121 protein-coding genes and 1 pseudogene (2 of these 122 cut by a window edge) are annotated in these 115,343 nt (G+C 30.3%); 38 read left to right on the top strand and 84 right to left on the bottom strand.

Going from position 1 to position 115,343, the window contains the following annotated elements:
- Positions 1-205 carry the 3' portion of a Ppx/GppA phosphatase family protein gene (locus tag Q0J35_RS00950; protein ID WP_297192159.1) on the top strand. 1,271 nt of this gene lie to the left of the window's left edge, so 205 of the gene's 1,476 nt are visible here — the last part of the coding sequence; its start codon lies off the left edge, out of view; it ends in the stop codon at positions 203-205.
- Here Q0J35_RS00950 and Q0J35_RS00945 read toward each other — a convergent pair.
- The 27 genes from Q0J35_RS00945 to Q0J35_RS00815 form a co-directional block, all read right to left on the bottom strand.
- Positions 195-980, bottom strand: coding sequence for a hypothetical protein (locus Q0J35_RS00945; RefSeq protein WP_297192157.1), 786 nt, complete (start codon positions 978-980; stop codon positions 195-197). The genes Q0J35_RS00950 and Q0J35_RS00945 overlap by 11 nt on opposite strands.
- Complete coding sequence (fliN, locus tag Q0J35_RS00940; protein WP_297192155.1) at positions 977-1,291, bottom strand: flagellar motor switch protein FliN; 315 nt, start codon at positions 1,289-1,291, stop codon at positions 977-979. The genes Q0J35_RS00945 and fliN overlap by 4 nt, the downstream gene beginning before the upstream one ends.
- Positions 1,288-1,707 (bottom strand): hypothetical protein, encoded by a 420-nt coding sequence (locus Q0J35_RS00935; RefSeq protein WP_297192152.1) that lies wholly within the window; start codon positions 1,705-1,707, stop codon positions 1,288-1,290. Before Q0J35_RS00935 ends, fliN begins: the two co-directional genes overlap by 4 nt.
- 53 nt (positions 1,708-1,760) lie before the next feature.
- Positions 1,761-2,507 (bottom strand): tryptophan synthase subunit alpha, encoded by a 747-nt coding sequence (gene trpA / locus Q0J35_RS00930; RefSeq protein ID WP_297192150.1) that lies wholly within the window; start codon positions 2,505-2,507, stop codon positions 1,761-1,763.
- Positions 2,500-3,675, bottom strand: a complete 1,176-nt coding sequence (gene trpB / locus Q0J35_RS00925) for a tryptophan synthase subunit beta (protein WP_297192148.1) — start codon at positions 3,673-3,675, stop codon at positions 2,500-2,502. Before trpB ends, trpA begins: the two co-directional genes overlap by 8 nt.
- Positions 3,672-4,262 carry a phosphoribosylanthranilate isomerase gene (locus tag Q0J35_RS00920; RefSeq protein WP_297192146.1) on the bottom strand — a complete coding sequence of 197 codons (591 nt, stop codon included), beginning with the start codon at positions 4,260-4,262 and terminating at the stop codon, positions 3,672-3,674. The genes trpB and Q0J35_RS00920 overlap by 4 nt, the downstream gene beginning before the upstream one ends.
- Entirely contained in the window at positions 4,252-5,865 is a 1,614-nt protein-coding gene (gene trpD, locus Q0J35_RS00915) for an anthranilate phosphoribosyltransferase (protein ID WP_297192144.1), read from the bottom strand. Before trpD ends, Q0J35_RS00920 begins: the two co-directional genes overlap by 11 nt.
- The gene (locus tag Q0J35_RS00910) at positions 5,862-7,109 is read right to left on the bottom strand and encodes an anthranilate synthase component I family protein (RefSeq protein WP_297192142.1); all 1,248 of its coding nucleotides are present in this window, start codon (positions 7,107-7,109) and stop codon (positions 5,862-5,864) included. The genes trpD and Q0J35_RS00910 overlap by 4 nt, the downstream gene beginning before the upstream one ends.
- A gap of 188 nt (positions 7,110-7,297) precedes the next feature.
- Positions 7,298-8,065, bottom strand: coding sequence for an oxidoreductase (locus tag Q0J35_RS00905; protein WP_297192140.1), 768 nt, complete (start codon positions 8,063-8,065; stop codon positions 7,298-7,300).
- Positions 8,065-8,775 carry an acylneuraminate cytidylyltransferase family protein gene (locus Q0J35_RS00900; RefSeq protein WP_297192138.1) on the bottom strand — a complete coding sequence of 237 codons (711 nt, stop codon included), beginning with the start codon at positions 8,773-8,775 and terminating at the stop codon, positions 8,065-8,067. Before Q0J35_RS00900 ends, Q0J35_RS00905 begins: the two co-directional genes overlap by 1 nt.
- A complete protein-coding gene (locus Q0J35_RS00895) occupies positions 8,768-9,685 on the bottom strand; it encodes a Gfo/Idh/MocA family oxidoreductase (protein ID WP_297192136.1) in 918 nt (305 codons plus the stop codon). The genes Q0J35_RS00900 and Q0J35_RS00895 overlap by 8 nt, the downstream gene beginning before the upstream one ends.
- Complete coding sequence (locus tag Q0J35_RS00890) at positions 9,682-10,719, bottom strand: nucleotidyltransferase family protein (RefSeq protein WP_297192134.1); 1,038 nt, start codon at positions 10,717-10,719, stop codon at positions 9,682-9,684. Before Q0J35_RS00890 ends, Q0J35_RS00895 begins: the two co-directional genes overlap by 4 nt.
- Complete coding sequence (gene neuC / locus Q0J35_RS00885; RefSeq protein ID WP_297192132.1) at positions 10,716-11,861, bottom strand: UDP-N-acetylglucosamine 2-epimerase; 1,146 nt, start codon at positions 11,859-11,861, stop codon at positions 10,716-10,718. The genes Q0J35_RS00890 and neuC overlap by 4 nt, the downstream gene beginning before the upstream one ends.
- Positions 11,858-12,853 carry an N-acetylneuraminate synthase gene (gene neuB / locus Q0J35_RS00880; protein WP_297192130.1) on the bottom strand — a complete coding sequence of 332 codons (996 nt, stop codon included), beginning with the start codon at positions 12,851-12,853 and terminating at the stop codon, positions 11,858-11,860. Before neuB ends, neuC begins: the two co-directional genes overlap by 4 nt.
- A 100-nt stretch (positions 12,854-12,953) precedes the next feature.
- Entirely contained in the window at positions 12,954-13,346 is a 393-nt protein-coding gene (locus Q0J35_RS00875; protein WP_297192127.1) for a hypothetical protein, read from the bottom strand.
- A gap of 143 nt (positions 13,347-13,489) precedes the next feature.
- Positions 13,490-13,825, bottom strand: coding sequence for a nucleoid-structuring protein H-NS (locus Q0J35_RS00870; RefSeq protein ID WP_297192125.1), 336 nt, complete (start codon positions 13,823-13,825; stop codon positions 13,490-13,492).
- Positions 13,826-14,917 (bottom strand): hypothetical protein, encoded by a 1,092-nt coding sequence (locus tag Q0J35_RS00865; protein WP_297192124.1) that lies wholly within the window; start codon positions 14,915-14,917, stop codon positions 13,826-13,828.
- Positions 14,918-14,929: 12 nt separating this feature from the next.
- Entirely contained in the window at positions 14,930-15,424 is a 495-nt protein-coding gene (locus Q0J35_RS00860) for a hypothetical protein (RefSeq protein ID WP_297192123.1), read from the bottom strand.
- Between the two features lie 108 nt (positions 15,425-15,532).
- Positions 15,533-16,561 carry a hypothetical protein gene (locus tag Q0J35_RS00855; protein WP_297192120.1) on the bottom strand — a complete coding sequence of 343 codons (1,029 nt, stop codon included), beginning with the start codon at positions 16,559-16,561 and terminating at the stop codon, positions 15,533-15,535.
- Between the two features lie 13 nt (positions 16,562-16,574).
- Positions 16,575-17,141, bottom strand: coding sequence for a hypothetical protein (locus tag Q0J35_RS00850; RefSeq protein WP_297192118.1), 567 nt, complete (start codon positions 17,139-17,141; stop codon positions 16,575-16,577).
- Between the two features lie 108 nt (positions 17,142-17,249).
- Positions 17,250-18,152 (bottom strand): hypothetical protein, encoded by a 903-nt coding sequence (locus Q0J35_RS00845; protein ID WP_297192116.1) that lies wholly within the window; start codon positions 18,150-18,152, stop codon positions 17,250-17,252.
- A gap of 16 nt (positions 18,153-18,168) precedes the next feature.
- Positions 18,169-18,369 carry a hypothetical protein gene (locus Q0J35_RS00840; protein ID WP_297192113.1) on the bottom strand — a complete coding sequence of 67 codons (201 nt, stop codon included), beginning with the start codon at positions 18,367-18,369 and terminating at the stop codon, positions 18,169-18,171.
- A gap of 118 nt (positions 18,370-18,487) precedes the next feature.
- Positions 18,488-18,682 (bottom strand): hypothetical protein, encoded by a 195-nt coding sequence (locus Q0J35_RS00835; RefSeq protein ID WP_297192111.1) that lies wholly within the window; start codon positions 18,680-18,682, stop codon positions 18,488-18,490.
- Between the two features lie 209 nt (positions 18,683-18,891).
- Positions 18,892-19,764 carry a hypothetical protein gene (locus Q0J35_RS00830; protein WP_297192109.1) on the bottom strand — a complete coding sequence of 291 codons (873 nt, stop codon included), beginning with the start codon at positions 19,762-19,764 and terminating at the stop codon, positions 18,892-18,894.
- Positions 19,761-20,303, bottom strand: coding sequence for a hypothetical protein (locus tag Q0J35_RS00825; protein WP_297192107.1), 543 nt, complete (start codon positions 20,301-20,303; stop codon positions 19,761-19,763). Before Q0J35_RS00825 ends, Q0J35_RS00830 begins: the two co-directional genes overlap by 4 nt.
- Before the next feature lie 76 nt (positions 20,304-20,379).
- Entirely contained in the window at positions 20,380-20,952 is a 573-nt protein-coding gene (locus Q0J35_RS00820) for a cysteine peptidase family C39 domain-containing protein (protein WP_297192105.1), read from the bottom strand.
- 15 nt (positions 20,953-20,967) lie between these two features.
- The gene (locus Q0J35_RS00815; RefSeq protein ID WP_297192103.1) at positions 20,968-21,762 is read right to left on the bottom strand and encodes a hypothetical protein; all 795 of its coding nucleotides are present in this window, start codon (positions 21,760-21,762) and stop codon (positions 20,968-20,970) included.
- Positions 21,763-22,080: 318 nt separating this feature from the next.
- Here Q0J35_RS00815 and Q0J35_RS00810 point away from each other — a divergent pair, with 318 nt between their 5' ends.
- The 14 genes from Q0J35_RS00810 to Q0J35_RS00745 all read left to right on the top strand — a co-directional run bounded on the left by Q0J35_RS00810 (position 22,081) and on the right by Q0J35_RS00745 (position 40,102).
- Complete coding sequence (locus Q0J35_RS00810) at positions 22,081-22,560, top strand: GNAT family N-acetyltransferase (RefSeq protein ID WP_297192101.1); 480 nt, start codon at positions 22,081-22,083, stop codon at positions 22,558-22,560.
- A 16-nt stretch (positions 22,561-22,576) separates the two neighbouring features.
- The gene (gene pseI / locus Q0J35_RS00805) at positions 22,577-23,605 is read left to right on the top strand and encodes a pseudaminic acid synthase (protein ID WP_297192100.1); all 1,029 of its coding nucleotides are present in this window, start codon (positions 22,577-22,579) and stop codon (positions 23,603-23,605) included.
- The gene (locus tag Q0J35_RS00800) at positions 23,602-25,500 is read left to right on the top strand and encodes a 6-hydroxymethylpterin diphosphokinase MptE-like protein (protein WP_297192098.1); all 1,899 of its coding nucleotides are present in this window, start codon (positions 23,602-23,604) and stop codon (positions 25,498-25,500) included. Before pseI ends, Q0J35_RS00800 begins: the two co-directional genes overlap by 4 nt.
- Positions 25,497-26,468, top strand: a complete 972-nt coding sequence (locus Q0J35_RS00795; protein WP_297192814.1) for a GDP-mannose 4,6-dehydratase — start codon at positions 25,497-25,499, stop codon at positions 26,466-26,468. The genes Q0J35_RS00800 and Q0J35_RS00795 overlap by 4 nt, the downstream gene beginning before the upstream one ends.
- A 105-nt stretch (positions 26,469-26,573) precedes the next feature.
- Positions 26,574-28,001, top strand: a complete 1,428-nt coding sequence (locus Q0J35_RS00790) for a sodium-dependent transporter (RefSeq protein WP_297192096.1) — start codon at positions 26,574-26,576, stop codon at positions 27,999-28,001.
- A gap of 8 nt (positions 28,002-28,009) precedes the next feature.
- Positions 28,010-29,347, top strand: a complete 1,338-nt coding sequence (locus Q0J35_RS00785; RefSeq protein ID WP_297192094.1) for a sodium-dependent transporter — start codon at positions 28,010-28,012, stop codon at positions 29,345-29,347.
- A gap of 57 nt (positions 29,348-29,404) precedes the next feature.
- Complete coding sequence (locus Q0J35_RS00780) at positions 29,405-31,189, top strand: biotin/lipoyl-containing protein (RefSeq protein ID WP_297192092.1); 1,785 nt, start codon at positions 29,405-29,407, stop codon at positions 31,187-31,189.
- Positions 31,186-32,760 carry a phosphoenolpyruvate carboxykinase (ATP) gene (gene pckA / locus Q0J35_RS00775; protein ID WP_297192090.1) on the top strand — a complete coding sequence of 525 codons (1,575 nt, stop codon included), beginning with the start codon at positions 31,186-31,188 and terminating at the stop codon, positions 32,758-32,760. The genes Q0J35_RS00780 and pckA overlap by 4 nt, the downstream gene beginning before the upstream one ends.
- On the top strand, positions 32,757-34,145 hold the full coding sequence (argH, locus tag Q0J35_RS00770) for an argininosuccinate lyase (protein ID WP_297192088.1): 1,389 nt from the start codon (positions 32,757-32,759) through the stop codon (positions 34,143-34,145). The genes pckA and argH overlap by 4 nt, the downstream gene beginning before the upstream one ends.
- A gap of 8 nt (positions 34,146-34,153) precedes the next feature.
- Positions 34,154-35,341, top strand: coding sequence for a M48 family metallopeptidase (locus Q0J35_RS00765; RefSeq protein WP_297192086.1), 1,188 nt, complete (start codon positions 34,154-34,156; stop codon positions 35,339-35,341).
- A complete protein-coding gene (locus Q0J35_RS00760) occupies positions 35,338-36,117 on the top strand; it encodes a HemK/PrmC family methyltransferase (RefSeq protein ID WP_297192083.1) in 780 nt (259 codons plus the stop codon). The genes Q0J35_RS00765 and Q0J35_RS00760 overlap by 4 nt, the downstream gene beginning before the upstream one ends.
- A 51-nt stretch (positions 36,118-36,168) precedes the next feature.
- Positions 36,169-37,695 (top strand): hypothetical protein, encoded by a 1,527-nt coding sequence (locus Q0J35_RS00755; protein ID WP_297192081.1) that lies wholly within the window; start codon positions 36,169-36,171, stop codon positions 37,693-37,695.
- Positions 37,676-39,865 (top strand): carbamoyltransferase HypF, encoded by a 2,190-nt coding sequence (gene hypF, locus Q0J35_RS00750; RefSeq protein ID WP_297192079.1) that lies wholly within the window; start codon positions 37,676-37,678, stop codon positions 39,863-39,865. Before Q0J35_RS00755 ends, hypF begins: the two co-directional genes overlap by 20 nt.
- A 57-nt stretch (positions 39,866-39,922) precedes the next feature.
- Positions 39,923-40,102: a molybdenum cofactor biosynthesis protein gene (locus Q0J35_RS00745; protein WP_297192077.1), complete on the top strand. Its 180-nt coding sequence runs from the start codon at positions 39,923-39,925 to the stop codon at positions 40,100-40,102.
- Between the two features lie 17 nt (positions 40,103-40,119).
- Here Q0J35_RS00745 and abc-f read toward each other — a convergent pair whose 3' ends face one another.
- The 10 genes from abc-f to pheS form a co-directional block, all read right to left on the bottom strand.
- Positions 40,120-42,042: a ribosomal protection-like ABC-F family protein gene (gene abc-f, locus Q0J35_RS00740; RefSeq protein ID WP_297192075.1), complete on the bottom strand. Its 1,923-nt coding sequence runs from the start codon at positions 42,040-42,042 to the stop codon at positions 40,120-40,122.
- A 2-nt stretch (positions 42,043-42,044) separates the two neighbouring features.
- Positions 42,045-43,325, bottom strand: a complete 1,281-nt coding sequence (locus tag Q0J35_RS00735) for a HAMP domain-containing sensor histidine kinase (RefSeq protein ID WP_297192073.1) — start codon at positions 43,323-43,325, stop codon at positions 42,045-42,047.
- Positions 43,319-43,972, bottom strand: coding sequence for a response regulator transcription factor (locus Q0J35_RS00730; RefSeq protein ID WP_297192071.1), 654 nt, complete (start codon positions 43,970-43,972; stop codon positions 43,319-43,321). The genes Q0J35_RS00735 and Q0J35_RS00730 overlap by 7 nt, the downstream gene beginning before the upstream one ends.
- Positions 43,969-45,555 (bottom strand): phosphoglycerate dehydrogenase, encoded by a 1,587-nt coding sequence (gene serA / locus Q0J35_RS00725; RefSeq protein WP_297192068.1) that lies wholly within the window; start codon positions 45,553-45,555, stop codon positions 43,969-43,971. The genes Q0J35_RS00730 and serA overlap by 4 nt, the downstream gene beginning before the upstream one ends.
- On the bottom strand, positions 45,552-46,043 hold the full coding sequence (locus tag Q0J35_RS00720; protein WP_297192067.1) for a hypothetical protein: 492 nt from the start codon (positions 46,041-46,043) through the stop codon (positions 45,552-45,554). Before Q0J35_RS00720 ends, serA begins: the two co-directional genes overlap by 4 nt.
- 8 nt (positions 46,044-46,051) lie before the next feature.
- Positions 46,052-47,728 (bottom strand): 30S ribosomal protein S1, encoded by a 1,677-nt coding sequence (locus Q0J35_RS00715; RefSeq protein WP_297192065.1) that lies wholly within the window; start codon positions 47,726-47,728, stop codon positions 46,052-46,054.
- Positions 47,729-47,795: 67 nt separating this feature from the next.
- A complete protein-coding gene (locus Q0J35_RS00710) occupies positions 47,796-48,629 on the bottom strand; it encodes a 4-hydroxy-3-methylbut-2-enyl diphosphate reductase (protein WP_297192063.1) in 834 nt (277 codons plus the stop codon).
- On the bottom strand, positions 48,619-49,902 hold the full coding sequence (gene aroA, locus Q0J35_RS00705) for a 3-phosphoshikimate 1-carboxyvinyltransferase (protein ID WP_297192061.1): 1,284 nt from the start codon (positions 49,900-49,902) through the stop codon (positions 48,619-48,621). Before aroA ends, Q0J35_RS00710 begins: the two co-directional genes overlap by 11 nt.
- Entirely contained in the window at positions 49,899-52,229 is a 2,331-nt protein-coding gene (gene pheT, locus Q0J35_RS00700; RefSeq protein WP_297192059.1) for a phenylalanine--tRNA ligase subunit beta, read from the bottom strand. The genes aroA and pheT overlap by 4 nt, the downstream gene beginning before the upstream one ends.
- Entirely contained in the window at positions 52,226-53,218 is a 993-nt protein-coding gene (gene pheS, locus Q0J35_RS00695; RefSeq protein ID WP_297192057.1) for a phenylalanine--tRNA ligase subunit alpha, read from the bottom strand. The genes pheT and pheS overlap by 4 nt, the downstream gene beginning before the upstream one ends.
- A 307-nt stretch (positions 53,219-53,525) precedes the next feature.
- Here pheS and tcuA point away from each other — a divergent pair, with 307 nt between their 5' ends.
- Positions 53,526-54,926, top strand: a complete 1,401-nt coding sequence (gene tcuA / locus Q0J35_RS00690; protein ID WP_297192055.1) for an FAD-dependent tricarballylate dehydrogenase TcuA — start codon at positions 53,526-53,528, stop codon at positions 54,924-54,926.
- A gap of 3 nt (positions 54,927-54,929) precedes the next feature.
- Entirely contained in the window at positions 54,930-55,994 is a 1,065-nt protein-coding gene (gene tcuB, locus Q0J35_RS00685) for a tricarballylate utilization 4Fe-4S protein TcuB (protein WP_297192053.1), read from the top strand.
- Between the two features lie 49 nt (positions 55,995-56,043).
- Here tcuB and Q0J35_RS00680 read toward each other — a convergent pair whose 3' ends face one another.
- The 16 genes from Q0J35_RS00680 to Q0J35_RS00605 form a co-directional block, all read right to left on the bottom strand.
- Entirely contained in the window at positions 56,044-56,700 is a 657-nt protein-coding gene (locus Q0J35_RS00680; protein WP_297192051.1) for an amino acid ABC transporter permease, read from the bottom strand.
- A 5-nt stretch (positions 56,701-56,705) separates the two neighbouring features.
- Entirely contained in the window at positions 56,706-57,401 is a 696-nt protein-coding gene (locus tag Q0J35_RS00675) for an amino acid ABC transporter permease (RefSeq protein WP_363315688.1), read from the bottom strand.
- A 39-nt stretch (positions 57,402-57,440) separates the two neighbouring features.
- Positions 57,441-58,220, bottom strand: a complete 780-nt coding sequence (locus Q0J35_RS00670) for a transporter substrate-binding domain-containing protein (protein ID WP_297192049.1) — start codon at positions 58,218-58,220, stop codon at positions 57,441-57,443.
- A 9-nt stretch (positions 58,221-58,229) separates the two neighbouring features.
- Positions 58,230-58,958, bottom strand: a complete 729-nt coding sequence (locus Q0J35_RS00665) for an amino acid ABC transporter ATP-binding protein (protein ID WP_297192047.1) — start codon at positions 58,956-58,958, stop codon at positions 58,230-58,232.
- A gap of 62 nt (positions 58,959-59,020) precedes the next feature.
- Positions 59,021-59,368: a competence protein TfoX gene (locus Q0J35_RS00660; protein WP_297192045.1), complete on the bottom strand. Its 348-nt coding sequence runs from the start codon at positions 59,366-59,368 to the stop codon at positions 59,021-59,023.
- A gap of 3 nt (positions 59,369-59,371) precedes the next feature.
- Entirely contained in the window at positions 59,372-59,875 is a 504-nt protein-coding gene (locus Q0J35_RS00655; protein ID WP_297192043.1) for a YqhA family protein, read from the bottom strand.
- Entirely contained in the window at positions 59,872-60,900 is a 1,029-nt protein-coding gene (locus Q0J35_RS00650) for an aspartate-semialdehyde dehydrogenase (protein WP_297192041.1), read from the bottom strand. The genes Q0J35_RS00655 and Q0J35_RS00650 overlap by 4 nt, the downstream gene beginning before the upstream one ends.
- An 11-nt stretch (positions 60,901-60,911) precedes the next feature.
- A complete protein-coding gene (locus Q0J35_RS00645) occupies positions 60,912-62,189 on the bottom strand; it encodes a sigma-54 dependent transcriptional regulator (RefSeq protein ID WP_297192039.1) in 1,278 nt (425 codons plus the stop codon).
- A 4-nt stretch (positions 62,190-62,193) separates the two neighbouring features.
- The gene (locus Q0J35_RS00640) at positions 62,194-62,637 is read right to left on the bottom strand and encodes a hypothetical protein (protein ID WP_297192037.1); all 444 of its coding nucleotides are present in this window, start codon (positions 62,635-62,637) and stop codon (positions 62,194-62,196) included.
- Between the two features lie 10 nt (positions 62,638-62,647).
- Positions 62,648-65,881 (bottom strand): cytochrome c biogenesis protein CcsA, encoded by a 3,234-nt coding sequence (gene ccsA / locus Q0J35_RS00635; protein WP_297192035.1) that lies wholly within the window; start codon positions 65,879-65,881, stop codon positions 62,648-62,650.
- Between the two features lie 62 nt (positions 65,882-65,943).
- Positions 65,944-66,639 carry an ABC transporter ATP-binding protein gene (locus Q0J35_RS00630; RefSeq protein WP_297192033.1) on the bottom strand — a complete coding sequence of 232 codons (696 nt, stop codon included), beginning with the start codon at positions 66,637-66,639 and terminating at the stop codon, positions 65,944-65,946.
- A complete protein-coding gene (locus tag Q0J35_RS00625; RefSeq protein ID WP_297192031.1) occupies positions 66,626-67,411 on the bottom strand; it encodes an ABC transporter ATP-binding protein in 786 nt (261 codons plus the stop codon). Before Q0J35_RS00625 ends, Q0J35_RS00630 begins: the two co-directional genes overlap by 14 nt.
- Positions 67,408-68,427, bottom strand: coding sequence for a branched-chain amino acid ABC transporter permease (locus Q0J35_RS00620; protein WP_297192029.1), 1,020 nt, complete (start codon positions 68,425-68,427; stop codon positions 67,408-67,410). Before Q0J35_RS00620 ends, Q0J35_RS00625 begins: the two co-directional genes overlap by 4 nt.
- Positions 68,428-69,312, bottom strand: coding sequence for a branched-chain amino acid ABC transporter permease (locus Q0J35_RS00615; protein WP_297192027.1), 885 nt, complete (start codon positions 69,310-69,312; stop codon positions 68,428-68,430).
- Positions 69,313-69,324: 12 nt separating this feature from the next.
- Positions 69,325-70,434, bottom strand: coding sequence for an ABC transporter substrate-binding protein (locus Q0J35_RS00610; protein ID WP_297192025.1), 1,110 nt, complete (start codon positions 70,432-70,434; stop codon positions 69,325-69,327).
- 13 nt (positions 70,435-70,447) lie between these two features.
- Positions 70,448-70,645 (bottom strand): major outer membrane protein, encoded by a 198-nt coding sequence (locus Q0J35_RS00605; protein WP_297192023.1) that lies wholly within the window; start codon positions 70,643-70,645, stop codon positions 70,448-70,450.
- A 186-nt stretch (positions 70,646-70,831) separates the two neighbouring features.
- On the opposite strand from Q0J35_RS00605, the gene Q0J35_RS00600 reads away from it, so the two are divergent.
- The 3 genes from Q0J35_RS00600 to Q0J35_RS00590 are packed head-to-tail and all read left to right on the top strand — an operon-like array spanning position 70,832 to position 72,394.
- On the top strand, positions 70,832-71,473 hold the full coding sequence (locus tag Q0J35_RS00600; RefSeq protein WP_297192021.1) for an HAD family hydrolase: 642 nt from the start codon (positions 70,832-70,834) through the stop codon (positions 71,471-71,473).
- The gene (locus Q0J35_RS00595) at positions 71,470-71,781 is read left to right on the top strand and encodes a thiamine-binding protein (protein ID WP_297192018.1); all 312 of its coding nucleotides are present in this window, start codon (positions 71,470-71,472) and stop codon (positions 71,779-71,781) included. Before Q0J35_RS00600 ends, Q0J35_RS00595 begins: the two co-directional genes overlap by 4 nt.
- Positions 71,750-72,394 carry a uroporphyrinogen-III synthase gene (locus Q0J35_RS00590; protein ID WP_297192017.1) on the top strand — a complete coding sequence of 215 codons (645 nt, stop codon included), beginning with the start codon at positions 71,750-71,752 and terminating at the stop codon, positions 72,392-72,394. The genes Q0J35_RS00595 and Q0J35_RS00590 overlap by 32 nt, the downstream gene beginning before the upstream one ends.
- Here the strand turns inward: Q0J35_RS00590 and Q0J35_RS00585 are convergent.
- From Q0J35_RS00585 to Q0J35_RS00535, 11 genes and pseudogenes are all read right to left on the bottom strand, one after another.
- Positions 72,384-73,139 (bottom strand): glycosyltransferase family 25 protein, encoded by a 756-nt coding sequence (locus Q0J35_RS00585; protein WP_297192015.1) that lies wholly within the window; start codon positions 73,137-73,139, stop codon positions 72,384-72,386. The two genes, Q0J35_RS00590 and Q0J35_RS00585, sit on opposite strands and share 11 nt — an antisense overlap.
- Positions 73,140-73,144: 5 nt before the next feature.
- Positions 73,145-73,882 carry an amino acid ABC transporter ATP-binding protein gene (locus Q0J35_RS00580; protein WP_297192012.1) on the bottom strand — a complete coding sequence of 246 codons (738 nt, stop codon included), beginning with the start codon at positions 73,880-73,882 and terminating at the stop codon, positions 73,145-73,147.
- 1 nt (position 73,883) lies between these two features.
- Positions 73,884-74,540, bottom strand: coding sequence for an amino acid ABC transporter permease (locus Q0J35_RS00575; RefSeq protein ID WP_094324908.1), 657 nt, complete (start codon positions 74,538-74,540; stop codon positions 73,884-73,886).
- Positions 74,533-75,180, bottom strand: coding sequence for an amino acid ABC transporter permease (locus tag Q0J35_RS00570; RefSeq protein WP_094324907.1), 648 nt, complete (start codon positions 75,178-75,180; stop codon positions 74,533-74,535). The genes Q0J35_RS00575 and Q0J35_RS00570 overlap by 8 nt, the downstream gene beginning before the upstream one ends.
- Positions 75,181-75,235: 55 nt before the next feature.
- Positions 75,236-77,755, bottom strand: coding sequence for a CDP-glycerol glycerophosphotransferase family protein (locus Q0J35_RS00565; protein WP_297192006.1), 2,520 nt, complete (start codon positions 77,753-77,755; stop codon positions 75,236-75,238).
- Positions 77,755-78,813 carry a galactosyltransferase-related protein gene (locus tag Q0J35_RS00560; protein WP_297192004.1) on the bottom strand — a complete coding sequence of 353 codons (1,059 nt, stop codon included), beginning with the start codon at positions 78,811-78,813 and terminating at the stop codon, positions 77,755-77,757. The genes Q0J35_RS00565 and Q0J35_RS00560 overlap by 1 nt, the downstream gene beginning before the upstream one ends.
- Before the next feature lie 13 nt (positions 78,814-78,826).
- Positions 78,827-79,423, bottom strand: a complete 597-nt coding sequence (locus tag Q0J35_RS00555; protein ID WP_297192002.1) for an NUDIX domain-containing protein — start codon at positions 79,421-79,423, stop codon at positions 78,827-78,829.
- A 128-nt stretch (positions 79,424-79,551) separates the two neighbouring features.
- Positions 79,552-80,631 (bottom strand): annotated as a pseudogene (locus Q0J35_RS00550) (methyl-accepting chemotaxis protein); the annotation flags it as partial.
- A gap of 10 nt (positions 80,632-80,641) precedes the next feature.
- Positions 80,642-80,869 carry a YdcH family protein gene (locus Q0J35_RS00545; RefSeq protein ID WP_297192000.1) on the bottom strand — a complete coding sequence of 76 codons (228 nt, stop codon included), beginning with the start codon at positions 80,867-80,869 and terminating at the stop codon, positions 80,642-80,644.
- 118 nt (positions 80,870-80,987) lie between these two features.
- Positions 80,988-81,182, bottom strand: coding sequence for a 50S ribosomal protein L28 (gene rpmB / locus Q0J35_RS00540; RefSeq protein ID WP_297191998.1), 195 nt, complete (start codon positions 81,180-81,182; stop codon positions 80,988-80,990).
- Between the two features lie 70 nt (positions 81,183-81,252).
- Positions 81,253-82,617, bottom strand: a complete 1,365-nt coding sequence (locus Q0J35_RS00535; RefSeq protein WP_297191996.1) for a phosphomannomutase/phosphoglucomutase — start codon at positions 82,615-82,617, stop codon at positions 81,253-81,255.
- A gap of 80 nt (positions 82,618-82,697) precedes the next feature.
- Here Q0J35_RS00535 and fliL point away from each other — a divergent pair, with 80 nt between their 5' ends.
- The 7 genes from fliL to Q0J35_RS00500 all read left to right on the top strand — a co-directional run bounded on the left by fliL (position 82,698) and on the right by Q0J35_RS00500 (position 86,934).
- Positions 82,698-83,237, top strand: coding sequence for a flagellar basal body-associated protein FliL (gene fliL, locus Q0J35_RS00530; protein ID WP_297191993.1), 540 nt, complete (start codon positions 82,698-82,700; stop codon positions 83,235-83,237).
- The gene (gene acpS, locus Q0J35_RS00525; RefSeq protein ID WP_297192813.1) at positions 83,231-83,611 is read left to right on the top strand and encodes a holo-ACP synthase; all 381 of its coding nucleotides are present in this window, start codon (positions 83,231-83,233) and stop codon (positions 83,609-83,611) included. The genes fliL and acpS overlap by 7 nt, the downstream gene beginning before the upstream one ends.
- 131 nt (positions 83,612-83,742) lie before the next feature.
- Positions 83,743-84,450 carry a YebC/PmpR family DNA-binding transcriptional regulator gene (locus tag Q0J35_RS00520; RefSeq protein WP_297191991.1) on the top strand — a complete coding sequence of 236 codons (708 nt, stop codon included), beginning with the start codon at positions 83,743-83,745 and terminating at the stop codon, positions 84,448-84,450.
- Between the two features lie 20 nt (positions 84,451-84,470).
- Positions 84,471-84,962: a peptidylprolyl isomerase gene (locus Q0J35_RS00515; RefSeq protein WP_297191989.1), complete on the top strand. Its 492-nt coding sequence runs from the start codon at positions 84,471-84,473 to the stop codon at positions 84,960-84,962.
- A gap of 6 nt (positions 84,963-84,968) precedes the next feature.
- Complete coding sequence (locus tag Q0J35_RS00510) at positions 84,969-85,574, top strand: DedA family protein (RefSeq protein ID WP_297191987.1); 606 nt, start codon at positions 84,969-84,971, stop codon at positions 85,572-85,574.
- Between the two features lie 59 nt (positions 85,575-85,633).
- Positions 85,634-86,410, top strand: coding sequence for a threonine/serine exporter family protein (locus tag Q0J35_RS00505; RefSeq protein WP_297191984.1), 777 nt, complete (start codon positions 85,634-85,636; stop codon positions 86,408-86,410).
- On the top strand, positions 86,407-86,934 hold the full coding sequence (locus tag Q0J35_RS00500) for a threonine/serine exporter family protein (protein ID WP_297191982.1): 528 nt from the start codon (positions 86,407-86,409) through the stop codon (positions 86,932-86,934). The genes Q0J35_RS00505 and Q0J35_RS00500 overlap by 4 nt, the downstream gene beginning before the upstream one ends.
- Here the strand turns inward: Q0J35_RS00500 and Q0J35_RS00495 are convergent.
- The 4 genes from Q0J35_RS00495 to Q0J35_RS00480 form a co-directional block, all read right to left on the bottom strand.
- Positions 86,931-89,054 (bottom strand): cation-translocating P-type ATPase, encoded by a 2,124-nt coding sequence (locus Q0J35_RS00495; RefSeq protein ID WP_297191980.1) that lies wholly within the window; start codon positions 89,052-89,054, stop codon positions 86,931-86,933. The two genes, Q0J35_RS00500 and Q0J35_RS00495, sit on opposite strands and share 4 nt — an antisense overlap.
- A 3-nt stretch (positions 89,055-89,057) precedes the next feature.
- On the bottom strand, positions 89,058-89,261 hold the full coding sequence (locus Q0J35_RS00490) for a heavy-metal-associated domain-containing protein (RefSeq protein ID WP_297191978.1): 204 nt from the start codon (positions 89,259-89,261) through the stop codon (positions 89,058-89,060).
- Between the two features lie 68 nt (positions 89,262-89,329).
- Positions 89,330-89,638 carry a multidrug efflux SMR transporter gene (locus Q0J35_RS00485; RefSeq protein WP_297191976.1) on the bottom strand — a complete coding sequence of 103 codons (309 nt, stop codon included), beginning with the start codon at positions 89,636-89,638 and terminating at the stop codon, positions 89,330-89,332.
- Positions 89,638-89,979: an SMR family transporter gene (locus Q0J35_RS00480; protein WP_297191974.1), complete on the bottom strand. Its 342-nt coding sequence runs from the start codon at positions 89,977-89,979 to the stop codon at positions 89,638-89,640. Before Q0J35_RS00480 ends, Q0J35_RS00485 begins: the two co-directional genes overlap by 1 nt.
- A 114-nt stretch (positions 89,980-90,093) precedes the next feature.
- Here Q0J35_RS00480 and mnmG point away from each other — a divergent pair, with 114 nt between their 5' ends.
- The 9 genes from mnmG to fliR all read left to right on the top strand — a co-directional run bounded on the left by mnmG (position 90,094) and on the right by fliR (position 99,724).
- Positions 90,094-91,962, top strand: a complete 1,869-nt coding sequence (gene mnmG, locus Q0J35_RS00475) for a tRNA uridine-5-carboxymethylaminomethyl(34) synthesis enzyme MnmG (RefSeq protein ID WP_297191972.1) — start codon at positions 90,094-90,096, stop codon at positions 91,960-91,962.
- A complete protein-coding gene (locus tag Q0J35_RS00470) occupies positions 91,949-93,208 on the top strand; it encodes a DUF2920 family protein (RefSeq protein WP_297191970.1) in 1,260 nt (419 codons plus the stop codon). Before mnmG ends, Q0J35_RS00470 begins: the two co-directional genes overlap by 14 nt.
- A 122-nt stretch (positions 93,209-93,330) precedes the next feature.
- On the top strand, positions 93,331-93,834 hold the full coding sequence (gene petA, locus Q0J35_RS00465; protein WP_297191968.1) for a ubiquinol-cytochrome c reductase iron-sulfur subunit: 504 nt from the start codon (positions 93,331-93,333) through the stop codon (positions 93,832-93,834).
- A 1-nt stretch (position 93,835) separates the two neighbouring features.
- Positions 93,836-95,092, top strand: coding sequence for a cytochrome bc complex cytochrome b subunit (locus tag Q0J35_RS00460; protein ID WP_297191966.1), 1,257 nt, complete (start codon positions 93,836-93,838; stop codon positions 95,090-95,092).
- 2 nt (positions 95,093-95,094) lie between these two features.
- The gene (locus tag Q0J35_RS00455) at positions 95,095-96,270 is read left to right on the top strand and encodes a c-type cytochrome (protein ID WP_297191963.1); all 1,176 of its coding nucleotides are present in this window, start codon (positions 95,095-95,097) and stop codon (positions 96,268-96,270) included.
- Between the two features lie 189 nt (positions 96,271-96,459).
- Positions 96,460-97,269, top strand: coding sequence for a 30S ribosomal protein S2 (gene rpsB, locus Q0J35_RS00450; protein WP_297191962.1), 810 nt, complete (start codon positions 96,460-96,462; stop codon positions 97,267-97,269).
- Positions 97,269-98,336, top strand: coding sequence for a translation elongation factor Ts (gene tsf, locus Q0J35_RS00445; protein ID WP_297191960.1), 1,068 nt, complete (start codon positions 97,269-97,271; stop codon positions 98,334-98,336). Before rpsB ends, tsf begins: the two co-directional genes overlap by 1 nt.
- 1 nt (position 98,337) lies before the next feature.
- Positions 98,338-98,973, top strand: a complete 636-nt coding sequence (locus tag Q0J35_RS00440) for an ABC transporter ATP-binding protein (protein WP_297191958.1) — start codon at positions 98,338-98,340, stop codon at positions 98,971-98,973.
- Complete coding sequence (gene fliR / locus Q0J35_RS00435) at positions 98,960-99,724, top strand: flagellar biosynthetic protein FliR (RefSeq protein ID WP_297192812.1); 765 nt, start codon at positions 98,960-98,962, stop codon at positions 99,722-99,724. The genes Q0J35_RS00440 and fliR overlap by 14 nt, the downstream gene beginning before the upstream one ends.
- 48 nt (positions 99,725-99,772) lie before the next feature.
- Here the strand turns inward: fliR and Q0J35_RS00430 are convergent, their stop codons facing one another.
- From Q0J35_RS00430 to moaC, 3 genes are read right to left on the bottom strand one after another with little or no spacing between them, the layout of a single operon-like run.
- On the bottom strand, positions 99,773-100,891 hold the full coding sequence (locus tag Q0J35_RS00430) for a hypothetical protein (protein WP_297191956.1): 1,119 nt from the start codon (positions 100,889-100,891) through the stop codon (positions 99,773-99,775).
- Positions 100,892-100,900: 9 nt separating this feature from the next.
- Positions 100,901-101,164 carry a DUF493 domain-containing protein gene (locus Q0J35_RS00425; protein WP_297191954.1) on the bottom strand — a complete coding sequence of 88 codons (264 nt, stop codon included), beginning with the start codon at positions 101,162-101,164 and terminating at the stop codon, positions 100,901-100,903.
- Positions 101,142-101,615: a cyclic pyranopterin monophosphate synthase MoaC gene (gene moaC / locus Q0J35_RS00420; protein ID WP_297191953.1), complete on the bottom strand. Its 474-nt coding sequence runs from the start codon at positions 101,613-101,615 to the stop codon at positions 101,142-101,144. Before moaC ends, Q0J35_RS00425 begins: the two co-directional genes overlap by 23 nt.
- Positions 101,616-101,704: 89 nt before the next feature.
- On the opposite strand from moaC, the gene Q0J35_RS00415 reads away from it, so the two are divergent.
- On the top strand, positions 101,705-101,860 hold the full coding sequence (locus Q0J35_RS00415; protein ID WP_297191951.1) for a highly acidic protein: 156 nt from the start codon (positions 101,705-101,707) through the stop codon (positions 101,858-101,860).
- A gap of 5 nt (positions 101,861-101,865) precedes the next feature.
- Entirely contained in the window at positions 101,866-103,191 is a 1,326-nt protein-coding gene (locus Q0J35_RS00410; protein WP_297191949.1) for an MFS transporter, read from the top strand.
- Here the strand turns inward: Q0J35_RS00410 and Q0J35_RS00405 are convergent.
- From Q0J35_RS00405 to pyrH, 13 genes are all read right to left on the bottom strand, one after another.
- Positions 103,129-103,941: a metal ABC transporter permease gene (locus tag Q0J35_RS00405; protein WP_297191947.1), complete on the bottom strand. Its 813-nt coding sequence runs from the start codon at positions 103,939-103,941 to the stop codon at positions 103,129-103,131. The genes Q0J35_RS00410 and Q0J35_RS00405 overlap by 63 nt on opposite strands.
- Positions 103,942-104,682, bottom strand: coding sequence for an ATP-binding cassette domain-containing protein (locus tag Q0J35_RS00400; RefSeq protein WP_297191944.1), 741 nt, complete (start codon positions 104,680-104,682; stop codon positions 103,942-103,944).
- A 3-nt stretch (positions 104,683-104,685) separates the two neighbouring features.
- Positions 104,686-105,519: a zinc ABC transporter substrate-binding protein gene (locus Q0J35_RS00395; protein WP_297191942.1), complete on the bottom strand. Its 834-nt coding sequence runs from the start codon at positions 105,517-105,519 to the stop codon at positions 104,686-104,688.
- 3 nt (positions 105,520-105,522) lie between these two features.
- Positions 105,523-105,786 carry a ribbon-helix-helix protein, CopG family gene (locus Q0J35_RS00390; protein WP_297191940.1) on the bottom strand — a complete coding sequence of 88 codons (264 nt, stop codon included), beginning with the start codon at positions 105,784-105,786 and terminating at the stop codon, positions 105,523-105,525.
- Between the two features lie 11 nt (positions 105,787-105,797).
- Positions 105,798-106,397, bottom strand: a complete 600-nt coding sequence (locus tag Q0J35_RS00385) for a bacteriohemerythrin (protein WP_297191938.1) — start codon at positions 106,395-106,397, stop codon at positions 105,798-105,800.
- Positions 106,398-106,495: 98 nt separating this feature from the next.
- Complete coding sequence (locus tag Q0J35_RS00380) at positions 106,496-107,308, bottom strand: DUF455 family protein (protein WP_297191936.1); 813 nt, start codon at positions 107,306-107,308, stop codon at positions 106,496-106,498.
- On the bottom strand, positions 107,305-109,134 hold the full coding sequence (gene mnmC, locus Q0J35_RS00375) for a bifunctional tRNA (5-methylaminomethyl-2-thiouridine)(34)-methyltransferase MnmD/FAD-dependent 5-carboxymethylaminomethyl-2-thiouridine(34) oxidoreductase MnmC (protein WP_297191934.1): 1,830 nt from the start codon (positions 109,132-109,134) through the stop codon (positions 107,305-107,307). Before mnmC ends, Q0J35_RS00380 begins: the two co-directional genes overlap by 4 nt.
- Positions 109,131-110,579: an N-acetylmuramoyl-L-alanine amidase gene (locus tag Q0J35_RS00370; RefSeq protein ID WP_297191931.1), complete on the bottom strand. Its 1,449-nt coding sequence runs from the start codon at positions 110,577-110,579 to the stop codon at positions 109,131-109,133. Before Q0J35_RS00370 ends, mnmC begins: the two co-directional genes overlap by 4 nt.
- On the bottom strand, positions 110,563-111,660 hold the full coding sequence (locus Q0J35_RS00365) for a nitronate monooxygenase family protein (protein ID WP_297191929.1): 1,098 nt from the start codon (positions 111,658-111,660) through the stop codon (positions 110,563-110,565). Before Q0J35_RS00365 ends, Q0J35_RS00370 begins: the two co-directional genes overlap by 17 nt.
- Before the next feature lies 1 nt (position 111,661).
- Entirely contained in the window at positions 111,662-112,864 is a 1,203-nt protein-coding gene (tyrS, locus tag Q0J35_RS00360) for a tyrosine--tRNA ligase (protein ID WP_297191927.1), read from the bottom strand.
- Between the two features lie 12 nt (positions 112,865-112,876).
- Positions 112,877-115,069, bottom strand: coding sequence for a RelA/SpoT family protein (locus Q0J35_RS00355; RefSeq protein WP_297191926.1), 2,193 nt, complete (start codon positions 115,067-115,069; stop codon positions 112,877-112,879).
- Complete coding sequence (locus Q0J35_RS00350; RefSeq protein ID WP_297191924.1) at positions 115,053-115,280, bottom strand: DNA-directed RNA polymerase subunit omega; 228 nt, start codon at positions 115,278-115,280, stop codon at positions 115,053-115,055. The genes Q0J35_RS00355 and Q0J35_RS00350 overlap by 17 nt, the downstream gene beginning before the upstream one ends.
- Before the next feature lie 10 nt (positions 115,281-115,290).
- On the bottom strand, positions 115,291-115,343 hold the end of the coding sequence (pyrH, locus tag Q0J35_RS00345) for a UMP kinase (protein WP_297191922.1). Its footprint extends 661 nt past the window's final position; only the last 53 of its 714 coding nucleotides appear in the window; the start codon falls outside the window, past its right edge; the stop codon is at positions 115,291-115,293.

Raw genomic sequence — 115,343 nt, 5'->3', positions numbered from 1 at the left:
AACTTGGCTAAATTTTATGTTAGCTGTGGCTAGACTGCTTTCACAACATTATTCTAACAAACAAAGACTTGATTTTGAATACAAAAATAATACACTTTACATATATTCAAAAGCAAATATAGATGTAGCAAAAGACGAATTTAGAAAACTAGCTCTACCAAACACAAATATAGTTTTAGCATTAAATCAAAAACCTAATTATTAGTCCTTTTGCTAAGTAGGTTTTGAATTTTTCTTTTATTTTCCTCAAAAAAGCTGTCAAAATTTCTATCTTTTTTGTTTAAACTTGTATCTAAATCTTTTTCATCTATGTCTTGTTTTTCTAAAACTAAATTTGAGTTGCCTATTATCATTGTATATCTTTTTTTTTCATATTCTAATATTATGAATTGGTTACTTCTATCAATCGGTCTTTGAAAAACAATGCGAAAATTTTTTGTATTTATGTTATTTTTTAACAAAAACGATCTTTTTAGCCACCAAAGTGCAAATAAAATTCCAAGCAAAATAGTAAGAACTAAAGCATAATTTGCCAAATCAAATCCTTCCAAACTAGAAGCTTTAGTCTGTATGCTTGAATTTGTTTCCATAAGACTAAGAGGGGTTGTATTAGCAAGAGTAACTCCCTTTGGCAAAACTCTTACTCTAAGCCCAAATTTATCATTTACGCTTGATAAATCAATATCTACATCATCTTTTGTTTCTAGCATAATAGCTGTTTTTGTGTTTTGAGGGCTTATTAGGACCTTTTTGACAAGTTTTGAATTTAACTCTTTGGCTTCTTCTTTCTTGCTTTTAAGAGAATCAAAGCTTAATAATATAAATCCTTTCTTTATGTCTTTCTTAACAGATGCCTCATAGGCACTGTCAAAAGAAAGCATTATATCTACCCTATCTTCTCTATCATATATGTTATAGCTTACTAAATTAGCAGAAAATAAGGGCAAAGATAAAAAAAGAAGCGATAAAAAATACTTCATTGTATTTCTTTTTTAAAGTATTGAAGAACTGTTTTGGAGTCTAAAATTTCATTTATACGAATGGCTAAATTTCTTTCATAAACCATAACTTCGCCTTTGCCGAAGATTCTTTTGTTTATATAAAGCTCAACGCTTTCTCCGGCTGGTTTTTCAAGGTCTATAACAGAGCCAACATCGAGTTTTAAAAGATCACTCACGCTCATACTCGTCATACCAAGTTCGCTAACAAAATCAACAGTTATATCTAAAATATCTTCATAGGACTCCAAGAGTCCCATATGATCGCCGTATTCGTTGAGCTGCTCACTCATGATTTTTTATAACCAATCCTAAAATTAAAATTATCTATACTATAGGTTAATTCTTTATCTAGTTCGAAATTAGCAAAATCAACTCTTCCTAGATACTCAGGAACTCCGAGTTTAAACTCATCTTTGTTATCATTTAATTTAACTTTTGCATAGCCTATTATTTCATTGGCACATTCTTTTGATAAATCGCACAAATCATCTTCTTTTAATACCATATTTTTTAAAAATACCTGTCTAAATTTATCAAGAACTTCTTTTGGAAAAAATAGATAAAATACAAAATCTCCTTGAATTTTACTATTAAGAACTATAGAAGAACCATAAAGCTCACCGCCTATATCATTTGCCTTTTTTAGGTTTTGTTTTAAAATTTCCTCAAAAAAATGTTTTATGGAAAAATCCACTATTTCAAGCATTTTTTATCTCCTGTTATTTATATTTTTGTAATTATAACAAAATAAAAACAATTCTAAGAAAAAAGCTCCTTGCTTTTTGTTAAAATTTCATCTATATTGCCATTTTCAAAACTTTTCACTATCTGTGTGCCTACAATAGCACCGTCACAAATTTTTTTCACATCTTTCACGTCTTTAGCGTTTTTTATACCAAAACCGACAAAAACGGGCAAGTCGCTTATTTCCTTAATATTTTCTACTAAAGTTTTAAGAGACTGTAATTCAGCCTTTTTTCCACCTGTTATACCAATGCTAGCTATTGCATAAACAAAACCACTTGCTCTTGATATTATTTTCTTTATTCTTGCTTTTGGAGTGGTTAAACTTACTAAGGCTATTAATGCTATACCCTCTTTTTTGCACTCCTTAAAAAGAATTTCATTTTCCTCATAAATCAACTCTGGCACTATAAGTCCTTTTATGCCCACCTCTTTTGCTCTACTTACAAATTTTTTTATACCATAGGAAAAAATTAAATTGTAATAAACTAAAAAGGTTAGAGTTTTTTTGGTTTTAACTCGTGTTAAACTTTCAAAAACCTTTTCTATATCAGCACCGTTTTGCAAAGCTTTAAGAGCTGCCTCACTTATAATTTTACCGTCTGATATAGGGTCTGAATATGGTATGCCAATCTCGACTATATCTATATCGCTTTCATCAAGTCTGTTTAAAAATTCCTCGCAAAGTTCTAAATTTGGATAACCCATAACTATATAAGCTACATTAGCTTTATCTTTATAAAGATTTTTAAAACTAACCATAAATTTCTCCTTTTTTATAAGATAAAACAGAATGCATATCTTTATCGCCTCTGCCAGAAAGATTTACGACTATTACGGATTTTTCTTTTAATGTAGGGCAAAGTTTTTCAAGATATGCAAGAGCGTGAGAGCTTTCTATGGCTGGTATTATGCCTTCTAATTTGCAAAGAAGTTTTAAAGCATTAATACACTCATCATCATTTATAGCATAATACTTTACCCTTTTTACCTTATGTAAATAAGCGTGAATTGGACCAACTCCTGGATAATCAAGTCCAGCAGAAATGCTATGCACAGGCAAAATATTTCCATAATCATCTTGTAAGACTATAGTCTTCATACCGTGTATAATACCTACCCTACCCTTAGTCAAAGTAGCTGCGTGATAAGGAGTATCTATACCTAATCCAGCCGCTTCTACTCCTATTAAACCAACAGTTTTATCATTTAAAAATTCATAAAACATACCTATTGCGTTACTTCCTCCACCAACACAAGCTATTATATAATCAGCTTTTTTCCCAATTTTCTTTAACTGTTTTTTAGTTTCTTTGCCTATTATGCTTTGAAAATGAGTAACTATCTGTGGATATGGGTATGGTCCTACTGCAGAACCTATAACATAAAAACAAGTTTCTATCTCATTTATCCAGCTCTGAATAGCTGCTGTAGTAGCTTCTTTAAGTGTTTTTAAGCCCGTATTTATTAAATTTACCTTAGCACCCAATAATCTTATCTTTTGCACATTAAGCTCTTGCCTTTTTACATCAGTTTCACCCATAAAAATTTCACACTCAAGTCCTAAAAGTGCGGCAGCTGTAGCTGTAGCCAAACCGTGCTGTCCTGCCCCTGTTTCAGCTATTATCTTTTTTTTACCCATTTTTTTAGCAAGTAAAGCTTGGGCTATGGCATTATTTATTTTATGAGCTCCGGTATGGTTTAAATCCTCTCTTTTTAAATAAATATCATGCCCGTAATGTTTGCTTAAATTTTTAGCATAATAAAGAGGTGTTTTCCTACCTACATAGTCTTTTAAAAGAGATTTTAACTCGGATTTAAAATCCTTTTGAAAAGCTATTTTTAAAAAAGCTTTTTCAAGTTCCTTTAAAGCACTTATACCTGTTTCTGGGACAAACTGCCCACCGAATTCTGCGTAGTATCTATTCATTGTTTTACCTTTTTAAGTATCTTTTTTACAAGCTCTACATCTTTTAAAAATTGTTCATTTTCAACTTTTGAATTTATATCCAAAACAAAAGCACCTGTTTTTATAGCATCATTTATATTATCAAGCCCTATGCCTCCAGCCAAAATAAAATCTTTATCATAATATTTTAAAAGATTCCAATCAAATTTAAAGCCATTTCCTCCTTTATTTTTTCCTCCTGTATCAAAAAGAACGTAATCACAGTAAATTTTATGTGGCAAAATAAGCTCATCTTTTACACTAATAACCTGCCAAATTTCTTTGTTAAGGGCTTTTAGTTTATTAAAAAAAGCTTCACTAATCATCTTGTAACTTTGTATCACATCTAAAAATTTACAAACTTCTAAGATCAAACTATCCTCCTCATCTACAAAAACCCCAACCACTTTTTTGGCATTAGACCTTGCTATTTTACTTAACTTTTCAGCATTTTTAAAACTTACTTTTCTTTTACTCTCTGCAAAAATCAAACCTATATAATCAATATCAAGCTTACACAAATCTTTTAAATTTTCCTCATCTTTTATGCCGCAAACTTTAATCTTCATTTAAAAGTCTCGTTTTTTCTCTATAATTTTCAAAAAATTCTAAAACTCTACCACTATAAATAGCTTCTAAAATCATATCTTTGGCTTTTAAAGGATTATCTACTATTTTTGCTGTGTAAAGAGCAAACATTGCATTTAAAACTACTATATCAAGCTTTGCACCCTGAATTTTACCACTTATAGTATCTAACAAAATTTTAGCATTTTCTTTGGCATTAGAGCCGATTATCTCGTGATACATAGCTCGTTTAAACCCAAACTGCTCAGGACTTATGCTATAAGAAAAAAATTTTCCATCGTCTAGTTCGTAAATTTTACTGTCATCACAAATGCTAAGCTCGTCCATACCATCATTGCCACGCACAAGCAAGGCTTTTTTTCTACCTAATTTTTTTAAAACTTTTATTAAAAGTTTATGCACAGGGGCGTGATAATTCCCCATCATCTGATATTTTAATTTTAAATTTGGATTTAACAAAGGTCCTAAAACATTAAACACAGTTTTTACTCCAAGCCTAGTTCTCACATCTTTTATCTCGCCGACTAAAGAATGAAAATAAGGAGCGTGAAAAAAGGATAAACCATTTTCATCTAAAAGTTTTTTATGCTTGCTTATGCTATTAAAACTACAAATTCCAAGCTCATCTAAAACATCAGAACTCCCGCTTGAGCTTGATATAGCTTTGTTGCCGTGCTTTGCGACCTTTAATCCAAGACTTGCAAGTATAAAAGCAACTGTTGTTGAAACATTTATACTTTTAAAACCATCTCCTCCAGTGCCTACTATATCTATCATATCGCTTTCATCACTAAAAGTTTGCGAATATTTAAGCACAGACTTTACAAGGGAGCTTAAAGAATTTTCATCTAAAGATTTTTCAGTAATCAAAACAAGCAAAGCACCAAGTTGTATAGGTTCATACTCCTTTGATATTATTAATTTGCAAATATCTGCAAAATCAGCTTCGCTTAATTTATGACTATCTTGAATTTTATTTAGATAAAAGGCTAAATTCTTTGCTTCTTCTTTCTTTTGCTGTTTTTTCAGGCTTAAAAAATTTTCAAAAATTTTAAGTCCATATTCACTAAAAAAACTTTCAGGGTGAAACTGAACTCCAAAATAAGGCAAATTTTTATGTTTTATAGCCATTACTATATCATCGCTAGTTTTTGCTAAAAGCTCAAAATCATCGCTTAAATTCTCTATGCATAAAGAATGATACCTCATCACTTCAAAACTTTTTGGCATATCTTTAAATAAAAGCCCTTCGTTTTGTATGTAAATTTTAGAACTTATGCCGTGTGCTACTTCTTTAAGTCTTGCAATTTTGCATTTAAAACACAGTCCCAAAGCTTGATGTCCAAGACAAATGCCAAGTATTGGGATTTCTAATCTTGATTCAAAAATATCCAAACACACTCCACTATCTTTTGGGTGTTTTGGTCCCGGGCTTAATACTATAAATTCGGGCTTTAGCTTTTTGATTTCATCAACAGTTACACAGTCGTTTCTTAATAATCTAACTTCACCATCATAAAGACTTTCAAGCATAGTTTTGACATTAAAAACAAAAGAATCGTAGTTGTCTATAAGCAAAATCATATCTTAGCTCCCAAACATTCAAAAGCATAAAGCAAACTCTGTCTTTTGCTCTTTATCTCCTCGTATTCTTTTTCATTATCGCTTTTTATGACAATACCTGCACCACTTGCGATAAATGCTTTATCTTTTATAAATATAGCACTTCTTATGAGTATGGCTAAAAGTATATCTTCATTAAATCTTAAAAAACCTATGCCACCACCATAAACACCTCTGTTTAAATTTTCAAGCTCAGAAATTATTTCTAAAGCTCTTATTTTTGGTGCTCCACTTAAGGTTCCTGCTGGAAAAGTAGCACAAATAGCATCAAAAATACTTGCGTCTTTCTTTAAATTCGCATAAACAGAGCTTACTAAGTGCATTACAAATTGATATGTAACTATATCAAACACCTTTTCAACCCTAGTTTTTTCAGCAAATTTAGATATATCATTTCTTGCTAAATCAACAAGCATTCTATGTTCGCAAAGCTCTTTTTCATCGCTTAAAAGATCCCTTTTTAGAGCTTCTTTGTCGCTATTTTCATCTATTTTTCTAGTTCCTGCTATTGGTGCTAAAAAAAGCTCTTTATTTTTAATGCTTAATATAAGCTCTGGCGAAGAGCCTAAAACTGTGCCGTATTTTGTAGGAAAATAAAACATATATGGACTTTTATTTTTCTTGCTAAGCACTTGATAAAAGTCAAAACTATCTATATTATGTCTTATGCAAAGCTGTTTGCTTAATACTACTTGAAATATATCTCCACTCAAAAGATAGCTTTTTGCCTTATCAAGCATATCAAAAAAGCTTTTTTTCTCTTCATCAAGGTCATTTTCAATCTCAAAAAAAAAGTCTTTATCTTCTTTTTCTTCTATAAAATCATCACTTAAAAAAGAAAAATATTTATCAGCACCAAATTTAAAATACATCTTTGAGTGCTTTTCATAAAGTAAATAAGCTCTAGCGTTTGCGAATAAAAATAAAGGAAAATCATAACTTTTTTTCTCGCAAATTTTTATATCCTCTATCAAGGATATAAAATCGAAAGAAAACACACCAAAAAAACCAGCCAAATCAAAGCTGTGTTTTTTTGCACTTGCCTCATAAAAGACTCTTTTAAATTCACTAAAATCCATATTATTAGAATCTAAATACTCTACATCAATACCTATTATAACTTTAGTATCATCTTCTGCTAGATATGAATTTTCATATCTTTTTAAAATTTGTTTGTAGTAAAAATTTGCTTCTTTGCTTAACATAAAAAATCCTTAGTAAAAAATAACATTAATTTAGGAAAATTTAGCTACGCCAAAGATACAAGGAGTTAAAAAAAGAGGAAAGAATAAAGAAAGACGAAAGCACAATAAATGAGTTATATTCTATTTTCAACACATCTCAATCCTTCTTTGAATTTTCTAAGTTTAGTCTAAACTTTATAAAATAAAGCTTAAAGAGACCAACCATCATCTACTATTAAATTTTGACCCGTAATGTTTTTGCTAAGATCACTAAGTAAAAATAAAATAGCACCGCAAAGATCACTAGTATCAAGCATACCCTTTGAAGCACAAGATTTGTTGTAGGCTTTTAAAAAAGTTTCACTTTGACAATCTTTTATACCGCCACTTGAAACTGTATTTACTCTTATATTTTGTTTAAAACACTCTTTAGCTAACCAAACTCCAAGGTGATTTATGCCTGCTTTTATTACGCTGTATTCCAAAGGACTCTGCATAGAAGTGCCTTCGTAATTTTCAAATTTTGGTGCTTTAAAGCCCATTATAGAACTTAAATTTATCAAATTTCCAAAGCCTTGTTTTTTAAAAAATTTTATAAATTCCTGTGCTGCTAATATATAAGCTGCTAAGTGCATATTTAAACTTTCGCAAATTTGTTCAAAACTAGCTTCATAATAAGGAATTTTTCCCCAATGTTTTGGGTATGGGTAAGTGGTATTTACAAAAGAATCTATCTTTGAAAAATGTTTTAATGAAGCATTTATAGCCTTATTTAAACTCTCTTTTGAACTTATGTCAGTTTCTAAAGCAAGAATTTGCTCTGAATTTTTTCCTAAGTCTTTTTCTAATAATTTTAAATTTTCCTCATTCATATCAGATATAATTATACAAGCTTTATTTTCAAGGCACTGCTTACTTAGTTCTTTTCCTATACGCCCACAAGCTCCAGCTATAAAAACAACTTTATTATCCAGCACTAAAGATCCTTTATTTTTAAGTTTTTTTCTTTGATTAAAAATTCAACTATCTTAAAATCAAGCTCATTATCTATATCAAATGCGGTATCATCATTCATAACAAACAAAGCCGTTTTCTTGCCAAATAAAATATCGCTCTTAAGCAATCTATTTCTTTTAAAAATGTAAATACTTGCATTCATATCATATACTTTTGGACCATCTTGCCGCCTTTTCACAAGGCTTTTTTTGCAAAGTCTAACTTCTCCACTTTCTTTTAACTCTACTTGGTTAAAATACGGGCTTTTTCTAGCCTTAGTAACGCTTATTAAATTTTCTTTTCCACTTTTTACAAAAAGATTAAAGGCATCTTTTATATCTTTGCTAGAACGAAGCGGTGCAGTAGCATCAAGGTCTATCGCGTAATCAAAAGTTGTGTTAAAGTATTTTTCACTTCTTAAAAAACAGTCCCTTATAACAGGTAGTTTTGCTGCACTATCTAAAGCAAGCTCTTTATCTCTTTTAAAAAAGACACAAGCACCGTGTTTTTTAGCTACAGACATAATTTCATCGCTATCAGTGCTTACTACTATATGTTTAAAAAGTTTTGAATTTTTAGCTTGGTAAATACTGTAAGCTATCAATTCTAAGTCATTTATCTTTTTTATGTTCTTGTTTTTAAGACCTTTGCTACCGCCTCTTGCACAAATTGAGCATAAAATTTCAGCCATTTCTCATCTTTACCTTATCAGTTAGCTTTAAAAGCTCTAAGCCTTGTTCGAGGGTGCATAAATTCTCATCATTTTTCATAACAGCCTTATGCAAAGCTTGTAAATTTTTTATAGTGCTATTTTTAAAATTTATCTTTTTAACCTTACCATTTTTTTTGTAAATTTTAATGTAACTTTTTATCAAATCAGCCTTAAAACTTCTTTTTAAAGTGCAAATATTTATAGTTCTAGAAAGCTTTTTTGAAAAATAATCAAGATTAATAAATACTTTTTCATCATTTTTGCCCTTAAGTGCCAAAAAAGCAAAATCATCACTGCTTATATCCAGCTCTGAAATTTTCTCATTTTGAGAATATAAAAGCTCTAAATCCTTAAAAAGATAAGAAGCCAAATCTATCTCGTGAGATAAATCAAGCAAAACACCTCCTCCAAGCTCTTCTTTGGCACTATAATTATTTTTGTAATCATCATTTCGGTAATTTGGAAGATAAGAATTGCAAACAAAATTTGCAAAATAAGGTTTTTCATAGCTTAAAAGCTTTTTTAAAGCTTTAATCACAGGGTGAAATCTCAAAAGATATGCCACAAAAATTTTATTATTAGAGCTTTGTTTATAATCCTTATAGCTTTCAAATAAAGGTTTTTCAACTAAAATTATTTTATCTTGCAAATTTGTATCTAAAAACTGCAATGTAGAAAAATGAGAAACAGTGATATTTGAAATGATAAACATATCAAATTTATCAAGCTTTTTTATATCCTCTAAATTTTCATAAACTGTTAATTTGTGGTTTTTAAATTTATCCTTCTTAAAGCTTTTAGAACAAATGCTTACATCAAAACCTTTTCTTTTCAAAGCTATAAAATGCTTCTTGCCTATACTTCCAAAACCTATAATCAAAATTTTCATAGCACAAACTCCTCATTTGCTTTTTTATACTCACTAAGCCTTCCTATATCTATCCAATAATCGCTTATAATATAAGAAAAAACATTTCTTTCATTTAATTTTACAAGTTTTTCTATGAGATTTGGCATATCTAGGTATTCGTTTTTGTTTAAAAAGGATAAAACTTCATTTTCAATAACATAAATACCAGCTGAAATCAAAAATTTTTGTTCAGGCTTTTCTTTTATATCCTTTACAAAACCTTTTTTTGTTTCTATAACACCATAAGGAATTTGTTGAGAAAATTCTCTAAGGCAAACAGTCATTAAAGCTCCTGATTTCTTATGTGCCTTTAAAAGCTCTGTAAAATCAAGGTCTGTTAATATATCAGCATTCATTACTATAAAGCTTTCTTTAAAATCTTGATCAAGCAAAGACAAAGCTCCGGCTGTGCCTAATTTTTTCTTCTCTCTTACATAAGATATATTAACATTAAATTTTGTTCCGTCCTTAAAATAATCCTCTATTATCTTTCTTTTGTAATTTACGCACAAGATAAAATCCTCAAAACCTTGATTTGAAAATCTATTTATAATGGTTTCGAGTATGGGTTTTTTTCCTACTTTAAGCATAGGTTTTGGAGTATAGTTTGTAAGCGGAGCTAGTCTAGTGCCAAGTCCGCCAGCCATTAAGATGATTTTGTTTTTATGCTTTTCATTCAAAACAGAAGCGATAGATTTTATAGCCAACAACCTACCATTATCATCTAATACAGGAAAATCATAAATATCCGTTTTTGAACTAAGTTCTAAAAGCTTTTTTCTGCTTGTTTTTGGACTTATTGTTATAGGATTTTTAGTGTAAATTTCTTTTATGCTATCATTTATGCTAAAGCCGCTTACTAAAGCTTTTCTTATGTTCGAATCGCTTATTATGCCCAAAAATTTATCATCGCTAGATACCACTATCCCAAGTCTAACTCTCTCAAATCCTATGACTTCTAAAGCCTCTTTTATGCTTGAGCTTTCTTTTAACTTAAGTTTTTTTATATTCATTGTTTTATATCCATAAATTCCTTATTTAAAATTGTAGCTAAATTTACAGTTTTTAAAACATTTTTTATCATTTTACTTGCCATTTTGTTTTCAAAAGGATTTTTAAAATTCTTTAAATTTTCTTTAAAATCGCTTGAATCTAATCTCTTAAGTGCTTCATTTAAATTCTTAATATCGCAGTCTATTATATTGCTTGCTCTAATCCTGCCCCTTTGCCTATCGCCTATATTTATACAAGGTGTTTTAAAAAATGGACTTTCACAAATTCCACTAGAACTATTCCCGAGCACAGCCTTTGAAATTTTCATTAAACTTAGATACTTCAAAGCTCCTAAACTGTCAAAAAGCTTGGCATTTGCATTGTTTTTACAGAATTTTTCTATGCTCTCGTTTATAAATTTACCATTTTCATCGGCATTTGCCTTTGTAAAAATAAGGCTTGAGTCTCTAAGCTTTGAAAGCTCATTTAAAAAAATACCAAATTCTTCTTTATCTTTTGAATTTATAGTTTGAGGATGATATGTTATCAAAAAAATATCTCTTTTAAAGCTAATGCCAAGCTCTTTTTCAAGCTCATCTTTGCTTAAAAACTTCATCTTAGCTATGTTTTCGCCGGCTAAACTGCCAACAAAAAACACCCTTTTTTCCTCTTCTCCTAGCTGCAAAACCCTTTTTTTATATTCATTAGCTGCTACGAAATGCAAGCTTGACATTTTAGTTATACTATGTCTTATGCTATCGTCAATAGCACCAAGGCTTAATTCTCCGCCGTATATATGTGCTATAGGTATTTGCAGTATCAGACAAACAGTAGCAAGAGCTAACATCTCATATCTATCCCCTAATATCACGACTATATCTGGTTTTAATTCATTTAAAACCTGACTAAATTTAGCAATAGCCACACTTATATTTTTACAAATTCCTAAAGAATCATTATTTTTACTTAAAATATGCACCTTTTTATCTATGTGAAATTCTTTTTGCACATCTTTATATGTGCTTCCATACTCTTTGCTTAGATGTGTTCCGCTTATTATAAGCTGGAGTGTCAAGTCTTTATCAGCCTTTATTTCCTTGCAAATGTTTTTTAAAAGATACCATTCAGCCCTAGTTGCACTAAGAACGCAAATTTTTCTCATATTAACTCATCTTTTTTGTAGTTTTTAAGAGCCATTTTACCCAAGTATTCATCATATTTACAAGCAGAAATTCCATTACCCGGTCTTTTTGTGCCTAAATTTTCCTTGCTAAAAAACTCTCCTTTTTTTATATCTTTTAAGGCTACTAAACTTTTTCTAGCTACTTTTAGATTTTTCCTTTCGCTCTTACTAGCCTTTTTTATACCATTTCCTAAAGCTAAATTTATATCCTTAACGCCATCGCACAAAGCTTTTAACTCATCTGGCTCTAAAGATGCTTTATGATCTGGTCCTTGCATATTTTTATCTAAGGTAAAATGCTTTTCTATGACAACAGCACCCAAGGCTGCGGCAGCTAAGCTTATATGTATGCCTTTTGTATGGTCTGAATACCCTACTTTGAGTTTAAAAGCTTCTTTTAAGGTAAGCATAGCTCTTAAATTTACCTCGGCAACAGGTGCAGGATATTCGCTAGTGCAGTGAAGCAATGTAATATTTTTTCTTTTTGTTCCATTTTTACACAAAATATCAATAGCAAATTCAACCTCAGCCAAATTTGCCATACCAGTTGATAAAAGTATTTTTTTATCAAGCCTAGCTACTTCTTTTAAATATGGTAAATTCGTTAAATCCGTGCTTGAAATTTTAAAAAGTTCAAGTTTTAACTCGTTTAAAAGCTCTAAATTTTCGCTATCAAAAGCAGTGGATAAAAAAGAAATGTTACATCTTTGGCATTCTTTTATAAGCTCTAAGTGTGCTTTTTTGTCAAGCTCTAGTTTTTTTAGCATAGAAAGCTGGTTATCTTCCTTGATATTTTTGCTTTGATAAGAAGCTAATTTCGCACTTTTACTAGCTAAAAGATTTGCTTTAAAACTTTGAAATTTCACAAAGTCCGCACCAGCTTTTGCAGCCTCTTTAATCAATCTTTTAGCGATATTTAAATCCCCATTATGATTTACTCCAGCTTCTGCTATAACGATAGTTTTTTGCATTTTTTACCCTAAACATTTTTTAAAAAAAGAAAAGCAAAAAGCGTTCTAAAAATTTCAAAAATGCACTAAAGCACTTTCTGCAATAGTTTTACAAATAATTTTAGATCTTTTTCCAATAAGATAGTGCGAATATAGAGCTAGGTGCAGAAGAAGACCCTGAAATAGAGCTTGAAACAGCAACGGCACTGTCATTGTCAAAGCTGTAAGAAAATCCTAAAGAGGTATTTGGTATGGAGTAATTGCTAGTATATTTTACACCATTAAATTTGCTTGAACTTTGATATGTTTGAGAAAAACCTATATCAAGTGAAATTTTAGGACTTAGTATGATAGAGCTGTCAATACCTGCAAAAATCGCATTACCAAATTTTACAGTATTACTTTTAAATTTTAAATTATCATTATATCCACCACCAAAGTATATAGATAAAACTATAGGATCACTATAAGTTTTAAGACTAAACTGTGCGTTTATGCTTTTTGCATAAAACATCTTTGCAGAAGTAGTAAAACGTACTCTATCAAAAATGGATGCTTGTGCCGAAAACTGCGGTATAAAAGAACCTATAGAAGCAAAAGAATATATAAAACCTAAGGAAAGATTATCAAAATTTGTTCTTTGCTCTGTTTTATAAACTATGGGAGTGAAAAACCACCCTCTTGAGTGTCGCTTTGAGTGTATGAAAGTCTAGCATTTGTTATGATATCTAAACTATCATTTATAGAACAAATAAAACTTTGTCTTAAACTAAATTGCCTGTTATCTAAATAGTTTTTTCCATCATTATAGGTGCTTATGTATGGATAAGTATTGTAAAAATCGGCATTGCCACTGCTTAAATACTCAAAACTTGTTACCATTCTAAGCCCAAGTTGCTTTTTAAAAAGAGAATCAAAAGTGATAGGATCAGAAGCAAAAAGGCTTGAAAACAAAAGAATTTTTATAAAAGCGGTCCTAAAGACTTTAAGCATTTAAAACTCTAAATTTAAAAGCTCACTTAAAGGGCTTTTTTCTTCTTTATTTAAATTTGTAGTGCTATTAAATTTTTGTTCTAAACTTAAATTTTGTAACTTACTTAGGTCTTCTTTATCAAAGCTTTGTTTTAAATTTACATCTTTAGTTTTATTTAAATACTCTTTTGTCCTAGTTTCTAAGTCTCTATAGTCTAATATAGAAAAAAGAGAGCTTATAACATCATCATCAAAGTCGGCAGCCAAGATAAGTTGATTATTTTTATCAAGTATCTTAAAATCATAACTTTTTATATCATCACTCATCTTTATCTGTGTGCCGTCTGAAAAGGTAAGGGTATATTCGCCACCAATAGGAGTGGGTTTAGCATAACTTGTATCATAGTTTGCTATTAGCTCTATGTTTTCTCTTATCTTTTTCATATCAAGCCCTAAGGTTTTGTTTTCAAAATAAGAAAAAATAGAATCAAAAGTATCAGCAACTTGAGAAAAAGCATTAAAAATTCTATCGCCGGTAAAATGATGCCTTAATTCTATGCCCAGCTCGATTGATTTTTCAGCAAAAAGCTCCTTTTGAGATTCGCTTTTACTAAGCCATAAAACCTCTTTTGCCAAAGGTTCTATCCTTTCTCTAAAGTCGCTTGTAGTTTCTGATAAAGATAAGGAATCGTGTATCTGTAAATCAAATCTTTCAAGTTGTATGAATGTGGCACTATCTTTTCCAAATTCGCTTTCAAAAAAGTTTTTAACAGAGTTAAAGGTTTCATTAAGATAATTTATAGCATTTTTAAGCTCTTGTTCGCTTATATAATTATCTCTTTTATCCATCTTAAAAGAATTGTTGGTATAAGTATTAAAATACCTATCAGTATAATAACTTTTACGATAAATAGATCTACCATCTCTAAAATAAGCTTTTAACTCATTTTCCACATCTTTCTTATCCCATAAAAGCGAAAAACCGGACTCACCATTTTTTAAATCACTCAAAGCCTTATCAAAGTCTATATCTATCTTATTTTTAGAAGTGTATAGCTCAGAAAAAAACTTATCTTCTGAAGAAAAGCCATTAGCAATAGAACTGCTTAACACTTTCGCTCCTTTTTAGAATCTATTGTATGGGTTAAAAAGGCTATCTTTGTGCTTATTTAACAAGCCTTGAACCTGAGGTATTAAATTATTTATTAAACTATTGTGCCCTACTCTTCTTATTTGTTTTGTATATTTGTTAAATCCTACTAGCTGAATATCGCTTTTACCTGTCTTAAAATTATAATGGGCTTTTATAACAACCTTATCGTTAAATCTAAAATTTGCGTTATCAATAAGCGATTTTTCAAAGTTATCGCTATATCCTAACTCGTAATATGCTGTAAATCCGAACTTTTGACCGTAATTATTTATGACACTATCAGTAAAATAAGGTTTGTTGGTATTGAGTATATAAAACCCGCCCACAACCTGTTTTAACTCATCATCATTAAGTTTGTGTGAAGTTTTATCACTTAAAGAACCATTGCTTGCTATACTTAATATGTCTAAGTCTTTTGCATAGCTTAAGCTTAGAAAGATTAAAAAAGTTAGAAATATTTTTTTCATATTTATTCTCCTTATATTTTTTTTTTACATTAACACACAATGTAAAAAACTAAATATTAAAAAAAGTAATTTTATTTAGTATTTTTACTTTTTGAAACAGTTTAAACATTATAAGTCCTTAGAATTTAAAAGCTCACTTAAAGGGCTTTGTTTTGTGTTTAGCTTTGTGTTTTTAGCTTTTTCTTCTAAATTTATATCTTGCTTTAAACTTAAATTTTCTTTCATTTTATTTTCTCTATTATCAAAAATAGAAAAAAGGGTGTTAAAAATTCTATTTTTCATATCTAAATTTGCTAAATCCAAATTTGAAAATGCCAAACTAGAAGAAAGCTTTATATCAAAATTTCCATTATCATCTAAGCTAAGCTGTGTGCCGTCCATAAGTGTTAAACCGTTATCTAAGGAGTTGCTATCTCGGTAGCCCTTGATATTTTTTAGCTCTTGCATTATGTAATCTTTATCCAAGCCGTCTATTTGCTCTATTGCATAATCAAAAAAATTAGCCAAAGAAACCTCTGATCCTTGCATACCATAAGTATATTTGTTTGCTTCTAGTAAAATTTCATCTTTTTGCTCTTTGCTTCCGTCATAATTTTGAACTTTTTCGTATATATTTGCAAGATTTTTTTCAAATATATCTACATCTGATTTTATAATCATCAAATAAGACTGCAAATCCCAATGAAGCTTACTATCTAAACCTTGTTCTTTTTCTACATAAGAAAGAATTTGTTCTGCAAGGCTTATAAGATTAAGCAAAGACTGTCTATAAGAAGCTTCGCTAACCTCATTTTGGGTTTGACTGCTTAGATATGAAGAAAAAAAGCTATTTGTGCTTTTTGGAAAGAATGTCATATGCATAGAACCGTCTTTAAGAATTTCAAAATCTTCTTTAGCATTTTTTATATTTAATTTACTAGTATCTAGTTTTGAATTTGCATATTTATCTACATTTTTATCAACTTCAAAAGCATTACTTATATAATCTTTTATGAAATTTAAATCAAAGCCATCTTTTTGCACAATGGTATTTTGAATCTCATAAAGATTGTTGTCAAAGGAAGTGTCTTTGTAATTTATTGTTTTATTAGCTTCATAATTTTTCATCCCAGTAAAAACAACATTTGTATTTATCATCTTAAATTTCCTTTCATGGCAATCTACCGTTATTGTGAATATACTGCAAAAGGTGTGCATTTTGATAAACTATATCATTTATATTTGTAGTAATAACTATACCGTCTCTTATATACTGTATAGATGGAGTTGCAACAAAATAAAATCTATCATCTGGACTGTGCTTTACAAGAAAATCATATCGTATGTAGTTTGTGCTCGTATCATATGTAGCCAACAAAAAAGCTGTATCTTTACCGCTTCTTGTATGTAGCACAAACTCATTATACATAGCTTGTGACGTATAGCCATAATTAGAACAACGAGTATCAAAACATATAGAACCTAGTCTGCGTTCATCATCACTAAGACTTAGTGTAAAATACTGTTTAAAAACTCCCGTTCCATTACCGCTAGGATTATAAAAAGCTTCGAAATGATTTACATACAACCCGCCCACAACCTGTTTTAACTCATCATCATTAAGTTTGTGTGAAGTTTTATCACTTAAAGAACCATTGCTTGCTATACTTAATATGTCTAAGTCTTTTGCATAGCTTAAGCTTAGAAAGATTAAAAAAGTTAGAAATATTTTTTTCATATTTATTCTCCTTATATTTTTTTTTTACATTAACACACAATGTAAAAAACTAAATATTAAAAAAAGTAATTTTATTTAGTATTTTTACTTTTTGAAACAGTTTAAACATTATAAGTCCTTAGAATTTAAAAGCTCACTTAAAGGGCTTTGTTTTGTGTTTTTATAAAGTCTCTTACTTTCTATTGCTTCAATCTTTATAAAAGAATCATTCTCGCTATCTTTCATAGAAAACAAAGAATCGTATTTTTCATCTTCAAATTTAGCACTTACTTTTACCTGCTCTTTTGGATTTATTATAACAAAATCTAAATTTTCAAAGTTATCATCTGTTTTTATGATAGTGCCATCGCTAAGTATGAGGATATACTCATCTGATATCTTATTTTTTTCTATAGTATTTTTCTGATATGAAAAAACTTTTTCTATATTTTCGTTTATCCTATCCAAAGCCGAATTTGGTAGTTTATCCCCTATATAAGCAAGTATATCCAAAAAAGATGTGGCAAGATTGGTGCTTGAATTATCAAAAAAAGCACTCATCTTACTTGCTAATTCTTTTGATTTTTCTACAAAAATATCCTTGTGTTTTTCGTATTTAGAAAGCGTAGATACATCTTTTACAAGAGGTTCTATGCTTTTTTTAAACTCGCTTACACTTAGAACCTTATTAAAAGAATTGTCATTCAAAAAATTACTTTCAAGCGTATTAAACATAGCACTTGCTTTTTCATATTCTTCGTCAAATCCTCTAATTTTAAGGGAATTTATAGCACTTGAAAATAAGCTTTGTAGTTCTAAAATAGATTTTTTAAAAGCATCATCGCTTATTTCAAGACTATTATTTTGGTATCCAAGATATCTTGAAGGCTGTATGGATTCATCATCTAGCTTGATTGAATTAGCTTGTACATTTTGACCTAAAACTTCACTAAATTTTACATTTACCACACTAGAGCTATTGTTAAAAGTGTTTGCATTTAAATTTGATACAGATTTAGATTGTATTATCATTTCTTAAATCCTTGTTTTAGAGTCTTGTTTTATCAAACAAAGTATTCTTATGTATATTCATATAATTTCTTACAAGTTGTCCTAATTGCCTGTTTATAGTCAATACATCTGGATGATTTTGATTTAACATTCTTATTTGCTTAGTATTTTTATTAAAAGCAACAAGAGTTACAGTCATAGTATTTGACTTAAAATCATAATTTCCTCTTAATGCCACCTTTTCCCCAAAATTTATAGTTGAATTATTTATAAAAAAACTCTCTGCTATATTACTAGCAGCTACTTCATAATAGGCTTCAAAATAAAGCCTATTGCCAAAAGCATTTGTAACTCCATTATAAAAAAAATGGCATATCGCTGACTAAGTGAAACCCTCCCACAACTTCTTTTAACTCATCATCATTAAGTTTATGTGAAGTTTTATCACTTAAAGAACCATTACTTGCTATACTTAGTATATCTAAGTCTTTTGCATAAGTAAAAGAAATTAAACTTAGAAATAGTAAGAAAGATAAAAATATTTTTTTCATAAATTTTTCTCCTCAGATGTTTTTATTGTTAATTTAATTATATCTAAAACATAATTTTTTTTATTTTATATATTTTTAAAATTATTTTTATTTTAAAAAATTTACTTTTTGAAACACATACTTTTTAAATATAAAGATATAAAAATATATAAAAACTTAAAGTAATTCAAGCAAGAAGTATTCCTAAAGATACTTTTTTTTTGCTTAAATTAAATTTTATCCTTTTTAAAATCTTTTCTTAGTAACTCACTTAAAGGGCTTTGTTTTGTATTTAAATTTATATCTTTAAATTTTTCTTCTAAATTAATTTTTTCTTTTAAAATATTTTCTTTTTCTCTACTATCAAAGAGAGAAAAAAGGGTATTAAATTTTGTGTTTTCAACGTTTATCTCACTAAATTTATCATCTGCTCTATATATTTTAAGCATATCATCATCTGCTTTTACAACTACGCCATTATCAAGGGTTATACTCTTATAATTACTGCTTACATAGTCTTTTATAATTGAAACATTTTCATTTATTTCATCATATGGTATATCTAAATTTGGTAACTTTTCTTTTAGATAAGAAAATAGATCATCAAAACCAATAGCATAAGAATAATAATCGGCAAAATACAAATTAATATCAAGATAAAGCTCATTACTATTTTCACTAAAATTATCAGTATTTTTTTCTTTTAAAAGTTTATCAGCTTTATTCATAAGCTCCTCAAAATTTATATAAGTTTTTGTATCATTGCTAGGATTCATCATCATTAAATCATTATAGAGTTTATCATCGCCCTTTGCTTGCTCTAAAGCACTATCAAAGACTTGTTTTATTAACTTATCTATCCTTGCTCTAGCATTACTAGCCTGTGAATGAGTGATTAAGGTGGAATTAGGGCTATCTTTTATATTTATAGATTGATTTATTATGCTATCTTTAAACTCCTTACCGCCTTCCACAAATAACGGATTAAACCACACTTGAACCTTTCCTAACTTACTCTCATCTTGTGTGTTTTTAACATCGCTTTTATAAATTTTATCTGATGATTGAGTAAAAACTTGTGTGCTAGTTGCAAAATTTATCATTTACCTACCCTATTTTGACCGTATAAAAGATCTATGCGATATCTATTATTGTATATCCACTGCTTTGCAATTGGGGATAATTTATTATAAATCTCTTGTGCCAATGGATCTATTTTAAAACCGTCTCTATGCCCTTGAGTAAGTGTATTTACAACTATAAATCTAGTATCTATTTGTCCTGTTTGAAAATTATATGTAGCTTCTATCACTGGATATTCATTGATAGGATCTAATATTGTTAGCCAATTATAAAATACTAAATCACTAGGGCTGTCGTATTTATCTGGAACTACATAATAATACTCCTTATACCAAATGTTTTTACCCAATCTATCCCTATATCCGACACGACCTACAAGATAATTTATATCACTACTATAAAGAACAAACCCACCCACAACCTGTTTTAACTCATCATCATTAAGTTTATATGAAGTTTTATCACTTAAAGAACCATTGCTTGCTATACTTAATATATCTAAGTCTTTTGCATAGCTTAAGCTTAGAAAGATTAAAAAAGTTAGAAATATTTTTTTCATATTTATTCTCCTTTTTTTAAACATAGTTTGTTTAAAAGACTTTGTAAATTTTTCTAAATACAAGCAAAAAGTATTCCTAGAATTTAGTTTTATCTGAATGATAATCTTTAAAAAAGATCTCATTTTTAATAGATAAAAAATTCATATCCTTTGGCAAGACTATAAGAACGTATCCACCTTGTTTATCTATATCCCAAATGGAGTAAAATTCATCTTTAGAGCTTATATAAGAACCAAAATTTGGGTCTATTATCCTGATAAAATCACCTTTTATTGGTATTACTACTATAAAATGAGGAAATCTAGGATCTTTTTGAACCTTTACTATGGCTGGCATACTAAGATTTGAAAACTCATCTCTACTTAGTTTATAAGCCTCGCTTTCATATTCCATTTTTATAGCAAGGTCTTTTAGCTCGAAAAAAGATAGCATATCTGTTTTGTGGTTTAATAAATCTAAAATATCTTGTTCCTTAAAAAGCTTAAAAGAAAATAAATTAAGTAAATTTGCCATAGAAGCAGCTCCGCAAGATTCTTCGTAGTTTTGCCTTACGGTTGCTTCATTTCTAAGCTCTTGTATTGATTTTAAAACAAATTCAGCTTTTGAAAATGAAAGCAAAAATAGCAAAGACACAAAAGCAAACCTCATAGCAATACTCTTAATCTACTTCATAATTTTTTTTTGTATAAGCTCACTTAAAAGGCTTTGCTGTGTATTTAAACTGGTATTTTTAAATTTTTCTTCTAAATTTAAATTAATTCTTTCTTTTAAATTTTCTTCTTTTTCTCTAGTGTTAAAGATAGAAAAAAGAGTGTTAAATTTTGTGTTTTCAAGTTCTTGTGATTCTTTGCTTAAATCAAGTTCTTTTCCATTTACCTTAAATATAATGCCACCTTCTTTTTTGTGTATTATTTCTGTGCTTGTTCCATCTGCAAATTCTATACTGCTATTACCTTTATTTTGAAAATTTCTAAGTATAAGAAGATTATCTAAAATTTTGTTTTCATCAAGACCACCTACTTTGTCTTTTACATAATTAAAGAATGAAGCAAACTCGTCCCAGTAGCCAAAATTAAAAAAATTATTTATCTCATCTATAATTTTTGGCTCACCATTTTCATTTAGAGAATAGTCTTTTTCATCTAGCATTTGTTTTATCTTGTCTAATTGGGAATTAGCATAATCAACCGAAATTTCTAAAGATGAATAATTCATTTGCAAATTCCAAGAAAGATCACTATCGCTTCCTTGTTGCTCTATAACAAAGTTTAAAATTGACTTAGCTTCGTTTAAAAGAGTATCAAAAGCTGATCTAAATTCTAAATCATTGACTTTTTTATAAATGTTATTTTTATCAAGCATATCAGAGAAATAAGAACCTCTATCAATATCTGGTTTATAAACTATAGTTCCATCTTCATACTTTGTTATTTTCATATCTTCTCGTTCTACAAGCATTTCATATTTGCTATCTGTCTTTTTTACAAAATTTATACTTTCATTTAACTCATCATCAAAACTTTTAGAATTAAAATTTTGTTTAGAAGCTGTATTTGTAAAATAATTTATATTGTTGTTGCTTATGGCATTAATAGTATTCTCCTTTTTTAAACATATTTTGTTTAAAATACTTTTTAAAATTTTCTAAATATAAGCAAAAAGTATTCCTAAAAATTAAAGCAAATTTCTATATGCAAAAAAACATTAAAAAATTGCTTAAAACTTTAGAAAATTTAAAACAAAAAAGATATAATTTTTGAATATAAAAGGATTTAAATGCTTGTAAGAAAAGCCGATATAAAAGATATAGATGCCATTTTTAATATGATGCAAGATTTAGCAAGGCACGATAATGTGCTAGAATTTTTTACCTGTTCTAAAGAAGATTTGATAAAAAATATTTTTAATGAAAACTTTGCTAATGCTCTAGTTTTAGACTATGGAAAAAAAGTAGTTGGATTAGCTATTTATTACTTTTCTTTTATATCTTTCGCAGGTAAAAAGGGGGTAAATTTGGAAGTTTTTTACATAGACAAAAATTATAGAAAAAAAGGGTTTGGAAAAGCTTTATTTAAAGGCTTGGTAGATGAATGCTTAAGAAACAATGCTATAAATTTAAGCTTTTTCTGTGATATAAACAATAAAAAAGGACTTAAATTTTACACAGATACCATAAATTTAATTCCTATGAAAAAAGATTATGAAAGCTTTATCATAAATGAAATGGATTTAAAGGCTTTAAGTAAAATTTTATGAATATTAAGGGTTTTTTATGCATATAAGAAATTTTGATTTAAATAAAAAAGTATTTATAGTAGCTGAACTTTCAGCAAATCACGCACAAAACTTAGATATAGCCTTGCAAAGCGTTAGAGCGGCTAAGGAGGCTGGAGCTGATGCGATAAAAATTCAAACATACACGCCACACAGCCTTACACTTGATTCAAAAAAAGATGATTTTATAATAAAAGGTGGTCTTTGGGATAAAAAAAGCTTTTTTGAACTTTATGATAATGCAAAAACACCATATGAATGGCATTCACAGATATTTGAAGCAGCACAAGATGCCGGTATTATATGCTTTTCAAGTCCTTTTTGTAAAGATGACTTAGAATTTTTAAAACGATTTGACCCACCAGCTTATAAAATAGCTTCCTTTGAAGCAAATGATGAAAATTTCGCAAGACTTGTAATAAGAGAAAAAAAACCTGTTTTAGTATCGACAGGAATAGCTACAAAAGAGGAGTTAAAAAGAATTTGTGAAATTTGCAAAGAGGAAGAAAATGAAAATCTAATACTTCTAAAATGCACTTCAAGCTATCCAGCCGATACAAAAGATATGAATCTAAGCTCTATCAATCTTTTAAAAAAAGAATTTAACTGTATAGTTGGCTTAAGCGATCATAGCTTAGATAATCTCTCAAGTATCATAGCAGTATCGCTTGGTGCGAGGGTTGTAGAAAAACATTTTTGCCTTGATAAAAGCATAAAAAGCGAGGACAGTGCCTTTTCACTTGATTTTAATGAATTTAAAAGCTTATGTGAGGATATAAGAAAAACAGAAGAAGCCCTTGGAAAACCTAGCTTAGAACTTGATGAAAAGGGCTTAAAAAACAGAGTATTTGCAAGAAGTTTGTATGCTAGTGCTGACATAAAAAAAGGAGAAATATTTACAGAAAGTAACATCAAATCAATCAGACCAAATTTTGGTTTGCACCCAAAATTTTACAAAGACTTATTAGGAAAAAAAGCAAAAAGAGATATAAAATTCGCAGATGCCTTAAATGAAGGAGATTTATGAATATTTTTGAAAAAAATTTAGAGAATTTAAGTGATAAAAGATTAAAACAAGAGCTAATAAATATAAAACAAAGTCCCTATAAAATAATACTTGGCATAAATAATATAGACATAAATTTACAAAACGGGGGGGGGCATTTGGTGTATCAAAATGCTTTGAAAGAGCTTGAAAATTTGCTAAAACTTTATAATGAAAAGTATATAAACTATCCTGTGCTTTATTATTATGGTTTTGGAAATGGAATTTTATATAAAACTTTAGCACAAAATCAGAGATTAAATCACATAGTGATCTTTGAAAACGACCTAGAACTTTTATTTACTGTGTTTAGCAACATAGACTTTTCAAATGAACTTAAAGCCCAAAAAATCATACTCATGGCTTCTAAATTTTACGAAAATTATGATTTTATAAATTTATGTGGCATAAATGCCTTGCTATATACTTCTAGGATTTATCATTTAGAGCTTCACAGCGATTATTACTCTAAATTTGAAGATGAGATTATAAGAGTAAATAAAGCTATGATAGAAGGTTTTTCATATCAAGCAAAAGTTAGGGGAAATGACCCAATAGACGCTTTAAAAGGAACCTCACAGTATCTTTATAATCTAAATGATATGTGCGAGAATTTCACAGTTTTAGAATTGATTAAAAAAAGAAAATTTCAAAATGATACAGCTATAATAGTATCAACGGGACCCTCTCTTAGCAAACAGCTTCCTTTGTTAAAAGAGTATGAAAAAAAGGCTGTTATATTTTGTGCTGATTCTGCTTATAGCATACTTATGAGAAATAATATAGTGCCTGATTATGTTTTTATGCTTGAAAGAGAAGAGCTTACGGCTGAATTTTTTAATCACGATTTTAAAGATGATAAAGATACTATCTTTATAGTAGATGCTGTGGTGCATAAAAATGCCATAAAATATTTAAAACAAAAAAATAAAAAATTTATAATAATGGCAAAATCTCTCCATTTGTCTGTTCGTCTCACTCCAAGAGCCTTTGGCTATGTGATAAATGAAAGCAATGTTGCAGTTTTAGCCTTTAATACGGCTTCTTTTAGGCTAGGTTTTAAAAATATCATAATCATAGGTCAAGATTTAGCCTACGATGAAAGCGGTGCTTCTCACCCAAAAGACTATCAAAACGGTTCTAATTTTGAAAGCACTATATACGAACACATAGAAATTCCGGCTTACGGCGGAAATGGTTTTGTAAAAAGCCATAAAACTTGGCTAATGTTTAAAGAAAATTTAGAAATCTTTTTAAGAAGCACTAAAGCTAGAGTTATAAATGCAACTCAAGGTGGTGCAAAGATAAATTTTTGTGAAGAAATGCCTTTTAAAAAGGCATTAGAGCTTTTTTGCACAAAAGATAAAAAAGACGTGCCTCTAGAAAGAAGCAAAAAAGAAAAACAAAGCGAATATAAGCTTAAAATTTTTTATAAACTTTCTAAGATAAAAAAAGATTTTAAAATATACACAGACTTTTTAAATAAAAATATACAAGAACTACAACTTGGTATGCAAACGATACTTGATGGCAAAGATAGTAAAGATATAAAAACAAAGCTACAAACCTTGTTGATAAAGGCTGAAAATGCTAAAATTTTTTTAGAAGATGAAAATAATTTAGATACATTTTACGAACTTATATATCCTGTGATTACGCAGTTTAATATGAATCTAAGCAAAATTGTAGTCCTAGTTACAAAAGATGAAAAGGATCTTGTTGTTAAAATGAATGCCTTGTTAAATGAGCTTAGTGCATATTTTATCTTTATACAAGCTAATACAAAAATATATGAAAATGAGATAAACAAAGCTTTTGATACTTTTAAAAATATCTTAGAAAAAGATTTTGCAAAATACATAAAAAGGATAAAATAGTGAAAATTTTAGTTACAGGAGCAGATGGATTTATCGGCTCTCATCTTTGTGAAAGCTTGGTAAAGAAAGGTTTTTGCGTAAGAGCCTTAAGCCAATATAATTCTTTTAACTTTTGGGGACATCTTGAAAAAAGTGAATTTTTAAAAGATATAAAGCTAATAAGCGGTGATTTAAGAGACAGTTTTTTTTGTGCTAAACTTGTAAAAGATATAGACGTAGTATTTCATTTAGGGGCTTTAATAGCCATACCATACTCTTATATAGCACCACAAAGTTATGTTGATACAAACATACAAGGCACTTTAAATATGCTTGAAGCGGCTAAAAATGAAGGTGTTTCTAAATTTATACATACCTCAACCAGCGAGGTTTATGGCTCTGCCATATACACACCAATAGATGAAAAACACCCGCTACAACCTCAAAGCCCGTATTCTGCTAGTAAAATTTCTGCTGATATGATGGCTCTTAGCTATTATAATTCCTTTGATTTACCTGTGATAGTAGCAAGACCATTTAATGCTTACGGTCCAAGGCAAAGTGCAAGAGCTATAATTCCAAGCATAATAACTCAAATTTTAAGCGGTCAAAAAGAAATAAAACTTGGCGATTTAAGTCCAAAAAGGGATTTAAATTTTGTGCTTGATACCTGCGAGGGCTTTATCTCTCTTTTAAATTTAAATAACTTTGGAGAAGTTTTTAATATAGCAAGTGGGGTAGAATACTCTATGCAAGAAGTCCTTGATAAAGTTTTAAAACTTACAAACAAAGAGGTAAAAATTATCACAGACAAGCAAAGACTGCGTCCTAAAAATAGCGAAGTTACCAGACTATTAGGAGATAGCTCTAAACTTAAAGCAAAAACATCTTGGAGCAGTAAGATAAGCATTGATGAGGGATTAGCACTTACGATAAGCTATATAGAAAAGAATTTAAGCGAATACAAAAGCGGTATTTATAATGTTTAAAAAAGAAAAAACTAGGTCAAAATTTTATTTATTAACACAGTTTTTAAGAAAAAATAAATATATATTCTGCTTAAATGATTTAAAAATTTTAAAATAAGGTCAAAGTTGAGTTCTAAATTTTCCAAAATAGGTTTTGTATTAGCAGTGGCTGGATCTGCTGTGGGACTTGGTAATGCGTGGAAATTTCCTACTATGGTGGGGCAAAATGGTGGTATAGGCTTTATACTTTTATATCTTCTCTTAACTCTTATAGTAGGACTTGTTATCTTTTTAGCTGAGCTTAGCATAGGAAAGCTAAGCGAGAAAGATCCGGTAAATGCTTATAAAACATTAGCACCAAATTACAAAAATCTTTGGGGCTTTGCTGGTTTTTCTATGATAGGAGCTATCTTAATCGTTTCGTTTTATAGTCTGGTTATAGGCTGGATAGTAAAATACACCTTGATTTCTTTTTCTAATTTACCAAATAATATACAAGATAGCAAAGCTCTTTTTGCAAATTTTATGAGCAATGATTTTACATCGCAGTTTTTTTGCTTTCTCTTTGTTTTTATACTTATGTTTTACATAGTTTCAAAGGGCATTAAAAACGGCATAGAAAGGCTAAATGTCTGGCTAATGCCCATACTTTTCATCTTGCTTTTATTTATGCTACTTTATTCTATGTCTTTTTCTGGCTTTGAAAAGGCTTATCATTTCTTAATCTTTCCTGAGTTAAGCACCATAAAAGAGCTTGGCTTTTTTGAAGCTGTATTTGGTAAGATAAATGAAAATTCAGTGCTTTCTGCACTTGGACTAGCCTTTTTTTCCTTATCCTTAGGAGTTGGCACGATAATAACATATTCAGCCTCCTTACCAGATAAAACAAATTTCATACAGGCAAGCTTAGTAATAATTTTCATAAACATCCTCATAGGCATTATGATGGGCTTTGTGGTATTTACCTATGTTTTTGAATTTGGAGGCGAGGTTTCTCAAGGACCCGGACTTATCTTTGTTTCTTTAACCACACTTTTTTCTAATCTCGGCAGCTTTGGTAATGTCCTAGCCGTATGCTTTTTTATCTCACTTTTCTTTGCTGGTATCACATCAGCTGTGTCTATGATAGAGCCTTTTGCACTTTATCTTATAAACACTTATAATTTTACTAGAAAAAAGGCACTTGCTTATATAGCTATAGTTGTTTTTATACTTGGAGTGCTATGTATCTTATCCTTTATGAGTTTTACAAATAGCTCTTTAATCTTTTTTGGGACTAAAAGCGTTTTTGATATACTTGATTATCTCTCATTAAATATCATAATGCCAATAGGTGGCTTTTGTGCGGCTATCTTTGTAGGCTTTATTATGAAAAAAGAGGGGCTTAAAATTTTATTTTCTCCATATATGAATGACTTTTTCTTTTCTCTTTGGTATTTCTTTTTAAGATACATATCCCCACTTGCTATAATCATAGTTGTGATAAATCAAATTTATCCTCAGCTTTTTGCTTATATATTTGCTTATTTAAAAGCTTTATTTATTTTTAGCTGAGATTTAAGTTGAATACCTTTAGCAAGATAGGTTTTGTTTTATCAGTAGCTGGTGGAGCCATAGGGCTTGGAAACGCTTGGAAATTTCCAACCCTAGTTGGCGAAAATGGTGGCTTTTTCTTTGTTTTGCTTTATCTTTTCTTTGCTATTTTTGTAGGTTTAGCTCTCTTTTTAGCTGAACTTGCTATGGGTAGGTTAAGTGGAAGTGATTTAGCAAATGCTTATGAGAGTTTAGCTGTAAAAAATGGCAAAAAATGGCGTTTTGCCGGTCTTTCTATGCTTACAGGTATCTTTGTTTTATCCTTTTACCTTGTGGTTATGGCTTGGGCTTTAAGATATATGTGGGTCTCACTTTTTTATCTTCCAAGCAGCTTATATGAGGCTAAAATAGATTTTCAAAATCTTATAAGCACAGATCTTTACTCATCTTTTTTGTTTTTTATCATATCTTTTTTACTTACTATCTTTATAGTTTCAAAGGGCATAATAAAGGGCATTGAAAGGCTAAATTTAATCCTAATGCCAACACTTTTTATAATGCTTTTATGTTTGCTATTTTATTGTTTTAGCTTTGAAAAAGGTTTTTCACAGGCATTTTCTTATCTTTTTTATCCAAAGTTAGAAAATCTAAGCTTTAGCTCAGCCTTAAATGCTTTGGGTCTAGCACTTTTTACCCTATGTCTTGGCATAGGTTGCATAGTAACTTACTCAGCTTCCTTAAACTCAAAGACAAATTTCATAACTAGCTCACTTGTGGTAGTTTTTTTAAATGTCTTAATATCTCTTTTAATGGGACTTATAGTTTTTACCTTCATCTTTGAATTTGATGTCAAAGTAGATGAGCAAGGCTCTTCACTTGTCTTTATATCCTTAATGAGCTTGTTTTATAATCTAGGCTATCTTGGAAATTTCTTAGCCTTTTACTTCTTTTTAGCTCTTTTTTTAGCAGGCATTAGCTCTGCTGTGTCTATGATAGAACCACTTACCTTTTATCTTATCAATGAGTATAAGTTTTCTAGAAAAAAAGCCTTATTTTTCTTGTCTTTTTTGGTTTTTGCCTTATCTTGTGCTTGTATTTTGTCTATAAATAAAGATTTTTCAAGCTTTTTTAGCTTTTTTTCTTATGATTTTTTTACTATCTTAGATAAATTTAGCTCAAATATCTTGCTTCCTTTGGGAAGTTTGCTAGTCGCTATCTTTGTTGGTTTTTTTGTTGATGTGAAAAAAATTTATAAACTTTTTTCTAAATTTATGTCTAAAAAAGTATTTAAAATTTGGCTGTTTTGCCTTAGATTTGTGGCTGTTTTTGCAATTTTGATAACTATGATTTATCAAATTTTTGTCTAATTTTTGCTACATCTTTAAGAATTTCAAGTAAAATTAGCTTAGTAAAAAGGATTTGTTATGGCTAAAAAATTTATCGACATTATGGATACCACTTTTAGAGACGGCTTTCAGTCTGTTTATGGTGCTAGGGTTTTAATGCAAGACTTTCTTCCTGCCTTAGAAGCCGCAAAAGAAGCTGGTATAAGGCATTTTGAATTTGGTGGTGGGGCTAGATTTCAAAGCCTTTATTTTTATCTAAATGAAGATGCTTTTAAGATGATGGATAAATTTAGAGAAATTGTGGGCAAGGAAGCAAATTTACAAACCCTTGCTAGAGGAGTAAATACCGTAACCCTTGATACGGGTAGCGAAGAAATCATAGACTTACACGCAAAATTATTCGCTAAACACGGAACTACAACTATAAGAAATTTTGACGCACTAAATGATGTGGAAAATTTAAAATTTAGTGCTGAATGTATAGTAAAATACGGCTTAAAACACGAAGTAACAGTTACTCTTATGGATTTACCACCGGGCTGTGTGGGAGCTCACGATGTGGCATTTTATGAAAAAAGTTTAAGAGATATACTTGAATCTGGACTTCCTTTTGATAGCATTTGCTTTAAAGACGCAAGTGGAACCTCGAGTCCAAACAAGATTTATGAAACTATAAAAATGGCTAGAAAGCTTTTACCAGAAAATACACACATAAGACTTCATACGCACGAAACAGCTGGAGTAAGTGTGGCTTGCTATTTAGCCGCTTTAAAAGCTGGTGCTGACGGTATAGACCTAGCGGCTGCTCCTGTAAGTGGCGGAACATCTCAACCAGATATTTTAACTATGATGCACGCTGTTAAGGGCGAGGATTACGATTTTGGTTTTGATTTAGATAAAATTTTAAAATATGAAGAAGTTTTAAAAGACTGTTTAAAAGACTATTTTATACCGCCTGAAGCAACTATGGTAAGTCCTTTGATACCATTTTCGCCAATGCCAGGCGGTGCTTTGACTGCGAATACGCAGATGATGAGGGATAATAATATCTTAGATAAATTCCCAGAGGTTATAAAGGCTATGCGTGAAGTAGTGGAAAAAGGTGGATTTGGAACATCAGTAACACCTGTATCACAGTTTTATTTTCAACAAGCTTTTAATAATGTAATGTTTGGTCCTTGGAAAAAAATAGCTGACGGATATGGAAAAATGGTGCTTGGATATTTTGGAAAAACACCTGTTAAACCTGATAGCAAGGTAGTTGAGTTAGCAGCAAAGCAGTTAAACTTAGAACCAACCACACAAAGTGCCATAAGCATAGCAAATAAAGATGAAACAAAAAGCATAGCTTACACAAAAGCCTTGCTTGAAAAAGAGGGCATTGAGTGTAGCGAGGAAAATATCTTTATAGCCGCAGCTTGTAAGGAAAAAGGAATTGCCTTTTTGAAAGGAGAAGCTAAGGTAAATGTAAGAAAAATTTCACAAATGCCAAAGCCTCATCAAAGCATAGATGGCAACAAATTTACAGTTTCTGTGAATGGAAATAAATACCACGTGGAACTTCACGATGGCTTTGATAAGGATGTAAATATAAAAAGCGTAGATAAACACACAGTTGAAACAAGCAATGAAACTAACGATGAAAATGCAATAAAAGCCAGTATATCAGGAAATGTATTTAAAATTTACTCACAAACCGGAGATGAAGTAAAACAAGGGCAAGTTATTATGGTTTTAGAAGCTATGAAAATGGAAATCGAAGTTAATGCTACAAAAGATGGCATTATAGATGATATTTTGGTAAAAACAGGCGAGTCTGTTAGCGAGGGACAGGCTGTGGCTTTAATAAAGGAAAGCAAATGATTGATTTTGAAAAATTAGGCTTAGAAAATGTAAAAAACGTTTATCATAACCTATCTTATGATGAGCTTTTTGAACATGAAATGAAAAATAAAGAAGGAGTGCTTAGTGCAAATGGAACCTTTAGTGTGGATACTGGTATATTCACAGGTAGAAGCCCAAAAGATAAATATTTTGTAAAACAAGATCCTTCACAAAAATATATAGCTTGGGGCAAACTAAACCGCCCGATAACAAAAGAGCTTTTTGATAAACTTTTAAAACTAGCACAAAAACAATTAAGTAATAGCGATATATACGTGCAAGATGTTTATTGTGGCTCTTCATTAAATAGTAGAAAGTCTATTCGTTTCATAACACAAATCGCTTGGCAAGCACACTTTGTAAAAAATATGTTTATAAGACCAGATTTAGATGGGCTTAAAAATTTTAAAGAGGATTTTGTAGTTTATAATGCTTGTAAATGCATAAACAAAGACTACGAGAAAGATGGTTTAAACTCTGAAGTATTTGTTATTTTCAATGTAGAAAAAAATATTGCAGTTATAGGTGGGACCTGGTATGGTGGAGAAATGAAAAAAGGCATATTTTCTATGATGAATTATTGGCTACCTCTTGAAAATAAGCTTCCTATGCACTGCAGTGCAAATATCGGAAAAGACGGAGATACTGCTTTATTTTTTGGTCTTAGCGGAACAGGCAAAACTACACTATCAACAGATCCTAATAGAAAACTAATAGGAGATGATGAACACGGCTGGGACGAGGAAGGAATTTTTAACTTTGAAGGCGGTTGCTATGCTAAATGTATAAATTTAAATCCTGATTCAGAGCCTGAAATTTATGAAGCTATAAAAAGAAATGCTCTTTTAGAAAATGTTGTGCTAAGAGCTGATAAAACTGTTGATTTTAGCGATAAATCAAAAACAGAAAACACCAGAGTTTCTTACCCTATAGAACATATAAAAAACCACGAACCTAGTTTAAGAGGTTCTCACCCAAGAAATATAATATTCTTAACAGCTGATGCCTTTGGGGTATTGCCACCTGTTAGCAAACTAAATGATGAGCAAGCTATGTATTATTTTTTGAGCGGATATACCGCAAGAATAGCTGGCACAGAACGAGGAATCACCGAGCCACAAGCTACTTTTTCAGCTTGTTTTGGAGAGCCTTTTATGACCTTGCACCCAACTGTTTATGCAAGACTTTTAGGAGAAAAAATAAAAAAACACAAAGTAGATGTATATCTAGTAAATACTGGCTGGAGTGGTGGCAAATACGGGGTTGGACAAAGAATGAGTATAAAAGCAACCAGAGCTTGCGTAAATGCCATACTTGATGGAAGTATAAAAAAATGTGAATTTGAAAATTATGAGGTATTTAACATAGCTATACCAAAAGAGCTAAACGGAGTTGATACAAAGCTTTTAAATCCAATAAACACTTGGGAAAACAAAGAAGAATTTATAAAAACTAGAGACGAGCTAGCAAGGAGATTTATAAAGAATTTTGCCCGTTATGAGGACGTAAAAGAAGGAACCTTGTATAAAGGATTAGGACCTAAGCTTTGAAAAATGAAATGTGGTCTGGAAGGTTTGAAGGTGTAAGTTCAAGCCTTCTAGAGGAATTTAATGCCTCTTTAAATGTGGATAAGCAGCTTTTTAAAGAAGATATAAAAGGTTCTTTATCTCACGCTAAAATGCTTTATGAATGCAAAATTATAAATCAAAACGAATTTAATGCTATAGAAACAGGTTTAAAGCAAATCCAAAATGAGATAGAAAAAGGGGATTTTAAATTTGATATAAAAGATGAAGATATACATATGGCTATTGAAAAAAGGCTCTCTGTATTAATAGGCTCTGAAATAGGCGGGAAACTTCATACAGCAAGAAGTAGAAACGACCAAGTAGCTACGGATTTTAAACTTTTTGTAAAAAAATCAAATTTAGAAATTCAGCTTCTCTTAAAAGAGTTAATAAACACCATTTTAAACCTAGCAAAAACACACAAGCATACTATAATGCCTAGTTTTACTCATTTACAACATGCTCAAGCCGTTAGTTTTTCATTTTATATATTAGCTTATGGATTTATGTTTTTAAGAGATATAAAAAGACTTAAATCAAGCTATAAGTTAGCAGATTTTTCTCCACTTGGTTCTTGTGCATTAGCTGGAACTAGCTACGAAACAGATAGAAATTTAAGTGCATCTTTACTTGGCTTTAAAGGGATTATGCCAAATGCTATGGACGCAGTTAGCGATAGGGATTTTGCTCTTGATTTGCTTTATGACATAGCTGTAATTTTTACACACACATCAAGACTTTGTGAAGAGCTTATACTTTTTTCAAGTTCAGAATTTGACTTTATAAGTATAAGTGATTCTTTTTCTACGGGTTCATCTATAATGCCACAAAAGAAAAATCCAGATGTATGTGAGCTAATAAGAGGAAAAACGGGAAGAGTTTATGGAAATTTAGTCTCCTTGCTAACCATAATGAAAGCCTTGCCACTTGCTTACAATAAAGATATGCAAGAGGATAAAGAAGGGGTGTTTGACAGCGTTAAAACCGCTCTTGATTCTTTACAAATTTTAAATGCTATGTTGCAAGAAATAAATATAAAAAAAGAAAATATGCTAAAAGCTTGTCAAAAAGGACACTTGCTTGCGACAGATTTAGCTGATTATCTAGTTAGAAAAAAGAATATACCTTTTAGACAGGCACATTTTATAGTTGGAAAAGTAGTCGCTAAAGCCGAGAAAGAAGGTATTGATATATGCGAGATAAAAAATTTAAAACAATATGATGAAAATTTTGACGAGGATGCAAATGCTTTGCTTTCTTTTGAAAATTCGTTAAATTTAAAGGTAAGCGAAGGCTCAAGCTCTGTCAAAAGCGTAGAAACGCAGATAAAAATTTTGGAAAATTTTTTACAAGAAACTAAAATTTAAGGCAAAATATGACACTTATAACGATTTTATGTATATACACTGCTTTTTATAGTCTAATATCTATAAATCAAATATTATTTTTAAAAAAAGAAAAATGCAAACAAGCCGAAATTTTAAGTGAAAAAGACTACGAGGAAGCGGCAAATATAAGCATAGAAAATGAAAAATTCCAGTTATTTTCAGCTTTTTATAATTTAATAATAAATATAGCTTGGATTAGCTTTGCTCTCTCATATCTAAAAGATTTTTTTATAAAAGAAAATTCTATACTTGAAAATACATTATTTTTACTTGCTTTTTTGTTTATAACTATGCTTTTATCCTTACCTTTAGGCATTTATAAAAGCTTTATCAAAGATAAAAAACAAGGTTTTTCTAATATGACTGTAGCACTGTTTATAAAAGACAGCATAAAATCACTTATACTAGTATTGATTTTTGGTTTTTTAATAACATATGCCTTGCTTTTTTGTTATTCTTTCTTTGGCTCTGCTTGGTGGATATGGGCATTTGTGTTTTCTTTCTTGCTTATACTACTTATAAATTTGATATATCCAACATTAATAGCACCTATATTTAACAAAATGAAAAAGTTAGAAGATGAAGAGCTTATGCAAAAAATTGAAAATCTTATGCAAAAATGTGGTTTTAGTGCAAATGGAATTTATGTAATGGACGCGAGCAAGAGAGATAAAAGATTAAATGCATATTTTGGAGGTCTTTTTAAAAGTAAAAGAGTGGTGCTTTTTGATACTTTGCTAAAATCACTCAAACAAAATGAACTGTTGGCAGTATTAGGACACGAATTAGGTCATTTCGCACACAAAGATATTTTAAAAGCCTTGTTTAATTCAGCTCTTATGTTGTTTGCTTTATTTTTTATATTCGCACATATGCCAACTGTTTTTTATGAAGAAAGCTCTTTGCTAGGAGTTGATGCGGGGGTCTTTGTGCTTTTGTTGATATTTTCTAATGTTTTTTCTTTTATTGTATCTCCTATATTAAATATGCTTAGTAGAAACAATGAATTTAAAGCAGATGAATATGGTGCAAAACTAAGTTCAAAAGAAGATATGAGAAGTGCATTAATCTCACTTGCTAAAGAAAATAAAGCCTTTGTCAAAAATTCTAGTATTTATACTTTTTTTCATTTAAGCCACCCAAGCATTAGCGATAGGCTTAAGGCTCTTGTTTGAAGATAAAAGACGCTCTAAATATAGCAAAGAAGAAGATAGGCACAAAAGAAGCAATATTTATACTATGCGAACACTTGCAAAAAAACAGAGCAGAGCTTTTTTTAGACGAAAATTTAGACTTTGATGAGAAGCCATTTTTTGAATTTGTAGAAAGATTTGATTTGGGCGAAGCCTTTGAATACATTTTTAAAAAAGCCTTCTTTTATGGATATGAATTTTACGTGGAAAAAGGTGTGCTAATACCAAGATACGATAGTGAAATTCTGCTTAAGCTTTTACTAAAAGTTTGCAAGGAAAATAACTTCACAAATATACTAGAAATAGGCTTTGGTAGTGGAATTTTAAGTATAATTTTAGCAAAAAAACTAAATTTAAAAATAAGAGCTTGTGATATAAGTGAAAGTGCTTTAAAAGTGGCTAAAAAAAATGCTGAAATTCACGGAGTATCCAGCTTAATAGACTTTGTATTGTGTGATTTTAAAGACTTAGAAAACGATTTTGACTTAATATTTTCAAATCCACCATACATAGCCAGAAATTATCCACTAGATAAATGGGTAAAAAATGAGCCGCAAGAAGCTTTATTTGGCGGAGATAAGGGCTATGAGTGCTTAGAAAAGATAATACATTTTAGCAAGGGGTCTAAATTTTTGCTTTGTGAATTTGGCTACGATCAAAAAAATATTTTAAAAGATATTTTAGATAAAGAAAATTTCAAAAGCGAATTTTTTAAAGATGAACAAGGCTTTGACAGGGCTTTTATAGCACAAAGATAGTTTAAAGTAAAATTTGCTATATTTGATTATTCTATTTGGAGGGATATAATTTTGTTTTTACATTTTGATTTTGACTACAGAAGCGAGAATGACTTTTTTGAATACCTGCTTAGATACTACGCAAAAGACTATGAATACACAGTTAAAAGAGAAAAAAATAAAATAAGCTTAAGCATAAATTCGCAAAAAGGAAATTTAGACGAATTTTGCAACAATTTTAATCTTATGCCAAATTCACTTTTTTTATCAAGTTTTGATGTAAAAGCTATAGACGAGGAATTTAAAGCGAGCGAGGATATAAAAAAGGATTTTGAAAAGAAAGATTTTCTAAGTCAAATAAATGCTAAAGCTTATAGAGAAGATGGTGTTTTACTTGAAAATGAATGGGGTGCTTTTGTAGATGATACAATCAGTTTTGATAAAGAAAATTTCATACAAATAAACAAGGAAAATTTTAACGAATGCCTTAATAAAGCTATAGATTTGCTAAAAAATTCTAAAGATATTTTTATTAAAAATCATCTGGGTATATACTCTATAAATATTTTTGATTACAAAAATTTAAAAACTTTTTTAATGCCGACCGAAACAAAGGCTTTAAAACTTGCTTTTGTATGTTCTAATGAAAATTTTAGGCTTCTTGCTTCATTTGAAAAACCGCTTGTAAATTTACGTTTTTCAAAACCATTTAAAGAAAAATATGGACTTAAAAATCAAACTTTTAAGGTCAAATTTCCTAACAATATATTTTTATTTGCATTAGGATTAAACCTTTTTAAAGATGATATAAAATTTTTAAGTTTTGAAAAGATAGAAAATTATGAAGATGACTTTGAAGTTTTTGAACAAGATAAAAGGCTTATAGTTAAAAGAGGTTTTGATTTTATAGACAAGAAGGCAAAAGATATTATATTTAGCAAAGATGATAAAAATATGGCTAGAATCTCTTATATATTAAGCCTTTTTGATGAAAAGTCCTTTCTTTTAGAGCTTAGCAAAGATTATGATGATATTTTGCTGGTAAATAAGGAAAATAATATACTAAATTTAAAACTACCAAGATCTTTTGAGGAAATATTTAATGAAATTTCAAAAGATAGCATAGGAGCTAGGTTGTTAAAAAATTTTAGCTCTGCATTTAGATTAAATAGCGGGAAATTTGAAAGCAAAAATAATTTTTTCTCTTTATTTGGTATAGTAGCTATGATACTAGGCTTTGGAGACGATATAAAACAAGCCGCAAATAAAATGTTAAATGAAGTTGATGAAAGTAGATTAGAAAGGGGAGTAAAGATAGATTACAGATTAAAAGAAAATCTACAAGAATTTGACTACACAAGAACAGTGCGTTCTGTTATGAGCTTTATGCTAGCAGGTGTTCCAAGCAAAGATATAGCATATGGTCTAGTGGAAAGTTTGGCGTATTTTTTAAGAGATACTTATGATGATTTAAGAGAGAAAAAACAAGTAGAAATAGCCATAATAAGCGGCTCTCTTTTTGAAAGCACAACTCTTTTGAAAAATAGTTTAAAGCATATAAAAAACTGCAAAACGAGTGATGTTGCCTTACGGATATGAAATAGAGATACAAGGTCTAGTTCAAGGCGTTGGTTTTAGACCTTTTGTGTATAATCTAGCAAAAAAAAGCAATCTATGTGGAGAAGTTTATAACGATACAAAAGCTCTGATAATAAAATTATCTTGCAATGAAGAAGATTTAAAAAAATTTTTAAATAAATTACAAAAAAATAAACCACAGCTTTCAAGAATCGATGAAATAAAAATCAAAAAGATAAAATGCTCTTATAATGACTTTTGCATAAGCGAATCAAAGATAAACACAAAAAGCTCGGCTATGCTAAGCGATTTTGCTATATGCTCGGAATGTAAAAAAGAATTTTATGACGAAAAAAATTCTAGATTTATGTATCCTTTTACAACTTGCACACAGTGCGGAGTTAGATTCTCCATAATAAAGTCCCTGCCTTACGATAGAAAAAATACCTCTATGTCATCATTTGAGCTATGCAAATCTTGCCAAAATGAATACAAAGATCCTTTAAATAGACGTTTTCACGCTCAACCTCTATCTTGCCCTAAGTGCAAAATTAACATTTTTTTAAAAGATAAAAATCAAAATATTTTATTTAAAGATAAAGAAGCTGTAAAACAAGCTGCTAGCTTGCTAAATAATGGAAAAATTTTAGCTTTCAAAGGACTTGGGGGCTTTCATCTTATGTGCGATGCATTAAATTTACATACCTTAAAAGAATTAAGACTTAGAAAAAAAAGAGCAAAAAAGCCTCTAGCTATAATGTGTAAAAATTTAGAAATGGCACAAAACTTAGCCTTCATAAATGAGAAAGAAGCTGAAATTTTAGAATCAAAAGAAGCTCCTATATTAATCTTAAAAGCGAAAAAAGAATTAGAGCTAATAAGCTTTGATAGCGATAAAATAGGTATAATGTTGGCATACACTCCATTACATTTGCTTTTATTTGAATACTTTAAAAAGCCCCTAGTTGCTACGAGTGCGAATTTAAGTGGTGAGAGCATAATATCTAATGAAAAAGATTTGCTAGATAAACTTTCTTGTGTATTTGACTTTTATGTAGATTATGACAGGGATATTGTAAATTCAAGCGATGACAGTATTGCACAAGTTGTAAATGATGAGCTTATGTATCTTAGGACATCTAGAGGAAAAAGACCACAATACATAAAACTTGATGATAATTTTCAAAAGAAAAAAACATTAGCACTTGGTGCAGAGCTAAAAAATGAATTTGCACTTTGTTATGATGATAAAATATTACTTTCTCCATATATGGGAGATATGAAATCAATAGATGTTCAAAAAAGAGCTAAAAAACTAATTGATTTTTTTATAAAAACTTACGAACTTGAATTTGATTATGTTTTAGCCGATAAACACCCGCATTTTTCATACACTAAACCTTACAAAGCAAATGCATTTATACAACATCATTATGCCCATGCTTGTGCTGTTATGTTTGAGCATAAAATATATACAAAAAGTATTGTTTTCTGCTTTGATGGCACAGGTTATGGAGATGACGCAAAAATTTGGGGCGGAGAAATTTTAAAAGCTGATTTAAAAAGTTATGAAAGAATAGCTCATTTTAGCGAATTTAAACTCATAAATACAGATATAAAAAATATACAAAATTTAGTTTTAAGTCTCATTTTTAAGTGGAATTTAGAAGATAATGCTACAAAATTTTTAGAAAAAATAGATGAAAAAAAGCTTAGAAATTTAAAAAAAATTTACAGCCTTTCTAAAATTCACACAAGCTCATTAGGAAGGATAATAGACGCATTTTATGCCTTAGCCTTTGGGGAAGAAAAGCTTGATTTTGAAGCTCAAGCTGGACTTTGTATGGAAAAATTTTATGATTTTAAGCTAGATTATACCTATCATTTTGAAATGAAACAAAACACAATTTGCTTTAAAGAGGCTTTTTTACAAGCATTAAACGATGATAAAATAAAAATTTGCACAGGTTTTTTAAATGCCTTAGCAAATTTTATATATTCTTATTCAAAAGAATTTTTAAAACAAAATAAAGATATCAAAGATGTGATACTTTGCGGCGGTGTTTTTCAAAACTCTACCCTTTTAAAAATACTTAAAATCAAGGGCTTAAACTATAAAACAGGTTTAAACTTTCCAGTAAATGACAGCTCCATTGCTCTGGGGCAAATAGCTCATTTTTTAAAAAAATAAAACTTTATCTATTTTTTATACTTATTACTGTAAATTTTACTTTAAAAAAGGATAAATATGTTTTTCAAAAACAAAAAAACAACACAAACAAAACAAGTAAAATACAAACAAAGTGACATTCTTGATGATAGGCTTTATGAATTTAAAAAAAAGATGCAAGAATTAGCAAAAGATGAAGCTTCAGCGTCTATATTAGCAAGAAAATTATCTAATCTTTTTAAAGCACATAAATTTTAAGCTTTTTTTGCATACGGTTAAGATAAAGTTTTTTCTAAAACTTCAAAATATTTTTTTTCTAAAAGCTTTAACTCCTCTTCTTTGCTTTTTAACTCCTCATAAATGAAATTTATGCCAAGCTCTTTATAAATTTGTTCATCACAAAGGCTTTTGTGTAGCTCTTCTATCCTTTGTTCGCATTCTTGTATTTTTTGCGGATATGTGTTTAAAATTTCATTTTCTTTATAGCTTAACTTCTGCTTGTCTTTTTGCTTTACGTTAAGCTCTTTTTTATCAGTCAAAGAATTAGCAAAAAGGTCAAAATTCTTAAGCTCACTTTCCTTTTCTAGATACTGTGTATAAGATATATGCTCTACATTTATAAGTGAATTTTCAAAAACAAAAAGCTTGTTTGCTATCTTATCTACAAAATATCTATCGTGAGAAACAAGCAAAATAGCTCCTTGAAATTTCAACAAATGCTCTTCTAAGATATTTATAGTAGCTATATCAAGGTCATTTGTAGGCTCGTCTAATATCAAAACATCATATTGCTTTGTAAAAAGCAAGGCTAAAGCTACACGGTTTTTTTCTCCTCCACTTAAAATAGATACTTTTTGCTCCAAAAACTCTTTAGGAAATAAAAAATTTTTAAGATAGCCATAAACGTGCATATCTTTGTCATTTATCCTAACTCTATCTCCTCCATTTGGACAAAAAATCTCTATCAAACTTTTGTCAGAATTTAAAAGCTCTCTTGCTTGGTCAAAATAGCCTATTTTTAAATCCCCCATTTTTATCTCACCGCTATCGCTACTAAGATGTCCTAAAATAACTTTTAAAAAACTAGACTTGCCACAACCATTTCTACCGACTATAGCTATTTTTTCTCCTTGCAAAATTCTAGCACTAAAATTTTTGAAAAGAACTTTATTGTTTAAAGTTTTGGATATATTTTTAAGCTCAAAAAGCATTTTTTTTCTATTTGTATCTATGGTTTGACTAGCACTAGAATTTGCCCTTTGAATTTCAAATTTCAGTTTTTTTATAAGCGAAGGATTCTTTTTCGCCTCCTCCCTCATTTTCAAAATTCTTTCTTTTCTACCTTCATTTCTTTTTAATCTTGCTTTAACGCCTTTTCTAAGCCATTCCTCCTCGCTTTTTAATTGTTTTAACAAGGTCTCATAGCTCTTAGAAAGACTTTGCAAAAGCTCTGACTTTTTTTTCAGATAATTAGCGTATGCCCCGTTAAAAATTCTTAATTCTCCAGATTCTAACTCCACGCACTTATGTGCTATGCTATCTATAAAATATCTATCGTGGGAAATAAAAATAACACACATTTTGGATTTTTTAAGCATATCCTCTAAAAAACTAGTCATATAAACATCTAAGTGATTTGTAGGCTCATCTAATAACAATATATCTGGATTTTTTAATAAAAGTATGCATAAACCCACACGACGAATTTCGCCCCCACTTAATGTGCAAATAGCTCTATCTTCATAGTTTAAAAGCTCAAATTCTTTTAAAATTCTTTTAATTTTGCTATCTATATCCCAAGCATCTTTGCTTTCTATAAAATTCACAAGCTCATCTAATCTTTTTAAAAATTCCTTGTTTTCACTGTTGTTAGCAAGTAAAATTTGTAAGTTTTCATACTCTTTTATATGTGTATAAATTTCATCTAATTCTTTTTTTATAAGCTCTTTAACAGTTAAATTCAAGTTAAAATTTACCGCTTGAGATAACATAGCTATGGTTTTATTATTTTGCCTTATTATCCTACCGCTATCTAAATTTAGCTCTCCCATTAAAGCCTTTAAAAAAGTGGATTTGCCCTCCCCGTTTTTGCCTATTACAGCTATTTTTTCACCGTCATTAGCACTAAAATTCACATTTTTTAACACTATTTTATTTGCAAAACTTTTACTAGCCTCTATCATATCTATAAGTGCCATTTTTATCCTTTAAGCTTAAAAGAAAAGGTGCTTCCTTGTCCTACAAGACTTGAAATTTCAAGATAGCTACCGTGTATGCTTAAAATTTTTTTTACCAAAAAAAGCCCTAAACCAAAGGAGTTGTTACTTTTGCTATCGAGTTTATAAAATTTTTTTGTTATAAGCTTTATGCTATCCTCCTTTATGCCCTCTCCAAAATCCCTTACAGTAACTGTTTGATTTGAAACAGTAAGCACCACATCTTTTTGACTGTATTTTAAAGAATTTGAAATAAGATTTATAAGAACTTGTTCTATCAAAAATTCATCTGCTTTAACGATGCTTGATTCTCCATTTAATACAACTCTTTCAAATCCCGGATTTTTAAGTATTTTCTCACAAAGTTTAAAAATATCAAATTTTTCGATATTTAAATTTTCCTTGTTTATATTAAATACAAAATTTAGCTTATTTGTTAAATTGTTAAGCTTAAAACTTTGTCTTTGTATTTTTTCTAAAAGCTCATCTTTTAATACTTTATCATTTTCTTTTTTTAAAAGTTCTACGCTTAAATCAATTACAGATAAAGGATTTTTAAGCTCGTGAGAAATGGCTGATATTACGTTACTTAGCTGGGTATTTCTAAGAGCTATTTTGTCGCTTTGTTTTTTATTTTTTTGCTGTCTTTTTACAATCTTATCTTTTATTTTTAAAAGTTTTGCATTTAAGATATTTATATCCTTAAAAATGGACTTTTTTAAAGAAATTTGCTTTACACTGTCTATGCTATCTAAGAATAAAATCATCTCATTTATATTTTTTGATACTTGTTTGAAAAATACAAAAAATAAAATAAATATAAAAAACAAAAAAATAAGATAAAAGCAAACTACATAAAACCAAAAAGAATCTAAATTTAACAATCTAGGATAAACAATAATGCTATAAGATATGCCGTCTTTAGAAAAATTTTTTACTAAGATATTTTTTGAATGAAAATTTAAAATTTTATTCTCTTCTAAATTTTTATATAGCTCATAATCTTGTAAAGAAGATATCACGCTACCATTTTTATCTATGATAAAATCAGCCCTACTCTGTTTAGAAAGTGCTTTTATATTATCCTCATTGATAAAAGTTAAAGAATAAAAACTAAGTAAATCATTTATGCTTTTAATCTTTTGCTCGTATTGTTTAAATAATAAAAAATTTAAGTGTGAATTTACAAAAATATAAAAAAACAAAGCAAAAATGAAAGCAAAAAAACTAAAAGCAAGAAAAAAAGCAGTTCTAGTTTTTAGCATATTTTATAGCCCATACCCCTTATACTAGTTATATGATTTTTTAATTTAGGAATTTTATTTCTAAGCCTAGTTAAGGCTATATTTATCGTCTTATCATTGGCACTATCACTTTTCCAAACCATTTCACTTAGAAACTGTCTTGTTAGAACTGTGTTTTTATTTTCAAAAAAACATTTTAAAAGCTCAAATTCTAAGTTAGAAATTTGAATTTCCTTACCGTCTTCAAAGCACTGTCTGCTTTCATTATCTAATAAAAAATTCATAAAAGAAACCTTAGAATTTTCCTTTTTATGTCTTTTTACAACAGCTTTAATTCTAAAAAGCAATTCATCAAAGTTAAATGGTTTTGTAATATAATCATCGCAACCTACACTAAAACCCTCTAAAATATCTTTTTGCAAAGTCTTTGCCGTTAGAAAAATGATAGGTTCATTATAGGCTTCTTCTCTAAGACTTTTTATAAAATCCAAACTATCTTTATTTGTTATATTTCTATCAACTATCATTATATCTATATCATTTTCATCAAGACAAGATTTTACATTCTTAAGATCAAAAAAGGAAAATAGTTCATAACCTAAATTCTTAAATTTGATACTAAGCAATTCGTTTAGGTCTCTATCATCCTCTATTAATAAAATTTTCATAATAATTCCGCATATTTAGCAAATACACAAGAATCTAATTTATTTATTTTATCAAGTAAAGCATTATCCACTTTTTCATCTATTAAAATAACAGCTAACGCAAAGCCTGTCCCATCTCTGCCGAGCCTAAAATCGGCTATGTTTATATTATGCTTCGCTAAAATTGTGCTTATATCAGCTATAACTCCAGGTATATCTTTATTTTTTATAAAAATCATTTTACCCTTTGGCTTGAAATCAGTCTTAAAACCATTTATATCTATAATTCTTTGCTCGTTTTCAGAAAAAACTGTGCCTGATATACTAAAGCCTGAATGCTCTGTTAAAATTTTTACTGTTAGCTTATTATTGTAACCGCTGCTTGGTAAAACTTCGCATTCTAATGATATATCTTTATCTTTGCTGACAAAATCAACATTTACATAGTTTATACTATCTCCTAAAATTCTTTTCAATGCCCCAACAGCAGCAAAGCTTAACATAGATTTAGCGTATTTTGATATTTCTCCTTCAGCTTCTAACCTGATAGCTTTTATAACATCTTTATCTTCTATTTGAGAACACAAAAAAGAAAGCTTAGAAACAAGCTCGACATAAGGCAAAGCGAAATTTGGCAAATCTTCTGTTTTTATAGGTAGATTAAGTGCATTAGGATAAGAAATTTCTCTAGCAGCGTTTAAAGCTTGTTCGCAAGCTTGTATGGCTATATTCGTCTGGCTTTCAACTGTATTTGCTCCAAGATGAGCAGTAACAGAGATGTTTTCAAAATTTAATAAAGGATGATTTGTAGCTGGTTCTTTTGAAAAAACATCTATGCCAAGCCAAGCTATCTTGCCACTTTTTAATCCATCACATAAGGCATCTTCGGAATAAAGACCTCCTCTAGCACAATTTATCAAACGCACACCATCTTTCATTTTTGCTATCTCATCATAAGATACCATACCATTTGTCTCTTTTGTTTTTGGCGTGTGTATGGTTATAAAATCACTTTCTTTTAGCAAATCATCGAGATTGTGGATATAAGACATATCCAAATCAAGCACTTTAGAAGCTGGTATGTATGGGTCATAAACTAAAATATTCATACCAAAAGATTTTGCTCTAATAGCAACTCTAGAACCTATATGCCCAAAACCTATAACCCCTAAGGTTTTTCCCATAAGTTCTACCCCATACCACTTTTCTCTATCCCAAATTCTGTCTTCTTTTAACTGTTTATGCGAATTTACCAAAGATCTTGCAGAACACAAAAGATGAGCCATAGTAAGTTCTACCGCAGCTATAGTGTTGGCAGTAGGGACATTCATAATGATCACTCCCTTTTTTGAAGCGTATTCTATATCAACATTATCAACCCCAACACCAGCTCTAACAACAGCTTTTAAATTTTTAGCAGCGTCTAAAAATTTAGCATCTACATCAGTAGAGCTTCTAGTTACAGCCACATCTACATCGGCAAGCATTGTTAAAAGCTCATCTTTTGGAACTTTAGAAGCTTCTATTAGCTCTATATCGCTTGCTTTTCTTATAAGTTCAACACCAATATCTAAAATAGCATCACATATTATAATTTTTTTCAAAGCCAAATCTCCTTCAACTGGGTATTTATATCATAAACAAGCAAAGCTTTTTGAATTTGCTCTAGTAAAATTTTGTTATCTGTATCCAAAAATATATCAGTTCCATCGAGATTTCTGATAATAGAATATTTTATATCAAAGGAATTTAAGGTCTGCTTCAAACAGAATAAAGAATAAATATCATTTTTATCTATTATCAATTGATAAAATTTGCTTTTTTCTTGTAAAGCACTAGTATCTACATCAAAAAGCATAGAAAATGTCTCAACAGCAGGTGAGTAATCTTTAGGTTTTATACTCAAAAACTTGTCTTGCCAAGTGTTTAATTTCCTTAAGACTACTTGACTTGTATTTTCGTCTGTATTTTCATCAAAAATAGACTGAAAAACAGGGACTTCTAATCTACTAACGTAAAAAACATAAACTATGCTAGAAAACAGTAACAAAAATAAAAATAACAATACAGAAAAAAAAGCGTATCTTTTCATATTTTATCTTAGGATAATTGTTCTTTTATAATATCCCCCAATGTCACTTTCTCATTAGAATTTAGCTCGTTTAAAACCTCTCTTTCTTTCATTTTTTGTAAGGCTTTAACGCTAAGTCTTATGCGATTTTTTTTCTCATCTATCAAAGATATAACAGCTTCAATTTCATCGCCAAGCTTTAAATTTTCAAGATCTTTTGTGCTTATATCATCTTTATGTATAAGTGCATCAACATTATCATCAAGCTCAACAAATACTCCAAAATCTTTAATATCCTTTATTTTTCCTTTAACTATATCATTGTTTTTATGTTTTTGTGCATAAAAATGTATAGGACTATCTTGTAAATCTTTAACACTTAAGGATATTTTTTGATTTTGCGGGTCTATCTTTATAATCTTAACCTCTATTTCATCGCCTACCTTATACAAATCTTTGCATTTTTTATTTCTATCCCAAGAGCAGTCATCATTGTGAAGTAAGGCTTCTATGGAAGAAATTTTTACAAAAGCTCCGAAATTTATTATAGATGTTATAGTTCCTTTTACAACATCTCCGACCTTATACTTTTTCAAAAATTCATCAAAAGGCTTTAAAAGCAAATTTCTTAAAGAAACTCTTAACCTTTTTTGTAGAGCATCTATTTCTATAACCTCAACATCAAGTTCATCGCCTTTGCTTATATAATCTTTTGGGTGCTTGATATTTTTATCCCAAGAAATTTCACTTATATGCAAAAATCCTTCTATATCATTACCTAAATCAACAAAAGCCCCGTAAGGTTCTATATTAGAAACAACAACTTTTATAGTATCTCCAACCTCTAAACCGTCTTTTATCTCATTCCAAGGATCGGGCATAGCTGCTTTTATAGAAAGAGATAAGTGTTTTTTGTCTTTATCATATCCTATAGCTTTTACAAGAACTTTTTCACCTTCTTTGTAATGTATGCTAGGATTTACATGTCCCTTATAAGAAATTTCACTGTAATGCACTAAACCATCTACACCACCAACATCTACAAACATACCATAAGATGTTATTTTCTTTATAATACCTTCGACAACGTTATCAAGCTCCATAATATTTTTTACTAATTCTTTTCGTTTCTTACGCTCTTCATCGCTTAGTTTTTTTCTAGATACTATTATACTGCCGTCTTTATCATCTACTTTTATAATCTTAACCTTAAGTTTTTTATGTTTAAAATTCTTTGTATCTTTTGAAAGATTGTATTGAGAACGTGGCAGAAAGAACTCAACACCTTCTGAATTTACTGCAATATAACCTCCGTTGTTTTTGGAAATTAACTCAACTTCTATAATATTATCTTTATCTTCTTCTTTAAAATTCTTTATAAATTCATCTACTTTAGCTTTTCTTAGTGCTTTTTGATAAGAAACTCGCCTACCATTCTTAGAGCTGCTTAACAAAGCAACCATTATCTTATCACCTTTTTTAAACAGCAAAGTGTCTGCGTTTTTTATCTCATCTATAGGCATAATAGCCTCTTCTTTTTCACCTACATCGACGCAAACTTCACCTACATCATCTCTAATATCTACAATAATACCTTCTATAACAGAGCCATTACTGTGTCTATTATCATGCTCATCAAGCAAAGATTGAAAATCGCACTCTTGATAGTCGTCTAAATCGACAAATTCTCCATTAGCCTGAGCCATATACTTCCCTTTTTGTGTAAATAGTTAAATAGTTAGAGATTCTAACTTATATTTTCTTTAATTATAGTTAAATATCAGTCATTTTTTCTATTTTTTCTATAACTTTTTTTATAATCCAGTCAGGTGTGCTAGCTCCAGCACTTATGCCACAATGTTTTTTACCTATAAACCACTCTTTTTTAAGCTCATCTTGAGTTTCTATCAAGTAAGAATTATCGCAATTTCCTTTTGCGATTAAAAAAAGCTGCTTTGTATTTGAGGAATTTTTACCTCCGACAATTATTATAACATCGCTTCTTTTTGAAAGCTCTGTTATTGCTTCTTGATTTTTAAAGGTTGCGTCGCATATGGTATTAAACACTCTCACTTCTTTTACTCTTAAAAGAAGATAATTCACTATTTGCATAAATTTTTCAACTTTTTTCGTAGTTTGACTTACTACAGCTATTTTGTTTGGCAATTTTATACCATCAAGTTCTTTTTCATCTAATATAACATAGGCATTTGTGCTTACATAACTCTTTACACCTTTTACTTCAGGGTGTTCTTTATCTCCAAAAATAAGCACATCATAACCTTGCTCACTCATTTGCTCACATATACTTTGAGGCTCTTTGACAAAAGGACAAGTAGCGTCATAAATTTCTATATCTTTCTTTTTAAGCTCGGCTAAATCTTGCTTTGTAATACCGTGAGTTCTTATGATAGCTTTTTTTTCATCACTTAATTCTCTTATGTTTTGCAAGGTCTTTACATTAAATTTGTTTTTTAGTCTATTTATTTCTTCGTTATTATGTATAAGAGGTCCTATTGTAGCAGCGTCTCTTATCCTTTCTGCTTTTTTTATAGCTCTTTTTACTCCAACACAAAAGCCATAGTTTTTGGCTAATTCAATCTTCAACAACAGCTCCTATTTTTTCTAATATATTTTTAAAATTTGGAAAAGAAGTGTTTATACAATCGCTATCATTGATTTGCATACCACAAATAAGACCGAGTATAGCAAAACTCATAGCTATCCTATGATCTCCAAAGCTATCTATAACTGCAAATTTTGGCTTAGAGCCTATTATTTCAAAGCCATCATCAAGTTCTTTAGCGTTTATACCGCATTTTATTAAATTCTCAACCATAGCTTTTATCCTATCGCTTTCTTTGACGCGAAGTTCCTTGGCATTTCTTAATACACTAGTGCCTTTAGCTAAAGAAAAAGCTATGGCAAGAGCTGGTGCTTCATCTATAAGCCAAGATATATTTTCGCACACCTCAACAGAATTTAAACTAGAACTTTGAGCATAAATTTCTCCTATACTCTCAAAGCTATCATCATAAAATTTGTATTCTATCTTAGCCCCCATTTTTTCTAAAACTTTATAGGCTTCTATCCTGGTTTTGTTTAAAAGGATATTTTTAATACAAATCTTAGAATTTGGCAATATAATGGCAGCTAAAACGAGATAAAAAGCGGACGATGGATCGTTTGGTATGCTTATATCAAGTGGTTTTAGAGGTTTTTTTAATGGTTGTATAGCTATGCTTAAACCATCATTTGAAACAGATATAGGTGCATTCATAGCTAAAAGCATATTTTCGCTATGATTTCTACTTAAACTAATCTCACTAAAATAAGAATTCGAATCTGAACTTAAGGCTGCTAAAATCAGTGCTGTTTTTACTTGGGCTGATGAAATTTCGCTTTTATAATTAAAGCCTTTTAATTTTGATTTGCTTTCAATGCAAAGGGGAGCTAAATTTGCATCATCTCTACCAAAAATTCTAGCTCCTATATCATTTAAAGGCTTTGAAATTCTCTTCATAGGACGGTTATTTAGATATTTATCCCCGCTTAAAACAAAAAAGCCTTCAACTCCGCTTAAAAATCCTAGCATTAAACGCATAGCGGTGCCGGAATTTCCACAGTCAAGCACTTCATTTGGAGAAAGTATTTTTTTAGGTGGCTCTATGCTTACAAAAGATCCTTGTCTGCTAACCTTAGCTCCGAGCTTACTAATAATTTTAAGAGTATTTATGGTATCCTCTGCCAAAAGATAATTACTAGCCTTGCTTTTAGATTCTGCTAATAGTGAAAAAATAGCGAACCTATGACTTATGCTCTTATCAGAAGCCACATCTTCTAAGCTAATATCAAAACTGTTTAAGGCTGATATTTTCATCTTAAGCTAAGCCCTAATTTATCTTTTAAGACAGTTATAATTTTATCCATACAAGAAACTATTTCAGAATCTTCTAAAGTTTTATTCATATCCTGAAAAATAAAATTTATTGTTATGCTGTATTTATCTTTTAAGCTTTCATCGCTATATATATCAACTAGTCTAAAATCTGTTAAAATATCTATATTAAGCTCTTTTATACATTCTTTAATTTTTTCATAACCAAAATCTTTAGGAGTTAAGATGCTTAAATCCCTGCTTACGCTCGGAAATTTAGAATACATATGTGCAACCTTATCAACACAGTCAAACTTATCTAAGCTAAATTCACAAATATAAGCATTAAACAAATCTCTTTCTTTCTCCAAAGCCAAATGCAAACGACCAACGAAGCCTATTTTGATTCCATTTTTATATATAAAGGCTTGCTCGTATGGGCTTAAAAAAGAAAGAGAGGAATTTTTTAATTGAAAATCTCCCAATATATTTCTAAGCTCTGTTAAAAAAGTGTAAAAATCTACTAAAGCTGGTTTTGCTCTATTTGAAATTTTTGCTTCTTCTTTGTAGGCACAACTTATAAATGCCATTTTTGCAGATTCATTTGCGTTTGAATCAAAAACTGAACCACTCTCAAAAAGCTTCACTGTTTTTTTTGAATTTTTCAAATTAAACGAAGCCGAATTTAAAAGATGATTTATAAGGGTAGTTCTTAAGGAATTTAATTCTTGTGTTATAGGATTTAAAAGCTCAAGACTTACAGTTTCAAAGCCAAGTTTTTTTAGCTCCTCTTTACTATCTAAAACATAATGAATACTCTCAAAGTATCCGTTTAAAACAGATCTTTGTTTTAAATCATAAACTTTTTTATAAGTCTTATAAGTAGAATTATCAAGCCTATTTTTCTCAACAACAAGAGATCTTTTAGCTTGTATGTTATCTATGCCTATCATTCTTACTATTTCTTCGCATATATCTGCTAAATTTTTTATATCACTATATCTGTAATACGGAACTTTAGCGGAAAATAAATGCCCTTCCTTAGAAACAACTATCTCAAAACCAAGTCTTTTTAATATATCAATTATGTCATTTTCGCCTATTTCAGCACCTATAGTTTTGCAAATTTTTTCTACATTTATTTTTATTTCTGTTTTGTCTTTGCTAAAGCCTATATTGTGCGAAGATGTATAAATACTGATGTTAGGACAGTGCGTCATTTTGCTTAAAAGATAAGATACTCCAAATTCAAGATCTGTTTCACTACCTCTAAAACTTCTATAGATAGTTTCTAAATCTTGTTTTTTGTAAAAATCTTTAGCCAAGGCTACAATTTCAGGAAAAGTATAGTGTGCTTCTATAACTGCAAGTTTTGTGTTTTTGTTTATAGAAAATTTTTCTTCTTGATAAATTCCAGTTACACTTACAGTTTCATCATTGCAAGTAATTACACTTTCGCCATTTTCAAGCTTTGAAATATTTAAACTAACTATATCTTCGTTTTGAGCTAAATTGTTAAAATCGTAAGCATTGAAAATAACACCTGTTGAATGCGTGGCGTATGAAAAATAATTTAATATATCATCATCTTTAAGAGAGCCAATAGAAGCTAATCTAAGCTTTAAAAGCAAAGGAATGTCTAAGCTACCATTAAATTCAACTACTCTGAAATTAAATATGCTATTTAAACTATTATCTATATTTAGCCTCAATACTCTTCCAACTCCTATAGTATTATTAGGCTCTAAAAAGACCCTCCTTTTTTGTAAATTCTCATTAAAATAAGCTGCTAAGTCTCTGGCTACACCATATACGCTTAAGCAATCACCACGGTTTGGGGTGAGTTCTACCTCTATGAAATCATCATTGAAGGTAGGATAGGCATTAAGCTGTTTGCCAAGCTCTAAAACACCTATACTATCATCAAGTATCATAATGCCATCATTTATTTTTTCAAAACCAAGCTCCGTGCTAGAGCAAATCATACCTTCAGAATCAACCCCTCTTAACTTGGTTTTTTTAATTGTCATATCGCCAATTTTAGCACCCTCTAAAGCTACAGCTACAAACTGACCTTCATCGACATTTGAAGCACCGCACACTATCTGCAAATCCTCATCGCCAATATCCACTTTACATACATTTAATTTGGTAGCATTTTCGTGTTTAGTTTTTTCTTTGACAAAGCCAACTACAACCTTATCGCTTACCTTTAAGCTCTTAGTAGAATCAACTTCTATACCTATGGAATTTAAAGCAACTACTATATCGTTTAAGTTTTTGTTTTCTAAATTTAAAAATTCACCCAACCAGGTTCTTGTAAATATCATCTAAATTGCTCCAAAAGTCTCAAATCTCCTTCATACATAGACCTTAAATCAGGCACTTTATAAAGTAGCATAGCAAATCTTTCTATGCCTAATCCAAAAGCATATCCACTAACATTTTCATAGGATACAAATTTAAAAACATTAGGATCTACCACACCGCAACCAAGCACCTCTAGCCAACCAGTTCCTTTGCAAACTCTACAACCATCTCCTTTGCAAAAAACGCACGATATATCAACTTCAGCCGAAGGCTCAGTAAAAGGGAAAAAACTAGGTCTAAAACGAATTTTCACATCTCCAAACATATAAAGTAAAAATTCATTTAAAACATTTTTTAAATTTGCAAAAGAAACATTATGTCCATTATCTACTACAAGCCCTTCTATCTGATGAAACATAGGAGTATGCGTCAAATCAAAATCTCTCCTAAAAACTGCACCGGGGGCTATAGTTCGAATGGGTGGTTTTTGAGAAAGCATGGTGCGAATTTGAACAGGTGAAGTATGTGTTCTTAATAATCTCTTATCCTTAAAATAAAAAGTATCTTGCATATCTCTTGCAGGATGAGATTTTGGTAAATTTAAGGCTTCAAAGTTATGAAAATCATCTTCTATTAATGGACCGCTTTCTATGCTAAAATTTAAGGATACAAAATATTCTATTATCTTATGCATAGTTTGGCTTATAGGATGAAGTGCTCCTGTGCTAGATTTAACATCAAAATACTCGAAATTAAAAACATTTTCTTTCATCTTAATGTTTAAATTTTCATCTTCTAAGTCTTTTAACTTTTTAGTGTAAGCCTTGTTAAACTCTTCCTTTTCCTTATTTAACTTAGAAGCTACAATCTTTTTTTCACTTTCATCTAAATTTTTAAGCTCTGCAAATTTCTTAGTGAGCTTACCCTTTTTTCCTAATATAGCAAGTCTTATATCTTCTAGCTCTTGCAAATTAGAACATAACTGTATTTTATCGATAATACTTTGCATATCTCTCTTTCAAAAAAACTTGATTTTACGGTTATTGTAGCAAAAAATTTATTACTTTTCAAAACAAAAATATCTTTTAAAACTACATAATTAATAAATTATACTAAACACTTAAATTAATTAAGATGAATTTTATATTGTATATTTTTTACACATTACAGCTTTAATATTACTTGCTGATTAAAATGCTAAAAAATGTAATTTCGTAACTAAAAAAATACTTTTGCATACAAAAAAATATATTTGGATATTTTTTTATCAAAATTATCCTATAATTATAAAATCAAGAGAATAAATAGGGGCAGATATGAAAACTTTTGAATACGACATAGTAGTTGTAGGTGCTGGTAATGCGGCATTATGTGCAGCTATAAGTGCTGCTAGTAAAGGTTCTTTGAAGATAGCCGTGCTTGAGAGCTCATCAAAACAGTGGCGTGGCGGTAATTCTCAACACACAAGAAATTTACGTTCAATGCATAATGAACCAACAGATGTTTTGACGGATTCTTATAGTGAGGATGAATTTTTTGAAGATGTATTTAAGGTAACAAAGGGACAAACAAACGAAGAATACGCCCGTTTTGTTATATCTAGAACACCACAAGCAGTAGAATTTGCCAAAAAATACGGAGTAAGATTTCAACCTTCTATGAGAGGGACTTTGCATCTTGGTAGAACAAATGCCTTTTTTCTAGGTGGAGGAAAATCTTTAGTTAATGCATATTTTAATAGTGCTAAAGAACTAGGGATAGATATTTATTATGAATTTGAGGCTCAAGACTTAGTATTTGATGGAAAAACTTGTAAAGAGGTATTAGTTTTAAATAAAAAGGAAAACGAAGAAGTTTCTTTCAAAGCTAAAGCGTTTGTTATAGCAAGCGGTGGATTTGAATCAAATTTAGAATGGCTTGAGGAAGCTTGGGGAGAAAAAGCAAGAAATTTCATAATAAGAGGAACAAGATTTAATCAAGGAAAGATGTTAAAATCTTTGCAAAAAAATAAGGCTAAGATAATAGGAGACCCAACCCAAGGGCATATGGTTGCTATAGATGCAAGAACACCAAAATATGACGGTGGTATAGCATCTCGTGTGGATTGCGTTTCTTTGGGAATTGTTGTAAATAAAAAAGCAAAAAGATTTTATGATGAAGGAGAAGATTTTTGGCCTAAAAGATATGCTATATGGGGAAGGCTTGTTGCAAATGAAGAAGATCAAATAGCTTATTCGATAACCGATTCAAAGGTGCAGCAATGCTATATGCCTTCTCTTTTTCCACCTATAGTTTGTAATAGCATAGATGAAATAGCTCAAAAAATGGATCTTGATATAAATTCACTTAAAAATACAGTTGATGAATACAATAAAGCTGTAGTTGATGGAGAATTTAATCATACAATACAAGATAATTGCTACACAAAAGGACTTACAATAGACAAAACTCATTGGGCTTTAAGGCTTGACTCTCCTCCTTTTTATTGTTATCCTTTACGACCTGGTGTAACTTTTACTTATATGGGTGTTAAGGTTGATAAAAATGCTAGGGTGTATGCCGATGATGAAACTTTATTTGATAATTTATTTGCCGCTGGAGAAATAATGGCTGGAAACATACTAACTCAAGGCTATGTAGCCGGTTTTGGTATGAGTATAGGCACTGTTTTTGGAAGACTTGCCGGTGAAAATGCTTTTGATTTAATAAAAGGATAAAAAATGAAGATAAGTAAAATTTATGAAGACGCTACAAAATCTTGTATAATATGTAATTCTTGTAGATACTGTGAGGGACTTTGTGCTGTTTTTCCAGCTATGGAAAAGAAAAGGGATTTTTCACTTCAAGATGTAGATTATCTAGCAAATTTATGCCATAACTGTAGTGAGTGTTTTTATGACTGTCAATATGCACCACCTCACGAATTTAACGTTTCTATACCAAAACAATTTGCTTCAGTCAGAAAGGAAAGTTACAAAAAATATGCGTGTCCAAATTTTTTAGGAAAAGCTTTTGATAAAAATGCTTGGCTTACTAGCATACTACTTGTAGTAGCTATTTTTATAGGTTTTTTTGCCGCTTCAACATCTCAAACAAACGCAAATGGCAATTTCTTTGCAATAATATCTTATGAATATATGGTAACTGTTTTTACATTAGTATCGCTTTTTGTAGCCTTAGTTTTAATTCTTAGCTTTGTGAAATTTTCAAGAGCCATAGGGCTAAGCAATATAAATGCAACGGTATTTATTAAAAGCGTAAAAGATGCTTTAAGCCTTAAATACCTAGGAGGACATAAGGCTGAAGGCTGCACCTACCCTAATGAAAAAAGAAGCAATATAAGAAGATATTTTCATCATTTTACAGCTTATGGTTTTTTATTTTGCTTTATAGCCACTAGTTTAGCGGCATTTTATCATCACTTTTTACACATATTTGCACCTTATGATATAACACAACTTCCAAAACTTTTTGGAACTATCGGTGGAATTTTATTGTGTATAGGCACTTTAGGATTATTTTTTATAAAGCTTGGTGCTGATAAAAATATAATAGATGAAGAAACCGTAGCTATGGACTATGTTTTTATACTTATGCTTTTTATAGTTAGTTTAAGTGGTCTTGTTTTGATGTTTTTAAGAGAAAGTGCTATGCTTTCTTATGTGCTTTGGTTTCATTTAAGCACGGTGCTAGTATTTTTTATACTTATTCCATATTCAAAATTTGTGCATATGTTCTACCGTTTCATAGCATTACTAAAATTTAATGCAGAAGATGAACATTAATAAATATAAATTTGTGCTTACTTAAGCACAAATTATTTAGTATCTAAAACTAGTAGTGGTTATGTCTTGATAAGTATCTAACTAAAATTGATAAAGAAAAACACACTATAAAATAAAGACCTGCTACTGTAATAAAAACAGAAACTATTTGATTAAAATCTTTAAGAGAGCTAAGAATGTCTTTTGAAACATTGGTAAGCTCTGAAACATTTAAAGCGGCTAAAAATGAAGTATCTTTTATAGTTGTTACGCATTGAGATAATATAGTAGGAGTTACCTTTTTATAACATTGAGGAAAAACTATATACCAAAGTGTAAATGAAAAAGAAAAACCCTGTGCATGTGCTGCTTCAAATTGACCCTTTGGGATAGCATTAAGACCGCCTCTTATTATCTCTGCCATAACAGAGCTAGTGTATAAAAATAAGCCTATAGTTCCTAAAACTGCATAATTAGCAGGTATGCCAAGCAAAATAGGCAAAACAAAACAAGAAGCATACATCCATAAAAGCAAGGGAGTGTTTCTGAAAATTTCTATATAAGCTGAAGATAAAATTCCTAAAATTTTTAAAAAACCGTTATTAGCATAATTTCTTAAAACAGCTAAAATAGAACCAAAAATTATAGCTCCAGTGGCAGCAAAAAAAGCCATAACTATGGTTAGCCAAAGACCATTTAAAAGTGCGTAAAAATTTATAATATTCATATAATTTACCTTGATAAATGCACTTTTTTAAGTTTTTCTTCATATCTTCTAACAAAAAAAGAAAGAAGATAACAAACTGTAAAATAAAGAACACCAGCTATAATATAAGCTGGAGCATAGTTAAGGCTTGACTGTGCATAAGAATCCACTCTATACATAAGCTCTGCTCCTGTTATAATGGCTAAAACAGAGGTATTTTTTATAAGATTTATAGCCTGATTTGTAGAAGGGGGCAATATTATCTTAAGTGTTTGCGGCAAAATAATATAAAGCATAGATTGAATATAGCTAAAGCCTTGAGACCGTGCTGCTTCAAATTGACCCTTTGGGATAGATAAAATACCAGCCCTAACAACCTCGCTCATATAAGCTCCGTGATAAACTCCTATGCCTATTACACCTATAGTAAAAACATCAAGTGTAACACCAACAACAGGCATCATAGGTAAAACAAAATACAAAAAGAAAAGATTTATAAGAAGTGGTGTATTTTGAAAAAATTCTACATAAATTCTAGCCCAAATTTTTAAAATCATAAATTTAGAAGTAGCTAAAAGAGCGTGAAAAACACCCATAACAACAGCTATACAAAGTGCTAAAAAAGCAACTGACAAAGTATAAGAAAAGCCTTCTAAAAAATTAGAAAAATTCGACAAGGTGTCAAGCCATCTCCAAAGAGCAAATGGTGAATTATTATCCAAGATAGTCCTTTAAAAAGCTAGGTTTTACCTAGCTTAAGATTATTTTAAATTCCATTTAACAGCTAATTCATCAATAACTTGTTTATTGTTTGAAACAAAATCGCTTACAAATTTGCTCCATTGTGGATCACTTTTTCTAGTAGCTATGCCATATTCTTGTGCATCTAAATTATCATCTAATATGACATTTTTATCATCTAAATATCCTCTTAATATAGACTTATCAACAGAAAAAGCATCTATTCTTTTTGAATCAAGGGCGGTTTTTAAAGATGGATAATCAGGAAATTCTTTTATATCTACCTTAATACCAAGTTTATTTGCAGCAGCCTCAACAGCTTTATTTGTAGTAGCAGACTGAGCAACACCTATGACTTTTCCATTAAGATCTTTAAAGCTGGTAAATCCATTTTCTTTCAATACTAAAAATCCTATAGGATCGCTGTAATAAGACTGTGAAAAATCATATGTTTTTTTTCTTTCATCAGTTATAGTAAAAGTTGCAACAATGGCATCAAGAGTTCCATTGTCTAGTAAAGGACCCCTTGTTTTTGCTGTTACAGCTTCTAATTTTACCTTGTTTTCATCTCCTAAAATTTCCTTTGCAAGCATCTTTACCATATCTATCTCAAAGCCTTCTATTTGACCGCTTTCTTGATTTAAAAGAGCAAAATTTGGAGCATCTTTTTTAACGCCAACTACTAACACTCCTCTTTGTTTAATCTTGTCAAGAGTATTGCCAGAAGAGCTTTCTTGCCCACCACAAGCTACAAAAAAAATAAGCAAAAAGCTTAAAAAACTTAAGTTAAAAATTTTCATAAAATCTCCTTAATGTGTTAAAATTTTACTTAAAAAATTCTTTGTTCTCTCATTTTTTGGATTCTCAAAGAAATTTTTTGGCGTATCGCTTTCTACAATCCTACCATCTTCCATAAATACAACTCTATCTGCAACTTCCTTAGCAAAACCCATTTCGTGCGTAACAACAACCATAGTAGTGCCTTTTTCGTGAGATATTGTCCTCATAACATCAAGGACTTCTTGCACTGTTTCGGGATCAAGTGCAGAAGTTGGTTCATCAAAAAGTATGATTTTCTTTTGAGTGCAAAGAGACCTAGCTATAGCGACTCTTTGCTGCTGACCGCCACTTAAAGAATTTGGATAAACACTAGCTTTTTCCTCCAAACCAACAACTTTTAGGTATTTATAAGCTATTTCCTCTGCTTCTTTTTTGCTCTTTTTTTGAAGTTTTATAGGGGCTAATGTTAAATTTTGCAAAACAGTCATATGCGGGTAGAGGTTGAAATGCTGAAATACCATAGCACAATATTTTCTACAAATTTCAAGCCTACTTTTATGATTAAGTTCTATATCGTTTATAATAACCTTGCCAGAGCTTATATCTTCAAGCCCATTCATACATCTAATAGTAGTGCTTTTTCCGCTACCGCTTGGACCTATAATAACTAATTTTTCACCCTCACCTATAGTAAGATTAATATCTTTTAAAACATGGTGAGTGCCAAAATATTTATTTACATTTTGAAGTTGTATCAATTTTACTCCTTAAATTCTACGCTTGAAAAGTTTATCAAAAGAAATTCAATAAGACAATAAAATCACGGTATTTTTTTCTTATTTTTAATCTTTAAAGGTTCTAAAAACAAAAATACATCTTTAATAATCATCTCTAAAAGCTCTAAATTTTCTATATCTATCACATACCAAGGTTTAGCTCCTTTAAAAGGAGGTGATAAATCATTATCTTTTAAAATATCTTTAAATTTATCGTTTTGTTTTAAAAAAACAGTATCATCGCATATCAAAAAAAGTGCTTTTTTCTCACCATTAGAGTGTATATAAATGCAAAATTCTCCAAACATCTTTCTAGCACTAAAATGGTAAGCATTCGTGCAAAGATAAAGCTGCTCTAAAACAAAATCCTTAAAAACAGTAGATGAAGGCATATATTAATGACTGCCCTTATGCAAAAAGTAAAGTCCCAAACAAAGAGCAAATATAGAAAGGGCTAAGTATGCCATATCAAGCATATTATCAAGCTTCATTTGTAAAATTCTTTGAAAAAAATTTACTATTAAAACCATAATTATTACTTTTGCCAATTTATCTTTTAGCTGGTCTAGACTATGAACTTCCAATACTTTTGACTGTTTTAAACCTTTAAAATCTTCTATTTCTGATATAAAAAGCTCATATATGCCAAAAGAAAAAATAAAAAGCACCAAAGCCATTAAATAAAGATCAACAGCCCCAACCAAAAGAGCTACTATATCCTCGTGTAAATCTATGTTTGAATTTTCAGAAACAAAATACTCAAAGGTATAAAGCAAAACCTTGATAACATCATAAGAAGCTATGATAAATAAAACAAAAGTGCCAAGTAAGGCAAATATGACGGGAAGTATAGTTACAAATCTGCACTTTACCAATAAAGATTCAAAAAATCTACTCATTTTTTCAATCTTATAAATTGTTTAGCTATTCTAACGGCATTTGTGGCTGCTCCCACGCGAATTTGATCAGCAACACACCAAAGATGAAGTATCTTTTTAGAATTTAAATCAAGCCTCATCCTACCAACATACGTATCATCTGTATCACTTGTGAAAAGAGGCATAGGATATTTTTGTTTTTTTATATCATCTATAACTTTTATATGCTTATGTTTTTTAAGTGCTTCTTTAGCTTCATTTAAATCTACTTCCTTTTTAAATGTAAGGCTCATACTCTCGCTATGAGAACGCAAAACAGGAACTCTTACGCAAGTCGCTGAAATAGCTAATTTTTTATGCAAAATTTTCTGAGTCTCATTTACCATTTTTAGCTCTTCTTTTGTATATAAACTAAGTTCATCAAAAGAATCTATTTGAGGTATTAAATTTAAGGCTAGAGTGTAAGGAAAAACTTTCGCTTTAAAATCATTCAGCTTAAAGGCAAAAAAACTTTGCAAACCGTCGCTTAATTCTTTCATACCTTTCATACCAGCCCCGCTAGCTGCTTGATATGTGCTTACATCAACTCTTTTTAAATCATAAAGATCATCAAGTGGCTTTAAGATATGCACCATTTGTATTGTAGAGCAGTTTGGATTTGCTATTATGCCTGTTTTTTTATAAAGTTTTATATCATCTGAATTTACTTCTGGCACAACTAAAGGCACATCTTTATCCATTCTAAAATAGCTTGTATTATCTATCACTACAGCACCAGCTTCTACTGCATATTTGGCAAATTCAGCAGATATAGAACCACCTGCTGAAAAAAAAGCTATATCTACTGGATTTTCTTTAAAAACTGTTTTGCTAAGCTCTTTTACTGGTATATTTTCACCTTTAAATTCTACCTTTTTTCCTACGCTATTTTTACTTGCTAAAGCCAATATGCTTGCAACTGGGAATTTTTGCTCTTCTAAAACTCTTAAAAGCTCCTCTCCGACTGCACCTGTTGCCCCAACTATAGCTATCCTAAATGTTTTCATATCTAACCTTTTTAATTTGTATATATTTTTATTTTTTCTTCTATTTTCTTTTCACTCATACCAAGAATTTTTGCAGCTTCTTTAACATCACCATTAGTGCTTGATAAGACCTCTAGTATAAGCTCTTTTTCCATATCTTTAATATCTTTTGCCTTTCTAGCTTCTAAAAACAAATCATCAGCACTGATTGTGCTACCATCACTTAAAATACAAGCTCTTTGCACTATAGATATAAGCTCTCTTATATTGCCCGGATAATCATAATCTAATAAAGCTTTCTTCGCTTCATCGCTTAGATTTTTTTTGTCAAATCCATACTCTTTGCAAGTATCTTCTAACACCCTTTGAGCTATACCAAAAATTTCATCTTTTCTTTGTCTTAATGGGGGAATTTGTATAGGAACAGTATTTAAACGGTAATACAAATCACTTCTAAAATCATTATTTTTAATCTTTTTTTCTATATCCGCATTTGTTGCAGATATTACTCTAACATTTATCTTTATACTTTTTGTTCCACCAAGCCTTGTAATCTCTCTTTCTTGTAATGCTCTTAAAAGCTTAGCTTGAATTTCAAAAGGCATTTCTCCTATTTCATCTAAAAATAATGTTCCATCATTTGCTAATTCAAAAAGACCTTGTTTGGTAGAATTCGCATCTGTAAAAGCTCCTTTTTCGAAACCAAAAAGCTCACTTTCTATCAAATTAGCGGGAATTGCTGCCATATTTATGGCTATAAAAGGCTTTGAAGAACGTTTTGAATTTTTATGCACATAATTTGCAAAAAGTTCCTTTCCAACTCCACTTTCTCCAAAAAACATAACGCTAGCATCAGTTTGTGCGACCTTTAAGCTTAACTTTAATGCTTCATCTAGTGCTTTTGATGAGGCAAAAAAATCATTTTGCGTAGTTTTAAGATTTGTTTTATCTGCACTTTTTTGCCTTATTACCTTAACTCTTTTGATAGCTTGTACCAAGGTTTGTATATCAAATGGCTTAGTTAAAAAGTCTTTAACTCCAAGCCTAACTGCCTCGATAGCTCTATTTAAAGTAGCATTGCCTGTTATTATGATAAAATCATATTTATTTCCACAAGATTTTACAAATTCTATACCGTCAATTCCTGGCATATTTATATCTGTGATTATAAGATCTACATTATCATCTATCTTTTTTAAAGCCTCTGTAGCTGATTTATAGCTTTTTATGCTAAATTCCTCAAATTCAGCCAAAGCTATTTCAAGCGATTTTCTCATATTTATATCGTCTTCTACAATAACTATATTCATAATATTACCTAGACCTAGCTTCTATTATATTTCTTTTTGCAAGTCCTATTTGCTCGTATGCTAATATATCTTGCTTGTAAGCGGTGTATCTTTTGCTTAACTCTCTATTTAAAAAGGCTATATTTTTTGCACTTGCGTTTTGATGAACCGCGACAGCTGTTACGAATTCAAGCTTTTTCTTAGCATCAGCACTTAGTTTTTTTCCAAATTTGCTGGGCAAAGTTTGACTATCTATAAATTTTAAAATTATTTTTTGTATATCATCAGAATTTAATTTTGGATTTGCTATTTCATTGAAAAGTTGATCTAAAGTAACAGCTTTTTTAGCAACCGTTTTTTCTATAGCACTTGGATTTCTTTTTCTTAGATAAGAAAGCACAATAAAACAAAAAATTATAATTAAAACAACTAAAACTACGAAAATAAAAGCTAAAAAAGAATTATTCAATTAAGCCTCCTTACAGTCTTTTCGCAAAGGATTTTTTTCTATAACTAAACAGTGCCAAAACTATCATCAATAAAAAGCCATAATAAACATAACTAGGTATTTGCACCGCTTCTCCAGCAGCGTAAGAATGCATGCCTACTAAAAAATAATTTACTCCAAAATAAGTCATTATTATAGACCAATACCCAAACATGGAACAAAGTGCGAAATTGTATTGATTTGAAAGACTAGGTATCATTCTTATATGTAAAATAGAAGCATAAACTAAAATGCTAACCAATGACCAAGTTTCTTTTGAATCCCAACTCCAATATCTTCCCCAACTTTCATTCGCCCAAATAGCACCTAAAAAATTTCCAACTGTGAGCAAACAAAGTCCTAGTATCATAGCCATTTCATTGATTCTAGTAGCTTCGAGTATGTTTCTTGCTATGTTTTCATTATGTTTTGAATCCTTTTTCATAAAACAAAATAAACATAAAACAAAAATACCAAGCAAAGCACAAAGACCTAAGAATCCGTAACTAGCAGTAATTACAGATACATGTATAACAAGCCAGTAAGAATCAAGCACAGGCATTAAATTTGTTATCTGTGGATCCATTTCACTAAGATGAGCGACTTGTAAAACAATGCCAGAAAGTATGGAAGTTAAAGCTAGAGCAATAGGGCTTTTTCTTGAAAAGAAAATTCCACTCAAAGCTAAAGCCCACGCTATATATACCATACTTTCATAAGCATTACTCCAAGGTGCGTGCTCTGCTATATAAGCTCTCATCGCAAGACCTGCTGAATGAAGTATAAAGGCTATAACATTTATAGCATAAACAATCTTAAAGATTAAAGATATGTTTAATTTTGGCTTTAACATTTTAGCAATTATTAATATCAACAAAAGAAGTCCTGCTAAAAGATAAATAGGAGTTAGCTTCACAAAAGGCTTGCTTTCATTCATAAAAATTTCACCATAAATTTTACCTTCGCTAGGCATTATTTGGGCTGAAAATTTCTTTTGGTATGCACTTATATTGTCTAAAGCTTTATTTGCATCATTCCAATCCCCACTTTGCAGTGCATTTTTAACAGAAGTAAAATAATTATCAAGCAAAACAACTGCTACTTCTTTTTCCTCTCCACTTAATTTAGTAAGCACCTCATAACTTGTCAGCCAAGCATTGTTGCTATCATTTTGTTTTGGCAAGAATCTAAAAAGCTCCCCAAGAAATGCTAAATTTACTATATTAGCTCTTTCATCAAGTTTTATAATCTCTTTATCAAACACACCTCTTGCATTAGGTGCTTTTCTATTTGAATTTTCAGCATATTTTGCTAGTTTGTATTGTCCTTTTTCATCAAAAAAATCGGCAAAGCTTATATAATCTGCAGGCTCTATAGATAAAATTTTAGCTATTTCCTCTCTAACGGCTTTATTTCTAGGCATTATTATAATATCCTCTTCACTCCAAGCCTTTGAATTCATAAGCATAGAAAGCACGACAGCGTTAGAATCCATACCTTTATAACTTGTATCCTTATAAAGTTTTTCTAAAATTTCTTTAGAAATAGTATCAAAAGGAGACATTCTTCCATTTAATTTTTGCAAAACTAAAGCAGCTAATTTATCGCTATGCTCTTTGCTTATATTAGGCAAATCTTGTGCTTTTACATTTGTGCTAAAAAATAAAATACAAATAAGTATTAAAGGGGCAGAATTTTTTAAAGAGTCCTTACTAACTAAAGAAGCTAACTGCCTAAATCTTGACTTAGGATTTAAGAGATTTAAAAACATACCCAAAAATAAAAGAGTATAGCCTATATATGTAGTTAATTTACCAGGGTCTTGATTTACTGAAAGTATAGTTCCCTTTTCATCTTGATCATAAGAACTTTGAAAAAATCTATATCCTTTATAGTCTAGGACGTTATTCATAAAAATTCTAGCCTCCTGTTTAAAGTCCCCATCTCTTATCTCAACTAAACTTTCATATGATTTTGGAGACATAGAACCTGAATATCTTTCTAAAATAAAATCTTTAAGATATAAAGAAAAACCTAAATCGTGTATATGTTTTCCCCAAGATATAAAAAAGGATTGACCGGCAACATTTACTCTCTTAGCTCCAGAATACTCTAAAACATAAAAAGTGCTTTTTTCTCCTTTATATTCAAGTTCTAATTCTAAAGCATTTACAGCATTATTGCCTAATCTCAATGCTTGATAATCCTTACTCATAGCAAAATCTTTCAAAAAGCTAAGACTTGAATTTTGCCATTTTTGAGGCTCACCAAACAATGAAACTAAGATGGTTCTAAAAGATTCTAAGGATATGCTTTTAAGCCAATGTAAAAAACTTTCATCTTGTAACCTATTTGAACCCTTTAAATCTATTCTAGCATTTTTAGATGCGTATTTGATAACAAAATTTAAAACCCCAAAATCATAAAGTCTTTTTTCAGATGTGTCAGCAAAATCGCCAGCTTTTAAGACAGAATTTTCACCACTTGCCATACTTAAAAATTTTATATTCTTATCAGAGCTTAATTTTAAATTTTCATCTACTAAAACATAAGGAGATACAGGCTTTTCATCGCTCATAAAATAAAAATTCACACCGGCTATATTTTTTACTTCTCCCTTGCTAAAGATTAACTCTCTTGCTTCACCATTTAAACTAAGCATCATAGATAAAAGTGCTGAAGAATTTTCATCTTCTACAAAAACTTCCTTAGCATCTAATAATAAATTTTTGTATCTTAAAACAGCTTCATCTGCATCTAAATCTAAATTTATATTAAAATTATTCACAAATGGCAGTAAAGCTATATCTTTTTGTATATATTTTCCATAAACTTCACCGTCTTTTAATGTGGAAAATTTTATAAAAGATTTTGAGCTTTCGATTAAGGAATTTTCTTCATTTTCTCTTATATGAAGTATACCCTCAAAACCCATATATCTAGTAAATATAGAACCCAATAATATAAATAAAAATGAAATATGAAAAAGCAACATTGGAATTTTATTTTTGTTTATCATTTTATATCTAAATATAGCACAAACTAAATTTATACCCAAAAGTAATTGTATAAAGCCAAACCACAATGTAGAATACACCATAGCCCAAGCAGTTGGTGTTCCGTAAGCACTTTCTATAAATGTAGCAATAGCACAAGCAAAAGCAAATATCAAAAATAATACTACTGATATAAGCAAACTTCCAAAGTTATAAAACGCATTCTTCATAAAAATCCTAAACAATAAAATATCTTGTAAAGTAGAAATTCTAGTAAAGAGAAGTTAATGTTTTACAATCCAAGGTATTTTTTGCGTATATCATCATTTCCTATTAAATTCTTTGCTTCATCTTGCATAGTGATCTTACCATTTTCTAAGACATAAGCATAATCGCTACTTTTTAATGCCAAATAAGCATTTTGCTCTACTAAAAGCACGGTTATGCCCTCCTCTTTTAATCTAAGTATAGTTTGAAAAACCTCCGCAACTATTTTAGGAGCAAGTCCCAAACTAGGTTCATCAAGCATCAAAAGCTTTGGCTCACTCATTAAGGCTCTGGATATAGCTAACATTTGAGCTTCACCCCCACTTAAATTCCCTGCCAAAGCATTTCTTTTGTCTTTTAATCTAGGAAAAATTTTATACATTTGCTCCTTTAAATGCTCGTAATTTTCATCATTATTAAAAGCACCTATTTTTAAATTTTCCTCAACGGTCAAATTTATAAACACCCTTCTTCCTTCTGGGACCAAAGCTATACCTCTTTGAACAAGACTGTGTGGCAAATGCCTTTTGGTATCATAGCCTAAGAAATTTACCTCTCCTTTTCTTTTTACACAGTTTAAAAGTGCGTTAAGAGTAGATGTCTTTCCGGCTCCATTTGATCCTATGAGGCTGACTATTTGTCCAGTTTTTACCTCAAAATTTATACCTTTCACCGCCTCAACTAAATTATAATAAACGTATAAATCTTTAACTACTAACATAATTCTCCAAATTTTCTATGTCTCCGAGATAAGCAGATATTACATCTTTATTTAAAACGGCGTCCTTTATGTCTCCTTCAAAAATTGACTTACCATAATCAAGCACCAAAACCCTATCACAAAGAGTATTGACAAATTTCATATCGTGTTCTATAAGCAAAATGCTAAGCTTATATTTGTCTCTTAATTTAAATATTATACTTGCCAACTCATCGCTTTCAGCCCCATTCATACCAGCAACAGGCTCATCTAGCAAAAGTAAGCTAGGATTTGTTGCCATTGCCCTTGCTAACTCAACTTTTCTTTGCTGACCGTAACTTAAAGAAATGGCATTTTCATTAGCCAAATGCTCTATATCTAGTTCCTTTAAAATTTCTAAACACTTGTCTTTAGCTAAATTTTCAGCTTTTCTAAAACGACCTAAATGCAAAAATGCCTCAAATACGCTATAATTTATGCTATTATTAAAGCCAATCAGCACATTTTCAAGCACAGTCATAGATGAAAAAAGTCTTATATTTTGAAAAGTTCTAGCTATGCCAAGCTTGACTATTTTATGTGCTTTTAGCTTAGTTATATCCTTATCTTTAAATAATACCTTGCCAGAACTTGGTTTATAATTTCCTGTAATTATATTAAAAAGAGTTGTTTTACCTGCACCGTTTGGACCTATAACAGCGTAAATTTCACCCTCTTTTATATCAAATGAAGTGTTGCTTATAGCTTTGACGCCACCAAAATTTTTAGTAATATCTCTTAGGCTAAGTATCACTTCTTTTTCCTTTTTAAAAAGTATATTAATTCTTTATCTCCCATTATACCTTTTCTTGCAAAAAGCATAATTAATATCAGCACAAGAGAAAAAACAAGCATTCTAAGACCCGGCAGAGCTTCACTTTCATAACCAAAAACATTCATAGGCTCATCTAAGAATCTAAGCCATTCAGCACCACCTAAAACTAAAATAGTGCCTATAATAGCACCGCTAGTGGAGCCTAAACCTCCTAATACTATGATGATTAGCAATTGAAATGTAAGCAAAAATTCGAACTGTTCTGGGGATACGGTAGTTAAAAGACAAGCCAAAAGCCCTCCGCCAACTCCTTCAAAAAAGGCAGATGTGCCAAAAGCTAAACTTTTAATCCAAAAAGTATTTATACCCATAGCTAAAGCCGCATCTTCATCATCTCTTACTGCTTTCATAGCACGACCATATTTAGAATAAACCAAATTTAAAATTAAAATAACAGTAACAATCGCAAATATACCGGTATAATAAATATTTGAATGAGATGGCAAATCCATAAGCCCTAAAGATCCATTTGTTATAGAAGGAAAATTTATAGCAAAAAGCTTGATTATTATACCAAAACCAAGAGTTACTATGGCTAAATAATCGCCTCTAACTCTAAATACAGCAAAAGAAAGTATAAAAGATAACAATAAAGCACAAAAACCGCCAAAAAGCAGAGCTACAAAAAAGTTGCTAGAATGTATAGCCATTATAAATGAATTTGGTTCTTCTAGCATAAATTGAGCACTTTTAGCATCGGAGCCTAAGAGCATTATAGCAGTGGCATAAGCACCTATAGCCACAAATCCATTTGGTTCTAAGCTAAACTGTCCCGTAACTCCATTTATTAGATTATATGAAACAGCTAAAATGCTGAATATAGCTATATTATTTAGAATTCTCATACCATAATCACTAAAAAAATAAGGAGATATAAAGATAAAAGCTATAGCTATTAACAAAAATGCTAGATGATAAGCTTTATTTACATACATTTAAAACCTACTTTTTTCATAATTTATACCCAAAATACCGCTGGGTTTAAAAAGTAAAATAAAAACCAAGAAAATAAAAGCAAAAGCATCTTTAAAGCCGGATAACTCCGGAAATAAAGCAACAGCTCCCACTTCTGTAAAACCTATTATAAGCCCACCTAAAACAGCACCAACAACAGAGCCTATGCCTCCTAAAACAGCAGCAGCAAAAGCTTTTAAACCTATCAAAACTCCCATATTAGGATCTAAAGAAGGATAATTTACAACCCAAAATATACCTCCAATAGCAGCTAAAGCAGAACCTATAGCAAAAACCAAAGCTATTATTTTATTTGCATCTATTCCCATTAAATTTACAGTATGTATATCAAAAGCTAAAGCCCTTATAGCAACACCGTATTTACTTTTATAAAGAATAAAAAGAAGTATAAATAATATCACAACAGTCAAAATAGGAACGCAAACAGTTGCAACAGATATACTCAAAGATCCTATTTGTATAACCTCTTCTAAGTATTTAGGAACGGGAAAAAGTCTCGGAGACGAACCAAAAGTTATATGAAAAAGATTTTGTATAAAAAAACTTATGGCAATAGCAGTTATTAAAAGTGAAATTTTAGGAGCTTTTCTAAGAGGCTTGTAAGCTATCCTATCCATAGCTATACCAACACAAGCGGCAAAAATCATAGCCAAAGAAATAGCACCTAAAAACGGAACATTCATAGCTGAAACACAAAAAAGACAGCAATAAGCTCCTACCATCATAATTTCACCGTGTGCGAAATTAATAAGCCTTAAAACTCCATAAACCATTGTATAGCCTATGGCTATAAGTGCATACATAGAGCCTAGGCTAAACCCATTGATGATTTGTTGTAAATCCATAAGAAAAATACCTTAAGGATTTATAGTAGCTTTATAAACTTGTTCTTTGTTTTTTATTTGCTTAACAACAACAGGTCTCATAGCATTACCATTGCTATCTATACTTACAACCCCGCCAACTGTTTGCAAATTTTTAGTGCTACGAATTTCTTTATTTACACATTCTGGAGTTAAAGAATTTTTGCACTTATTCATAGCATTTACAAAAACCATATAAGCATCAGCACCCATTGCAGAAAAAGCAGGAACTATTTGACTTCCTTTCTCTTTCTTGTAAAAAGAAACAAAATCTTTTCCAATCTTTGTGCTAGGATTAGCAGAATCAAAGGCATCGGTAAATATCACTCCTTCAGCTCCTTCGCCACCTATTTCTATAAATGTTTTGTTATTTAAACCATCAGCTCCTGTAAAAGGTTTGGTAAAACCAGCTGCTCTAGCTTGTTTTACTACCAATGCAGCTTCTGGATGATATATCGGTAAATATACAAAATCAGGATTTACGCTTTTAAGTTGAGATACAATAGCCTTAAAATCTTTATCATTTGAACTTATCATAAATTTTTTAAGGACTTTTCCACCTCTTTTTTTCAACTGGGCTTCAAAAACCTTTGCAAGCCCTAAAGAATAAACGTTGCTTTGATCTATAACTATGGCAGCAGTTTTAAAATTTAAGCTATCTACAGCATAATCAGCTAATTTTCCGCCTTGAAAACTATCTGTAAAACATACTCTACTTGAGTATTTTTTATTATCTAGCAACCTATCACCACTAGCAACAGGAGCTATCATAGGAATTTTGTTTTCTTCTGCAACTTGTATAACCTGCATAGTATTTGTTGTGATGGCTTCTCCTATGATACCTATAGCCTTATCTTGAGATACAAGTCTTAAAGCTGCAGTTGAAGATTCTACCTTATCTCCCTTTGTATCTAAGGCTATAATCTTAACAGAAGTCCCATCTTCAAGCTTTGGCACCATTTTATTAGCTATTTCTATGCCGCTTAAAACATCTTGACCATAATTAGCAATGGCACCTGTAAGGGGTAAAACAACACCTATATTAACTTCTTTAGCACATAAAACACTAGCTAAAAATAGTGTAGATAATACTAGTTTTTTCATACAAATTTCCTTTTTAATTTAATGGTATAGTAATATTCATTCTAGTTCTAGCTCCATCTGAATTTCTAGGAGCTACCATCTTGTCATTATTACTATGTTCGTATCTATATCTAATCTCTCCACTTATTTCCACATTTTTTATAGCTTCTTCTAGCGGTTTTGCCAAAGAAAAACTAGTGAAAAAAAGCGTCAATACAAGCAATATTCTCATTTTTTCTCCTTGTATCTAAAAAAATTTAGTATATTTTATAATTTATTATCTTAAAAACATAGCAAATATTTAATTTTTTTTATGAAATAGTGCATTTTATATAGAAAAGGTTAAAAATTTGTAATTTTCGTATTAATTAATTTTTTATTGTTATACTTTACTTTTATTCAAAAAAAGGCTAGATAAATGAAAGTAACTATACTTTTTGATCTTGATGGAACTGTTATAGATTCTACAGATGCTATTTTAGAATCTTTTGAATTTGCTTTTTTAGAAAACAAAAATACAAGATATGATGAAAAAACCATAAAATCTTTAATAGGTATAAGTTTAGATGAAATTTTTAAATCCTTTAATATAACAGATATAGAAAAGTATATAAAATCATATAGAAAAAAATATGAACAAATTTATCTTAATAAAAGTTTTCTTTTGCCTTTTGCAAACGAGGCTTTAAAGGAAGCAAAAAGCTTTGCTAAGCTTGGTATAGTTACTAATAAGGGCGGAGTTTTTACCGCAAATTTGTTAAAGCATTTAGGTGTCATTGATTTTTTTGAAGTTCTTGTAACAAAAGATGATGTTATAAAAGCAAAACCAGATGCACAACCTATAAATAAAGCCTTAGAAAAACTTAATCAAAATAAAGAAAGAGCATATTTAATAGGTGATACAAGCGTAGATGTAAAGGCTGCTAAAAATGCGGATATTCAGTGTGTAGTAGTAGAGCCTATGTATGAAGATAGGTTAAAACTCGAACAAACAGGTGTTTTTATAGCTAAAAATCTATATGAAGCCGTTTTATATATAAAAAAATTGGAGGAAAAATGAGTGTAATAATGGAGCTTTGCATATTTAGCATAAGTGGAGAACTTTCCAAATCCAAAGAAGTTAAAAGCATTTTAAGTGCTTTTGATGAAAAGGGTGTAAAATATGAGTTAAATCCAATGGGAACTTGTGTAGAGTGCAAAAGTATGAAAAAGGCTTTAAAGATATTGAAATTAGCAAATAATTGTATGGATGCACAAAGATTTTACATAGTAGCTAAATTTGACTGCTATAAAGGAAGAAAAAAGACTATGCAGGATAAGGTTAAGAGCGTTAAAAATGATTTATCTAGTATCGGCACAAAGTCATAATTTTAAAAATGTAAAAAATTTAAAACTTGCCAAGATAAATTTTAAAAAGATAGATGTAAATTTAAATGATTTTGAAGCACTTATAATAAGCTCTAAAAATGCTCTTAAGGCTTTAAGCAAAAGCAAATGTAAGCTTAATTTAAAAATAGAACTTTTTGTGCTTGGGAAAAAAAGCTTTGATGAGGCTAAAAAACTAGGTTTTAAAAATATAAAAATTTCTAAAAAATCATATCTAAAAGAGCTTGTAGATGAATTTAAAAAGGATTTAGAAGGTAAAAAAATTTTATATCTAAGAGCGAAAAAAATCAGCTATGACATAGCAAAAAACTCAAAAGACTTAAATATAAAAGAAATCATTGCATACGAAACAAACTATAAGAAAGTGCCTGAAGGCTTTGTAGTGCAAAGACCGGCTACATTTATATTTAGCTCTTTTGAACTTGCTAATAACTTTTTAAAACAATGCAAACTAAAAGACGAAGATAAGATAGTAGCCATAGGAAATAGCACGGCTTTGAGGCTAAAAGGGTTTAAGAATTTGTTTATAAGCAAAAAGCAAAATGTAAGAGAATGCGTAAAGCTAGCAAGAGAGATTGAAAACGCTATTTCTTAGACATCTGTTTTAATTTATTTATCTTTTTATAGTTAAAAATAATATAAAAAAAGCTTATTATCCTATATACAAATCTTAAAATTTCCCTATGTGTGTTTATGAGAGCGGATTTTTTTCCCATATTTATGGTGCTTTGTTCAAAATGCATTGATATAAGATAAGGCTTGAAGACAATTATAAAAACATCGTGTAGAAAAAATTTATCCATATAATCATCTAAAGGATAAAAAAATTTAGCTTTTTTTAAAAATTTAATCGCAGCCGCTGGCCTTAAAAGATAACCTTGAGTGCCACTAGCTCTTTTGGTTGTCAATATATGATGTTCGTTTAGATAAACCACGCCCTTAAGCTTTTTTAAAGCCATTAAACGCACAAAATCATAAGGAGAATTTATAAACTCATCTATAAATTCTAAAAATTCATTTTTAAAAATCACATCATCTTCTAGTATAATGATGCTTTCATCAAGCTCTATGCATTTTTTCCAAAGCATCAAATGAGAAGCAAAGCACGCTTTTTCACTAGAACTTAACGCCCCCCCCCTTAGCAAATTTGCTTTTTTATCATCTATATACTCATCAAAAGCTTTTAAATTTGCTTCATCTTTTCCATCAATAGCTTCAAAAAATTCAAAACTTAGCTTAGATTTTAAGGTTTTATCCTTTAAATAAAGCTCATTTATTCTTTTTTGCATAGCTTCTTTTCTATCCGCTGACCTAGCTAAATTTATGATAAAAACTCTCATAAAGCCTACTTGTGATAATCAAATAAATTCAAAAATTTCCTAGCCCTATCTGTGCTTGGATTTTCAAAAAAAAGATCTGGTTTTGAAATCTCTACTATTTTTCCATCATCCATAAAAACAACCTTATCGGCTACGGCTCTTGCAAAAGCCATTTCGTGCGTTACTATAAGCATAGTAAGACCTTCTCTAGCTAAATTTAGCATAACATCTAGCACTTCACGCACTATTTCAGGGTCAAGAGCAGCCGTAACTTCGTCAAAAAGCATTATATCAGGGTTCATACAAAGACTTCTAACTATGGCTATGCGTTGCTTTTGCCCACCGCTTAGCTCTCTTGGATAAGATTTTAACTTGTGCAAAAGTCCCACCTTTTCAAGCCACATTTTAGCTTCTTCTAAAACCTCATCTTTTTTTCTTTTTTCAACCTTCATAGGTGCTAAGAGTATATTTTGCTCAACGCTTAAATGGTCAAAAAGCTCGTAGGATTGAAAAACCATACCAACCTTTTGCCTTATCTTAGTCCAATTTGTATAGTTTTTATCTATACGTTCGCCGTCTATTATAATCTCTCCACTTGCAATATTTTCAAGTCCATTTATACATCTTAAAAGCGTGGATTTACCACAACCACTAGGTCCTAAGATAACAGCAACCTCGCTCTTTTCAACCTCTAAATTTATACCCTTTAAAACCTCATTTTCTCCATAAAATTTATGTAAATTCTTAAGCTCTAAAATACCCATTTTAACTCCATTTTTTCTCTAAAAATTTAGAATACAAAGAAAGAGGATAGCAAAGCAAGAAAAATACAAAAAAGATAAGCCCATATATTACGAAAGAGGCATAAACGAAGCTGTGATTTGCTTCTATTATCTGCTGTCCTACTTTTACAAGCTCTGCAACTCCTATTAAAAAAGCAAAGGTGCTTGATTTTATCATTCTAGTAAGCAAATTCATACTCATTGGAGTAAGTCTTCTTAAGGCTTGGGGCAAGATGATGTAAAGATAGGTTTGAAGCCTTGTAAAGCCTAAAGAAAGGGCTGATTCAAACTGATGTTTAGCTATGCTAGCAAGCGAGGCTCGCACTAAGTCCATCATCTCAAAAATTCCCCAAATGCTAAAAACCAAGATAGTAGAAGCTAAAGCACTTAAATTTAGCCCAAACCAACGAGATAAACCAAAATAAACCACAAAAAGCCAGACTATAAGAGGCATAACACGGACAAATTCAAGACAAAATCTACAAAAGATATAAATAATTTTATTGTTTAAGGACATTAAAATTCCGAAAACAAGTCCTCCAAAAGAAGAAATCAGTATAGAAAAAAAAGAAATTTCTAAGGTAAGCAAAAGCCCATCAAATAAACGAGAAAGATAATTTACAGAAAAAAGCTCAAGCATAAGAAAGCCTTTTTTCAAGAAAGGATAAAAACAAGGACATAGGCAAGATTATGATTAAATAACTTATGAAAAGCAAGAACAAAAGCTCATCGGTTTTATAGCTAAGTGAATTTAAGCTAGTCATAGTATTTACAAGATCTGGCAAGGCTATGATGGTTACAACTGATGTTTCTTTGAATAAAAATATAGTATTTGCAGACAAGGAGGGCATACAAATTCCCAAAGCCTGAGGCAGAGTAATGAAACGCAAAATTTGAAATTTATTAAGTCCTAAGGACAAGGCAGCCTCAAACTGCTGCTTTTTAACCGCATCTATACCAGCTCTTAAACTCTCAGCCATATAAGAGCCACCCAAAAAAGAAAGCCCCACAACAGCACAGCTAAATGAAGACATATGTAGTCCCAGTCTTCCAAGACCGTAGTATAGAAAAAAAAGTTGTATAAGAAGAGGGGTATTTCTTGAAAATTCTATGTAAATGGCACAAAGTTTATACATAAAATTTAGACGAAAAAAATACATTGCCACGCAAAAAAGCCCGATGATAAATGAAAATAAAAGTCCCAAGCCAAAGACTTGCAAGGTAAGCAAGCCAGCGTCAAAAAACATAGGACTAACCTTAGTTATAAAAGCAAAATCCATATAAGCCTTTTAAAGTAAAATTAAAGAATTTTAATACTTTTTTATAAATCTTAGCTTACAAATCAAGACTTAAGATCTCTTTATAAATTCTTTCGCAGTTTTTGCCATCATTAAAAGCAAAAAAGGCTCTTGCCCTACTTAAAAAAGGCTCTTTAAATTCGCATTTTTCATTTTTGTAAAGCTCGGCTAAAAGCTCGTTTAAATTTTTACAAACAGCTCCAAAGCCATTTTTTTCATAATCAAAATAACCGCTTTGCCACTGTCTTTCAAAAAAAGCTTCCTTATCAAACTGATAATAAAGCACTGGTTTTTTAAGCAAGGCTATATCAAAAGCTACACTTGAATAATCCGTTATTAAAAGTGCTGTTTTTGCAAAAAGCTCTTGTAAATTTTTGCCATTTGAAAGTTTTATCCTTTTATCAAGCCTAAAAAAATTTAAATAAGGCAAAATGTTTGGGTGAGGATTAAAACAAAGCTCATAAGAGTTTTTTTCGCAAAAGTTTAAGAGCTCATACGAGCTTAAAAGCTCATTATATTTTTTAAAATAAAGACTTTGAGTGAAGTTTTTATTTATCCTTCTTGTGCCAAGTTTTTTGCTAAAAGCACCCACTATATCTCGTCTCCAAGTTGGCATTATAAGTATGTATTTTTTTTCTTTTTTTAAAGATATTAGCCTATCGTGCCTTGCAAAGCCTGTTAATTTAACCTCTTTTTTGCTAAGTTTATAAGCTGTGTAATCGCAGACAAAGCTTTGAAATTCAGGCTTAGCAGCAGTGATTAAAAGATTGATTTTTCTAGTATTTAGCCAAGCTGAAATTTCTTTTTCTGAAATTCCGTGCTGTAAAAAAATAAAGTCCTTTGTTAAGAGAGTGTTTTTACCAAAGGCGCCATAAAAATACCTATCTATATGAGAACTTATAATCTTATCGGCTTTAAAAAGTAGATATAAAAATCTACAAGAATCTGGATCTACCAAGTTAAAGCCCTCATTTTTAAGCCTTTTAAAATCCTCGCTTTTTTTAGATAAAACAAAGTAGATTTTTTTATCTATTCTTTTGTGTCTTAGGTAGCGGTATAAGTGCTCTGCATTATCATCAGCTCTTAAATTTGAATCGGCAAAAAGCCAAAGTTTAGCATTTTTTGCTCTTTTATTTTTAAGCTTTAAAAAGTCCTCATATACAGGCTTTAAAGATAAAATTTTCTCTCCTTTAAATTCTAAAAAAACTTCTTTAAGATCCAAACTCATATCTAAATTTAAAGTATTTTTATCAAGACTTATCCACAATCTTTTTTCATAGCAAAAAGTCTCGTCTAAAAAAGAAATTTTTCTAGTTTTTTCATATAAGATTTTTGTATTCTTTATAAAAAAATCACAAGTTTTAGCATAAAAAAAAGATAATAAAACTTGGGATTTTTTTTCATCTATTTTTTCTACAAAAATAGTATTTTTTCTTTGAAATTTCTCATCTTTAAAAAGATTCAAAAAGCCTATTTTGTGAAAAATTTTAATATTACAAAGAGAAAAATTTTGTATATGTTCATTAGGTAAAAATGCGAAAATTTTTCTTAGATGAAAGTTTAAATTTAGGCTTTTTATTTCATCATTTTTTACATTTAAAAGCTCATCAACAAACCAAAAAACATCATACAAAACTGTATTTGAAAGAAAACTTGGTATAAAGCCTAAATTTTTCTTATATTTATATAAAATGTCTTCAAGAAAAGATGAATAAATAAGCTTATATTTTACCTTATAAGAAGCACTATCTAAAATGGAACTTTTGTTAAATCTTTTTCTATAAAAATACTTAGCCTCTTTTAAAAAAGCTACTTTTTTATAATAATTTAAAAGAAAAAAATTCAAAATAAAAATCACATCTTCACCGTAAGATAAATCCTTTTCAAAATGTAAATTATCATCTAAAAATTCTCTTTTAAAAAGCACAGAATTTGTAGCAAGTTGTATAAAGGTATCTAAATTTTTTATATCTTTTACGCAAGTTTTTTTAAACTTAAAATTTAGGCTATGACTGTCCTTATATCTAACAACTCTTCTTTCTCTATAAAAGATAAAATTTGCACAAAGCATAGCTAAATTTTTATCATTTTTTTTAGTTAAGAATTTATCCATTTCATAAAAAAAATTTCTATCTAAAATATCATCACTATCTGCAAAATTTACAAATGTAGCTTTTATATCACTTTTTTTAAGATAAGATAAGCCCAAATTTCTAGCAGAACTTACGCCGCCATTTTCTTTATATATATAGTGTATATTTTTGGGATATTTTTTAAGATATTTTTTAATGATAAAAAAGCTCTCATCACTTGAGCCATCATCTACAAGTATAAGCGTGATATTTCTCTTAAAATCAAGCCTTTGATTTATGATAGAAAGTAAAAAATCATCTAAATATTTAGCACAGTTATAAAGAGGCGAAATTATGACATAACTTTGCCTCGCCTTATATTTTTTAAGCAAGAATTTTTTAAAAAAATTTATGCAAGGATAAAGCAAAGCACCTTTAAAAAAATATCTTGAAAGCTTTAAACTTTTCTCGCTTATGTAAAACATCATCTTGCCTTAAAAAATTTCATATCTTTAAAAAAAAGCTTTGGAGAGCTTATAAATTTTCTAAATAATCTATAAAATTTAAAATGAGAGATATAAATTTTTAAAAAATTTCCGCCCTTTTGTTTGCCGTATTTTATCTCGTATAAATAAGGCTTGTAAGCTAAATTTTTTAAAGGAAAATTTCTTTGTTTTTCTAAGTCTTTAAATTCTTTCTCATAAATTTTAAGCCTCTCAAAAAAAAGCTTGTGATTTTTTTCTCTATTATCAAAATAGCCATTTTGATTTATGGCTTCGTGATAAAAATGCAGTGCATAAAGTCCAAGATACATAGTTTCGTATCCTAAAAGTGAAAATAAGGCACGAAAGCCCTCATAAGTATCAAAGTTCCAATTTCTAGCATCGTAAGCTAAATTCCTTGGCATTTTTTCAAAAGATAAGGTTTTTAGCATAAGCCTAGCCAAAAAATCAAAATCCTCATAACCATGTCCAAGAAAATTCTCATCAAAGCCGCCAAGTTCTAAGAATTTTTGCTTATTTACAACAAGCACAGATGAAGCACTAGCTAGGTTTAAAACTATCTTTTTTTCAGCTCTTAAAATATCATTTTGCGCCAAAGTATCCCACAAAGCCTCATCAACAGAGTTTAAAAACTCGCTACCCTCTTTGCTTAGATAAAGACAGGGCAGTAAAAAAAACTCTTCCTCTTTTTCATCGATTTTTCTTATCTTAATAAGCTCTAAAATTTTTTCTAAACTTTTTTGGGATAAAAAACAATCTATGTCTAAAAACAAAAGCACCTTAGAACTAGCTTTTAAAGCACCTAAATTTCTACAAGCTCCTTGAGAAAAAGCCTTTTGTTTTTCATCCTTTAAATAAATATGCCCTTTTTGCTCTATCTTAGTCTTTGTATCAAAATTCTCACTTGAAAAACCTTCAACAAAAATAAATTCTAATCTTTCATCACTTTTAAAAAAATCTATTTTTTGTAAAAGTCTATCTTTTATGAAAGATCTTTCCTTGCTAATACCAAAGGGTATAATTACAGATAAATCAGCCAAAATATCCCTACGCTTATGAAAGCCCGTATTGTTTAGCTTTGTTTTTCATAAACCAAAGATAAGCAAATTCAAAAGATGCAGCATGAACGTTATCTTTAGCAAAGGCTTCAAAGTCTAAAACCTTTACAAAAACAGTTTCTATTTCCTCATCATCAAGTCCGCCGCCTGTGCCTTTTTTATCATCTTCACAAACTTCGGCAAAAAATAAACTTTGCTTAGATGCACCACTTCCAAAGCCACTATAAAAATCACAAACCTTTTCCACAGACTTAGGCATATAGCCTAATTCCTCTAAACATTCTTCCTTTGCTATGTCCTCTAGGCTTAAATTTTTATCAACAAGCCCAGAACACAGCTCCACGCTCATTCCAAGGTCTTTTTGAGGAATTTTTAAGTTATTTCTTACTTGATAGTCCCAAAGAGGTATTCTAAATTGCTTTACAAAGATAAAAGATTCTTTTTCCTTATGATACAAAAGAACGGAAACACTATCTAAAGACTCTATGAAGTCCCAAGTGTGTTTTTTTCCATTTTTAATATAACTAAATCTTTTTGCTTTTATATATAAAGAGGAAGTAAATTCTTCTTGTTTTAAGGAGCTTAAATCCATTTAAAATACCTTAAAAAGAATTACTGCTCTTCTGAAGTGCTTTCTTGCTCTTGATCTACTTCAGGAGTTGATGGTTGCGTAACTTCCTCTTTTTTTGATACGGAGTATCCTTCGTGCTGTCTGTGATGCTCAAGTAATTCTGTAAAAACTTTAAATAAATTTTGAGAAGCCTCTTCAGCAATAGAGCATCGTTTTAGAATTTCGTCTTGAACTTCTTTTTTGGTAATATCAGATTGTGCTGCTATAGTAATAGCTGCATTTATATTTTCATGAACTATTTTATGAGGCTCTTCAATCTTAGAATATATAGGAGAGTAGCCAAATATTTTTCTACCTTCTGAATCAAACCATTTTCCAAGTCTGCAAGAATGATGATCTGCCAATAGCTGACCTTTTTTAGCAAAGATAGAACTATAACCATTTAACTTGAAAACGATATGATCAAGCTCGACCAAAGATAAAAAAGTTTCAGAACTTATGCCAGAAGCAGATGAATTTGAAGACGTTGCTTCGGTTTTTAACTCCTCAAATTTTCCTGAAAACTGCGATATATAATCATTTGAGCTAACGCTTACTTTTTCGACCTGCTCGCTTTGAGAAAACATTTCATTTGCATTTTGTTTTAATAAATTTATATTCATTTCAACTTCTGCAGTAGCTTTTTGTGTCTTTTCCGCAAGTTTTCTAACCTCATCAGCAACCACAGCAAAGCCGCGTCCGTGTTCTCCCGCACGAGCTGCTTCTATAGCGGCATTAAGTGCAAGTAAATTTGTTTGATCGCTTACATCTTTAATTAGATTGATAACATTGCTTATTTCATCAACACTTCTATGTAAAGTTCCTGCTGTTTCTCGTGATCTATCAGCCGATTCTACTATCATATTTAAAGATTCGTTTATAGAAGATGTTATTTCGCTGAGTTGTTCCATAGCATTTATAGTGGATTCTGAAGAATTTGCAATCTGTTCTGACTGCGTAACATTTCTAACCATATCCTCTTGGACCTTAGTAATATTAGAAAAAACGCCAGAAACCAAACTCTCTACAAGATGTGTTTGTAAATTTGAATTATTACTATTAGTATCTGCTTCTTTTATCTTATCTTTCAACTGGGAATTTTCATTCTTTAACTGTTGAATTTGAAGCTGTAATTTCTGAATCTCTTGTTGTAATTCCAATGACTTGTTATCTTTTTTGTTTCCAAACATAACTTACACCTCACTTATTAGCACTATTATTAAGTTGAGAAAGGTATTGTCCAAGCTCTTCTTTAACTCTTAATTTCTCTTTTTTCAAGGCTTTAAGTTCCATATCATCAATATGAATTCTACCTTCTTCAGCATCTTTTACCTTATCATCTAACTCATTATGTTTTTCAAAAAGATGATCAAAATGCCTATCTTTTCCTTTTAATTTGGTCATAAGATCCCTGTACTCGTGCCACATAAGCTCTCCTTTAAAAAAAATACAGTTTCAATTATACAATAAATTTTCAGAAAAAACAAAAAAAATAACGATAATCAAATAGAAATTTTTGAAAATAAGCGGTATAAAACCACTTATTTTAATTAGTTTTATTCTTTCTAAGAGTCCTTAAAGTAGAAGCTGCAACTCGAATTTTTTTGACAGAACCATCTTCAAGTCTTATGCGAACTGTTCTTAGATTTGGCAAAAATCTTCTTTTTGTTTTGTTGTTAGCGTGGCTAACATTGTTTCCAACCATAGGTCCCTTACCTGTTAAAGCACAAACTCTTGACATTTTAAACCCTTTGTCCCAAAAAATAAAAAGCCAAATTTTATCAAAAAAATCAAAATTTAAGCTTAAAAAACTAAAACTTAAGCTTAACTTCATTAAAAAGATTCATAATCATATCTTGTATCCTTTTAACTTCTTCTTCTGTATTTGCTTCAAAACGAGTTATTATGTAAGGAGTTGTATTTGAAGCCCTAACTAAGCCCCAACCGTTTTCAAAATCCATTCTTGCACCGTCTATTTCGCATAAAGATTTAAGATCTTTTAAAACTCCTTTCTTTAGCTCGTCTTTAAAGGCTTCAATTATCTTAAATTTAACCTTATCATCACTTTTTATCTTAACTTCATCTATGGTATAAAGTTTTGGTAAAGACTGTATCATTTTTTCAATATCATAACCCTTGTTTATAAGCTCTAATGTGCGTAAAAATGCGTAAATAGCGTCATCAAAACCAAAATATCTATGTTTGAAAAATATATGACCGCTAACTTCTGCAGCTAGGTCTATATTATGCTCTTTAATCATCTTTTTTATATTTGAATGCCCTGATTTTGACATAAGTATAGTTCCAAATTTGGCAACTTCATCAAATAAATTTTTTGAAGCTTTTACATCGGCTAAAACCCTTGGATTATCTATATCTTTAGCAAAAAGATAGCAAAGCTCATCTCCACAAAAAATTCTATCTCTGCTTAATGCCACAACACGGTCAGCATCTCCGTCAAAAGCAAAAGCAAATTTTATATCCTTATCTTTTTTTACACAGTCTTGTAAGGCTAACAAATTTTCTGGCTCTGTTGGATCTGGCTCGTGATTTGGGAACTGTCCATCGGGCTTATCAAACAAAATGGTAGCATTTAAAGCTAATTTTTCAACCAAAGGCTTTATCACAACTCCGCTAGCACCATTTGCACAGTCAATAGCTATCTTGGTTTTTAAATTTTTTAAATCCTTAAATTGCTCCAACATAAAATTAATATAAATGCTTAATATGTCGTATTCTTCGTAATTTAAATCATCTTTAATTTCTAAATCTAAATTTGATAAAACTTTTTTACCAAAAATTTTTAATTCCTCCCCAAAAAAACTATCTTTTTTTATGGTGATCTTAAAACCATTATAATCTTTAGGATTATGAGAGCCTGTTATCATAATATTTGCATCAAATTTTTTGCCTTCATATAAAGAAAAATAACCAAGCGGAGTTGGCACCAAACCAAGAGAATAAATTTTTATTTTAGCTTTATTTAAACCACTTACAAGATAAGAAAAAAGCTCTTTATTGCTGTATCTTGCATCATATCCAACACTTACGTTTTCGCAAGAGCTTTCTTTCATTTTTAAACCTAAAAAATAACCTAAAGCTTTTACAAATTTTTCATTTAATTCAGAGCCGTAAAGCCCTCTTATATCATACTCTCTAAAAATAGTCTCTTTCATAATACTTCTCCTTTGTATTGCATAAATAAACAAAAACAGCTATAATTCTACAATATTTTAAAAAACAAAGGAAATAAAAAATGGATGAAGAGGTAAAAACGGAAGAACCCAAAAAAAGCAAAGTATCTTTGGTGCTTATAATAGTTATATTTTTATTTTTATTGTTGCTAGTTATAGTTGGTGCTATAGGTTTTTTGATGTTTTCATCTCCAAGCGATGAAGCCCCTGTTGTTAATCAAACAAACGAACAGCAAGTAAAACCTGCTAATCAACAAAACCAAAATACAAACAGACAAAGAGGAAGTGATTTTGCTAACATAGGCGTTATGTTTGTTTTAGAGCCTTTTACTGTAAATTTGCTTAGCAATGGGGGGCAAAGGTATTTAAAATGCAGCATACAATTAGAGCAAAATAATGAACTTTTACAAGCTGAACTCGAAAAGAAAGTCTCTGTAATAAGAGATATAGTTATAAGAACGCTGACCTCAAAAACTTATGAGGAAATAAGCACTACAAGAGGAAAAGAAAGACTTAAAGATGAGCTTGTGGGCAGAATAAATGAAATTCTAAATGATGGCTTTATAAAAGACATATATTTTACGGATTTTGTTGTATCGTGATAGGCTGTGATATAGTTTTTATACCTAGAATAGAAAAAATATACGCAAGACACGGAGAGCGTTTTTTAGATAGGTTTTTGAGTGAAGAAGAAAAAAAACTTATAAAAAACCCTTCGTCTTTAGCTGGTTTTTTTGCGGCAAAAGAAGCTACATTAAAAGCTCTTGGAACCGGTATAAGTATGCAGAGTGGCTTTTTAGATGTAAGGATTATAAAAGATGAAAGAAATGCACCTTTTGTAAGACTAAGACAAAGCTTAGTAGATAAATTTAAGATAAAATCAAGCTCTCTTAGTATATCGCACGATGGAAATTTTGCTATAGCTGTAGTTGTATTAGAAAGCGAGCAGGAGTTTAGAACCCCTGCATTCACTTAAATAAGGAGTTTTTATGAATAAACCATTTCTTTAGTGTGTATATTGCAACCACGTTTTAATTGTAAAAAAGTTAAGTAAATGATTCATAAATTTAAAATTTTTATTAGAGAATTATTTTAGGATAGATTATTATGGGAAGAGCATTTGAATACAGAAGAGCTTCAAAAGAAGCTAGATGGGACAAGATGAGCAAGTTGTTTCCAAAACTTGCAAAGGCTATACAAGTTGCAGCTAAAGAAGGTGGGAGCGACCCAGAAATGAACGCTAAACTTCGTTCTGCCATAGCAGCAGCTAAAGCTAATAATATGCCAAAAGATAATATAGACGCCGCTATAAAAAGAGCGAGTGGAAAAGATGCAAACGATATAAAGCAAATTCACTATGAGGGCAAGGCAGCTTATGGTGTGCTTATAATAGTAGAATGTATGAGCGATAATCCAACAAGAACAGTTGCTAATATAAAAGCTATATTTAACAAAAACGGTGCTGAATTCCTACAAAATGGCTCCTTAGATTTTATGTTTTCAAGAAAGGCTGTGTTTCACTTAGAAAAATATGAGGGAAATTTAGAGGAATTAGAGCTTGAACTTATAGATTATGGGCTTGAAGAGCTTGAAAACCTAGATGATGAGTTGCTTATTTATGCTGATTATTCTTCATTTAAAGAGTTAAGCGATGAAATATCAAAAAGAGATTTAAAGCTCAAAAAAGCAGGACTTGAGTATATACCAAATTCGCCGATTAGTCTAAATGATGAGCAAATAAACGAGATAGAAAAATTGCTTGATAAGCTAGATGATGATGATGATGTTCAAGCTGTTTATGTAAATATAGAATAAAAAAAACGAAAGGCTTATTAATGATAAAAAAAATAGATACAAGCAAGGCAAAAGATTACAAAAAGGCTATCATAAAAACAGAAAAAGGTAATATAGAGCTTGAGTTGTTTGGAGAGGAAGCACCGCAAACTGTGTGTAATTTTGCTAATTTAGCAAAAGAAGGCTTTTATAAAAACCTTAATTTTCATAGAGTTATAGATGATTTCGTAATCCAGGGCGGTTGTCCTTATGGAAATGGGATAGGAGGACCAGGATACAGCATAGAATGCGAATGTGATAATCAGTCCTATAAGCACATAAGAGGCACTATAAGTATGGCTCATGCGGGTAGAGATACAGGGGGTTCGCAGTTTTTCATCACTCACAGCCCACAGTCTCATTTAGATGGAGTGCATACAGTGTTTGGGCAAATCAACGCAGAAGATAAAAAGAGTTTTGAAGTGTTAGATAGCATAAGACAAGGGGATAAAATTTTAGATATAGAAATTATAGAAAATGAAGAAAGTGTTTAAAAAATAATGCAAGAATTTATAAATTTCTTTTTAGAACTAGCAAAAGATATGGGCTATCTTGGTATAGTATTTTTAATGACTCTTGAGAGCTGTTTTATACCGTTTCCAAGTGAAGTTGTTATGATACCTGCTGGTTATCTGGCTCATCAAGGGGAGTTAAATGCCTATATATGCATACTTTGTGGGATTTTTGGCTCTGTTTTAGGTGCATTAATAAATTACTATATATGTTTTTTCTGGGGAAGATCCTTTGTTATAAAATACGGAAAAATATTTGGTATAACAGAGGATAAATTTAATAAATTTGAAAATTTTTTTAATAAACACGGAGAATTTTCAACCTTTATTTGTCGTTTATTGCCGGGCATAAGACAGTATATATCTTTGCCGGCTGGTCTTGCAAAAATGAAAATATTTAACTTTATTTTTTTTACAGCGGCAGGTAGTGGAATTTGGGTAAGTATTTTGGTTTATATAGGTTATGTTTTAGGTCAAAATGAAGAACTAATAAAAGAATACCTGCACGAAGTTTTAATAATCATTGTATTACTGTCTATATTCGCTACAGTTCTTTATATTTACATAAACAAAAGACTTAAAAAAAGAGATTGATTTACACTTTGTTAAAAAAAATCTTTATATAATTTGAAAAAAAATTAAAAGTTTAAACTATGCAAAAACCAGATATACAAGAGTTTAGCAATTTTATTATTGATTATATTTCATCTATGGTTAGCATAGGAACTTACAACTCTAGAATCAATCGTTGTGCCACAAGGATAGCATATACTTATGGATACTCGCTAACTCTGGATTTTTCATTCAATCATACTACTATAAATATAATAGACCCTGATGATTACTCCATATCAAGAACATACATAGTAAAAAACGCCTATACCCTAATAGACTTTGGATTAATTTCAAATTTAAGTGCATTAAGCTGGGCTATTTATGATCATATACACGATATAAAAGTAGCAAAAAGGTGCTTTAAAAAACTTATAAGCACAAAAAAAAGACCTCTGTATTCTTTCATTCTCATACAAAGCTTTGGAAATGCAGCATTTTCAAGACTTTTTGGAGGAGACTTTGGCACTATGCTTTTAATACTTTTTAGCACATTAATAGGTGCTACTCTTAGAGCTTTATTAATGAAATTTAATGTAGATAAAAGAATTCAATACATATTATGCTCTTTTATAGCATCATACATAGTATTTATAGGGGTAAGCTTAAATATAACAAAAACACCAGAAGTTGCACTTGGTTCTAGCATACTTTTTTTAATACCCGGAGTATTTTTTATAAATTCAGTTCTTGATATATTAAAAGATTATATACAAGTTGGTTTAAGCAGGATAGTGAATATAATAATCTTTGTTTGTTGCATAGCCATAGGACTTTATATGACACTAACTCTATCGAATTTTAGGCTTTTACAATGATGTTTTCTGTGCTTATGGATATGTTTTTTGCGGCACTTGCAGGTTTTGCATTTGCATACAACTGCTCTCCGCCCTTAAGGACCTTGTTACTTTCAGCCGCACTTGCAGCTATTGGGCACGGTTTTCGCTTTACATTGATTGAATTTTTTAATATAGACACATTGGCGATAGCTACTTTTTTAGCCTCGTTTCTTGTTGGTTGTTTGGGTATGATTTGTGCTAAAATTTCAAAAACACCCGCTGAAATCATAGCTTTTCCTGCATTATTGCCTATGATACCGGGAATTTATGCTTATAGAACAGTTTTATATCTTTTTTCTTTTTTTAGCAGCGATGATTTAGCTTCAAAAACTAGATATTTGGTGGAATTTTTTGATTATTTTTTGATAACACTTTCAGTTACATTATCTTTAGCTATTGGTGTTTCCATTACTCTTATATTGTTTTTTGAACAAAGTCTTATGGTAACAAGGCACAGTTCAATCTTTGATAAATACAAAAAATATAAGAAAAAACATTTCTAAAAGCTAACTTTTCTAAGCCTTAAAGAATTTAAAACAACAGTTAGCGAAGAAAAGCACATAGCCAAAGCTGCTAAATGTGGGCTTAATTTTATAAAAGGCACTGTGCCCGCAGCTATTGGTATGCAAATAGCATTATATATAGTAGCCCAAAATAAATTTTGCTTTATTATGCTAAAAGTCTTTTTAGATAATTCAAAACAATACCTTACTTTGCCTAAATCATTTTCTAACAATACAAAATCACCCAAATTTTTTGTAAAATCCGAAGCATTATTCATAACAAAACTAATATCTGCTAACTTTAAAGCCGCACTATCATTTATACCATCTCCAACAAAAATACAGCTCGCATTTTTTTGATACTGCTTTACAAAATTTATCTTATCTTCAACGGATAAATTAAAATGATATTTATCTATGCCTAATTCTTTTGCACACAAAGATACGCTATTTTCATTATCTCCACTTAGTATAACCGGACTTACACCTTCTTTTTTAAGAAAGGATATAAGCTGCTTAGACTCTTTTCTAAGCTCATTTTTTAAACATATCACTCCCTTGCATACAGAATTTTTTATGAAATAAACAACGACAGGAGCTTCTTTTGCATTAGATTTAACAAATTCTTCTTGTTTTTCATCTAGTAAAAAACCTTGTTCTTTTATGAATTTTTTATTACAAAGAGCGTATGTATCAAGCTCATCTTCATACACAATAGCCCTTGAATTTATGGTGCTTATCTTACCGCTTAATTTCAAATCGCTAGAATACTTCGCTATAGCCTTTGCTATTGGGTGAGAATTTAATTTTTCTATATTTGCTGCTAAAGCAAATTCACTATCGCTTAAATTATGCTTAAAAAGTTCTAAGCTGTCCTTTGTGAGAGTTCCCGTTTTATCAAAAAGAGCAAATTTTACTTTTCTAAAATTTTCTAAGGAGGCTGGATTTTTAATAAGAACAAAATTTTTCATAGCATTTGAAAGAGATAAAACTAAGGCAAGTGGGGTAGCAAGCCCTAAAGCACAAGGACAAGATATAAGTAAAACCGCACTTGTATGCAAGAAAGCTTCATTTAGTCCATTTTTAAAAAACCAAAAAATAAAGATAAAAAAAGATATAAGTATAATAACTCCTACAAAATAGGCTGAAATTTTATCTACCACCCTAGATATAGGAAGTTTTTGCTCACCTGCTTTGAAAACCAAATCTTTTATAAGCTCTATTTTGCTATCCATAGCCTTTTTATCAGCTCTTATTTTAAGCATTCCACTTACCAAAACAGACCCTGCTAAAAGCTCATCATTCACGGTTTTTAAAACCGGCACAAACTCACCATTTATACTGCTAGCATCAAGCTCACCTTCGCCTTGAACGACTGTGCCATCGGCACTTAGAGTATCTCCTTGCTTTAGAATTATTATATCGCCTTCTTTAACTAAAGAGCTTGGAATTTCTTTTTCATTACCGTTTTCATCTATCACTCTGGCAAATTTTGCGTCTAGTTTTTGCAAATTTTTTTGATAAGAAAGTGCCTTTAATTTAGCATTTTCTTCTAAAAATTTACCAAGCAAAACAAAGCTTACTATCATACTAGCTTCTGCAAAATACAAATGCGTATCAAAATACCCAAAAAACACAAACAAGGAATAAGCACAAGCACTAATAAGACCTAATGATACTAAAGTATTCATATCTAAAGTCTTATGACTTGCAGCCTTTATGGCATTAATAAAGAAGTTCTTTCCGCAAAAAAATACTCCTATAAAGCCCAAGATAAACTGAATAAAATTTGAAAAAGTATTGTGTATATACATATTAAATAGCATACAAATGACTGTTATAAAAATACTAAAAAACAAAGTGTATTTTAATTTAGCAAGTTCTTTTAATTTAAATTCTCTTATATCTGCATCATCTTGGAGGATTTCAAAGCCTAGAGATTTTATCTTTTCTATTATTTTACTTTTAAGGCTTTCTTTTTCTAACAAAAAAACTCCACTAGAATTTACAAAGGATACACTAGCATCGCTAACGCCTTCTATCTTTTTGCAAACTCTTTCTATGGAATTTGAGCAATTTACACAGCTCATTTTTCCTATTTTAAGTCTTAATTCTTGCATATCTCATAAAGCCCTTAAAACAGGGAAATTTAAGTCCTTTAAACTTTCTTTTAATACCTCTATCTTTTCATCTTTTATATCCAAAGTAAGAATAGCCGGTTTTACGCTAAAATCTACCTCAACATCTCCAAATTCATCTTTCAAGCCATTTTTTATTAAATTAGCACAGTTTCCACAATTCACATTATCTAGCTCAAATTTTCTCATACAAATGTCCTCTTTTAAAATTGCTTCTTAAAAAAGTATAATACATTAAAGATAAAAAATATCTTAAATTAATAATTAAGCAAAATTACGGCTATTATAACAACTACTATACCTGATATACCTATAAAATTTAACTTTTCCTTAAAAAAAACATAGCCACCAACACAAGTTCCTATTATACCAAAAGCTCCCCAAGTAGAATACGCTACGCTCAAAGGCACATATTCAAGGCTAAAATAAAGCAAGACAAAAGCTAATATCGCAAAAAATATAGAAGCTATACCCCATTTATAGTCTTTAAAACCATCTGATTTCTTTAAAAGCAAATTTGCGATTATATCAAGCAAGGCTGAAAATATGATGATGATTATATACATTAGTGTTTTGCCTCGCCCAAATTTATCATTATTATACCGATGAAAGCTAGTGCTAATCCCAACATTTGAGTAGTGCTAAGTCTTTCACCAAAGATAAAAAATGCTACAAGTATTATTAAAACTGCACCTAAAAGCTCCCACACAGCATAGGCTATGCCAACTTGAATTTTAGTTATAGCTTTACCCATAAAATAATAAGAAATGGCTATAAAAATACTCATCATAAATAAAGCATAAAAAATATTTTCAGCCTTTAAAAAGCTCGTTCCTATGACTTCTGCTACTATAGCCAACAGTAAAAAAAACCAAGCTAACAAAGTAACTTTATTTAAAATTTTCAATCTTATGCCCTTATTTTTTTGTCTGCAATTCTAGCTAAAAGACTTTAAATGCAGTTTAATTCTTTATGCTAGAATAAGCGAAAATATATTTATCAGTAAAATAAAAAGGTTTATATGAATTTTGACATTATAGTTGTGGGTGGAGGACACGCAGGACTTGAGGCAAGTGCTGTTTGTGCAAAAATGGGTAAAAAAACTTTGCTTTTAACGACCTTAATAGAGCAAATAGCTGCTGCATCTTGCAATCCTGCCATAGGTGGCTTGGCAAAAGGACATTTAGTCAAAGAAATAGATGCTATGGGTGCTTTAATGGGCTTGATTACCGATGTAGCTGGAATTCAGTTTAGAACACTTAACGAAAGTAAAGGTGCTGCTGTGCGTGGAAGTAGAGCCCAAATAGATATGGATATGTATAAAATATATGCAAGAAATAAACTTTTTGAGCTTGATAATTTAGAAATTTCACAAGAACAAGTCTTAAGCCTTATACTAAAAAAAGATGAGATAATAGGACTTAAAACTAATTTATCTAATGAATATTTTGCAAAAAAGATAATCCTTACAACAGGCACATTTTTAAGCGGTCTTATACACATAGGAAAACAAAAAATAAAAGCCGGAAGAGTTGGAGAGTTGCCATCTTATGATCTTGCAAAGTCTTTATCTGAACTTGGTTTTAATATAGGTAGATTAAAAACTGGAACCTGTCCTAGAGTGGATGCAAAAAGCATAAATTTTGATGTTTTAGAAATACAACACGGTGATGAAAATGCAAAACCTTTTTCATTTAGAACAAGAAATTTTAAGCCTCATCAACTGCCTTGTTATATAGCTAGAACAAATGAAAAAACACACGAAATTATAAGAAGCAATTTTGACAAGGCTCCACTTTTTACAGGACAAATCGAAGGTATAGGTCCAAGATACTGCCCTTCAATAGAAGATAAAATAAACCGTTTTGCAGACAAAAATTCTCATCACTTATTCATAGAACCGCAAACAAAAGCTGCTACAGAATACTACATAAATGGTTTTTCCACATCCTTACCTTATGATGTGCAAAAAGATATGCTAAGAAGTATAAAAGGCTTTGAAAATGCTAAAATAACGCGTTTTGGATATGCTATAGAATATGATTATATAGAACCAACTGAACTAAAACACACTTTAGAAACAAAAAAAATAAAAAATTTATACTGTGCAGGACAAATAAACGGCACTACAGGATATGAAGAAGCTGCAGCACAAGGTTTTATGGCTGGAATAAACGCTGTTTTAGCTTGTGATGATAAAGAAAGCTTTATACTAGGTAGAGATGAAGCTTATGTAGGAGTTTTAATAGATGATTTGGTTACAAAAGGAACAAAAGAGCCTTATAGAATGTTTACTTCTAGGGCTGAATATCGCTTGCTATTAAGAGAGGAAAATGCTATTTTAAGACTTGGTGAATATGGTTATAAATATGGTTTATTAAATGAAGATGAAATTTTTTACATAAGACAGTCAAAAAATGAGATAGATAAAGCACTAAGCTATTTATTAAATACAGAATTTAGACCTAATAAAGAAAATAATGAGTTTTTAGAAGGCATAAATGAAGAAAAGATAAGTTCAGTAGTATCTTTACAAAAAATAGTGGCTAGATCATCTTTTAACGCAGATAAACTTAAAAAACTAGTTAAAGACTTTGAAAATTTAAGCGATTATAGTCTAAATGAAATTTTAAATGAAGCTAAATATCATCACTACATAGCTATGCAAAAAGAGCAGATTAAAAAAATGAAATCTTTAAACAAGCTGAAAATACCTAAAGATTTTGATTTTAGAAGTATTAGTGGGCTAAGCAATGAAGTTGTAGAAAAGCTTGAAAAAAATTCTCCAAGCACACTATTTGCTGCAAGTATGATAAGCGGCATAACCCCTGCTGCACTTGATATATTACAAATTCATATAAAACTAAGGTATAAAAATGTTACAAACTAAAGAATACAAAATAAAATCCTGTGATGATGTAGAGCTTGATATAAAAAGAGAAAGCTTACTAGAATTTAGTCTTACTTTTGATGATGAAAAGGAAATAGAAGCTATTTTGTTTATAATACCAGGACTTGGCGCAGATAACAACCAAATATATCAAAACAAACTAGCATTACATTGTGCAAATACTTTTTCTGTGGCAGTTTGCTCAGTGGCTTATCACTGCATAGCCAACCGTCCTCAACTTGGTTGCACTTTAGGCTTTGATGATGTAGATGAATTTGTGTTTAATGAAATTTGCAAAAGCTTAAATTTAAAAATTCCAAAAAAATTTCTACCGATAAAGAAAATAAAAAATAATGAAATAATAGAACTTTCTAGATATTTAGATGAAAAAATACAAAAAAAGAAAGAAAAATTTGAATTAGAAAAATCTTATAATATGAACATAACTTCTACCTTCTTTCCTGCAAAAAATGAATACAACAATTTTGGTATTATGAGCGCTACTGATATAGTAAATGCCTTGCTTCACATCAAAAAAGACCCGCCATTTAAAATAGCAAACGGGGGGGGGCATTTAGAGGATCTAAAAACTATATTTTTAGGAAGCTCCCACGGAGGATATTTAGCAAATTTAGTAGCTAAAATTTCACCTTGGAACGTGGATTTTGTGATAGACAACTCATCTTATGTAAAAATACCTTGGCGTCTCATAGGCTTTGGAAAAGAAATTGACTATGTAAAATATCCAAGTTGTTCTATTAGATTAGGGAAAAATATAAGCGATTTTATTTTTGATAAAACATTTTGGACTACAAATAAATTTTCTAAAAATTATTTTTCAAAATCAAGAGAAAGAATTCGCACAATTTTAGATGAAGAGCATATAAAAATTCAAGCAGAAATTTTTAAAGCAAAATACATATCTTATCACTCGCGTTTTGACGGTGACTTAGCACCTGCTGCTGATAAAGAATTATGTTATGCATTATTTAAGCAATACGGATATGATGCTAAGCTTTTTATGATTGAAAAAGAAGAACAAATAGATGGAAAATTTATTAAAAATTTAACACACGGTCTAGGAATGTCTATAAAAACGCTTATAAACAACACCATACCTTTTGCTTTAACCCAAAAAAGTGATAGAAAAAACTTAAAAAAAGAAATTTCTTATCCTTGCAACGAGTATATATACACATTTAAAGAAAAAGACAATACATTGCAACTTGAATGTAAAAAGATATAAGAATTTCAAAAGGTAACAATGGCGATATTTTTATATATGCGTTTAAAGAATATTTTTATTTTTTCTTAGATAAAATGACAAGTTACTAAAATTTTATATAAAGTTTTAAGAAAGGACTTATAATGGTAGCATCGCAAGGTAGGCGAAGCTTTATAGGCTTTGCATTTGGCACAGTGGCTGCTGTTGGTGGAGTTTTTTCACTTGTTGCTATGAAAAAGACTTGGGATCCGCTTCCTAGTGTTAGGGCTGCTGGATTTACCACAGTTGATTTATCGTCTATGCAAGAAGGTGAATTAAGGACAATAGAATGGCGTAAAAAACCTATATTTATCCTCAAAAAAAGTGCTCAAATGTCTCAAAATCCAAAGAGAGAAATAAGCATAAATAATTCTCCTTATGTGGTTTTAATAGGACTTTGCACACATTTAGGTTGTATTCCTGCTTTTTCAGCAAGTGAGCAAAAATTTAAATGTGCCTGTCACGGCGGAGAATTTAATACAGATGGTATAAATACCTTTGGACCACCTCCTAGACCACTTGATATACCTCCATTCAGAATAGATGGGACAAAACTCGTTTTAGGCGAAGAAGGTCCTGAATACCAAAAAATGATAGCGGAGGCTTAATATGGCACATATTAGAAAATCGGAAGGGATTATTGACTGGCTTGATCAAAGACTAGCCGTTAAAAAGTTGATGAATGTTTTAATGGTTGAATACTGGATACCTAAGCAAATAAATTTCTTATGGGCTATGGGTGTTATTTTAACTGTTCTTTTTACAATACTTTTTATAAGTGGTTTGTTTTTGCTTATGTATTACAAACCAGATGCAGCTTTAGCATTTGATAGTGTGAATAAAACTATAATGCAAGAAGTTGAATATGGTTGGCTTTGGAGACATATGCACGGTGTCGCAGCCTCTGTGATATTTTTAATCATTTACATACATATGTTTACTGCTATATATTATGGCTCTTACAAAAGAGGTAGAGAAATGATATGGATAAGCGGTATGCTTCTTTTTGTTCTTTTCTCTGCAGAAGCTTTTAGTGGATATATGCTTCCTTGGGGACAAATGAGCTTTTGGGCTGCACAAGTTATTACTCAACTTTTTGGTGGTGTGCCTTTTATAGGAGATGAGCTTGTTATATGGATAAGAGGTGATTATGCTGTTGCTGACCCTACATTAACTAGATTCTTTATGCTACACGTATGTTTATTACCTATAGTAATAATAATGGTTATAGTATTTCACTTCTACGCACTTCGCATACCTCACGTTAATAACGAAATAGCAGAAGAAATAGATTTTGATATAGAAGCTGAAAAATACAAAAAAGGTGATACAAGAGGTTCAAAAGTTATACCTTTTTGGCCTGCATTCTTATCTAAAGACTTTATGTATATTTGCATATTTATGATTTTCTTTTTCTATTTGGTATGTTTTAAATTTAATTTCGCAATGGATCCTATAAATTTTGACCCTGCAAATGCTTTACAAACTCCAGCACATATATATCCTGAGTGGTATTTCTTATGGTCTTATGAAGTATTAAGAGGATTCTTTTTTGATATTAATATTTTTGGACTAAAAATAGCCGCTTTTGACATAGGTTTAGCAGCATTTGGTATAGCTCAAATTATATTCTTCTTATTGCCTTGGCTAGATAGAAGTGATGTTGTAAAACCTGCACACCATAGACCTAAATTTTTCATATGGTTTTGGATTTTGCTTATAGATATGATAGTGCTAACTGTGTATGGCAAACTGCCTCCTACTGGAGTTAATGCCTGGGTTGGTTTCTTTGCTTCTATAACATTTTTATTGCTCTTAATAGTGGTGCTACCTCTAATCACAAGAGCAGAAAATAAAAGGGGTTAAGAATGAGAGAATTTAAAATATTTTTAGTTGTAGCTTGTTTCACAGCTCTAGTTTATTGGGGGGTTGAACCTTACGCACATTCTGTAATGAAACCTCACGTTTCTCCAGCAAATTTTAATTTCTCAGAAGAAGATATAAATTTTGCACAGTCAGTTGTTGATCTTAGAAAAAAAGAATTAGAGTTAGCAAATGCGGAGCTAGAAAAAGCAAAAACAAGTAATGACGCAGAGCTTATAAAAGCTGCTGAGGCAAAGTTAAGTGGAGCACAAAAAAGTTTAGATGTGGCACAAAAAAGTTTAGATGATAATCAAAAACTTTGGGATAGAGTGGAACAAATGGGTGATTTAAGCAAGGGTGATGCTAGTAAGGGGGCTGAATTTTTTGCAACAAATTGTTATGCTTGTCATGGCTTAAAAAGTGCTGGACTTGAAGCAAACATTCCGGATTCTTCCATATACGGTGTATTACCTCCTGATCTAAGTTCAGCTGGTTTGCTTTATGATGAAAAATTTTTGGCTGCTCTTATATATAATCCTTCAGTAGCTTTAAAGGTGGATCATAAATTTGGCGATGCCTTTGTAATGACAGCTTATAATGAAAGTATAGGCGATCCTACAGGAGTTGTGAATGAAAATATAGCCAATGTTATAGCCTATTTAAAAGAAGTGGGAAAACAATACAATGAAGCTAAAACTGCGGAATTTAAAAAGGCTATAGAAGAGAAGTATTCTAAAATTGAAGGTTTAAGCCCTGAAGCAAATAAAACTATGATAGATAAAGAATTGGTTTTTGCAAAAGATAAAAATCTTTTCATAGAAGCTTGTGGACGTTGTCATGATATGAAATACGATTCATTTAAATCTTTGTCAGCTCATAATGATTTACTTGGATACTTAGGAAAAATTCCACCTGATTTATCTATGATGATTCGCTCAAGAGGGTATGAATATATATACAATTTTACAAACAATACTCAAAAACTTATAGCTGGAACTGCTATGCCTAGAGTTGGCTTAAATAAAGAGTCTCAAGATAGGGTTCTTTCTTATATAGAAAAAGTTGGAGACAGTAAAAAAGAAGAAAGAGAAAGTTTGGGTATATATATAATGATATTCTTTGCAATCCTAAGTGTATTTGCTATAGCTTGGAAACGCAAAGTATGGTCTAACCTGCACTAATAATAAAGCATTTGCCACTTGGCAAATGCTTATACACATAAATCTTTAAAAAAATCAAATAAAGTAAGCAAAATATAAACTTATATAAAGTAAAATCTACTTTTCACTTCACACGTGTCAATTCTTTTTAGGTTGCTTTAAAGCTAATGGGCACGGAGGAAAAAACCTAAATATTATTAAGGAGAAAATATGGTAAGTATGAGAGACTTGCTAGAATGCGGGGTTCATTTCGGACACCAAACCAGACGCTGGAATCCTAAGATGAAAAAATACATCTTTGGAGAGAGAAAGGGAATTTATGTAATAGACCTACAAAAGACCCTTAGGTATTTTAGATACACTTACAATATAGTAAGAGATGCTGCTGCTGAAGGAAAAACCATATTATTTGTTGGAACTAAAAAACAAGCAAGTGTAGCAATTAAAGAATATGCTGAAAAATGTGGTATGCCTTATGTAAATCACAGATGGCTAGGTGGCATGATGACAAATTTTGGGACTATAAAACAGTCTATAAGAAAGCTAGAAATAATAGAAAAAATGGAAGAAGATGGAAGTGTTGATCTGCTAACAAAAAAAGAAGCTTTGATGCTATCAAGAAAAAAAGAAAAACTTATAGCATATCTTGGGGGCATAAGACACTTAAAAAGTCCGCCTGATATGATATTTGTAATAGATACAGTAAAAGAAAAGATAGCTGTTACAGAAGCAAATAAGCTAAAAATTCCTGTAGTTGCTCCACTTGATACTAATTGTGATCCTGACTTAGTTACATATCCTATACCTGGAAATGATGATGCGATTCGCTCTGTGCAACTTTTTTGCCAAGAAATGGCTGAAGCTATAAATGAAGGAAAAAATTTAAGAGAGCAAGATGCTGATTTAATAGGTAATGAAACAGAAAAAGAAGAGATTAGCGAGGAAGAAAAAGAAGAGGTTCTAAAAGAAGCTATGGAAGATGAATTTATCGAGGAAGATTTTAAAGGAGAAAAAGAATAATGGCTGAAATAACTGCACAAATGGTAAAAGAACTTAGAGAAAGCACTGGTGCAGGTATGATGGACTGCAAAAATGCTCTTAAAGAGGTAAATGGAGACTTTGAAAAAGCCGTTCAATACCTAAGAGAAAAAGGTCTTACAAAAGCTGCCAAAAAAGCGGATCGCTTGGCGGCTGAAGGACTTGTTGATGTGAAGGTGAGTGATGATTTTAAAACAGCTACTGTTAGCGAAATAAATTCTGAAACAGATTTTGTTGCTAAAAATGAACAGTTTATAGCACTTACCAAAGATACTACAACACATATTCAAAGCAATAATTTACAAAACATAGAAGAACTTCATACAAGCATAATAAATGACGTAAAATTTGAAGAATATCTAAAAAGCCAAATTGCTACTATAGGAGAAAATTTAGTAGTTAGGAGATTTGCCACCTTAAAAGCATCAGATAAAGGTGTAGTAAATGGCTATATACATACAAATGGAAGGGTCGGAGTAATAATAGCAGCAGCTTGCGATAGCGAGGAAGGTGCTAAGAAATTGCCTGATTTTTTAAAACAGCTTTGTATGCATATAACAGCTATGAAACCTACTTATCTTTCTTATGAGGATTTAGATTTAGAATTTATAGAAAAAGAATACAAAGCTTTGGTAGCGGAACTTCAAAAAGATAACGAAGAAAGAAGAAGGCTTGGAAAAATAGAGCATAAAATCCCGCAATACGCGAGTAGAAAACAGCTAAGCGATGAAATTATAAAGGCTAAGGAAGATGAGATAAAAGCTGAACTAAAAGCCCAAAATAAACCAGAAAAAATCTGGCAAAATATAATACCTGGAAAAATAAATAGCTTTATAGCAGACAATTCCCAGCTAGATTCTAAACTTACCTTAATGGGACAATTTTTTGTGCTTGATGATAAAAAAACAGTTGAGCAAGTCATAGAACAAAAAGAAAAAGAACTTGGCACAAAAATAAAAATAGTTGAATTTATAAGATTTGAGGTGGGCGAAGGGCTTGAGAAAAAAAGCGAGGACTTTGCAGCAGAAGTCGCAGCACAAATGAATTAAAATGGAAATTCTAAGAGCAGATAATATAAGTCATAGTTTTGATTATCCGCTATTTACGAATTTAAATTTGAGTATAAATGAAGGGCAATGTATAGCCATTCAAGGAAGTAGTGGTTGTGGCAAATCTACCCTACTTCATATTTTATCCACACTGCTAAAACCTAAATCAGGCAAAGTTTTTTTCAAAGATTATGATATTTATAAACTAAGCGATAATGAAAGACTTAAAATAAGAAGGTATTTTTTTGGCATTATATTTCAAGCACATTATTTATTTAAAGGTTTTTCGGCATTTGAAAACATAGAACTTGCAACGGTTTTATCGGGAAATGAACTAAACAAAGATATATTAAAAAATCTTGGAATAGATGAGCTTGTATTAAAAAAAGTGGGAAAATTAAGTGGAGGACAACAGCAAAGAGTGAGCATAGCTAGGGTGCTGTGTAAAAATCCTAAGATAATCTTTGCAGATGAAGCTACTGGGAACTTAGATAATGAAAATGCGACAAATGTCATAAACATATTAAAAAATTATGTTAGAAACAACAAAGCCGCTATGATTTTTGTAACGCACGATGATAAATTGGCTTCCTTATGCGATAAAATTTACCGGTTTAATAAAGATGGAATTTGTTAATTATCTAGGCGATGAAAATGTTGCTAAATTTATGCTTCTTTTCGCAAGAGTTAGCGGTGTTTTTGTTTTTTTTCCATTTTTTTCGCATAATAACATACCAGTTGTTATAAAAGCTACTTTATCATTTTTTCTTACAATGTTTTTATTCCCATTGGCAAAACTAGATACCCCTCAATATAATACTTTTTTCATCTTACAAATTTTAAGCGAAGCCTTGCTTGGAATGATAAGTGGTATAATCTTGCAAATGCTCTTTGCCATAATACAGATGGCTGGGGAGCAAATTTCTTTTACTATGGGTTTTACTATGGCAAGTATAGTAGATCCTGGTTCTGGTGCAAATATGCCTATAACTTCTCAATTTTTATACCTGATAGCCTTATTGGTATTTTTAGCTTTTGATGGACATCATCTAATTTTGCTATTTTTAAGCCATTCGCTAGGTCATATAACTCTAGGAGCTTTTTATCCCAGCGAAAATTTTATGCAATATATCATAATGTCTATGGTAAATATATTTTTAATAGGCTTTACTATGGCTTTTCCAGTTTTAGCCATAATATTGCTTATGGATTTAATTTTTGGATTATTAATGAAAACTATGCCTCAATTTAATCTACTTGTAGTGGGATACCCGATAAAAATAGCCATAGCCTTTGTTGTTTTAATAACTGTTTTAGCAATTATGATGCAGTATTTCAAAGAACTCACCTTAAAGGTTTTTGAAAATATGCAATCTTTATTTTTCTAAACAATAAAGCTAATTTTACGCAAACTCAAACAAATAAGAAACTAAATATCACTTTCCAAGAAGTTTTTTAGCCTTTTGCCATAAACTAATTCCAAGCATCTTAGCTTCATTTTTGTTTAATTCCTTGTATCTATCATCATTAACTTTTTCAAGCTTGGAAAGCTCTTGTTTGAAAGAATTTATCTTGCTTTGGGCAAGTTTGTTAAAATCATCTATTTTTGGATTTTTCTTAAGCTCATTAAGGGATAATAAAAGCTGTTCTTTGCTTTCATTAGCAAGTCTTTTGAGCTTCGCAAATAAGGTATCAAGCTCATTTTCTAATAAATTTTGTATTATACTTTTTGCCGGGTCGTTGTATTTTTTAAGCTCTGCTCTAAGTATAGCTATAAAATCATCTTCTATATCAATTAATTCCTTTTCTTTAGCGTTTATATCCTCCTCTACTATACAGTATGCAAAACTTTTTTTAAATTTTTCTATACCAAGACTTATGCCATCTCTTACGCCCTTTATAGCCCCTATACACAGCTCTTTTGCAAATATTTTAGATTCATTGGCTAAATCAAAAGCACACTCTAAAACAGTCTTAGATGCCTTTAAAATCTTTTCCTTTTTGAAATCACTCTCGCCTATGGTGTTAAATACAAGTTGTCTAGCTATAACAGAAGACGTTATCTCCACATCTTCAGCCTTTTCAAGTGTGGTTATAAATGCACTTTCTGCTGTTTCTTTCAGTATATCAAGCGTTTCTAACTCAAACAAAAGTGCTTCATTTAGCGAATTTGATATTTGCACTTTAAAATTCTTATCATCTATCTTTTGTTTTATCTCAAAAAATTTACTGCTAAGTTCATTTTTCACAATATTTTTTTGTCTTTTTATCTTAGAATTTAAAAGCTCTAATTCTCTTATATATTGATACAAAATATTTTCTTCATCTTTTACGCTAACCCTAACAAAAGCTTTGATTAGTTTTGTGGAATTCTCATCATCTAGCAAAGAATTTTTTTGCAAAATATCAAAAAATTCAAACAAAACTGCAGTGCTAAGAGAATTGTTTTGCTTTTGTTTTAGAAAAAGATTATAGGCTAATTCCTCTATTAACTCGCCGGTCTTACTTGTGCCATCTAAAAGTAATTTTTCAAATAAAATAACAATATTTTCCATAACAATTCCTCATAAAACAAATTTTGAATGTTTCTTCAAAAGCTCAAATATAGCAAGTCTATCGCTCTCGCTATCTACTAAAATTTTTAATAAATAGCTTTTGTATTTGCCATTTTTGCTATTATTTGATTCGCTTAGTTTAAACTCTCTTTGTAATAAAATCTTTTTTACAATAGCCTTAGCGTTTTCATCTTGTTCTAAAATTATTTTATACTCCCAAAAAGAAGGATAATTTATTATCGGTTTTTGTTTAAGCTTGTTTAAATTTACCACTTTTTCCACCTTCTTTATATTCTAAAATTATATTTGAAATTTCCATACTCTTATCTATCGCTTTTAACATATCATATATTGTTAAAAGTCCTATGCTAACGCCAGTTAAAGCCTCCATCTCAACGCCTGTTTTACCCTCACAAGCAAGTTCTATAATGAGCTTAAAAGAATGCTCTTTTTCATTTTCTTCTATAAAAGTTTTTATTTTAGACAAGTTTATATTATGACACATAGGTATTAACTCGCTAGTTTTTTTAGCTCCCATAATAGCTGCAACAACAGCAGTTTCAAGCACAGCTCCCTTTTTCACTTTCTGTTTTTTAACTGCTTCAAAAGCCTCTTTTCCTACTATTATCTTTCCGCTAGCACGAGCTATTCTTTTGCTTGCTTCTTTATGACCCACATCTACCATTTTTGGGTAATTATTTTCATCTAAGTGAGAAAGCTTCATAAAAAACCTTTAAAAATTTAAAAAATTATATCAAGTTAAATAAAATTTAAGTTAAAATTGCAATATTATTTATCAAAAAGGATTTAATAATGGCTTATGATGATGAAGATTTGTTTGATGATGAAGATAATTTCGCATATAATGATGAAGATGAATATGAATCTTACGAGAAAAAACAATACAATTACGATGAAGATGATTATTCATACGATGATGAAGATGATGAAAATAGCTACGAAATGTAGTCGATATGAAACACAAAGGTTTTAATAAAAAAGAACTAAAAATATTAGCTTTATCCTCGCTTGGTGGGACCTTAGAATTTTATGATTTTATAATATTTGTATTTTTTGCAAATATTATTTCCATACATTTCTTTCCTGAAAATTTAAGCGATACGTGGAAGCTTATACATGCCTATGGGATATTTGCGGCTGGATACTTAGCAAGACCTTTAGGCGGTATTTTTATGGCTCATTTTGGAGATAAATTTGGGCGTAAAAATGTTTTTATGCTTAGTATATTGCTTATGGTTATACCAACATTTGCTCTAGCATTTGTGCCTGGTTTTGAACATATAGGCTATCTTGCACCGATAATACTACTTGTTATTAGGATAGCTCAAGGTATAGCAGTTGGTGGCGAATTACCCGGAGCTTGGGTTTTTATACAAGAACACGCACCAACAAAGCAAAAAAATTTATATATATCGCTTTTGTGTGCCTCTGTTACAGCGGGTATTTTTTTAGGAGCATTGGTATATCTGCTTATATATACAATTTTTAGCGAAGAAGAGGTAAAAAACTGGGCTTGGCGTGTAGCTTTTGGGATTGGAGGAGTGTTTGGGATAATATCCGTTTATCTTAGGAAATTTTTAGAAGAAACACCCGTCTTTTTACAAATGAAAAACGATAATGCTTTACTTAGCTTTCCTTTAAAAGAATTGTTTAAAAGAAAAAATTCTAGCTTTGCTATAACAGTATCTATGCTTAGCACTTGGGTTCTAACGGCTTGTATCTTGCTATTTGTTTTGCAACTTCCAAATTTTGTAGCTGATGTTTTAAAATTTAATCCTTTTGAAAAGACGTATTTTCAAATTCTAGGCTTGTGCTGCTTAATATCTTGCATAGTCTTAATAGGCTTTTTAAGTGATAAATTCAGTCCATACAAGGTATGCATAGTCTTTTGCATTGGCTTTGGTGTATTTAGCTTTCTTTTTGTAAAGGAATTTTACTCCTTACATACAAATATAAATTTATTGCTTTTATACTATGCTTTGTCTTGTTTTTTTTCTGGCATAATGACTTGTTGCCCTATATTTATGAGTGATGTTTTTGAAGCAAAATTTCGTTTTAGCGGAATTTCCTTTTCATACAATATAGCATACGCTATTTCAGGGTATTTTACCCCTCAACTTGCAGTATTCTTGCATATATTATCTATGCAAAACAAAGGGGAAATTTTATCTTTGTCCTTATCTTTTTACACGATATTTATTTGTTTTATAGGAATTTTAGGCTCCTTGCTTAGCAAAAGGTTTTATAAAAATACTGATAACAAAAGCCAAACAGGCTAAAGCGACTATACTAGCACTACCGCTAAGATTTAAAAAATAACTCAAAAATATACCAAAAATACAAAAAAACATAGATAGTATAAAAGAAAAAAACATCATAGAAGCTAAGCTTTTTGTGAATTTCTCTGCTATAAAACAAGGTATGCTAAGAAGTGCTAAAATCAGTATAAGACCCACAGTCTGCATACAAAGAACTATACAAAGAGCCATCATACAAATCAAAAGATAGTAAAAAAAGCTTGTATTTATGCCCCTTAACGAAGCAAATTCTTTGTCAAAACTTATGGCTATAAATTGTCTGTAAAAAGCAAAAATGATAAATAAGAAAAATAAATTCGCAAACAATAATCTTATCAAAGAATCATTTGAAACTGTCAAAATAGAACCAAATAAATAAACAAACAAATCATTTTGATAACTCGGACTAAGGTCTATTAAAACAAGCCCTAAAGCCATACCAAAAGTCCAAATAACTGCGGTAAAATTATCGTTTCTGTTTGGAAATTTTTGACTTAAAAAAGATAATACAAAAGCCAAAAATATAGTAAATAAAGAAGTGCATAAAAAAACATTCAAAGAAAAATAAAATGCTATGCCAATGCCGCCAAATGCACCGTGAGTGATACCACCAGCCATTGGCAAAAGCTTATTTATCATAGCTAATGAGCCTATCAAAGCACAACACAAGCTTACTAATATGCCTGCTAATATAGCATTTATAAAAAAATCATATTCAAAAATCTCGCTCATTTAAACCTTTTCATCACAACTAGTGCATACATCAAAACTAAGTTCAACATCACAAAAATGCTTATGATTTTGTTCTAAGTGCTTTAAAAGCTTGGATTTTTCTTTATTGTTTTCGTGCAAAACGAGTTCTTTATTTAAGTAAGCTATTTTGTTTGCATAGGCTAAGACTATATTTATATCGTGGCAAATACTTATAATGCCTATGCCTTGCTTATGCAAATTTTCTAAGATATTAAATACAGATATAGCAGCTTTTGCATCCAAATTTGCACTTGGTTCATCTAAAATCAAAAGCTTACAATCAGTTACCAAGGCTCTTGCTATATATGCTCTTTGCCTCTGCCCTCCGCTTAATTCATTTAAGCACTTATTTTCTAAATGTCTTATACCAAGCTCATCCATAATAAGCAAGGCTTTTTGTTTGTCTTTTTTACTATAATAACCAAAAAAACTATTATCAAGCAAGCCCATTAAAACCAAATCTATAGTTTTTATATAAAAATTATCATTCGTTAAAAAATCTTGAGGCACATAGCCTATCTGTTTTGTATGTAAATTTTCATAATAAATATTCTTATTTTTTATAAGACGTAAAATGATTTTTGCTAAGGTGCTTTTTCCGCCTCCATTTGGTCCTATAATAGCTAAAAAATCTTCACTAGAATAACTTAAATTTATATCTTTTAAAACCAAATTTTTTGAGTAATAGTGATTTAAATTTTTTATTTCAAAAAATTTCATAATTTATTCTTTAAGAGAATATGCTAGTATATCTGCACTCTTTAAAAGCTCATTTTTCCAATCTCTTGATAAATGATCTATCTCTTCTAGTCTTGCATTGCACTCTTTTGCTATAGTTTGAGCGGCTTCTTTGCTAAAACCTTTTTGTATAAAGACAACCTTTATATTTTCTCCTTTTGCTATATCGATAAGTCTTTGCAAATCTCTAGCTTTTGGCTCTTTATTGTTAATTTGCACTGGAATTTGCACAAGATCGTATCTCTTAGCAAAATAAGACCAAGATGGGTGATAAACTATAAATTTATTGTTTTTTATACCCTGAAATTTCTTTTTTATATCAGAATCAATGCTATCAAGCTCATCGTGGAAAATTTTTAAATTGTTTTCATAAAAGTTTTTATGCTGTGGATAATGCTTAATAAGAGCGTTTGTGATATTTTGAGCTTGTATTTTTACTAAAATAGGATCAAGCCATATATGTGTATCTAATGCACTATGTTTATGTGCATTATGACTCTGCTCTAAAAGATTTATATTTTCCTGAGTTTTTACTATATCTAAATGCTTTAGAGTATTTTTAAATCTTTTCAAAAGAGATTCTTCAAAAGAAAAACCGATAGCAAAATAAATATCACTCTTTTCAAGTTCTTTTATAACACTTGGTTTTAGCTCAAAACTATGCTCGTCGCTGTTAGGAGGTATTAAGACATTTATATCTACAGTATCTTTGGCTATCTTTTCAATAAAAAAAGCTTGTGGAGGTATGCTAACAGTTACAACACCCTTAGCATACGCAAAATAAGTAAGTAAAAATAAAGAAAATAAAAACCTAAACAAACCCTACCTTTTAAGCTTTTCAATAACATCGTCAAGCTTTTTGACAGCCTTACCGTGATCGCCGCTTTTAAGCTCATTTAGAGCATCTAAAGCGAATGAAAAATCATCTGTTTCATTATAGTTTATGTAGGAACTAAGTGCTTCTCTTAGAATTTCTGATTTGCTTTTGCCTAAATTTTTACTCATTTTTTCTAATTTTTTAGCTAAAGATGCATCAACGCTGAAAGAACATCTTACATTATTGTTATTTTTCTTTTTTGCTTTCATTTTTATATCCTTTAAACTATTTCGTGAAATTTTATAGGCTTTTTACAAACCTTGCAGTTGAAATTTTTCTTTCCACTTTGAATTTTCTTGTGTATATTTAAAGGCACATCATGCACCTTACCTTTACACTCGCATTTGTAAAGATACGTTTTTGCTTCTTGATTTTCTTGCTCTTCATCATCTAATTTAAATTCCACATCTTGTCCATCATCAGTTGCAAGTAAAGAACGTCTATAAGTTGCAACCTTCATATCTTCATACAAAATGTGCTCTAAAAGCCACTGTTTTGCAACCACATAAAGCTTTTCTTTTAAATCATTTGTGGTTTTGATATTTTGTATAAGCTCTATCATAGTTTGAACTATACCTTTATGTATAGCCCTGTGTGAAGCTAAATCTGGATATCCAATGACCTCCATATACTTTTCCTCATCATAAAAATGATCTTTCATGTAGGAAAAAAAATCAGCTAATAAATCTTTTATTTCGCCCTTGCTTACAGCTCTATCAGAGATTTGCTCAACATGTGCCGCTAACTCAAATAGTTTTTTATGTTGTTCATCTATCCTAGCATTATAAACAGAAAACTGATTTTCCCACTTAGGTAGCATGAAATACACCTTTCCCACATCTCGTGTAATTTAGTGATTATTGTTTTTATTATAACATAAAGCAAAAAAAATGTTTATATAAAATGTTATTTTTTTAGCTATTTACAACTATTTTTGTCATAAATTTTTTTCAATTCTTCTAGCTCTTCTTTGCTAAAACCAGACTTTAATCTAGCATCTTCATTTAGCGTTCTACCGGCTAAAATAAAATCTTTAAATTTCTTACACACATCTATGAAATTATCATCATCTTTCTTGCTAAATTTCCACCAAATATCACCTTTGCTAACATGTTTTATTTCATCATCTAAAATTATATTAAGCGTATCTTGCAAATAAGAATTTAATTTAGTTTTTGTATTCTTAAGCTTATTTAAAACAAAAATATTAGCATCAAGACCTTTAGCTTCAAGCCCTCTATGCACTACCGCCATTCTATATTTTAAAGAATTTGCTGTAGCATTTAAGGCTAAATTTAAGGAGTTGTGAGCTATAAAATCACCGTATTTAAAACCAAGCTCAAACAAAGCCTTTTGCAATAGCAAAAAATGGCTTATTTCTTCATCAGCAACCTCTAAAAAATCAGCATAAAAACTTCTTGGCATATCCTTGAAACGGTAAGCAGAATCAAGTGCTAAGTTGATTGCTGAAAATTCTATGTGGGCTATAGAATGCAAAAATTTGGCAAGGCTTTCGTTGGAATTTGGCTCTTTTACCCTTCTTATTTTAACAGCCTCTTTAAATTTTATACTTGGATGAGAGTTGTCTTTTAATACACTTTCATTTTCGTGATTAAAAACAAATAAATCAAGTTTAAAATTCTCATAAAAATCATAAAAATCAGTAAATTTATCATTGATGTTGCTAGGATATAAAATTTTCTCTAATTCAAAAAAAAATTCTTTTTTCACAACAAGCCTTTTCTAAGCTTTCTAATCAAAAATCTAGCAGGGTGAATTTGCTCTACAAATTTTTTTTCAATACCCAAAGGCTCATTATTTATAAGAGCACATATATATCTAGCTGCTATTATTGCACTTGCAAAGGCTCTTGATCCGTGAGCTATGCTAAGATAAAGATTTGGTAAATTTTTAGCTTTTTTTTGAGCCTTATTTTTAGTCCAAAAAAGTTTTTTATAATTTTCCTTATAAAAATTTTCATCATAAAAAGCACCAGCTATCATAAATCTATCACTTGAATAAGAACGAAAAGAAACTCTAGAGCCAATGATTTCTGGCACTATATCATCTGTAAGAAATTCTTTTATATTTTCTAAATTATTTTTATCATCTTGCATACTAGGTTCTTTGCTAGAATTTGTTCTATCATAACTAGCTCCAAAGACCTGAAAATCCTTTTCCTTAACACAAACATAGCCCTTGCTTGAAAGTGCAAAGCGATTATCTAAAAAAGGTTTCGCTAAGGAAAGTTGCCCTCTTACTTTGCTAAGCTTCATAAATTCATAATTTATAAAATCCTTACTATCGCTTCCTAAAGCATAAATTAATATATCAAAGCCTTTTCTTTCACTCTGATTTTTAAATTTTAAAGTAAAAGTATTTTCATAAGAAAAAGCTATAAATTCGTGTTTAAGATGAAGTTTTGCACCACTTTTTTCAAATAAAGCCTTACATATTTGTCTAGGTTTTAAGCTTAAGCCATCTTCTAGGAAGGCTTTATTTTCATTTATCTTAAATAATATATTATCCTTTTGGTTAAAAAACCTATCTTTCATAAGATCATTGTGTGCAATTTCAAGAACTCCATCTGGCTTAAGTGCTAAAATTTGCCTATAAAATCTGGAAGCTTCATAAAAAGAAAACTCACTAAATTCTCCTAATAAAACACCTTTTTTGAGTATTAAAGAGCTTAAAATACCGCTTTCATTCCCACTAGCACCATCTGAAATTTTATCTTTCTTATCAAAAATTTCTACATCAAAATTTCTAAGCGACAGCTCATAAGCAAGACTAAGACCAGCGATTCCAGAACCTATGATAGCTATTTTTTGTGCTTTATTTTGATATAGCCTTGTGAAATAAGCCTTTGTATCATCAAAATCAAAGTTATCAAATTTGGCTATTATCATCTCTCTTTTTTTAAAGCCCTTTTTCTTTTCTATGTGAAAGCCAAATTTTTTTAAGCTTTTTTGCAAAGAAGTTGAGGCTGAAAAAGTATGCAAACTAGCACCTTTTTTGCTTAGTCTTGCAATTTCTTTTATCATAAAATCATCGAAAAGCTCTTTATTGTTTTTTGGATTAAAGCCGTCTAAAAACCATACATCCGCTTTAAAATCAAGCTCTTTTATCATCTTTGTCGCATCTGAAAAAACCAAATCTAAAAAACAGTCTCTAAAATAAAAACGGTAAATTCCGTCTTTAGCTTTGGGATAGAAGGCTAAAAAATGCTCTAAATACTCTTTAAATCTATCATAAAAACCTAATTTTTTGTAAATGTCTCTTAGCTCATTTTTTTCTATATAAAAACCTTCTAAGCTAACATAAAACAATCTCTTTGGTATTTTTTCTTCATAAAATCTTTCAAGACAAAGAAAGAAATTTAAGCCTATGCCAAAGCCTAATTCTGCTATGATAAAATCTTGATTATCATTAAATTCAAAAGCTCTTGTATAAACAAATTTACTCTCTTTGATTCCGTCTTCACTATCAAAATAAATATCATCAAAAATTTTAGAATAAATACAGTTTTGTCTAAATTCTATATCAGCTTTTTTCATCTATTGTTATAAAAATAGCTCTGTATGCCATTTGCTATGCCCTCTGCTAATAAGTCTTGATAAGATTTATTAGCAAGTCTTTTACTCTCAACAGGATGAGTTATATAACCTACTTCTACTAAAACGGCTGGCATATCTTGAGCACCAACTAAGACCCAAAAAGGAGCTTCTCTAACACCGCCATCATTTACTTTGTATTTCTTGTTTAAAACACTTAAGGTATGTCTTTGTATATCTATAGCTAGACGATTTGAAGCTATTATTTTTTCTCTACTTAAAGAATGTAAAAAATTTTGCTTTGAAAAATAATTCGCCTCTTCTAAATCTGATTGGTTTTCCTTTTCTGCTATTTCCTTGCTTCTTTCACTTCTTGCTGGGCTTAGAAAAAAAGTTTCAAAGCCGTGCATAGAAGCTGCAGCTTTTTTATTTGGAGATGCGTTTGCGTGTATGGATATAAACATATTAGCTTTTTTATCATTTGCTATTTTAGTCCTATCTCTTAAATTTATAAATCTGTCATTTGCTCTTGTGTAATAGACCTTGTAGCCTTTTTTCTTTAACTCATCTCCTATTTTTAATGCAAGGGATAAGACTATATTTTTTTCAAGTAGCTTACCATTTATAGCCCCTCCATCTTTTCCACCATGTCCAGCGTCTATGACTACTATTTTACCTTTGTTGGATTGGACCTTTTTGGTAGTTACAGGCTCAAAATCATCATCTGTTTTAACACCATCAAGCCCTATAAAAAGCTCTTTATCCTTTGCTATTTTGTTTGTATTTATTTTTTTGTTTGAATTTATAACAACTCTTGCTATGCTTGGATTATACTGAAGTATCACAATTTGCGTATTCTTGTCTAAGTCAAATTTTTTTCTTCCAGTATCTAGTATGGCTTTAAAATTTATAACTGTTCTGTAAGAATTTTTATTTTTCATAGAAAATTCTTTTAAATCATCTTCATTTATATCATCGCTTAATTTCATTGTAATGCCGCTATCATAACGCGAAACATCTGTTATATAAATTTTAGAATTTGTTTTGCTGCTAGAAACTTTCTTTTCTTTGCTTGCTTTATTATCGCTACTTTTAAATGTAAATCTAAGAGTTTTTTTATCGAAACTTAAATCACTTTCTAGTTCTTTATCTGCACTTAAAACTAGTCTTGTTGTTTTTGGATTAAACTGTGCTATGCTTATCTTAGCTTCGTCAAAATCATAATTTGTCCTAATGCCCTCAAGAGTAGCTTCAAAATCTATAATTTTTCTATAACTATTTTTATCTTTTAATTCTGAAATTTTTAAATCACTCTTGTTGATATTACTACTTAAGCTAAGCTCTATACCGTTTTGTATCTTTTTAGTATCTAAGACAAAAAGCGTATCTGCTTTTAGTATATTTAATGCAAATAATATAAAAAGAAAAGGACTAAGAATCTTCGCCATTTACAAGCTTGTCCATTAGCTCTTTAACTGTGATTAGCTTATCTAAACGGTAGCCGTTTGCACCGCTAAAAAATAAACCAGTATCCTTTTTGCCACTATAAGCATCATAAAGTCTATCTGCTATACAGTAACCAACCTTTGTAGCTTCTTTACCTCTTTGGCAAGGAGTTACGCAGTTGCTTATACAGTTTATTTTTGGACCCATTCTTTTATCTACTAAATTTAAAAGATTTGTTCTTATGCCTCTTGCAGGATAGCCAACAGGAGAATGTATAAGCTCTATATCCTCTTTTTTACAAGAAAGTAAGACATCTTTAAAATCATCACTTGCATCACACTCATAAGTGCCTATAAAACGAGTCCCCATTTGAACCCCGCTTGCACCTAAGCTTATAATGTTTTCTATATCTTTTTTATCCCAAATTCCACCTGCTGCTATAATCGGAAAATCACCCCAATTTTTAGCTTCTTGTGCTACTAAAGGCACTATTTTTTCAAGTTGGTAATTAGGATCAAGGCACTGCTCATAAGTAAAACCTTGATGTCCTCCACTTTTTGGTCCCTCTACTACAACAGCGTCTGGTAAGCGGTTATATCTATTTTGCCAACGTTTGCAAATTATTTTTAAAGCTTTAGCAGAAGATACTATAGGAACTAAAGCCACATCTTTAAAATCAGCTGTAAATTCTGGTAAATTCGTAGGAATACCGGCACCTGAAACTATAACATTAAAGCCTAGCTCGCAAGCATCTCTTGCTATCCTAGAGTAATCATTGCTAGCACAAAGTATATTACAACCTAAAGGATTATCGCCGCAAACCTTTCTGGCATTATCTATCAAAGCTTTTAAGCCTGCTCTTGAGTAAAAATTTTCGCTACCATATGGCTTTAAATTTAATTCCTTTTTAATGTGGGATCTATTTTCATAATAACCTGTACCAACAGAAGATATTATACCAAGACCTCCATTCAATGATACTGCAGAGGCTAGTCTATCCCAGCTTATGCCAAGACCCATTCCACCTTGAAAAATTGGGTATTTTATAATATGTTTTCCTATTTTTAAAGACTGTAATTGCATACTATTTAACCTTTAGCCTTGCGAATTTTCTCTTACCTAACTGCAAAACATAATCTCCTTTACAAAGTTGCATTTGTTCATCCTTTACTTTTTTCAAATTTACACTAACAGAATTCGCCTTTATGCTCCGTCTGGCTGCAGAGGTTGAGCTTTCTAAACCACATAATACCAAAGCCTTTGCAAGCCAAATTTCATTCTCGCATTCAAATTCGTCAATAACAGTAGGCAATTCATTTGCACTATGTATCTTATCAAATTCATTTTTTGCCATTATAGCTTTTTCTTTTGAATGAAATCTATCTACAAGCTCAATAGCTAAATTTTCCTTGGCTTTTTTTGGGTGTAGAGTTGAATTTTTAAGATCTTTTTTTAAATTTTGAAAATCATCAAAAGAAATATCGCTTAAAAGTTCATAATAAGAAAGCATTAATTCATCGCTTATGCTAAGAATTTTAGCATACATATCGTTTGCGTTTTCTGTTATGCCTATATAATTACCTAAACTTTTACTCATCTTTTGCACGCCATCAAGCCCTACAAGTAATGGCATCATAAAAACTACTTGTTCTTTTCCAAGTTCGTAAGTTCTTTGAAGGTGCCTTCCCATTAAGAGATTGAATTTCTGGTCTGTTCCGCCCATTTCAATATCACTTTTAAGAGCAACGCTATCATAACCCTGAAGCAAAGGATATAAAAACTCGCAAATAGAAATCGGATTTTGTGCTTTAAATCTTTTTTCAAAATCATCTCTTTCTAGCATTCTAGCAACATTAAATGTAGCACTTAGCTTTATTATACCAGCACTTCCTAAGTCATTTAGCCACTTAGAATTAAAACAAAGCACAGTTTTTTCTTTGTTTAAAATTTTAAAAACCTGCTCTTCATAAGTTTTTGCATTTTTTAAAACCTCATCCTTTGTTAAAGGTTTTCTAGTAGCGGATTTACCGCTTGGATCTCCGATTTGAGCTGTAAAATCACCTATTAAAAACTGTATTATAGCACCGTGTTTTTGCAAAAGTGCCATTTTATTTAAAACGACACTATGTCCTAAGTGTAAATCTGGTGCGGTTGGGTCAAATCCTGCTTTTACAAAGAAATTCTCATTTTTTTCATAATAATTTCTGATTAATTCTTCAAGCCTTTGTTCTCCTATTATTTCGGCACAACCTTTTTTTATATCTTGCATAATTTTTGCTATATCCATAAACATTTTCCTCTATTGATTATACGCATCATCTAAAGACGTAAAATCTAAAATTTTATAATTTGCCATTAGTCTTTCCTTGATTAAATTTATATTTGAATTAACCGGAAATTCTACTTTTGTTTCAAAATAATCATTGCTAAGCTCGTTTCTCTCATCATTTACATTTATAGATAAAATGCTTGCTCCTATTCTAGAAAGATAAGTTAAAAATTCAGCCAAAGCACCTCTTTTATTATCTAAAGTAAATATAATCTTATAGCTTTTAGAGCTTTTGCTATTCCATTCCACAAATACCATATCTTTGCATTCTTCTATAAATTTATCAGCCTTATCACAAAGCTTATTATGCAAAGTAACATTTGAGGCTTCAACAAAGGCTACTATCTCATCGCCTCTTTTTGGCTTACAACAAAAGTCAAAAGAAACGCTTGAAATTCTTTGATTGCAAAAGACTGTTATATTGTCAAATTTCTGTTCTTTTATATCATATTTTTCAAAAAAGTATGATTTTTTAGCATATTTTTTCAAATTTGCTACAACATCTTTAAGATATGAGCTATCACTGCTTAAACGTCTTATATTTTTTCCTAAATTTTCTTTTTCTATCCAAGATAAAATTTCATCTTTAGGGCTTGAAAAAATGAAAGAAAGTATATTAAGAGCTGTTTGTAAATTTACCTCTCTTATCTTTTGTTTGCAAAATTCTTTCATAGCCACTTTAGCCTTGCCTGTCTTTACACTATCTATCCAAGATGAGCGGTAAAACCTCTTGTTTGAAGTAACTATCCTAACTATATCTCCATTTTTAAGTTCGGTTAAAAGAGGCACTTTTATACGGTTCACATAAGCACTTTCAGCGTGCAAACCAACCTTAGTATGCACTTCATAAGCAAAATCAAGCACAGTAGCACCTCTAGGGAGGGTAAAAATTTCTCCTTTTGGGGAATAAACAGCTATATCTTCTGTATATAAACTATCTTTTGCGTATTCATATAATTCTATAGCACTATAATTTTCTGGCTTTGCGACGGTATTTGCACTTTGCATTGATATATCGTTAAGCCAATCTAGCTTTGGTTTAGAAGCACTCATACCTTCCTTATAACGCCAGTGAGCTGCTATGCCAAATTCTGCAATTTTATGCATATCAAATGTGCGAATTTGAGTTTCTATTATATTTTTTGTATCAAAAAGTGTGGTATGTAGCGTTTGATAGCCATTTTGCTTTGGCAAAGCTATATAATCTTTAAACCTAGATACAAGAGGATTAAAATTTGTATGCAAAATCCCAAGAGCCGCATAACAAGCTAAAGTATTTTCAAGAAGTATTCTAATACCTAAAAGATCTAAAACCTCTTCTATACCAATGCCCTTTCTTTGCATTTTCAAATACACAGAATAACTGTGCTTTACTCTTTTATGAATTTCAAATGAATTTGGTCTAAAACGGTTTTGAGCAAATAAAAGCTCTACCTTATTTATAAATTCATTCAAGGCTATTTGCATTTTTTGATCGTTTGAATTTATATATCTATCTATTTGCTTGTATTCATCTGGCAAAAGGTATTTAAAGCTTAAATCCTCAAGATAATTTTTAAGGCTTGAAATTCCAAGTCTATGTGCTATGGGTGCATAAACAACTAGAGTTTCTTCGCTAATCCTTCTTTGCTTATCCTCCCTTAAACTATCTAAAGTAAGCATATTATGAAGTCTATCGCAAAGTTTTATTACCAAAACTCCAACATCGCTAATGCTGGTTAAAAGCATATTTCTAAAAGAAAGGGCTGATTTTGTCAAGTTCTTATCAGCCTTTGAGCTAAATTTATCCTCTCTTATCTCTGTTATTTTAGTAAGAGCACAAACTAAGACACAAACATCATTTCCAAATTCTTTTCTAACAATATCTTCTCCATACTGAGTATCTTCTATAACATCGTGCAATAAAGCAGCTATTATCATAGATTCATCAGCACTCAAAAAGGCTACAAAAGAGGAAACTAGTATAGGATGAGTGGCATAAGCACCTCCTGCCTTTCTAAATTGACCTTCATGTGCCTTAATGCAAAATTCAACAGCTCTTTTTATATTGTCGCTTGGAAGATAAACAGAGAAAAGTATATTCTTTGCTTCTTCTATATCGCTACAATCTTTTGCTTTTTCTACCAAATCCTCTAACAAGAGGTTTTCATTGACTATTCTCAACTTTATTCTCTAATATCTGCAATTTATCTTGTGCTATTTCATAGAGTGCTATATCTGCGTATTTTACTTTATTTTTATCGAGATTAACTTTTGGTGAAGCACCATTTGCTAATTCTTCGGCTCTTTTAGCTACTACAACAGATAATTTATATCTATCATTATCCATTTTTTCAAGTGCTTTCGCTACTATTTGTTCTATATTTTCTTGCATAATATTCCTTTCATTTAACTACAGAGCAATTACTGTAGTCTCCTTTTATTATTTTTAATAAAT

Source organism: uncultured Campylobacter sp., assembly GCF_944323605.1.
GTDB lineage: Bacteria > Campylobacterota > Campylobacteria > Campylobacterales > Campylobacteraceae > Campylobacter_D.
The sequence above is the reverse complement of the archived record's forward strand: the minus strand, read 5'-3'. Positions and strand labels throughout refer to the sequence as shown.

Bases quoted from the DNA above. Each gene is read 5' to 3' on its own strand.
- Q0J35_RS00920 (WP_297192146.1), bottom strand. From the start codon at position 4,262: ATGAAGATTAAAGTTTGCGGCATAAAAGATGAGGAAAATTTAAAAGAT.
- Q0J35_RS00825 (WP_297192107.1), bottom strand. From the start codon at position 20,303: ATGAAAAAAATATTTCTAACTTTTTTAATCTTTCTAAGCTTAAGCTAT.
- Q0J35_RS00520 (WP_297191991.1), top strand. From the start codon at position 83,743: ATGGGAAGAGCATTTGAATACAGAAGAGCTTCAAAAGAAGCTAGATGG.
- Q0J35_RS00555 (WP_297192002.1), bottom strand. From the start codon at position 79,423: ATGGATTTAAGCTCCTTAAAACAAGAAGAATTTACTTCCTCTTTATAT.
- Q0J35_RS00455 (WP_297191963.1), top strand. From the start codon at position 95,095: ATGAGAGAATTTAAAATATTTTTAGTTGTAGCTTGTTTCACAGCTCTA.
- Q0J35_RS00385 (WP_297191938.1), bottom strand. From the start codon at position 106,397: ATGCTACCTAAGTGGGAAAATCAGTTTTCTGTTTATAATGCTAGGATA.
- rpsB (WP_297191962.1), top strand. From the start codon at position 96,460: ATGGTAAGTATGAGAGACTTGCTAGAATGCGGGGTTCATTTCGGACAC.
- Q0J35_RS00600 (WP_297192021.1), top strand. From the start codon at position 70,832: ATGAAAGTAACTATACTTTTTGATCTTGATGGAACTGTTATAGATTCT.
- Q0J35_RS00610 (WP_297192025.1), bottom strand. From the start codon at position 70,434: ATGAAAAAACTAGTATTATCTACACTATTTTTAGCTAGTGTTTTATGT.
- Q0J35_RS00900 (WP_297192138.1), bottom strand. From the start codon at position 8,775: ATGGCTGAAATTTTATGCTCAATTTGTGCAAGAGGCGGTAGCAAAGGT.
- Q0J35_RS00585 (WP_297192015.1), bottom strand. From the start codon at position 73,139: ATGAGAGTTTTTATCATAAATTTAGCTAGGTCAGCGGATAGAAAAGAA.
- Q0J35_RS00565 (WP_297192006.1), bottom strand. From the start codon at position 77,755: ATGTTTTACATAAGCGAGAAAAGTTTAAAGCTTTCAAGATATTTTTTT.
- pckA (WP_297192090.1), top strand. From the start codon at position 31,186: ATGATTGATTTTGAAAAATTAGGCTTAGAAAATGTAAAAAACGTTTAT.
- fliN (WP_297192155.1), bottom strand. From the start codon at position 1,291: ATGAGTGAGCAGCTCAACGAATACGGCGATCATATGGGACTCTTGGAG.
- Q0J35_RS00870 (WP_297192125.1), bottom strand. From the start codon at position 13,825: ATGCTTAAAGTCTTTAGGACCGCTTTTATAAAAATTCTTTTGTTTTCA.
- Q0J35_RS00830 (WP_297192109.1), bottom strand. From the start codon at position 19,764: ATGATAAATTTTGCAACTAGCACACAAGTTTTTACTCAATCATCAGAT.
- Q0J35_RS00835 (WP_297192111.1), bottom strand. From the start codon at position 18,682: ATGAAAAAAATATTTTTATCTTTCTTACTATTTCTAAGTTTAATTTCT.
- Q0J35_RS00535 (WP_297191996.1), bottom strand. From the start codon at position 82,617: ATGAAAGAGACTATTTTTAGAGAGTATGATATAAGAGGGCTTTACGGC.
- Q0J35_RS00630 (WP_297192033.1), bottom strand. From the start codon at position 66,639: ATGTTAGTAGTTAAAGATTTATACGTTTATTATAATTTAGTTGAGGCG.
- aroA (WP_297192061.1), bottom strand. From the start codon at position 49,902: ATGAAAATATCAGCCTTAAACAGTTTTGATATTAGCTTAGAAGATGTG.
- Q0J35_RS00845 (WP_297192116.1), bottom strand. From the start codon at position 18,152: ATGATAATACAATCTAAATCTGTATCAAATTTAAATGCAAACACTTTT.
- Q0J35_RS00735 (WP_297192073.1), bottom strand. From the start codon at position 43,325: ATGCTAAAAACTAGAACTGCTTTTTTTCTTGCTTTTAGTTTTTTTGCT.
- pseI (WP_297192100.1), top strand. From the start codon at position 22,577: ATGCATATAAGAAATTTTGATTTAAATAAAAAAGTATTTATAGTAGCT.
- Q0J35_RS00680 (WP_297192051.1), bottom strand. From the start codon at position 56,700: ATGAATATTATAAATTTTTACGCACTTTTAAATGGTCTTTGGCTAACC.
- Q0J35_RS00855 (WP_297192120.1), bottom strand. From the start codon at position 16,561: ATGATAAATACAAATGTTGTTTTTACTGGGATGAAAAATTATGAAGCT.
- trpA (WP_297192150.1), bottom strand. From the start codon at position 2,507: ATGGTTAGTTTTAAAAATCTTTATAAAGATAAAGCTAATGTAGCTTAT.
- Q0J35_RS00645 (WP_297192039.1), bottom strand. From the start codon at position 62,189: ATGAATATAGTTATTGTAGAAGACGATATAAATATGAGAAAATCGCTT.
- rpmB (WP_297191998.1), bottom strand. From the start codon at position 81,182: ATGTCAAGAGTTTGTGCTTTAACAGGTAAGGGACCTATGGTTGGAAAC.
- Q0J35_RS00620 (WP_297192029.1), bottom strand. From the start codon at position 68,427: ATGTATGTAAATAAAGCTTATCATCTAGCATTTTTGTTAATAGCTATA.
- neuB (WP_297192130.1), bottom strand. From the start codon at position 12,853: ATGCAAAAAACTATCGTTATAGCAGAAGCTGGAGTAAATCATAATGGG.
- Q0J35_RS00820 (WP_297192105.1), bottom strand. From the start codon at position 20,952: ATGAGGTTTGCTTTTGTGTCTTTGCTATTTTTGCTTTCATTTTCAAAA.
- tcuA (WP_297192055.1), top strand. From the start codon at position 53,526: ATGAAAACTTTTGAATACGACATAGTAGTTGTAGGTGCTGGTAATGCG.
- Q0J35_RS00505 (WP_297191984.1), top strand. From the start codon at position 85,634: ATGCAAAAACCAGATATACAAGAGTTTAGCAATTTTATTATTGATTAT.
- Q0J35_RS00660 (WP_297192045.1), bottom strand. From the start codon at position 59,368: ATGCCTTCATCTACTGTTTTTAAGGATTTTGTTTTAGAGCAGCTTTAT.
- Q0J35_RS00515 (WP_297191989.1), top strand. From the start codon at position 84,471: ATGATAAAAAAAATAGATACAAGCAAGGCAAAAGATTACAAAAAGGCT.
- Q0J35_RS00850 (WP_297192118.1), bottom strand. From the start codon at position 17,141: ATGAAAAAAATATTTCTAACTTTTTTAATCTTTCTAAGCTTAAGCTAT.
- pheT (WP_297192059.1), bottom strand. From the start codon at position 52,229: ATGATATTTACAAGAACCTGGTTGGGTGAATTTTTAAATTTAGAAAAC.
- tsf (WP_297191960.1), top strand. From the start codon at position 97,269: ATGGCTGAAATAACTGCACAAATGGTAAAAGAACTTAGAGAAAGCACT.
- Q0J35_RS00430 (WP_297191956.1), bottom strand. From the start codon at position 100,891: ATGGAAAATATTGTTATTTTATTTGAAAAATTACTTTTAGATGGCACA.
- ccsA (WP_297192035.1), bottom strand. From the start codon at position 65,881: ATGAAGAATGCGTTTTATAACTTTGGAAGTTTGCTTATATCAGTAGTA.
- Q0J35_RS00410 (WP_297191949.1), top strand. From the start codon at position 101,866: ATGAAACACAAAGGTTTTAATAAAAAAGAACTAAAAATATTAGCTTTA.
- Q0J35_RS00510 (WP_297191987.1), top strand. From the start codon at position 84,969: ATGCAAGAATTTATAAATTTCTTTTTAGAACTAGCAAAAGATATGGGC.
- abc-f (WP_297192075.1), bottom strand. From the start codon at position 42,042: ATGGCACTTATAGATATGATAGAGGCTAGTAAAAGTTTTGCAAATAAA.
- Q0J35_RS00810 (WP_297192101.1), top strand. From the start codon at position 22,081: ATGCTTGTAAGAAAAGCCGATATAAAAGATATAGATGCCATTTTTAAT.
- Q0J35_RS00890 (WP_297192134.1), bottom strand. From the start codon at position 10,719: ATGAATATAAAAAAACTTAAGTTAAAAGAAAGCTCAAGCATAAAAGAG.
- Q0J35_RS00670 (WP_297192049.1), bottom strand. From the start codon at position 58,220: ATGAAAATTTTTAACTTAAGTTTTTTAAGCTTTTTGCTTATTTTTTTT.
- Q0J35_RS00945 (WP_297192157.1), bottom strand. From the start codon at position 980: ATGAAGTATTTTTTATCGCTTCTTTTTTTATCTTTGCCCTTATTTTCT.
- trpB (WP_297192148.1), bottom strand. From the start codon at position 3,675: ATGAATAGATACTACGCAGAATTCGGTGGGCAGTTTGTCCCAGAAACA.
- mnmC (WP_297191934.1), bottom strand. From the start codon at position 109,134: ATGAAAAAAGCTGATATAGAATTTAGACAAAACTGTATTTATTCTAAA.
- Q0J35_RS00405 (WP_297191947.1), bottom strand. From the start codon at position 103,941: ATGAGCGAGATTTTTGAATATGATTTTTTTATAAATGCTATATTAGCA.
- Q0J35_RS00440 (WP_297191958.1), top strand. From the start codon at position 98,338: ATGGAAATTCTAAGAGCAGATAATATAAGTCATAGTTTTGATTATCCG.
- Q0J35_RS00595 (WP_297192018.1), top strand. From the start codon at position 71,470: ATGAGTGTAATAATGGAGCTTTGCATATTTAGCATAAGTGGAGAACTT.
- Q0J35_RS00935 (WP_297192152.1), bottom strand. From the start codon at position 1,707: ATGCTTGAAATAGTGGATTTTTCCATAAAACATTTTTTTGAGGAAATT.
- fliL (WP_297191993.1), top strand. From the start codon at position 82,698: ATGGATGAAGAGGTAAAAACGGAAGAACCCAAAAAAAGCAAAGTATCT.
- Q0J35_RS00495 (WP_297191980.1), bottom strand. From the start codon at position 89,054: ATGCAAGAATTAAGACTTAAAATAGGAAAAATGAGCTGTGTAAATTGC.
- Q0J35_RS00570 (WP_094324907.1), bottom strand. From the start codon at position 75,180: ATGGATTTTGCTTTTATAACTAAGGTTAGTCCTATGTTTTTTGACGCT.
- Q0J35_RS00350 (WP_297191924.1), bottom strand. From the start codon at position 115,280: ATGCAAGAAAATATAGAACAAATAGTAGCGAAAGCACTTGAAAAAATG.
- Q0J35_RS00605 (WP_297192023.1), bottom strand. From the start codon at position 70,645: ATGAGAATATTGCTTGTATTGACGCTTTTTTTCACTAGTTTTTCTTTG.
- Q0J35_RS00720 (WP_297192067.1), bottom strand. From the start codon at position 46,043: ATGAAAAGATACGCTTTTTTTTCTGTATTGTTATTTTTATTTTTGTTA.
- Q0J35_RS00545 (WP_297192000.1), bottom strand. From the start codon at position 80,869: ATGTGGCACGAGTACAGGGATCTTATGACCAAATTAAAAGGAAAAGAT.
- Q0J35_RS00490 (WP_297191978.1), bottom strand. From the start codon at position 89,261: ATGAGAAAATTTGAGCTAGATAATGTGAATTGTGGAAACTGTGCTAAT.
- Q0J35_RS00400 (WP_297191944.1), bottom strand. From the start codon at position 104,682: ATGAAATTTTTTGAAATAAAAAATTTAAATCACTATTACTCAAAAAAT.
- Q0J35_RS00370 (WP_297191931.1), bottom strand. From the start codon at position 110,579: ATGGCGAAGATTCTTAGTCCTTTTCTTTTTATATTATTTGCATTAAAT.
- Q0J35_RS00800 (WP_297192098.1), top strand. From the start codon at position 23,602: ATGAATATTTTTGAAAAAAATTTAGAGAATTTAAGTGATAAAAGATTA.
- Q0J35_RS00365 (WP_297191929.1), bottom strand. From the start codon at position 111,660: ATGCAATTACAGTCTTTAAAAATAGGAAAACATATTATAAAATACCCA.
- tcuB (WP_297192053.1), top strand. From the start codon at position 54,930: ATGAAGATAAGTAAAATTTATGAAGACGCTACAAAATCTTGTATAATA.
- Q0J35_RS00485 (WP_297191976.1), bottom strand. From the start codon at position 89,638: ATGTATATAATCATCATCATATTTTCAGCCTTGCTTGATATAATCGCA.
- Q0J35_RS00500 (WP_297191982.1), top strand. From the start codon at position 86,407: ATGATGTTTTCTGTGCTTATGGATATGTTTTTTGCGGCACTTGCAGGT.
- mnmG (WP_297191972.1), top strand. From the start codon at position 90,094: ATGAATTTTGACATTATAGTTGTGGGTGGAGGACACGCAGGACTTGAG.
- Q0J35_RS00390 (WP_297191940.1), bottom strand. From the start codon at position 105,786: ATGAAAGCAAAAAAGAAAAATAACAATAATGTAAGATGTTCTTTCAGC.
- Q0J35_RS00715 (WP_297192065.1), bottom strand. From the start codon at position 47,728: ATGGCTCAGGCTAATGGAGAATTTGTCGATTTAGACGACTATCAAGAG.
- fliR (WP_297192812.1), top strand. From the start codon at position 98,960: ATGGAATTTGTTAATTATCTAGGCGATGAAAATGTTGCTAAATTTATG.
- Q0J35_RS00460 (WP_297191966.1), top strand. From the start codon at position 93,836: ATGGCACATATTAGAAAATCGGAAGGGATTATTGACTGGCTTGATCAA.
- Q0J35_RS00860 (WP_297192123.1), bottom strand. From the start codon at position 15,424: ATGAAAAAAATATTTCTAACTTTTTTAATCTTTCTAAGCTTAAGCTAT.
- petA (WP_297191968.1), top strand. From the start codon at position 93,331: ATGGTAGCATCGCAAGGTAGGCGAAGCTTTATAGGCTTTGCATTTGGC.
- trpD (WP_297192144.1), bottom strand. From the start codon at position 5,865: ATGATTTTGCTTATAGACAACTACGATTCTTTTGTTTTTAATGTCAAA.
- Q0J35_RS00730 (WP_297192071.1), bottom strand. From the start codon at position 43,972: ATGAAAATTTTATTAATAGAGGATGATAGAGACCTAAACGAATTGCTT.
- Q0J35_RS00875 (WP_297192127.1), bottom strand. From the start codon at position 13,346: ATGTTTTATGCAAAAAGCATAAACGCACAGTTTAGTCTTAAAACTTAT.
- Q0J35_RS00910 (WP_297192142.1), bottom strand. From the start codon at position 7,109: ATGTTAAGCAAAGAAGCAAATTTTTACTACAAACAAATTTTAAAAAGA.
- Q0J35_RS00580 (WP_297192012.1), bottom strand. From the start codon at position 73,882: ATGGGTATTTTAGAGCTTAAGAATTTACATAAATTTTATGGAGAAAAT.
- Q0J35_RS00655 (WP_297192043.1), bottom strand. From the start codon at position 59,875: ATGAGTAGATTTTTTGAATCTTTATTGGTAAAGTGCAGATTTGTAACT.
- moaC (WP_297191953.1), bottom strand. From the start codon at position 101,615: ATGAAGCTTTCTCACTTAGATGAAAATAATTACCCAAAAATGGTAGAT.
- Q0J35_RS00895 (WP_297192136.1), bottom strand. From the start codon at position 9,685: ATGAAAATTTTGATTATAGGTTTTGGAAGTATAGGCAAGAAGCATTTT.
- tyrS (WP_297191927.1), bottom strand. From the start codon at position 112,864: ATGGATATAGCAAAAATTATGCAAGATATAAAAAAAGGTTGTGCCGAA.
- neuC (WP_297192132.1), bottom strand. From the start codon at position 11,861: ATGAGAAAAATTTGCGTTCTTAGTGCAACTAGGGCTGAATGGTATCTT.
- Q0J35_RS00615 (WP_297192027.1), bottom strand. From the start codon at position 69,312: ATGGATTTACAACAAATCATCAATGGGTTTAGCCTAGGCTCTATGTAT.
- hypF (WP_297192079.1), top strand. From the start codon at position 37,676: ATGTTGCCTTACGGATATGAAATAGAGATACAAGGTCTAGTTCAAGGC.
- Q0J35_RS00815 (WP_297192103.1), bottom strand. From the start codon at position 21,762: ATGCTTGTAGAACGAGAAGATATGAAAATAACAAAGTATGAAGATGGA.
- Q0J35_RS00590 (WP_297192017.1), top strand. From the start codon at position 71,750: ATGATTTATCTAGTATCGGCACAAAGTCATAATTTTAAAAATGTAAAA.
- Q0J35_RS00470 (WP_297191970.1), top strand. From the start codon at position 91,949: ATGTTACAAACTAAAGAATACAAAATAAAATCCTGTGATGATGTAGAG.
- Q0J35_RS00415 (WP_297191951.1), top strand. From the start codon at position 101,705: ATGGCTTATGATGATGAAGATTTGTTTGATGATGAAGATAATTTCGCA.
- Q0J35_RS00765 (WP_297192086.1), top strand. From the start codon at position 34,154: ATGACACTTATAACGATTTTATGTATATACACTGCTTTTTATAGTCTA.
- Q0J35_RS00650 (WP_297192041.1), bottom strand. From the start codon at position 60,900: ATGAAAACATTTAGGATAGCTATAGTTGGGGCAACAGGTGCAGTCGGA.
- Q0J35_RS00780 (WP_297192092.1), top strand. From the start codon at position 29,405: ATGGCTAAAAAATTTATCGACATTATGGATACCACTTTTAGAGACGGC.
- pheS (WP_297192057.1), bottom strand. From the start codon at position 53,218: ATGCAAAGTATTATCGATAAAATACAGTTATGTTCTAATTTGCAAGAG.
- Q0J35_RS00575 (WP_094324908.1), bottom strand. From the start codon at position 74,540: ATGCTTGAGCTTTTTTCTGTAAATTATCTTTCTCGTTTATTTGATGGG.
- Q0J35_RS00745 (WP_297192077.1), top strand. From the start codon at position 39,923: ATGTTTTTCAAAAACAAAAAAACAACACAAACAAAACAAGTAAAATAC.